Raw genomic sequence first — 115,343 nt, forward strand, 5'->3', positions numbered from 1 at the left:
AGGGCCGGGTGGGCGTGGTGACCTCGGACGCGCGGCACGCGGAGGTGGCCCGGCTGTTCCCGGAGGGTGACCTGGACGCGCCGGTGGCGGTGCTGACGGTGGGGCAGGCCAAGGGGCTGGAGTTCGACGCGGTCGTGGTGGTGGATCCGGCGGGGATCATGGGGCAGTCGCCGATGGGGGGTCAGGACCTGTACGTGGCGGTGACGCGGGCCACCCGGCGGCTGACGGTGGTGTACGAGGGGGAGCTGCCGGAGGTGCTGTCCGGCCTGACTTCCGAATCTACAACGTAAAGGCCGTCATTCGTTGTAGAGCTTGTCGGCCACCGCGCGGATGGTCCGCGTGATGTGGTCGAGGGAGCGTAGGGTCTCGGTGTCGAGGTGGTCCAGGATGCGGCGATAGTGCTCGAGCCCGGAGTTGTGGATCTCCTCGATCAGGGCGGTGCCGGCGGGGGAGAGCTCGGCGCGGCGGACCCGGCGGTCGTGGGGGTCCTCGTGGCGGGTGACGAGGCCGTGGGCGACGAGCCGGTCGACGAGCCCGGTGACGGTGCCGAGACTGACGCCGAGGTGGTGGGCGAGCTCCTGGCCGGAGGCGGAGCCGTTGAAGGCCAGGAGCATGATGACGTGGAGTTGTCGCATGGTCAGGTTGGAGGTGAACAGCGGGGACTGATGCTGGGCGAACAGCCGCCCCATGCCACGCTGTGTTTCGCTGATTCGACGGATCAGGTCTTCGCGTTCGTCGCTCACACTCACCTCTCGCTTCCTGAGAAGGTTATCAGGAAAGCTCAATCTGTCTAAATATTCGTTCGAGGCGAAGTGTTAGTCTGGGGCGAACTCTTGGAGGGGACGCCTATGACCGCATTCGCCCGGTTGAGCTTGGTCAATCGCAGTCTTGTGATATTGGTCGCGCTCGTGCTCAGCGCGTTCGGCGCGTTCACGATTCCGCAGTTGAAACAGCAGTTGCTACCGTCGTTGAGCTTCCCCGGCGCGTTCGTGGTCGCGGCGTACCCCGGTGCCTCGCCCGAGATCGTCGAGGACCAGGTGACGAAGCCGATCGAGGACTCCTTCCAGGGCCTGGCCGGGATGGAGCAGATGACCTCGACGTCGAAGGAGGGCCTGGCGCAGATCCAGGTGGCCTTCGAGTACGGCACGGACGTCGAGTCCTCGCTGAACAAGATGCAGCAGGCCATCACCCGGGTCTCCCTCCCGGACGGGGTGGATCCGCAGGTCGTGGCGGGCAACACCGACGACATCCCGGTGGTGGTGCTCGCGGTGGGCGACGGCGGCGACGAGCGCGCGATGGCCGACAAGCTGCGCCGGATCATGGTGCCGGAGCTGCAGAGCGTGGAGGGCGTACGGGAGGCGTCGGTCACCGGCACCCGCGACGAGGTCGTCACGATCGAGCCGGACACCAAGAAGATGACGAAGGCCGGCGTGTCGGCCTCGCAGATCCCCGACGTACTGAAGGCGAACGGCACGCCGATCCCGGCGGGCTCGCTGACCGCTGACGGCAAGTCGCTCACGGTGCAGGTCGGCACGCGGGTCGACTCGGTGGCCAAGCTGAAGGACCTGTACCTGACCCCGGCCCAGCCGGCGGCCACCCAGCAGCAGCCGAGCCAGGCCCAGGCCCGCCCGCAGACCGGGCAGCCCGGCCGGCCGGGCCAGTCCCCGGCGGCCCTCGCGCAGCAGCAGGCGCCCAAGCCCAAGCCGCTCAAGCCGGTCAAGCTGGGCGACGTCGCCGAGATCAAGCAGGGGCTGGCCGACGCGACGACCATCACCCGTACGGACGGCAAGACGAGCCTCGGCGTGTCGGTGACGATGGTGCCCGACGGCAACGCGGTGTCGATCTCGCACGACATCCGCGAGAAGCTGCCCGAGCTGACCAGGTCGCTGGGCGACAGCTCGGACACGGCGGTGTCGGTGGTGTTCGACCAGGCGCCGTACGTGGAGGAGTCGATCCGGAGCCTGACCACCGAGGGACTGCTGGGCCTGGCGTTCGCGGTGCTGGTCATCCTGGTGTTCCTGCTGTCGGTGCGTTCGACGCTGGTGACGGCGGTGTCGATCCCGCTGTCGGTGGTGATCGCGCTGATCGTGCTGTGGGCGGGCGACTATTCGCTGAACATGCTGACCCTGGGCGCGCTGACGATCGCGGTGGGCCGGGTGGTCGACGACTCGATCGTGGTGCTGGAGAACATCAAGCGACATCTCGGGTACGGCGAGGCCAAGCTGCAGGCGATCCTGACGGCGGTGCGCGAGGTGTCGGGCGCGGTGACGGCCTCGACGCTGACGACGGTGGCGGTGTTCGCGCCGATCGCGATCGTGGGCGGCATGGTGGGCGAGCTGTTCCGCCCGTTCGCGATCACGGTGGCGGTGGCGCTGCTGGCTTCGCTGGTCGTGTCGCTGACGGTGGTGCCGGTGCTGGCGTACTGGTTCCTCAAGGCGCCGAGCCTGACGCCGGAGCAGGCGCGCAAGCAGCGCGAGGAGGCCGAGGCCAAGGAGCTGCGCTCGCCGCTGCAGCGGGCCTACCTGCCGGTGCTGCGGTTCGCGACCCGGTTCAAGCTGGTGACGATCCTCATCGGCGTGGCGGTGTTCATCGGCACGATGGGGCTGGCCGGCGGGCTGCAGACGAACTTCCTGGACTCCTCGGGCCAGAACACGATCTCCCTGTCGCAGAAGATGCCGGTCGGTACGGACCTGGCGACCACGGACAAGGCGGCCCAGCAGGTCGAGGGCGTGCTGAAGGACCTGGACGGCGTGGAGACGTACCAGGTGAACGTGGGCGGCGGCAACGCCATGCAGGGCGGCGCGGTCGGCGGCGGCGCGGACCGGGTGTCGTACTCGGTGACGGTCAAGGACAGCGCCGACCCCGACAAGGTGCAGCAGGAGCTGCGCGAGCGGATCGACGGCCTGTCGGGCGTCGGCGAGGTCACGGTGGGCGGCGCGGGCGGGGGCGGGTTCTCCTCCGACACGATCGACGTGATCGTGCAGGCGCCCGACGCCGAGACGCTGCGCACGGCGACCGACACGGTCAAGACCGCGATGGGCGAGGTGTCGGGGCTCACCGAGGTGGCCTCCAACATGGAGACCAGCGCGCCGCGGGTCGAGGTCGTCGTGGACCGGCAGGAGGCCGCGGAGCGGGGCCTGTCGGAGGCCCAGGTCGGGCAGGCGGTGGCGCAGGCCTTCCGCGGCGCGCCGCTGGGGCAGATCACCCTGGACGGTCGCTCCAGCGACCTGGTGCTGCGCGGCGCGGACGCGCCGGACGACATCAAGGCGATCAAGGACCTGAAGCTGCCGACGGCGGCGGGCATGGTGAAGCTGTCGACGGTCGCGGACGTCAAGGAGGTGGCCGGGCCGACGCAGGTGACGCGGATCGACGGCGAGCGTTCGGCCACGGTGTCGGCCAAGGCGGCCGACGCCGGCAACCTGGGCGCCGTGACGCAGGCGCTGACGACCAAGCTGAACGGCCTGTCGCTGGCCGCGGGCGCCACCTATGAGATCGGCGGCGTGTCGGCCCAGCAGTCGGACGCGTTCTCCGACCTGGGGATGGCGATGCTCGCGGCGATCGCGATCGTCTTCCTGATCATGGTGGCGACGTTCCGCAGCTTCGTCCAGCCGCTGATCCTGCTGGTGTCGATCCCGTTCGCGGCCACGGGCGCGATCGGGCTGCTGGTGGCCACCGACACCGCCCTGGGCGTGCCGGCGCTGATCGGCATGCTGATGCTGATCGGCATCGTGGTGACCAACGCCATCGTGCTCATCGACCTGATCAACCAGTATCGCGAGCAGGGCATGGGCGTGGTGGAAGCGGTCATCGAGGGCGGCCGGCGCAGGCTGCGGCCGATCCTGATGACGGCGGTGGCCACCATCTGTGCCCTGACGCCGATGGCGCTGGGGGTGACCGGCTCCGGCGGGTTCATCTCGCAGCCGCTGGCGATCGTGGTGATCGGTGGCCTGATCAGCTCGACGCTGCTGACCCTGGTGCTGGTGCCGACGCTGTACACGATGGTGGAGCGGGCGAAGGAGCGGATGCGGCGCAAGCCGGCCGAGCCCAAGCACGAGGCGAAGGTCCTCACCCCGACCTCCTGACGGAGGCAGCGCACTTTGCCCGGCGGGGCCGCCACACCCCGCCGGGCAAATGGGCGTATGGAGGAACCTCCAGCGCACGATCATGGCGGCCATCTCTCAGGTGGAGAAGGGCGTGGCCAGAGCGATCCTCGTGTGGAAGTACTGGGTTCGCGGCGAGCCCGCTGCAGATCCATGACCCGGAGTGCATGTGCGGGAGGGCGTCCCGCTGCCGGCACAAGGTGTTCCTGCCGGGTGGGCACACGGGCCCGCATCAGCGACGTGCCGTGGAAGCAGGACGTCAAGCTGAGGGACGCGGAAGCACACAGCACCGCGTTCCGTTTCGCCGACCCGCCCGCGCGCATGGTTGCCGTGCAAGCCATCGCCTTGTGGGGCGAATTCGTCTACCTGTGGACGCGGCTGGGCTGTCGACGTCGACCCCCTCTACGGGCCGCAGTCCACGGCCGTGTGCAAGCTGTTCCAGAAAAAGGTCGGCCTTGAGCCGACCGGCGTCATCGATGAGGAGACCTGGGACATCACCTGGTCGTGGACGCCGCCCGCAGCCTGACCTGCAACCCCGCCTGAACGACACAACGGCGTCTGCCTGGCCTGGGTGGGCGCTTTCGCATGTCCGCACCCTTGCTGGAAGGAAACCCATGCACGGAGACCGCATCACCTATGGCAAGCCCAGAGTGGAGCGGAAGGTCACCGCGTCCACCGAGGGCTCCTAACTTGGCCTGCTCGCGGTCCTGACTGTCCTGCAGACCGTCAAAGCCGACCTCGACCTCATCGCGTTCCTGCCTGACTGGCTGGAGACGCCAGGGATCCCGCTCTGGCCTGATCACCTACGTGTCCGGGTACGTGGCCAACAAGCACACCGTCCGCCCGGGCCTGCCGCTGGACCAGCTGTAAGCGCAGGCGCCGAAACAGCCGAGTAGCTAGCCCCCACTGTCCCCATTTTGGGGACGCTGTTGGCGAAGTAGATCGAACGGGAAAGGCCCCGTGATCAGCATCGGCGCATTCGAGGGGTCGTCGCAACACAGGTGATCAGTTGCTGGCGGCAGCCAGCATAGCGAGATGGTTTTCGCTGAGCGTCCTTCCGGGGTCGGCCAGTCCGCCCCCCGGGAAGAACGCCCGCCACTCAGCGTCACGGTTCTCGTGACCGAATGCGCAGAGGGCGCTCCATGTCCGGATTCTCTTCACAGCCCGGACGCCACGTGACGCAGCACCCTTCGCAGATTTCGATCTCGTTGCCGTGTGCGTCCGTCCACACGTGAGCAGCAAGGGAACTTCAGCCCCGTTGTCGTCGGGATCGCGCCAGTGCGGCTCACACCACTCTGGCCCTCCACTCGGGTCCGTGTCACCGGCCGCAAAGTAGCTCCAAGGCGATGTGGGTGGCTGGTCTAGCGGTTGAGTCCGAAGAGCTCTCTCGCGGCTTGGACAGCGTCGGGTTTTCCTCGCACGTGGAGGCGGCCGGTGGAGACGGCGGTGAGTGACGCGGCGGGATCGCGCCCGATCTCGGCGAGCGTCGCGGCATCGGTGAAGGTCAGGACGGCATCGGGATCGTCGGCGTAGCCGGGGCAGGTGTGCAGCGCGCCGTCGGCGATGCGGGCGTGTATGGCGTCGGCGCCTACTCTGAACTCGATGGTGAGGGACAGGGCCTGGGCCCGCTCTGGCTGGAACATCGCCCGCAGCGACGGCGTGATCCAGTGGATCTGGAAGGCGTCGTCGTCCTGCTCCCCGAGCAGGCGCATGCCGAACCGGGCCAGCTCGGTCATCGCCGGTTGCAGATCCCGGCCGAGGGGCGTCAGCTCGTACACCTTCGACGCGGCAGGCGCCGGGAGCGTGCGCCGGCTGACGATTCCGGCTTCTTCCAGGATTTTCAGGCGGGTGGCGAGCATGTCGGTGGAGATGCCTGCGAGCCCGGCGAGCAGATCGACGTAACGTCTCGGCCCGTTGAGCAGCTCCCGGACGACCAGCAGGGACCACCGCTCACCGACCACGTCGAGTGTCTTGGCCACTGCGCAGTAGTGGCCGTAGGTCCGCGATGCCATGACGGGAGCCTATCGCAGATCTCACCAAATCAAAGCTTCCGCTTTGAAAGTCAGATTTAGGACTTGACTTTTCCAAGCGATCACCTGAAGGTGGTGCAGCGGCAGGCGCCCGACAAGACCTGCCCCCCCGAACGGCCTGGGAGGACACCTCATGACTCTCGTCGACGCTGACCCAGCAATCACCGCGGTCGCGGTCGAGCACCTGTGCGACTTCGCCATCACGTTCCAGACCATGCAGACCTTCTCCACGCCACTGGGCACGCGCATGATCGCGGTCGTCGACCACGGAACCGTCGAGGGACCGCGACTGCATGGCGAGTTCCTGCCCGGCGGCGGCGACTGGATCATGGTCGGCTCCGACCGCGTCGCCCGCCTCGATGTCCGGGCAACGCTCCGCACCCATGACGACGAGCTGGTGTTCGTCACCGTCACCGGTCGCGCCACACTCTCGGACGAGGCGATCGGCCGACTTTGGGCCGGCGAGACCATCGCCTGGAACGAGATGCACGCACGGTCCGCGCCCCTGTTCGAGACCGGCGCGAACCGCTACGCGTGGCTGAACTCCACCGTCGCCATCGCCGTCAACGAGCTGTCCCTCAAACACGTCAACTACCGCGTCTACAGCATCCAGTAATCCGGCCAGCGATAGGAAGCAGAGCGCCATGCCCACCGCCACACCACCCTCACCTGACGTCAGAGCACTCTTCGACACCTACGCCGCGACCTTCGCCAGCCACGACGTGGACGCGATCGTCGCGCTGCACTCGCCCGGAACCCAGTTCTGGCTGCACAACGGCGAGCAGCCGATCCACGGCCGATCCGCGGTCCGCGACACCTTCGCCGCCATGTTCGCCCAGTGGCCAGAGATGGGGTTCGACATCTACCGGGTCATCGTCGGTGACCGCCACTGGGTTCTCGACTGGGCACTCACCGCCGTTCTCACCGACCCGGACGGCAATCGACGCCCGATCCGCTTCGACTGCCTCGACGTGGTCACGCTCGACGACAACGGACTGGTCGAACGCAAGGACACCTTCATCGACCTTCCCCAGGCCCAGACCGCGCTCACCGCCGCAGCGGCGGCCGGATCCAGGGACCACTCATGACACCGAAAATCGGAGTGTTCCTGCCCGCCCGAGAAGCGCTCCTCAGCGGCACCCCCATCGCCGAGGTGCTCGACTTTGCGAAACAGGCGGAGAACGCCGGGTTCGACTCGGTGTGGACGGGTGATTCATTGCTCGCCACACCCGTTTCGGCCTGCCCGCCAACCGCGCCGAATTCGAGGCCGTCGGCGCCGCCTTCGACCAACGCGTCGGCCGGCTCCTGGAAACCGCTGAAATCTGGCGACAACTGTGGACCGGCGCCCGAGTCACCTTCACCGGCCGATACTGGACCCTCCGCGACATCGCCATCGAACCCACACCCCAGCAAGCCGGTGGCCCGCCGCTGTGGCTGGCCACTGGCACGACCGCCGGAGCCCGCCGGGCCGGCGAACGATTCGACGGCCTGCTGCCCTACCCGCCGACCGCCGAGCAGTACCGCGAGCTGACCACCACCGCGTATGCCGCCGCAAGCAAAGCCGCCCGCGACAGCGCCCACATCACACCCGCGCTGATGGTCACGATCGCCATCAACGACGACCCCGAACAAGCCCGCAAGGAGCTGGACCACTACGTCCGAACCTTCTACGGCTACCCGTTGGACGCCGTATCGCTCCTGCAGGCCTGCTACGCCGGCCCGCTCGACGGCTGCGTCGAATGGCTGCGGTCCTACTGGAACGCCGGCGCACGCCACATCCTCCTGCGCGTAGGAAGCCTAGACGCCGCCACACAACTGGGCACCGCCACCGGGGTACTCGACAACATCCACAGTGGCGGCTTCCAGGTTGCAGAGACCTGAGAGGGCGTCCAAAAAGCGAAGTTCATGATTGATTGACGGTTATGAGTCTCGCCAGGTCGGACGCGGTAGCTCTACCTTCATGCAGGTCAGCCGCAGGCTGTGAGGAGTTCCGCGAGACGCTCGGCCGGGGTGTCTAGGTGTTCTCGTTGGAACCGCGCTGCCACGGGCCGGCCGGGTCGCAGAAGTAGACGGGCATGTCGGCGGCGACGGAGAACTCGTGGTGGCGGCCCATCTTGCTGCCCTGGTCCCAGGTGAGGGAACGCCGGAGGTGGGCCGGTAGCTTCGCGATGGTGTCCAGCAGGGCATCGCGCATGCCAACCGCGCTGTGGTCATGCCGCAGGTGAACAAGCGTAACGTAGCGCGTGCTGCGCTCGACCAGGGTCCCGATGGCGGACAACTGGTTCTTGCCGATGATGAGGTCGCCTTCCCAGTGGCCGGGAACGGCGCGGTCGTCGGCCTCAGCGAGCCGCTCGCTGAGCATGACCATGGACGCGCTGTAGCGGGGCTGGCGCTTGTGGGCCAGGCGGTGCGGCTTGCGCATCGCGCGACCCGTGCGCAAAGCCTTGGTCAGCTCGCGGCGCCGCTCGCCGAGGCCCTGAACGTAGAGCGCTTGGTAGATGGTCTCGTGGCACACATGCATCTGCGGCCGGTCAGGGAAGCTCCTGCGCAGGCTCTGGGAGATCTGCTCGGGACTCCAGCGTTTATGCAGGTGGTCCTGAATGTATGCCCGAAGCTCGGGACTCTGGCCGATCTTGCCCGGCTTAGGCCGCGGCCGCCGGGCGTCCGCGCGAGCCTGCGCCGCGTATGGCCGTTGCGGCGGACCTCTCTGCTGATTGTGGAAGGGCTCCGTCCGAGCGTGACTGCGATGGACCGGATCGATGCGCCCTCGCGCACCAGATCGGCGATGGTGAGGCGCTCCTCCTGGGATAAGTAGCGAGAACGCGGAGAGGCCTCGGCCGCCGGCGCACGACGCGCTGGCGGCCGAGGCCTCTTCTTTCGTCCTTCCGGTCTTCCGTTGCGCCACCCCTGCCCAGTTCGCCGGTTGACGCCGACGATGCGACACGCTTCCTTACTGCTCACGCCCTGCCGCACGAGAGCAAGGTGGTGCTCGCGCTCCTTGGTCAGCTTCTTGCGTCCCTGAGGAGATCGAATCTCCCGGATCTCGAAGTCCATCGCATCCCATGAGGTGGGGTGTTGCGACGACCACTAGAACGGAAGATCAGTGATCACGGGGCCTTTCCCGTGTTAGGAGCTGTATGCCGAGCCAGTTTCACCGCTGAAAGCAACAGAATGAGGGCAGGGCTCGGAACGAGGATGGTTTGCATCTAGCAGCTGCGGTTGGCAGGGACTTCAAAGATGAGTCCGAGACCGTCCTCTTCGTCCCAGTGTTCTCCGACCTGGACGAAGCCGAAGCCCGCGATCGTGGCCAGGGATGCCACATTATCGGGACTAATCGTCGCCCGTACGGTCTTGACCGCCGGTTCGGCCGCGGCCCGACGCAGCAACTCGATCAGGATGGCTCGGCCATACCCCTGACGACGGAAGTCGGGAGCTACCGAGTAGCCGATCTCTACCATGCCCGCCTCATCGGGCGGTCCGTGAAAGCCGGCATGACCGATGACGACACCTTCAGGCCCGGTTACCGCCTGCCGCATCATCCACGATGCGTGACCAGGATCGGCGGCCATCTGGTCGATCCGAACCCGCCACAGCCACCGTGCTCTGTCTGTCACAAAGTACTCGGTCAGAGCCACCCCAGCCGTATTGCTGGCTGTGGGCAGATCCCCATCGAGCAGAGCGGACATCGCGGTGCTCGACAACTCGACAAAGCGCACATGCTTCGGACTGGTGGGGAACGACGTCTGGCGATCGGCTTCATCTGTCACCGTGAGATGGTCGCAGAGTGTCCGACAGACGTCCACGAAGTTTGGAGTGATTGATCAACCGAACTTGCTTACGACGGCATCCACCACCATGAGCACCAACCCGCTGAAAAGATCACGCCGGGCACCGATTCTCCTGGTTTGCGGCGCTCGCCGTAAGAGTGAACGGCTGCACTTCTTCTACGCGCCGACCATTCGGTCACGCCGCAGGGCGTAAGGCGGCGAAGTGCGAAGTGCGGGTTGGAGCCAGCCGCGTTCCGGTGAGCCATGCGTCGAGTCTGGTGAGGTTCATCGCTGCGGCGATGAGGAGGTGCTGGAGATGGGTCTTGGCGGTCTCGCGGTAGCGGGATCTGCGCAGGCCAAAGCCTTTGACGCCTTGGGCGATGGTGCCCTCCACGCCTGCCCTGTGGGCGTAGCGTTGCTGCCATTCGTCGGTGCTTTGTCTCTGTCGTGCGTGGCAGGGCTTCGTGCTCCTCCTGCGGGCGCAGGGTGATGCGTCGCCCTTTGGCTCCGCGGGTGCACAGGTCCCGGCTGGGACAGGCCTTGCAGTCACGCATGGAAAAGCGCACGCGGAAGACACACCATTCCCATCGACACCAATCTCGTGGCCGAGCAGGATGCGCTCCGCTTTGTTCTTCGGCAGTCGATAGTCCTCGACGCGGGCCTCGTAGCGCTCGAACCATCCAGGTTCGGCCTGGGCCAGCAGCCAGTCGGGTGCTGCGGCGGCCAGCGCGTTGAGCGCGGCGCGCACCGTCTCATGCACCTGCTCCAGCCGATTCATCGTGCGCATCGCCATGAGCACGTGAGTGGAGTCGGTCCGCTGCCGACCTCCAGCTCGAAGCAGCCCGGCGGTCACGGCACGCTCCAAGATCGTGTCGAGCAGGCTCTGTTCAAGCGATTCTGCGATCAGGCGATCCCGGAACTCGCTGAGCACCGAGTAGTCAAAGCCGGTGTCGGTCAGCTCTAACCCGAGCGCATACTTCCAGTCGATCCGGGCTCGCACGGCCTCGGCCGCCTGCCGGTCGGACAGTCAGTCCCTCGCCGAACTGCAGGATCGACACCAGCGCCAGCCGAGCCGGGGACAGCGCCGGGCGGCCACGGGTGGAGAACGCCGCGGCGAAGGTCTCGTCATGGAACAGGACATTCGATGCATGTCGGGATATGGATCGCCAGACTGCCCTTCGGGAATGCCGCCCGAGCCACCGCCAGGGTGGCCGCCGGGATCTGATCTGGATCAGTCGAACGCGGCGACACCCACGACTCCATCCGCGAGCAAGAACGACCATAGCGGCCTCGTGATCACAGACGTGATCACGAGGCCGCTGCCTTTTGATCTACTTCGCCAACAGTGTCCCCGCCAGGTAGATGGGGCGCTCTGCCGTTGGTGGTCCCTACGTGGATCGCCGATCAAGTAGCTTCCGGCGGTCATCGCCACCACGACGACGCGAGCGTCAGAGGCGGCCATGCGCCTTGAGTTCCTGGGACGATTCGGTACTCGGTTCTTTGCCGCCCGAGGCGGTCAGTGGCGGGTACTGGTCTTGCGCCAGGTGAAGCCGCCTGGCAGGTTGATCGACAGCGTACGGCGGCCGTCGGCTGTGCGGGTCACCCGGAACAGCCGGTTGCCCCAGCTGTGGCCGACACCGCGGCGGGACAGGTTCAGCCGGAAGGGACCGAATTTGATCGACTTGCGGTAGCTCCAGCCCATATCGCTTTCCTCCATCGGTCTCGCATGCAGCCCTCCAGCTACCCGATCAAAGCGCGATATATCGACTTTGGTAATAGTTCGGCAAATGGAGTGGGTGCGCCTCGGCCATGACGGCATACGGATGTGGGGCTTCGGTCGGGTCCCCAGCCGACCCAGGCGTCGGCCGCACGAGAGCGGCCGGAAGGAGTTGAACCTCTAACTGCGTGGTAACCGATCAGATTCGACCCGTGCCTTCTGATCACCTGCTGGAGGGCGTGATGGTCAGCTCGCCGAGCCGGTTCAGGAATACGTCGACGTCGGGGCGGCGTTCGGCCGTGACCAAGACGCTGCGGATGATCTCGTGCATGACGTGGCCTTGTTCCTGGCCCAGGGCGATGCCAGCACGATCCATGAGCGGATGTGGGGGTGGTGCCTCCGATGTGCCACCAGGCGATGTCCCGGGTAGCGGCGGGGGGAAAGGCGCGGGCTGGGTAGCTCAGATATCGGTGGGGGCGGCCGGGTTTGAGGTGACGACGAGGGCGGAACTGATCTGCCGGATCGGTGCTGGCTGGACGGGATGCGATGAGGGCGGGGATGAGCTGGTCGAGGAGGGGCACGCAAGGTGGTGGAATGGCGGCCAAGGGGTCCGGTCAGCGGAGTGGGATCGGCGCGCGGCGTGATGTAGACGGCGCGGATCGGCCACAGGCCCAGGGGAGGACGGCCAGTTCGGCCAGGCCGTGGGCGGCGCGGGTCCCCAAAGCGGTCAGTGTCGTGTGCCATGCGGTGGATGGGGCGGAGGCCGGGCAGGTGCGCAGGTAGGTGGCGGCGTCCTGTGGGCTGAGTGCGGTGGGGACGATGACGGCGGCGGCGGTCAGCGGCCGTCCTGCGTCTTCCACGGCGGTGGTGAACTCGGCGGTGCGGCTGGTGAGGATGGCCTGATCATCGGCGTCGAGGGAGGCGGTCCGTGCGGTGATCGCGGCTGTGCGCGCGGTCTGGTCCATCTCGTCCAGGCCGTCCACCGGGCAAATGGCCGCACGGCGGCTCGATCTCGCCAGAGTGGAGAGAGGGCGGGGGGCGTGCTGATGTCCGCCACCACTGCGGTCGGCAAGTTCACCCGCGGCATGCTGATGGAGCTTGCGACCTTCGAGAGTGACGGGGCGCGTGAGCCGCGGGCGGAGACCTCCCAGGCGACCTGAGCTCCCATGTTCTGCTGATCTGGTCGACACCGATGCCGAGCCGTCGCGCATTCCGTTCGTCCGGGACATGGGAGAGCGCCGGCCGTTCGTCGCCCTCGGCTTGCTTGGGCTGGTCAGTGAGCCGGAACACCGCTTGGGCGAACTGGCGGTGCTGCCACAGAGGGGCGAGAGAATGTCTCGCCGAAATCAGTACGTGAAATCGTGACAAGCGTGTGCGGCATGCTGGAACCTGGGTAGGTGGCCACCTTCATTGCCATTGCGGGCCTTATGTTTGCCGCAGGCAGCTTTGTATACGATGCATTGGCCTACCACCGCAAAGATCGAAAAGGTCCGACGAACACGGCGGCACAACCGTCTGACCTCACCCCGCCCTCTTACTCCACAGAGCCGCCGCTGAGCGGTCATGCACAGCCGCCAGCGCAAGGCATCCCTTGGCCCGAGGCTGCGTATCCGCTGCGGCGGTCATCCGGGCCTCAACCGTTGAGGCGCATTAAGCAACCGCCACGGTGGGTGTTTGTCGGCGCCTGGATCCTGGCCGGGTTGATCATAGTTGGCGAGGTGGTGGGCTCCGTGAATCGGGGTCACGATCTTGGCTGGCTCGGCCTCTCGGCCGCCGGCGTCTGCCTTGCCGTCGCCGTCCCCTTGGTCATTCGTCTCGGCAGAACTGCTGACGACGACTACATCGCTCCGCTGGTCGGGGTTCTGTTCTGGGTGCTTGTTGCGCTCAGCATCGCGTCTTTTTTCCCAGAATGGACGCTTCTGGAGTTCACCTGGGAGGGGGGACATATCCGAATTCCGTAAGTAGGGCAGGCCGCGATGCGGGATGATCGTCAGCTTTGCCGGAGGACGGATATGGGGCTCCGGCCGGGTGCCCAGCCGATCTGGGCGCCGGCCGCACGGGAGAGCGGCCGGAAGGAATCGAACCTCAGGTAACCGACCAGATTCGACCCGTGCCACCGGCAAAGCTGACGAGGGGACCGGTGGGGTCCGGAGAAGGCACGGATATGAGATGTTCACCGGTATTAGGTGCTCTGCCAACTGAGCTACCGGAACATCGTCCCGGGCAGGACTCGAACCTGCGACAGCCCCATTATCAGTGGTAACCGATGAACTTCGACCCGTACCCTCACCGGACCATACCGGCGGCCGCAGAGCTGGGAACGAGTACGGATATGAGAAGCGGCACCGGATGTGATCTTTTTTGCAGAAAGAGATAACCGATGCCATTCGACCCGTACTCGCACCAGGCCCGACGGAGGTGAGGGACCAGCGAGGTAAGACGCTAGCGAAGTCGTCAGCGGATCTCGATCGATTTTCATGCGATCGTGGCCATCCGCCGGAGGGCATGCTGATCAGTTCGTCGAGCCGGTCCAGGAGCGTGGCGATCTCGGTCCGGCGGGCTGGGCGACGCCCCGCGCGATGCGGATGATGTCGTGCAGTGGGTCGCCACGGTCCTGGCCGGGCCGATGAGTCCGGTCTTGTGGAGCCGTAGTGGCCGGTGAGCACTTTGCTGAGGACGGCCGCGGCCGTGAATGATGATCGCTAAGGTTGGGCGTCATGGCGCTGCTGTCTCACCTTGACCGTTTCAACAAGCGGCATCCGTGGAGCCACAACGACCACTACGGCGGCTGGGTCGCCGGACAGGTGGCCGCGTCCGGGGCCGGTCACGTCCTTGACGTCGGGTGCGGAACGGGCAACCTCGCCGCCCTGCTCCGTCGCCGCGCCGCCACCGTCACCGGGCTCGAACCCGACCCCGCGACCGCCCGCGCCGCGGCGGAGCGCTTCGCCGACGACCCTGCGGTCACCATCGTCCAGACCGATTTCGCCGGGCGCGACCCGCGGCGGCGCTGGGACGCCGTCACTCTCGTCGCTGTCCTGCACCATCTGCCGCTGGTGCCCACGCTGCGCGAACTGCGCGGCTGCCTGGCCCCGGGCGGGCGTCTCGTGGTCGTCGGCTGTTACCGCGAGGCGGGACCCGCCGATCTGCTCGCAGCGCTGCCTGCCATGGTGGCCAACCCGATCATGGGGCTGGTCAGGCACCCTGCCCGCGCCGACGTGCCGCCCCTGCACATGACGGCGCCCACCGCCGAGGCGCAGGAGACGCTGGCCGACATCAGGGCCGCGGCCGCGCAGGAGTTGCCCGGCGCTCGGGTCCGGCGTCGCCTGTTCTGGCGGTACACCCTGGTCTATGACGCCCCCGCCGAGGTCTGACGGCTTGGGGCGTACTCAGCGGAGGAGAGCGAGGTGCTGGGAGACCGGCCCCAGGGTGAGGAGGCCGCTGCCTGCTCCGGCCAGCTCCGCCGCCGCGGGTGCGAGCGCGGCGCGGGCGCGCGCCATCGTCTCCCTGTCGCCCACTGCGGCGGCGGCTCGCGCCACCAGGCACCACATGGCCTCCAGGAGCAGGTCGCGCGGCGGGTCGGGTACGTCGCGCAGCTTCGCCGCGGCCTCGCGGCGGTGTCCGAGCCTGAGCAGGACCAGCGGGCGGGTCCACGGCTCGTAGGGGCCGAAGTCGGCGCTGTCGTCGGCCGATGTGGGCGAGTTGTGGCGCAGGCGCAGGCACAGGAGGGCGAGCGGTAGGAGGCCGTGTTCCAGGCCGGGCATGCCGGCGCCGTCCAGCCGGGCGGCGGCGGACCGGTAGGCCGCCTCGGCCTCCTGCGGCGGGGCCTGGCCGGTCGCGTCGAGGCGCAGTGCCCGATACCACTGGGTGAACACGCCCACCAGCGGCAGCTCGTGCCGCGCGGCCAGGTGATCGGCGGCGGCCGCGTGGGTGTCGGCTCCGGCGAAGTCCGCGAGCGCGCTGCGGGCTTGGAGGCGGATGAGGTGGCCGAGGACCTCGTAGGTGGCAAGGCCGTGCCGGGCCGACAGCGCGATCAGCTCGGCGCCGATGGCGTCCCGGCGGGGCGCCAGGCCCGTACGGTGGAACGTCTGCATGAAGACGCCGTTGAGCGCGAACGCCAGCAGGCCCGGGTCGTCGAGGCGGCGGGCGAGCAGCTCCGCCTCCCTGGCGGCGACGGGGCCTCGGGGCGCGTTCGCGCCGCGGGATTCCAGCGCGATGGTGGCCAGCAGGCGGGCGCGCACCGCGTCACGAGGCCCCAGCGGGGAACGTGCCCCATTAGTGGGGGCGGCAGCGGTGCCCTGTGAGGACGCAGTCGCATGCTCGGGGACGGCAGCCGTGCCCGCCGGGGGAGCGGCCATGCCCGGTGGGAGGGAGGGAGCTGAGTTGGGGATGCTCGGTGGCCGGGTGGTGGCGGTATCCGGTGGGAGGGCCGTTGGGGTGTCCGGTGGGGCGGTGGTGGCGGCGTCTGGTGGGAGGGGGATGGGAGTGCTCGGTGGGAGGGCGGCGAGGGTGCGTTCGGCGGCTGCGATCACGTGGCTCGCCTGCTCGGGGTCGTCGAGCCGGGTCCAGATCGCGGGTACGTCGTAGGCGCCGATGACGCGGGCCGTCAGCTCCACGTCCCCCAGTTCCTCGGCCGCCGCGATGGCCGCCACCCGGTGTTCGCGGGCCGCCCGCAGGCCGCCGCCGCCCGTCACCGCGAGGTCGCGCATCAGCCCCACCGTCGACTCCAGCCGGGCGCGCGCACCCGATGGCACGCTGCGGTCGTAGGCGGCGGCGGCCCGCGCCCACACCGTGTCCGCCGGGCCTGGACTGCCGGGGGCGAGGTGAGGGGCGTGGTGGAGGATGTCCGCCTCCAGGCGGCTCAGCCCGGGGCCGGGGTCCACGCCCAGGTGCTCGACCAGCAGCTCGCGCGCCCGGCGCAGCACCGCGAGCGCGTCGCCCTGGCGGCCGGTACGGTACAGGGCCAGGGCCAGCAGCCGCCAGCCCTCCTCCCGCCAAGGGTGTTCGGCGACGTGCGCGTCCAGGTCGGGGACCGCCTCCCCGGCCAGTCCCAGGTCCAGGCGGGCCTCGGCGTGGCGTTCGACGGCGTGCAGGCGTAGCTCCGTCAGCCGGGAGCGTTCGGTTCGGCTCCAGGGCTCGTCGGAGAAGTTGGCGTAGGCGGGCCCGCGCCACCACCCCAGCGCCTCCTCGATCCGGGGAAGCACGTCCTCCGGCGGCCCCGTGGCGGTCACCGCCCGTTCGAAGCGCCAGGCGTCCACCGCGTCCGGCTCGGCGCGCAACGCGTACCCCGGCCCCTCGGTGACCAGCAGCCGGGCCGGCGACCTGGGAGGGCGCTGCGGCTCCAGCGCTCGGCGCAGCGCCGCCACGAACGTGCGCAGCGCGCCCACCGCGTCCGGCGGCGGGTCCTCCCACAGGTCCGTCACGAGGTGGGCGACCGGTACGACGCGCCGCCGCGCGACGATGAGCCGGGCCAGCACCGCGCGATGGCGCGGCCCCTTCAAGGCGATCGCGTCCCCCGCGTCGTCCCACGCCGCCACCGGCCCCAGCACGCCGAACGTCACCCGCACTCAGCCCATCACCCCCTTCTCCGGCCATGCCGACCGACCGATCCGCAGGCCACCGCCGATGCCCCTGCCCTGGTGGGACGCCGCGGGTGCCGAGCGAGCCTCGCCCCGCGCCCGGCCGCGGCAAGCGGGTGGCCCGGTGCCCGAAGGCGGGCCGTTCCCGGTGACGGCGGCGTCGTGCCAGGCAGGCGGACCTCGCACGCGGTGGCGCCGCTCCACGCAGGTGCGCTCCAGGGCAGGTGGCCTCAGGTCACGGTAGCGCGCTGATCGGATGCTCATTCACACCCGGCACGCTGGAGCCCTCCCCCACCGGAACGAACTGACCGAAAGAGAGCGCCATCGTGGTCATCGAAGGCTTCACCTATCACCGCGTCCCCGTCGCCGACGGCGTGTCGCTGAGTGCGGCCGTCGCGGGGGAGGGCAGCCCGATCGTGCTGCTGCACGGCTTCCCGCAGACGCACCTCATGTGGCGGCACGTCGCCGCCGACCTGGCCGCCGACCACACGGTCATCTGCCCCGACCTGCGGGGGTACGGCGCCAGCGACAAACCCGCCGAGACCGAGCCCGGCACCTACGCCAAGCGGACCATGGCCGCCGACGTCGTGGCGCTGGCCCGCGCGTTCGGGCACGAGCGGTTCGCCCTGGCCGGGCACGACCGAGGCGCCCTGGTGGCCTTCCGCGCCGGGCTCGACCATCCGGCGGCGATCAGCCACCTGGCCTGCCTGGACGTGCTGCCGACCGCGGACATGTGGGACGTGATGCGCGGGGCCTCGGCGGCGGTCGGCTTCCACCTCTACCTGATGGCGCAGCCGCCCGGGCTGCCCGAGGCGATGATCGCGGCCTGCCCGGACGTGTTCTTCGGCCATTTCCTCGACGCCTGGACGGGCGACGCGCAGGCGATCCCCGCCGAGGTACGTGCCGCGTACCTGGAGGCCTCCCGCGAGGCGATCCCCTCGATCGTGGCCGACTACCGCGCCTCGGCCGGCATCGACGCCGAGCACGACCGGGCCGATCGGGAGGCGGGCAGGCGCCTGGAGATGCCGGTGACGGTGCTGCAGCAGGACTGGGGCGCCGCCCTCGGCTACGACGCGGCGGCGCTGTGGCGGGCGTGGGCCCCTCGGCTGCGGCACCTCACCGTCGGTCACGGCCACTTCATGGCCGAGGAGGCGCCTGCCGAGGTCGCCAAAGCCCTGCGGGAGTTGCTCGCCGGCTGAAGGACCGCTCGCTTCGGACCTGAAAGCGATAGAATTCTATCGTTTTCAGGCCACGGTCGATCCCCCGAGGAGCTGGCATGAGCGAGCCTGTAACCCTGCCCCTGTACATGCGCCGGAACGCGTTCGACCCGGATCCCGAGCTCGCGGCGGCGCGCGACAGGGACGGTGTCCGGCGGGAGAAGTCGCCGTTCGGCCTCGACGTCTGGATGGTCAGCCGCTTCGCCGACGTCAGGGAGGTGCTCGGGGACTCCGGGCGCTTCAGCAACGCCCAGCGCAACGTCTTCAGGGCCCCCGGCATGCCGGAGGTGAGCCCCGAGGAGATCGAGCGGCTGCGGGCGGGCAACCTGCTCGCCTTCGACCCTCCCGAGCACACCCGGCTGCGCCGGATGCTGACGCCCGAGTTCACCATGCGCAGGATGCGCCGCCTGGAGCCGCGCATCAGGGACATCGTCACCGAGCACCTCGACGCCATGGAGGCCGCCGGGCCGCCCGCCGACCTGGTCTCGGCCTTCGCCCTGCCGGTCCCGTCCCTGGTGATCTGCGAGCTGCTCGGCGTCCCGTACGCCGACCGGGGCGACTTCCAGCGCCGTACCGGGAAGATGCTCGACGTCTCGCTGCCCGTGCGGGAGCGGGCCGCGGCCCAGCTCGAGTCGCGCGCCTACATGGCCGAGCTGGTCGCCCGCACCCGGGCCGAGCCGGGCGAGGACCTGCTCGGCATGCTCGTACGCGAGCACGGCGACGACCTGAGCACCGACGAGCTGGCCGGCATCGCCTCGCTGCTCCTGCTGGCCGGCCACGAGACCACCTCCAACATGCTCGGCATCGGCACCCTGGCCCTGCTGCGCCACCCCGGACAGCTGGAGCTCCTCAGGCGGGAGCCCGAGCGGATCAACGCCGCGGTGGAGGAGCTGCTGCGCTGGCTCAGCATCGTCCACACGGGCACGTTCAAGGTCGCCACGACCGACACCGAGCTGGCCGGGCAGCCGATCGCGGCGGGTGACCTGGTGATGTGCGCCCTGCCCGCGGCCAACCGCGACCCGGCCTACATCGCCGACCCCGACCGGCTCGACATCGGCCGCGGCGACATGGGGCACGTGGCCTTCGGCCATGGCGTGCACCACTGCCTGGGCGCGCCGCTGGCCCGGATGGAGATGCAGATCGCCTTCCCCGCCCTCTTCGAGCGCTTCCCCGGCCTGCGCGAGGCCGGGGAGCCGGCCGAGTTCCGCGCCTTCAACGTGGTGTACGGGCTGCGCTCGTTCCTGGTGGCCTGGTAATCGGCTGCTAACGTGACGGATCGTGCACGAGCAGGGACAGCGGGCCGACGCGCTGCGTAACTCAGACAAGATCGTCCGGGCCGCGATCGCGGTCCTTCGCGAGAGCGGCCCGGCGCTGTCCCTCGACGAGATCGCCCGGCGCGCCGGGATCGGGATCGCGACCGTCTACCGGAGGTTCGGCGACCGGGACGGGGTGATCAGGGCCGCGTTCCAGACGTACTTCGCCGAGGAGATCGAGCCGCTCGCCCTGGCCGCCCGCGACGCCGACGACGCCGGGAGCGCGCTGACCGAGGCGCTGGCGGCCACCGTGGACACCCTGGCCGACCATCACGGGCTGCTGCGGGCGGCCCGGGAGTCGGGCGCGTTCACGGTCGACATCGCCGAGCGGTTCATGGGGCCGCTGAGCACCGTGCTGGCCAGGGCGCAGCGGGAGGGGCGGGTGCGGGCGGACCTGGTGGTGCGCGATCTGGCGGCGATCGTGGTGATGGCCCTGGCGACCGTGCACCCGGGCGACCCCGGGCACGCCGATCCGCGCCGCTACCTGGCCCTGCTGCTGTCCGGGGTGCGGCCCTCGTCCGGCGAGCTGCCCGCCCCCGCCTGCCCGTCCGTACGCCTCCAGAAGCCTCACTGAGGCGTGCTAGGCGTTGGGGCAGCGGGGCGGGGCCGTGCCGTAGGCGTACTGGAGGAAGTCGGTCAGCATGGCGGGCCAGGAGTTCCAGTCGTGGCCGCCCGTGCCGTAGCAGTAGCGGTGATCGACGCCCAGGCCGGTCAGGGTCTGGTCGAAGACGCTCGCGTACGAGCCGAGTATGGCCTCGTTCACCGAGAGGGCCTCGGTGTTGGCCTGGGAGGTGGTGCTGTAGGCGCACTCCGCGGGCGCCGGGCCGTGGCCGTCGCCGAGGATGTACTGGCCCGACGGGTCGCGCGGCAGTGACTGGCAGCCGCCCGCGTACAGGCCCAGCCTCCCGCTGAAGGGCGCGTACTTGCCCTGCGTCACGAGCACCGCCGGGTTGGCGGCGGGCCAGTCGAGGTCTCCGGAGGCGCTGGTGGTGTGCGGGCCGAACAGGGTGTCCAGCCGGTAGACGAGCTGTTGCCCCTGGTCGGGCACGGGCAGCCAGCCGTCGTACTTGTTGACCCGGTACGCCCCCAGGTCCAGCAGGGTGATCGCGGCCCCGGACTGCCACATCGAGTCGGAGACCGTCCGCTGGGCGGGCTTGCCGCGCAGGTCGATGCCCGGTGAGAAGGCGCCGATGACGGAGAACACGTCGGGGTGCGCGGCGGCGTACTTCAGTGTGCCGAACCCGCCCATCGACAGCCCCGCCAGGCCTCGCCCCGACCGGCCGGCGATCGTGTTGAAGTTGGCGTCGATCCACGGGATGAGCTGGGAAATATGGTACGTCTCCCACTTCGGCGCGAAATATCCGTCCGTACGCCCCACCCAGTCGCTGTACCAGCCGGTCATGCCACCGGTCGGCATCACCACGATCCCGTCGTACGGACGGCCGGGCGTGGTGCGGATCAGGGACACGAGGTCGGTCTTGGTCGTCCACTCGTCGTAGTCGTCGCCGCCCCCGTTGATGAGGTAGAGGGAGCGGTAGCGGGTGCTCCTGGCGGGGTCGTAGCCGGGAGGCAGGTAGACGCGCACGCTGATCTCGTGGGCGAGCGGGTCGATCGCGGGGGTGCCGCCGGCCGCCTGGAAGATCGCCGTCGAGGTCATGACGACGTCGCGCAGCTCGGAGCCGTCGCCCTGGGGATGTCGCTCGACCCGCACGCAGGTGATGCCGTGGCCGTCCGGCTGGGGGAGCGTGGTCGAGCACGTCTCGGCGTACGCCGTCGTCGCGGGCGCCACGAGCGCCGCGGCGAACAGGAGCACGGCGGCAAATCGTCGCATCGCCTCTCCTCTACGGGACCGCCCCGATCATCACCAGGCTTCGGCCGGCTCGTCAACACCCGGCCGCATTGACAGTGAAAACAACCAAGCGCATGCTTGCCGACATGGTTGAATCCAGCCTCACCCCCCAAGGGCCGAGCCGTCGCGCCCTGCTCCGCGGAGCCGCCGTCACCGGCGGCGCGCTGGTCGCGGGCGCCGCGCTGGGCAGCGCGCCGGCCCGTGCCGAGGTCGAGTACGACGTCGTGGTGGTCGGCGCCGGAGCCGCCGGGATGACCGCGGCGCTGACGGCGGCCAAACGCGGGCTGCGCACCGTCGTGGTGGAGAAGGCCCCGACGTTCGGCGGCTCGGCCGCCCGATCGGGCGCGGGCATCTGGATCCCGTGCAACGAGGTCATCCTCGCCGCTGGAGTCCAGGACACCCCGGCCAAGGCCGCCGCCTACCTGGCCCGCGTCGTCGGCGACACCGTGCCGATCGAGCGGCAGCGGGCCTTCCTGTCGGCCGGTCCGGCGATGATCTCGTTCGTGATGCGCAACAGCCCGCTGCGCTTCCGGTTCATGGACGGCTACTCCGACTACTATCCGGAGTTCCCCGGCGGCATGCCGAACGGGCGCTCCATCGAGCCCGCCCAGCTCGACGGCCACATCCTCGGGGCCGAGCTGGCCAATCTGAACGCCCCCTACATCCAGACCCCCGCGGGCCTGGTGGTCTACAGCGCCGACTACAAGTGGCTGACGCTCGCCGCCGTCAACCCCAAGGGCCTCGAGGTGAGCTCCGCGTGCCTGTGGCGCGGCACCGAGGCGGCGCTGCGCGGCGAGAAACCGCTGACCATGGGCCAGTCCCTGGCCGCCGGCCTGCGCGCCGGGCTGCTCTCGGCCGGCGTGCCGGTCCTGCTGAACACCCCGCTGCTCGACCTCAAGGTCGAGTCCGGCCGCGTCACCGGCGTCGTCACGCCCGGCGGCCTGGTCAAGGCCAAGCGCGGCGTGATCGTCGGCTCGGGCGGGTTCGAGCACAGCGCGGCCATGCGCACGGAGTTCCAGCGCCAGCCCATCGGCACGAGCTGGACCGTCGGCGCCAAGGAGAACACCGGCGACGGCATCGAGGCCGGCGAGCGGGTCGGCGCCGCGCTGGACCTGATGGACGACGCCTGGTGGGGCCCGGCCATCCCGCTGCCGGACGAGCCGTACTTCTGCCTGGCCGAGCGCACCCTGCCGGGCTGCGTCCTGGTCAACGGCAACGGCGCGCGCTTCGTCAACGAGGGCGCCCCCTACAGCGACGTCGTCCACGTCATGTACGACCGCAACAGCGCGTCCGCGCCGCACATCCCCGCCTGGCTCATCGTCGACCAGAACTACCGCAACAAGTACCTGTTCCGGGACGTCGCGCCGCTGCTGCCGCTGCCCGACGAGTGGTTCAGCAGCGGCGCCGCGTTCAAGGCGTGGACGATCGAGCAGCTCGCCCAGAAGATCGGCGTCCCGCAGGCGGCGCTGCGCGGCACCATCGACCGTTTCAACGGGTTCGCCGCGACCGGCAAGGACCTCGACTTCCACCGCGGCGACAGCGCCTACGACCGCTACTACGCCGACCCGCTGGTCAAGCCGAACCCGTGCCTCGCGCCGCTGTGGCTGCCGCCCTTCTACGCGTTCAAGATCGTCCCGGGGGACCTCGGCACCAAGGGCGGCATGCGCACCGACGCCCGCGCGCGCGTGCTGCGGGCCGACGGGTCGGTCATCCCCGGCCTGTACGCCGCCGGCAACGCCAGCGGAGCCGTCATGGGCCACAGCTACGCCGGCTCCGGCTCGACCATCGGACCCGCCATGACCTTCGGGTACGTGGCCGCCAACGACATCGCCGACACGCCTTAAAACGATTGCCGTACCCCGCCGCGGGCCAGCAGCATGGCGGGATGCACTTCTCGATCAACATTCCGAACTTCGGCGACTTCGCCGACCCCAGGACCGTCGCCTCGGTGGCCGTCGCCGCGGAACAGGCGGGCTGGGACGCGCTGTTCGTCTGGGATCACGTCGTCCACGTCAAGAGCAGGCGCCGGGCGTTCGGCGACCCCTGGATGCTGCTGACGGCGGCGGCGCTGGCGACCACCCGGATCAGGCTCGGCACCCTGGTCACCCCGGTCGCCCGGCGCCGGCCGCAGCAGCTGGCCCGCCAGGTCGCCACGCTCGACGCGCTCAGCGGCGGCCGGGTGATCTTCGGCGCGGGACTGGGCGGGCCGATCGAGGACGAGTACGGCAGCTTCGGCGAGCCCACCGACCCGGTCGTGCTCGCCGAGCGCCTCGACGAGGGGCTGGAGCTGCTGGCCCGCTACTGGAGCGGCGAGCCGGTCACCCATCACGGGCGGCACTTCCAGGCCGAGGACGTGGCCCTGCTGCCGCCGACCGTCCAGCAACCCCGCCCGCCGGTCTGGGTCGCCGGGTTCTGGCCCAACCGCAGGCCGATGCGCCGGGCCGCCCGCTGGGACGGCGCGGTCCCGCTGTTCGGGCCGGGCTCGCACGGCTACGGCCCGCCCGTCGACCAGGTGCGGGAGCTGGCCGCGTACGTACGTGAGCAGCGCCGCGACGACGGCCCCTTCGAGCTCGTCGTCGGCGGCGTCAGCCCCGCAGACGCCGCCCGGAGCCGCGACCTGCTCGGCCCGCTCATGGACGCGGGCGCCACCTGGTGGGACGAGCGCCAGCCGATCGACGGCGACGACCTGGACCGGCTCGCGCCCGTGCTGCGCCGGATCGAGCAGGGCCCGCCCACCCTGTAGCGAATCGAGGAGTCTCTGCGGTCTGCCATGATTCAAACGCACTTTGTCACCATTGCCCCCTGAGGAGTTCCCCCTTGGACCGCAGACATTTCCTCACGCTGACCGGCGCCGCGGGCCTGGCCGCCGTCGACTTCGCCCGCCCGGCGCTGGCGGCGAGCTACCCGTTCGCCGACGCGGGCGTTCCCGAGGAGCTGCACGCCAAGTTGGGGGAGCTGGCGCCGTACGGCGTCACCACCGTCGCGTTCACGCCGTCCGGCGGCTGGGTGATCGTCACCCAGGACGGCCGCTATTTCGCCCGTGGCGTGCCCGACGCGTGTTTCGCCGAGCTGGGAAAGCTGGTCAAAGCCGGGGCGAAGATCCACTGCGTGGCCTTCCCCGCGGAGGGCGGCGACCGCTGGGTGATCACGAGTGACAAGGGGATGGCGGCGCGCGGCCTGCCCGAGGCGTGCCACCAGCGGGTCAGCGACTCCTACACCGCCGGTCGGCAGGTCGTGCACGTCGCGTTCCCGCCGGCCGGCGGCGACCGCTGGGTGGTGGCCGACACCACGGGCTTCTACGCCCGGGGCGTCGACGACGAGTGCTACCAGATGATGCGCAACCTGACGCAGGGCGGGCGCCGCCTGACCCGCGTCGCCTTCCCCAAGGGCGGCGGATGGGTGGCCGTCGCGCAGGACGAGTTCCACGCGCGCGCCATCGACGACGCCTGCTTCAAGAAGCTGAACGAGCTGGCCGCCGGCGGCTGGCAGCTGCACGACGTCGCCTTCTCCGCGGCCGGCGGCTGGGTGGCGAGCACGCGCGGCAAGGCGCCGGCGCTGCCCGCCGACCGGGTGCGGCAGGTCGAGAACGCGGTGGGCGGCGCGACCATCTGGCAGCGGATGAACGCGTGGAAGACGCCCGGCGTGGCCGTCGCGGTGGTGGTCGGCAACAAGATCGCCTGGTCCACCGGGTACGGCTGGCTGGAGGCCGGCAGCGGCGCCGCCGCGCACCCCGAGACCGCCTTCCAGGCCGCCTCCATCAGCAAGGCCGTGGCCGCGGTCGGCGTCCTGCGCCTGACGCAGACGCTCAAGCTGCCCCTGACCGGCGACATCCGGCCCCACCTGGGCTGGACCCTGCCGAGCCGCTCCTGCGTCACCTCGACGGCGGTGCCGACCATCGACCGCGTGCTCACGCACCGGGCAGGCGTCATCGGCCGCGGATCCACCTCCCCGGCCGACGCCTGCACCGGCTTCGACGCCGGCGGCGGCGGCTTCGCCGGCTATGGCCCCGGCGCGACCGTGCCCTCGCTGCTGCAGGTCATGAACGGTGAGGGCAACTCCCCGAAGATCGAGCTCACCACCGCCCCGGGGGCCGGGTTCCACTACTCCGGCGCCGGGTTCGTGCTGCTGCAGCGGATGGTGGAGCAGAAGAGCGGCCTGTCGCTGGCGTCGTACATGGACAAGGAGGTCTTCGGGCCGCTCGGCATGAAGAACAGCTCCTACGCGCTGTCGCCGGGCTTCGAGCTGGCCGCCGGCCACACCGCCACCGGCACGGTGATCTCCGGCAAGCGCAACCGCTATCCGGAGTCGGCCGCCGCCGGCCTCTACACGAACGTCCTCGACCTGTGCCGCCTGGTGTCCTACCTCAACAAGGCGTGGACCGCCTCCGGCGACATCGCCGGGCCCCTCACCAGGGCCTCGGTCCGCACGCTGCTCACGGCGGGGCCCGAGCCCACCATGGGGCGGGGCTTCTTCATCGCCGGTTCCGGGACGAAGAACTTCTCCTACACCCACGACGGCTCCAACTACGGCTTCAAGTCCGTGTTCAAGGGCTATCCGGAGCTCGGCGCCGGATACGCGATCCTGGCCAACGGCAACAACATGGGCCTGGTCAACGAGATCGCCGCCGCCGTCCGCTCGGTCTACGGCTGGGCCTGACACGGCCTTCATTGACCCTTGGGGCAGGACCGCTTCTTCCCGTCGCTCAGGGTCTCCAGCCTGATCGAACCGTCGGCCGGCAGGGCGATGGCCCGGGTCCCGGCAGTGGTGGGCCAGCAGACGGACACGACGAAGTATTGCCCACTGGACTCGATCAGGAGGCGCAGGCCGGTGTACTTGTAGCGGAACTCCGCATTCGGGTCCGTGAGCGGGATCTCCCTGATTCCCGGGTCCTCCAGATTGAGCCGCTGCGGCGCGTAGACCACCACTGCCACCAGACGTTGTTCCGGGTGTTCCTTCATGTCCTTGGCGTCCGCCTCTCCCGCTCGCCTCGCGCGGTCGTCCACGATCCACAGCAACGACAACAGAACGAGGACCACGAGGACCGTGCGCTGGACGACCTGGCCCGTGGAGACCACCGGGCCAGTGCGGGCCATCTTGAACACGTAAAAGCTGTAGAACAGCAAGGCCGCGCCGAGGTCCAGGAGGATCGACTGGGCCCAGAGCGGCAGCTCCCAGCTTTTCCCCAGCCAATGGCACATGGCCACCAGGAACGCCATGATGCTGACGGCTCCGAGCGCAAGGAGTGCCGAGCCGGTCCACCACGTCGCGGTGCGATGCCACGTGGTGAACCGGATCAGCACGTCGTTCGCGAAGGGCGCCACCAGGATCAGCACAAGGAGCACCAGCAGGGACAGCAGCACCGGCTCGTCGGCCACGTGAACGCTGCGTAGCACGTACTCCTGAAAGGTGAAGCTCAGCATGCTGGAGTTCACCCCCAGCACCCAATACAGGCTGTTGAGGCGGACCGACCCGAAATACATCAGGACCGATGCGATCAAGGTGGTCGGTGTGACGATCTGGGCGAGGAGGCGGGCTACGCGGGCGAGATCCTGGCCCGACCCGCTGCCGTCGCTCCCGGACGGGTCCATGGTGCTACGCCCGCGACGGCAGGGGAGCCCCGCCGTCGCCGTCCCGTCGTCGCTCCACTGGGGCCTCCTCCCGATCCGGCGCGGTCTGCTCATACCGCGCCGGGACCCGTCCCACTCCGGAGCGACCCGCGGCTGACCAGGACCTGGCGAATCCTTGCCGTCGCGGCTCAGGCGTTGGCCGGAGCCTCCTCCTTGACGGGTTCGGGCAGGTCCAGGCTGTCGCGAAGCTTGGCCGGCTTGAGGAAGGCCGCGGCGACGAGGCCGACGACGGCGATGGCGGCCGAGATGAGGAAGATGTGGCCGGTGGCGTCGCCGTACGCGGACCTGACGATCACCTTGATCGGCTCGGGCAGCGCGGCGATGTTGAGGCTGCCGCCCGCCGCCTGTCCGCCCGCCGGGATGCCGGCCCTCGTCAGGCCCTCGGCGATGTTGGACGCCACCCGGTTGGCCAGGACGGCGCCGAGCACCGAGACGCCGACGGTGCCGCCGAGCGAGCGGAAGAAGGTGATCGCGCCGCTGGCCGCGCCGATCTCGCGCAGCGGGACGGTGTTCTGGATGACGAGGACGAGGTTCTGCATCGACATGCCCACGCCGACGCCCACGGCCAGCATGTACGCCGAGATCAGCACCATCGAGGTCTGGTGGTCGATCGTGGCCAGCCCGGCGAAGCCCAGCGTCAGGACCACCAGGCCGGCCAGGATGTACGGCTTGGTCTGGCCGCTCCTGGAGACCATCCGGCCGCTGATCGTCGAGGAGAGCAGCACGCCGGCCATCATCGGGATGGTCAGCAGGCCCGCGGCGGTCGGGCCGTACCCGCGCCCGATCTGGAAGTACTGGCCCAGGAATACCGAGCCGCCGAACATCGCCATGCCGACCGCGAGGCTGGCCAGGATGGCCAGGGCGGGGGTGCGCCTGCTGATGACGTGCAGCGGCACGACCGGCTCCGTGACCCGGGACTCGACCCAGGTGGCCAGAGCGAGCAGGAGCACGCCGCCGCCCGCCATGGCCGCGGTCTGCCAGGACAGCCAGTCGAACTCGTTGCCGACGAAGGTGACCCAGATGAGCAGGACGCTGACGCCGGCGGCGATGAGGGCGGCGCCCCAGTAGTCGATGCGCACGTCCGAGCGCCGCACGGTGGCCACGCGCAGGGTCTTGGTCAGCAGCGCGAAGGCGATGACGGTGAACGGCACGGCAATGAAGAAGCACCAGCGCCAGCCCAGCCAGGAGGTGTCGGCGACGAGGCCGCCGAGCAGCGGGCCGCCGACGGTGGCCACGGCCATGACCGCGCCGAGGTAGCCGTTGTAGCGGCCGCGCTCCTTGGGAGTGATCATCGCGGCGATGATCACCTGCGTGAGGATCTGCAGGGCGCCCATGCCCAGGCCCTGGATCGCGCGGAAGGCGATGAGCTGCCCGGTGTTCTGGGCGAAGCCGCAGGCCAGCGAGCTGACCATGAAGATCACGATGGAGATCTGCAGGAGCAGCTTCTTGTTGAACAGGTCGGCCAGCTTGCCCCAGATGGGGGTCGAGGCGGTCGAGGCCAGCAGGGAGGCCGTGACCACCCACGTGTACTGCGACTGGCTGCCGTCGAGCGCGCCGATGATCTGGGGGAGCGCGACCGAGACGACCGTGCCGCTGATCATCGCGACGAACAGGACGAGCAACAGGCCGCTGAGGGCCTCCAGAACCTGGCGGTGGGCCATCGGCTCCGCCGCCGGTGACGGCGCCGCCGTCTGTGCGCTCATGCGCGAACCTCCAAAAGAGTACGTGGGACCGGGACACCATACATGCTCAATGGGAAACTTTGCGCACTGGGCATCTATTCCCGCCGGGTAGGCTTGCCCCCGTCATGGACAGCACAATGGGCTTGCGCGAGCGCAAGAAGGCCGAGACCCGCAGGGCGGTGCACGAGGCCACGCTGCGGCTGGCGATCGAGCACGGCCTGGACAACGTCACGGTCGAGGCCATCGCCGACGCCGCCAACATCTCCCGCCGGACGTTCTCCAACTACTTCGACGGCAAGGAGGAGGCGCTGCTCTACGGCGACGAGCAGCGCCTGCTCGACCTGGTGCGGCGAGTGCGCGAGCAGCCGCCCGAGCTGTCGGCCTGGCAGGCGCTGCGCAGCGCGCTCGACATCTTCGAGAGCGAGACCGTCGTCCCCGACCGGGAGTGGCAGGTGCGCACGAGGCTGGTCATGCGCCACCCCTCGCTGCTGGCCAGGCAGCTGGCCAGCCGGATGCGGCTGGAGCGGGAGCTGGGCGAGGTGATCGCGGGGCGCGAGCAGGCGGGGGGCGTCGGCCCGGCGGTGATCGCCGGGGCCTTCCTGGTCTCGATGCGGATCGCCACGCAGAAGTGGCTCGACGACGAGACCCGGACGATGCGGGAGATCACGGAAGAGGTGCTGGACCAGATGGCCCAGCCGTTCGCCTGAGCCCGGATCGGGTAATGGCCGGTGGCGGTCCTCGTCTAGCCAGCTAACTCACTAGTACGTACATTAGGAGGCGTCCACGCACCTGTCCCACCCGCCGGGGAGGAAGAACTGATGGCCTCGTTCCTGACCGGGCTGGTCGGCTCGGGCATCGGCCCCTCGCTCAGCCCGCCGCTGCACGAGCGGGAGGCCGTCCACCACGGGCTGCACTACGTCTACCGCCTGCTCGACACCGACGTGCTCGGGCTCGACGTGGGGGAGCTGGTGCGCACCGCGCGCCGCTTCGGCTACGACGGGCTCAACATCACCCACCCGTGCAAGCAGAGCGTCATCCCGCACCTGGACGACCTGTCGCCGGACGCCCGCATGCTCGGCGCCGTCAACACCGTCGTGTTCGACGGCGAGCGCGCCATCGGGCACAACACGGACTGGACGGGGTTCGCCGAGTCGTTCGCCCGCGGCCTGCCCGACGCGCCCACGCGCCGGGTCGTGCAGCTCGGCGCGGGCGGGGCGGGGGCGGCGGTCGGGCACGCGCTGCTCACCCTGGGCGCCGACCGGGTCACCCTCGTCGACGCCGACCCCGGCCGGGCGGTGCGGCTGGCGGCGGAGCTGAGCTCCCGGTTCGGCGCCGGCCGGGCCCGCGCCGCCGGCCACGACGAGCTGCCCGCACTGCTCGCCGAGGCGGACGGGCTGGCGCACGCCACTCCCACCGGCATGGCCCACCACCCGGGGCTGCCGCTGCCCGCGGCGCTGCTGCGCCCCGGCCTGTGGGTGGCCGACATCGTGTACCGGCCGCTGGAGACGGAGCTGCTCAGGCAGGCCCGGGCGGCGGGCTGCCGGACGCTGGACGGCGGCGGCATGGTCGTCTTCCAGGCCGCGCACGCCTTCCGCCTGTTCACCGGCCGCGAGCCCGACACCGAGCGCATGCTCGCCCACCTGACCGACCTGGTGACCGTCTGAGGAGGAGTCATGCGCAAGTCCATCGCCACCGTGTCGGTGAGCGGCACGCTGACCGAGAAGCTGGAGGCCATCGCCGCCGCCGGGTTCGACGGCGTGGAGATCTTCGAGAACGACCTGCTGGTCTGCCCGCTGCCGCCCGAGGAGATCCGGGCCCGCGCCGCGGACCTGGGGCTCTCCATCGACCTCTACCAGCCCTTCCGCGACTTCGAGGCCGTGCCCGCCGACCTGCTGGCCCGCAACCTGCGCCGCGCCGAGCACAAGTTCCGCACCATGGAGCGGCTGGGCGCCGACCTGCTGCTGGTCTGCTCCAACGTCTCGCCCGAGGCGATCGGCGACGACGAGCTGGCCGCCTCCCAGCTGCGGCTGCTCGCCGAACGGGCCGCCGGGCACGGGATCCGCATCGCGTACGAGGCGCTGGCCTGGGGCCGGCACGTCAACGAGTATCTGCACGCCTGGCGCCTGGTGCGCCTGGCCGACCACCCGAACCTGGGCACCTGCCTGGACAGCTTCCACATCCTCTCGCGCGGCTCCGACCCGATCGGCCTCGAGGCGATCCCCGGCGAGAAGATCTTCTTCCTCCAGCTCGCCGACGCGCCGCTGCTGGCCATGGACGTGCTGCAGTGGAGCCGCCACTACCGCTGCTTCCCCGGCCAGGGCGGCTTCGACGTGGCCGGGCTGGTCCGGCACGTCCTCGACGCCGGATACACCGGCCCGCTCTCGCTGGAGGTCTTCAACGACCACTTCCGCCAGGCCGGCACCGCCCGCACGGCCCGCGACGGCATGCGCTCGCTCATCGCCCTGGAGGACACCCTGTACGGGGCCGCGCATCCGGCCGTCCCCACCGGGTTCGCCTTCGCGGAGCTGGCCGACCCCGAGTCGCTCGGCGGGATGCTGGCCGCGCTCGGCTTCCAACGTACCGGGACGCATCCCAGCAAACCCGTCGAGCTGTGGGAGCAGGGCAGGGCGCGACTGCTGCTCAATGCCACCGGTGGGGACGCTGGACTGGTCGCCATCGGGCTGGACAGCCCCGATCCCGGCGCGGCGGTCAAGCACGCCGAGTCGCTGCTGTCGCCCGTCCTGCCGCGCGAGCGCGCGCCCAGGGAGGCGCGGCTGGACGCCGTCGCCGCCCCCGACGGCACCGAGATCTTCTTCTGCGGCACGGCCTGGCTCGACGACTTCCGTCCCTCGGGGCCGGTCGCAGGGCCGCTCTCTGGGGAGATCACCCGCATCGACCACGTGGCACTCACCCAGCCGTTCCACTATTTCGACGAGGCCGAGCTGTTCTACCGCACCGTGCTCGGCCTGCGGCCCCAGGAGAGCCTGGAGCTGCCCGACCCGTACGGGCTGCTGCGCAGCAAGGCGATGTCGGCCGCCGAGGGCGCGGTCCGGATGGTCATCAACCTCGCCCAGGTCGGCGGGAGGGACCTGGCGTGGCAGCACGTCGCGCTCGCCTGCGACGACGTCGTGGCCGTCGCCCGCCGCCTGCGGGCCGAGCACCCGGAGCTGCTGCTGCCCATCCCCGCCAACTACTACGACGACCTGGAGGCCCGCCACGACGACGTCGACCCCAAGCTCAGGGAGCTGGGCGTGCTCTACGACCGGGACGCCCACGGCGAGTTCCTGCACCTGTACACCGTCACCGTGGGCCGCGTCTTCTTCGAGCTCGTCCAGCGCACCGGCGGCTACCAGGGGTACGGCGCCGTGAACGCTCCCATCCGGCTCTCCGTGCAGCACGCCGGACCTCACTAAGATGACCGAATGACCACGCAACCCGTCGCCTCCGAACGCCAGCGGGACGCCGAGCGCACCAAGGCGGAGATCCTCAAGGTCGCCCAGCAGGAGTTCGCCCGGCACGGGTACGCGGGCGCGCGCGTGGACGAGATCGCCGAGCGCATGCGCACGACCAAGCGCATGATCTACTACTACTTCGGCAGCAAGGAGCGCCTCTACATCGCGGTCCTGGAGAAGGCCTACACCGAGGTCCGGGCGATGGAGCGGACGATCGACGTCGAGCACCTGGCCCCGGTGGAGGCGATCCGCACCCTGGCGGAGCTGACCTTCGACCACCACGACCTGCATCGCGACTTCATCAAGCTCGTCGCCATCGAGAACGTTCACCAGGCCGAGCACATCCGCAAGTCCGAGGTGCTGGCCAACCTCGGCACGCCGGTGCTCGACGTCATCTCGCGCATCCTGGACGCGGGGCAGGCCTCGGGCGAGTTCGTGACCGACGCCGACGCGATCGACGTGCACATGATGATCAGCTCGTTCTGCTTCTTCCGGGTGGCCAACCAGCACACCTTCGGCGCGCTGTTCGGGCGCGACATGACGGCGCCGGAGCACCGCGACCGGCTGCGCAGGATGGTGGGCGAGATGGTCGTCGCCTACCTCCGCGGTCAGGTCTGAGCACCGAATCGCAGGTAACCGATTGGCAACACCCTTGTAATGTACGAACCGGTGAGTTAGTTTCCTGCCACTGCGCTATGCCATTCCCCCGTGAGGAGCATAATCGTGACGGTGCAGGGCAAACCTCGCAAAGCGGCTATAGCTGCCTGGATCGGTAGTGCCTTGGAGTACTACGACTTCTTCATCTACGGCACCGCGGCCGCGCTGGTCTTCAGCAAGATCTTCTTCCCGTCCAGCTCGCCCGCCACGGGCACGCTCCTGGCCCTGGCCACCTTCGGCGTCGGCTACCTGGCCAGGCCGGTCGGCGCGTTCGTGCTCGGCCACGTGGGCGACAAGTTCGGCCGCAAGAAGGTCCTGGTCAGCACCCTGGTCATGATGGGCGCCTCGACGTTCCTGGTGGGCTGCCTGCCCACCTACGACCAGGTCGGGGTGCTCGCCCCGGTCCTGCTCGTGGTGCTGCGCCTGCTGCAGGGCTTCTCCGTCTCCGGCGAGCAGGCCGGCGCCAACTCCATGACGCTCGAACACGCCCCCGAGACCCGCCGGGCCTTCTTCACCAGCTTCACGCTCAACGGCACCCAGGCCGGGCAGATCATCGCCACCGCGATCTTCCTGCCGATCGCCGCGCTGCCCGAGGACCAGCTGCTGACCTGGGGCTGGCGGGTGCCGTTCTGGCTGAGCATCGGGGTGGCCGCGGTCGGGCTGGTCATCCGCCGCACGCTGGAGGAGACGCCCGCCTTCGAGCAGGAGGTCGCCACCAACAACGTGGCCAGGATGCCGCTGGCCGTGCTCTTCCGCGAGCAGTGGCGGGACGTGCTGCGTGTGGTCGTGGCCGCGGTCATCGCCTCGGTGAGCACGATCTTCACCGTCCACGCCCTGTCGTACGCCGTCAACACCATGCACCTGGAACGCGGCCCCATGCTGTGGGTGGGCGTGCTGGCCAACGTCGCCGCGGTGATCACGATCCCGCTGTGGGGGCGGCTGTCGGACCGGATCGGCCGCAAGCCCGTCTTCATCGGCGGCTCGCTGGGCTGCGCGGTGCTGATGTTCGCCTACCTGTGGTCGATCTCCACCGGCGGTTACGCGCTGATCTTCGTCGTGGGCATCCTGATGTTCGGCGTCGTGCACAGCGCCACCAGCGGCGTCTGGCCGGCGTTCTACGGCGAGATGTTCACCACCAGGGTCCGCCTGTCAGGCATGGCGATCGGCACCCAGATCGGCTTCGCGATCGCCGGCTTCGCGCCGACCGTGGCCACGGCGCTGGCGGGCACCGGCCCGGACAGCTGGCTGGGCGTGTCGATCATCACCGCCGTCCTGTGCCTGGTCAACGTGGCCGCCGTGGCCACCGCCAGGGAGACCTACCGCGTCCCCACCGAGCAGCTCGGGCTCAAGGAACCGGTGCGGGTGTGACCGGCTTCCGCGTCTACGCCCTGCGCTACGCCGAGCGTGACGCCCGGCGCGGCGAGCACTTCCACGGCTACGACACCCGGGGAGCCGAGCCGCACCCCACCGCCTACTACGTCTGGCTGGCCGTCAACGACGATCACACGGTCGTCATCGACACCGGCATCGGCCGGGCGCGCGCCGAGCGGGCCGCGGGGCTGCGCTACCTGGCCTCGCCGGTGGAGGCGCTGGCCCGGCTGGGCGTGGCGGCGGCCGCCGTCGATCACGTGGTGCTGACCCACCTGCACTACGACCACACCGGCACCGCCAGGGAGTTCACCTCCGCCCGCTACCACCTGCAGCGGGCCGAACTGGACTACTGGACGGGGCCGTGGGCCGAGCGCGTCACGGGGGAGCGCTGGCTGCTGAACGACGACGACCTCGCCCATCTCCGGGCCGCCCACCGGGACGGCCGCGTGTCCCTGCCCGACGGTGACGCGACCGTGGTGCCCGGGCTGAGCGTGCACCTGGTGGGCGGGCACACGGCGGGCATGCAGGTGGTGCGCGTGCGCACCGCCCGCGGGCACGTCGTGCTGGCCTCCGACGCCAGCCACTTCTACGAGAACATCGAGGGCGACCGGCCGTTCCCGATCCTGCACAGCATGACCGGCATGTACGGAGCCTTCGACCGGATCAAGGAGCTGGCCGACGGGCCCCACCTGGTGGTCGCCGGCCACGACCCGGAGGTCCTCAAGCGCTTCCCCCTGCTGGAGCCGGACATCGCGGAGATCGCCGGCTGACGCGCTCCCCGGACGCGGGGCGCCGCGGCCGGGGTCACAGGCCGAGGTAGATGCGGCGGACCTGGGGGTCGTCGCGGAGTTCGGCCGAGGTGCCGGTGGCGGCGATCTCGCCGTTCTCCATCACCAGGCAGGTCGTGGTGACGTCGAAGGTGAGCTTGGCGTTCTGCTCGACGAGCAGGATGGCCAGGCCGTCGGCGTTGAGCCGCTTGAGCACGGCGGCGATCTCGGCGACGAGGATCGGAGACAGCCCCATCGAGGGCTCGTCCAGCAGCATCACCTTGGGGCGGGACATCAGCGCCCGCCCGACGGCCAGCATCTGCTGCTGACCCCCGGACAGGGCCCCCGCCAGGCGGTGGCGCATCTCGCGGAGCACCGGGAAGACCTCGTACACCTCGTCGATCGGCGTCCGCTTCCAGCTCTGCGTGTAGGCCCCGAGCAGGAGGTTCTTCTCGACGCTCAGCCCGGGGAAGACGTGCCGCCCCTCGGGCACGTAGCCGATGCCGTGCCGCACCAGGGTGTGCGCGGGCGCGCGCAGCAGGTCGTGCCCGCCGAAGCGGATCGCGCCGGCCTGCCGGGGCGCCAGGCCCATGACGGCCTTGAGGGTGGAGGTCTTGCCCGCGCCGTTGGCGCCGATGATGCCCAGCGACTGGCCGGGTTCGACGGTGAAGGAGACGTCGTGGGCGGCCCGTACGCCGCCGTAGTGGACGGAGAGGTTCTCGACGGTGAGCGTGCTCAACGGGTGGCCTCCTCGGCAGTGGGCGCGGTCATCGAGTCGCCGAGGTAGGCGGCCACGACGTCGGGGTGCACGGCGACCTCGGCCGGCGGGCCGTCGGCGATGACGCGGCCGCCCGACAGCACGGTGACCTGCTCGCACAGCGACATGACCAGGCCCATGTTGTGCTCGATGATCACGACGGTCACGCCGGAGTCCCTGATGGAGCGGACGATCTCGCCGAGCCGGCGCACCTCTTCGCCGTTGAGCCCGGCGGCGGGCTCGTCCAGCAGGAGCAGGCCGGGCCGCATGGCCATGGCGCGGGCCAGCTCGATGCGCCGCTGGATCCCGTACGGCAGCGAGCGCGGCTCGGCGTCGGCGACCTCGGCCAGCCCGAACCGCTCGATGAGCTCCCCGGCCCGCTCCCGCAGCTCCCGCTCGTAGCCCAGCACCTTCCAGGGCAGGCCCGGGTAGCGCCAGATCCACGTGGTGGGAGTGCGGTCCAGGCCGACGAGCAGGTTCTCGCGCACGCTGAGGTCCTCGAACAGGCGCAGGTTCTGGAAGGTCCTGGCCACGCCGCGGTGCGACAGCCGGTACGGCGCCGCCCCGGTCACGTCGCGCCCGCGCAGCCGCACCGACCCCTGGGTGGGCGTGTAGAAGCCGCTGATGACGTTGAACAGCGTGGTCTTGCCCGAGCCGTTGGGCCCCACGACGCCGCGGATCTGCCCGGCGGGCACGGTGAGCGACACCCCGTCGAGCGCGACCAGGCCCTTGAACCGCTTGGTCACCTCCCGGACCTCCAGCACGTCGCCGTCCGAAGGGGCGGGCGCGGCGGCCTCGTACGGCTGGAAGGGGCCGAGCTGGGCGCGCGAGCCGTCGCGGCGGCGCCGCAGGAACTGGCGCGGCAGCCCGGCCAGGCCCTGGGGCGCGAACACCACCACGAGCACGACCACGAGGCCGTAGCCGAGCTGGGCGTAGGCGGAGGCGTCCAGCAGCGCCTCCCTGACCAGGGAGAGCGCGACGGCGCCGACGACGCAGCCCAGGATGCTGCTCCGGCCGCCGATGATCACCATGGCGAGCAGGAGGAACATGTTGGCGATGTTGAACGACTCGGGCGCGACGAAGCGGATGAGCCCGGCGTACAGGACGCCCGCGACGCCGCCGTACAGGCCGGACAGCACGAAGGCGGTCATGCGCAGCAGCGGGATCTCCGCGCCCAGCGCGCCCGCCGCGAGGTCGTCGTCGCGCATGGCGCGCAGCCGGCGGCCCAGCGGCGAGTGGGTGACCAGCAGGGCGAAGGCCAGGGCGAGCGCGAAGACGACCAGCTCGACGTAGTAGAAGAGGTAGCCGCTGGACAGGTCGAGGCCGAACATCGGCGGCACCGGCAGGTCGCTGATGCCCTCGGCGCGGCCCGCGACGGTGGCGTTGGTGACCCAGTTGGTGAAGGCCAGGGCCAGGCCGAGCGTCACGATGCCCAGGTAGTGCGACTGCATGCGCAGCGCGGGCACCCCCACGAGCGCGCCGAAGACCGCGGCGGCCAGCACCGCCAGGACCGCGGCGCTCCAGAAGCCGAAGCCGGCCTGCGTGGTGAGGATGGCCACGGTGTAGGCGCCGACGCCGAAGAAGGCGACCTGGGCCAGGTTGATCTGCCCGGCCACGCCCATGGTCAGGCCGAGGCCGACGGCCAGGATCGCGAAGATGATCGCCACGTCGGCGACGTGCATCGAGTAGCCGCCCAGGCCGTAGGGGAGCAGCCAGGCGGCCACGGCGACGGGGACGAGCCAGGCCAGACGTCTCATGCGCGGTTCACCGTGGCCTCTCCGAAGATGCCGGTCGGGCGGATCATGACCACGGCGGCGAACACCAGGAACGTCACCAGCTCCGAGTACTCCTGGAAGTTGCCCGCGGCGAACGAGTCGAGCAGGCCGAAGGCCAGCCCGCCGACGATCGCGCCGGGCATGCTGCCGAAGCCGCCCAGCATGGCGGCCGCGAAGCCCTTGATGCCCAGGGTGCCGCCCATGGTCGGGTTGACGTACAGCATGGGCCCGACCAGGCTGCCCGCCAGCGCCGCCAGGCCCGCGCCGATGGCGAAGGCCATGGCGTTGCTGCGCCCGACGTGGATGCCGACCGCGGTGGCGGCCTGGTGGTCCATGGCGACCGCCTGCATGGCCGCGCCGCGCTTGGTGCGCTGCAGGAACAGCGCCAGCAGTCCGGTCGCCGCCGCGGCGACCGCGATCACGAGCACGTTGTACGTGGGGATGCGGACGCCGGCCAGGTCGATCGGCTCGGTGGCGACGGGGGAGGGCACGGCGTGGCCGGTGGCCCCCCAGACGAGGACCGCCCCCGCCTCCAGGACGGCGCCGAAGCCGATCGTGCCGATCAGCATCAGCGTGAAGTCCTTGTTCTCCAGGGGGCGCAGGAAGCGCTCGATCACCAGGCCGATGAGGCCGGTGACCGCGATGGCCACGACGATCGCGACGGCGAAGGGGAGCTTGCTGGCCAGGTAGAAGGTGGAGGCGGCGTACGCGCCGATCATGACGACGCTGCCGTGCGCGAAGTTGACCAGCCCCATGGTGCGGTAGACGATCGAGAACCCCATCGCCACCAGCGCGTACACCGCTCCGAACGTGACCCCGCCGATCAGGGTCTGGAGGAATACCTGCACGTCAGCTCGCGGCCTCGGGCACGACCTTGCCGTCCTTGACCAGGCCGATCTTGGTGGTGTGGATGCCGACGCCGTTGGCGTCGTAGTCGTAGTCGCCCAGCAGCCCGGCGCGCTTGACGCCGCGGATGGCGTCGGCCAGCTTCTGCCCGCCCTCGCCGTTGGTCTGCTTGAGCGCCTCGATGAGGATCGACGCGCCGTCGTACGCCTTGGCGACGTGCATCCGGGCCTCCTCGTTGTAGGCGGCCTTGTACTTGGCGGCGAACGCCTTGATGGCCTCGCTGGCGTCGTTGCTCAGGTAGGGGGAGCTGACGATGGAGCCCTCGGCGTTCTTCAGCCCGGCCGTGGTGGCGTACACGTCGGTGCCCATCGGGGCGCCGCCGGCGAAGACGGCCTTGAGCCCCAGCTCGCGGGCCTGCTTGGCGATCAGCCCCGACTGGACCTCCTCGGCGCCGATGAACAGCACCTCCGGGTCCTTCTCGCGGATCTTGGCGAGGTTGGCGTTGAAGTCCTTCTGGTCGGGGGTGACGACCTCGTCGGCCGGCGGGGTGAGGTTCCTGGTCTTGAGGGCGGCGAGGAAGGCGTCGTGCTCGCCGCTGCCGTAGGCGCCGTTGTTGCTGATCAGCGCGATCTTCTTATGCCCTTTCTCGTCGACCAGGTACTTGGCGAGCGTCTCGTCGAAGGTGACGCTGGTCGGCGCGTTGAGGAAGAGGAACGGGCTCTTCAGCTCGGCGAGCTTGGGCGACTGGCCCGAGGTGATGTTCGGGATCTTGGCGTCCTTGAGGATGGGCGCCATGGCCAGGGTGACCGCGCTCTCGGCGGTGCCGAGCATGGCGACGTAGCCCTCGCCGGCGATCTTCCTGGCCAGGTTGGTGCCCACGGTCGGGTCGCCCTGGCTGTCGAACAGGTCGAGCTGGATCTGCCGCCCGTTGACGCCGCCGGCCTTGTTGGCCTCGTCGACGGCCAGCTTCACGCCCTTGTGCTCCCACTGGCCGAGCGAGCTGAGCTGCCCGCTCTGGGCGTTGACGTTCGCGATCTTGATGGGGCCGGTGGCGCCGGCGCCTGACTGGTTCGACTGTCCGGGCGGGGCGCAGGCGGCGAGCAGGATGAACGCGGCCGCGAGGATCGGAGATCTCACGATTCACCTCTGGGGGTAGGTGAGAGAGTTAATTCACGGACTAGTACGTTCGTTATAGCGCCGCACGGATGCGGAGGAAATATCGAACGCGCAACGGTTTCAGCCGGAGAACATCCCCTGATAGATGTCCTTGATGTTCCAGTGGCCGGGTGTCGGCACCGGTTCGTTCACCATCGGGACGTCGATGACCGCGGGGCGCCGGTTCGCGACGGCCGCGCGCAGGGCCGCGCCGAACCCGGCGGGCGTGGTGACGGTGTGGCCGTCGGCGCCGCACGCGACGGCGAGCGCGGCGAAGTCCGGGCTGTAGGGCCGCCCGGCCGGGTCGGTGAAGTCGCAGCCGTGGCTGCGGCCGAAGTGGGCCGCCTGCAGGTCCGAGATGGTGCCGTGCGACCTGTTGTTCATCACCACGAAGATCACGGGGGCGCCCTGCTCGACCGCGAGCGGCACGGCGGGCAACTGCGCGCTCATGCCGCCGTCGCCGATGAGCGCGACCACCGTCCGCTCCGGCCGGGCCAGCTGCACGCCCACGGCCGCCGCCGGGCCGAACCCCATGGTGGAAGCCCCGCCGGGGGTGATGAACCGCCCCTGCGGCGGCAGCTCGTAGCACTGGGCGACGCCGTTCTTGTTCCAGCCCACGTCGGTGACCAGCACCGCGTCGGCGGGGATCGCCTCCCGCAGGTCCGCCAGAATGCGCTCGGGCCGCAGCGGGAAGTCCTCGCTCCGGCCGCGCTCCCTGCTCGCCGCGAACAGCCCCCTCCTGGCCTGGCGGATCTTCTCCCGCAGCTCCGGCCGGTCGGCTCCGGGGTGGGCCTTGGCGGCGTCGGCCAGCGCCTTGACCGCGAGCCCCACGTCGGCGACCGCGCCGATCGCCACCGGGTAGTTGCGGCCGAGCTCGGCCGGGTCGATGTCGATCTGGATGAGCGTGCTCGCGCCGGAGAAATCCCAGGTGAAGCGGGGATCCCAGGAGCTGGCGTCGGTCTCGGCGAAGCGGGTGGCCAGGGCGAGCACGACGTCGGCCTCCCGGGCGTAGGCGTTCGTCAGCTCCAGCCCCCAGAAGCCGGTCATGCCCAGCACGAGCGGGTGGGCGTCGGGCACGGTGCCCTTGGCCATGAGCGAGTGCGCGATGGGGAGGTCCAGGTGCTCGGCCAGCGCGATCAGCGCGTCGGCTTCCTCGCGCAGGCCGCCCCCGATGTAGACGAGCGGTCGCTCGGCCGCCGCCAGCGTCGCGGCGATCAGCTCGGCGCTCGCCTCGGGCAGGCCGGGCGGCGCCGCGTGGCTGATCGGCGGGTACGGCGCCGCGGGCCGGGAGAAGACGTCCATCGGCACGTTGACGAGCGTGGCGCCCGGACGTCCCGACCGCGCCGTCCAGAAGGCCCGCTCCACGGCCCGGCCCAGGTCCTGGGCGCGGTGCACGTTCCAGGCCCGCTTGACGAACGGGCGGAAGACCGACGCCTGGTCGCCGTCGGCGTGCAGGTTGATCTCCTGGTGCGGGTGGCGGCCCCGGTAGTAGGAGGGGATGTCGCCGGAGACCACGACCAGGGGCACCGAGTCGAGCGCGGCGGTCATGACGCCGGTGGCGGCGTTGGTCAGGCCGGGGCCGACGTGGACGAGCAGCACGCCCGGTTTGCCGCCGGCGCGGGCGTAGCCGTCGGCGGCGTGCGCGGCGGCCTGCTCGTGGCGGGCGATGACGAAGCGGATGGAGCTGTCGGCCAGCGCGTCGAGCACCGCGATGTTGGTGTGTCCGCAGGTGCCGAAGACGTACTCGACACCGAGCTCCTCCAGTTGCGCGACGAGCGCGTGGGCCGCCGTGTCGGTCATTGGTCTCCCCAGATGGTCAGCCCCTTGAGCATGAGGGTCTTGGTCACGGTGAAGTCCTCGATCATCCAGCGGGGCGACTCGCGGCCGATGCCGGAGTCCTTCACGCCGCCGAACGGGACGTGGTCGAGGCGGAAGTTGGAGGAGCCGTTGACGATCAGGCCGCCGACCTCCAGCTCCCGCCAGGCGGTGAGGATGCGGCGCACGTCGTGGGTGAAGATCCCGGCCTGCAGCCCGTACGAGCTGCGGTTGCACTCCTCGATCACCTCGTCGAAGCCGTCGTAGGGGAGCACGGCCACCAGCGCGCCGAACACCTCCTCCCTGACGACCCGCGCGTCACGGGGCGGCGCGACCACGACGGTGGGCGCCATCACCGCCCCGTCGCGGCTGCCGCCCGCGGTGATCCGGGCACCCGCCCCGGCGGCCTCGGCGCTCCAGCGGACCACGCGCTCGGCCGCGGCGTCGTCCACCATCGAGCCCACGTCGGTCGCCGGGTCGAGGGGGTCGCCCACGGCCAGCGCCTTCACCTCGCCGGTCAGGGCGTCGGCGAAGTCGTCGAAGCGGGAGCGCTGGACGTAGACGCGCTGCACCGAGATGCAGCTCTGGCCGGAGTTGCTGTAGCCGGTGCGGGCGCAGATCCGGGCCGCCTCGGCGACGTCGGCGTCCTCGCACACGATGGTCGCGGCGTTGCCGCCGAGTTCGAGCAGCACCCGCTTCGGCCCGGCGGCGTGGGCGACGGCATGCCCGGCCGCGACGCCGCCGGTGAAGCTCACCACGGCGATCTCCGGCGCCGCGCACAGCCGCGCGCCCACCTCGCCGCCGCCGTGCAGGACCTGTACGGCCTCGACCGGCATGCCGGCGTCGAGCAGCAGCTCGACCAGCGCCGTGGAGACGGCCGGGGCCTGCGGCGGCGGCTTGACGATGGTCGTGTTGCCGGCGGCGAAGGAGGCGGCGAGCTTGTGGGCCAGGAGGTTGGTGGGCGCGTTGAACGGCGTGATCGCCAGCACCGGCCCCGCCGGGGCGCGCTGGGTGAGCGCGGTGTTGCCGACCCCGCGCGCCCAGCCGGCCACCGGCAGCACCTCGCCGCCGATCCGCCTGGCCTCGGCCGCCGCGACGGACAGCGTGTCGGCCACCCGCAGCACCTCGCCGCGCCCGTCCTTGAGTGGTTTGCCCAGTTCGAGCGCGAGGAGGCGGGCGAACTCCTCGCCGCGCTCGCTGATCGCGGCGGCGGCGCGCTCCAGGATGTCCGCGCGGGTGGCCGGGGCCAGCCGCGCGATCGCCCTGGCCGAGCGCCGGGCGTAATCAAGAGCTGCGGTGACGTCGTCGGCCTGCGCCGTTCTGGCCCGGCTGACGACCTGGCGGACGTAGGGGCCGACGCGCTCGGCCCGCGGTCCTTCGGTGAGCCACTGGCCGGCGACCAGGCAGCCGGTGTCGTGGATTGCGTTCATGGCGGCTCCATGGATCCGCTAAGCGGTTCGCCTGAACCGCACTGTGGATGGCCTCACGGTATGAGGACGGTACGGGTTCTGGCAAGACCCTGATCCACATAGCGGATCAGATGGACCATCAAGCGGACCGAGTGGTAGCCTGTGGACCGCATGAGAAGGTGGGCAGCAGGTTCACCTTCTACCCACAAGTGAGGACCCGTGCCTTCCAACCTTCCCGCAGAGTCCGGTGAGAGCGGCGGCGTGCGCAGCGTCCAGCGGGCGTTCGACATCCTGTCGCTGCTCACCGAGGAGCGGCGCACGCTGACCATCCGCGAGGTCGTCGAGGAGACCGGGCTGGCCAAGACGACGGCGCTGCGGTTGCTGCAGACCCTGGAGCACATGGGGCTGCTGTGGAGCACGCCGAAGGGCTACGCGGCCGGTCCCGCCCTGTGGCGGTGGGCGCACCTGGCCCGCTCGGCGTGGGAGCTGCCGCCGGAGACCGTCCAGCTCATGCGCGAGCTCGGCGCGCGGCAGCGGGAGACCGTCAACCTGTACGTGCTGCGCGACGTCCACCGCGTCTGCATCGCCCAGCAGGAGAGCCCGCAGCCGCTGCGCCACGTCGTACGGGTCGGCGACGAGCTGCCGCTGTGGGCGGGGGCCTCCTCGAAGATCCTGCTCAAGGACGCCCCCGAGCGGCTGCTGGCCCGGGTCGCCCGCTCCTCCCCGTACGGCGAGTCCCACACGGCCACCCTGCGGGAGTGGATCGACCAGGCGGCGCGCGACGGCTACGCGGCCAGCCACGGCGAGCGCGAGCCCGGCCTGTCGGCGGTCGCCGTGCCCGTGACGAGCGGCTCGGGGGCGACCGTGGCGGCGCTGACGCTCAGCGGCCCGACGGTGCGCTTCGGCGACGACCGCGTGGCGGAGTTCGCCGCGGACCTGCGGGAGGTGGCCAAGCGCATGTCCGAACGCGGCTTCGACCACCCCCTCGCCTGAGCGCCGTCAGTAGACGACGATCTTGCCGGTGTTCTGCGGGAAGATAGCGTCGTTGTAGAAGTACTCGCCCGCGGCGCCGAACGTGTGGGTGAACGACTGGCCGGGCATCAGCACGCCGCTGTCGAACTCGTACTCGAAGAACGACACGGCGGCGTGCGCGGACCTGTTGTCGGCCGGGTTGACGAAGGTGACCGTCGTGCCCTTCGGCACCCGCAGGTGCTGGGGTGACATGGCGTTCTGGGCGACGGTGTTCTCGGTCGCGCCGGGCCGCTGGTTGGCGGCGTCCCAGATCCGGCCGAGCGTGACGGTGGTGCCGGCCACGGCCGCCGCCCTGATGTCGTTGCGCTTCCTGGGCGGCGTGGGCGTGGCCGCCGGGGGCACCTTGCCGCCCAGCTTGAACGCCCACAGGTGGTCGCCGCGCGGGATGTCCGGATACGGCAGCCCGTTGCCGCCGGCCAGGACCGCGACGTACTGCTCGCCGTCGATCTCGTAGCTGATCGGGCTGGTGTGCACGCCGGCGCCGCACTGGAAGCTCCACAGGATCCGGCCGTCGGTGTCGTCCATGGCGTGCAGCAGCCCGTCGGGCCCGCCCTGGAACATCACCCGGCCGCCGGTGGTCAGGATGCCGTTGCCGTGCGCCAGCGACCACTCGCGGTCGAGGGTCCACACCGGCTTGTTGGTGCGCGGGTCCACGGCCGCGATGCCGCCCGCGAAGTACTCGCCCAGCGGGCGCGAGGTGTTGACCCGGCCGTCGTGGGTGTTGGAGAAACCGGAGTTGATCAGCCCGTACCCCACGTAGATCCAGCCCGTGTGCGGGTTGTACGACAGGTGCGCCCAGTCCGCGCCGCCGCCCGCGCCCGGGAAGATGATCGTGGCCCGGTCCCAGTGCGGCGTGTAGAGGCCGCCCCAGGCGTAGAACGGCACCGGCCTGGTCGCCTTGTCGAACTCGGGCGCCTGCGTGATGAACGGCTCACCGCCGGGGAAGGGCTGCGTCGGCGCGGTCTTCTGCCGGGGGTCCTGCGGCACGGGGCGTTCCTCCACGCCGTGCAGCGGCTCGCCGCTCTCCCGGTCGAGGACGTAGAACATGCCGGCCTTGCTGCCGTAGACGACGGCCCGGCGCGTCCTGCCCTTGACCTTGATGTCCACCAGCACCGGAGCCATGACGTTGTCCAGGTCCCAGATGTCGTGGTGCACCGACTGGAAGTGCCACCTGCGCTTGCCGGTCCTGGCCTCGATGGCCACGATCGAGTTGGCGAACAGGTTGTCGCCGCCCCGGCCGGAGCCGTCCAGGCGCGGGTAGGAGCCGCCGAACGTCCAGTAGACCAGGCCCAGCTCCGGGTCGACGGCCGGGTGGATCCACGGCACCGCGCCGCCGGTCTTCCAGGACCCGCCCTCCCAGGTGTCGTTGCCGAACTGGCCCTCGCCGGGGCACGCCCAGAAGGTCCAGGCGACCTCGCCGGTGGCGGCCTCCAGCGCGTACGCCCGGCCGCGCGCGCCGCCGGTGCTGCCCTGCATGCCGACGTAGATCAGGCCGTCGTGGTAGACGACGGCGCCGGCCAGGGTGCCGGTCAGGCCGCCACATTGGCCATTTTGCGGGTCGCAGCCGCCGGTGTCGCCGCCGCCCTCGTCGTCGGTGATGAGCTGCCGCTGCCAGACGACCTGCCCGGTCTCCTTCTTCAGGGCGTAGACGATGTTGGCGCCCGAGGTGGAGAAGACCAGGCCCTCGCCGAGGGCGACGCCGCGCATGTTGGTCTGCCTGGTGCCGAGGTTGGTCTTCCACCTGATCGCGCCGGTGCGGCCGTCCACGGCGAAGACGTTCTGCTGCGTGGTCTGCACGTACAGGACGCCGTTCTCGACGACGCAGGTGCTCTGCTGGTGCGCCGCGGTGCTGCCGCCCTCGAGGTTGACGTGCCAGGCGCCGCCCAGGCGGCTCAGGTTCCTGGCGGTGATCTGCTTGAGCGGGGAGTGGTTGTGGTTGCCCAGGTTGCCGCAGACCTTGGGGAAGTCCTTGCCGGCGACGCCGAGGGAGGCCGGCTGGCGTTCCGTGGCGGCCGTGGCGGGTTCCGCGACCGTGGCGGCGGTGGTCAGCGCCGCGGCCGCGCCGATGAGGAAGTTGCGTCGTTCCACTGGCACCACACCTTCAGTGGTCCGCTAGATGGACCTATAGATCCGTATGACGGACGCACCATAAGCCTCGGCCGATCGTGAAGGCAAGAGCTTGTCCGATGCCGGGGCGATGGCTACGCTCAAACCTCGTAGTGGACCAGCCGATCCGTCTAGTGGATCGAAGTGCGAGGTGCCCATGCGTAGCAAACTGTCGGTCGCCGCCCTAACCGGCGCGGCGGCACTCCTGCTCACCGCCACCGCTCCCAGCTCCGCCGCCTCACGCGAGGCGGCACAGAACCTCGGCGATCCGGACTACGGCGTCTGCCGCGGCACCGACCCGCGCTGCTACCACGACTGGGGCAACTTCGACCCCGCCAAGGGCTACCGGCTGCTCGTCTACAGCCGCACCGCCGGCCCGCGCCACGCCCACCTCGGCACCCCGCTCGGTCCCGGGCTCAACCCGCCGCTCAACGACGACAACGTCGCGATCAAGGCCGTGCTCAAGCTGGGCCAGGACAACGGCTTCGCCGTCGACTACACCGAGGACGTCGCCCAGCTGTCCTCGGCGGGGCGGCTGCTGCCGTATAACGCGGTGATGTTCCTCAGCACCACCAGGGACGCCCTCGACGACGCGGCGCAGACCGCGCTGCGGCAGTACATCCGGGCCGGGGGCGGGTTCGTCGGCGTGCACAACGCCTTCGGCACCGAGTACAACTGGCCCTGGTACGAAGGGCTGCTCGGCAACGCCAACTTCTACGACCACGCCGCCAACCAGCCGGGCACCGTCGTCACCGCCGACCGGCGCGACGCCTCCACCCAGGGGCTGCCGCAGCGCTGGGCCTTCAGCGACGAGTGGTACAACCTCGTCCCGTTCCCCACGCGCGTCCGCGTCCTGGCCAAGGTGGACGAGAGCACGCTGGCCCGCGGCGTGCGCGGCAACCTCGGCCACCCCGGACACGGCGGCGACCATCCGGTCAGCTGGTGCCAGTACTACGACGGCGGCAGGGCCTGGCTCACGACCCTCGGCCACGACGTCAAGGCGTGGACCGACGAGCCGCTGGACGGCGACCAGTACTTCGTCCAGCACCTGCTCGGCGGCGTGAAGTCCGTCATGGGCATGGCGCCCTTCTGCCGCTGAGCAGGCGCCGGCGGGTCACCAGGTGACGGGCAGCTCGTAGACGCCGTAGACCTGGCCGTCGTGCTTGAAGGGGATCTGCTCCAGCTCCGCCGCCAGCCGCAGCGACGGGACGCGCCGGTAGAGCGTGCTGTAGGCCACCTGCAGCTCCATCCGCGCCAGCGGCTGGCCCAGGCACTGGTGGACGCCGAAGCCGAAGGCCACGTGGCGGCGGGCGTCGCGGCGGATGTCCAGCTCGTCGGGGTCGGGGAAGATCGCGGGGTCGCGGTTGGCGATGTCGTTGGCCATGATCATCCCCTCGCCGGCGCGGATGACCTGGCCGCCGATCTCGATGTCCGCCAGCGCGACCCGGCGGCGGCCGCTGTGGGTGATGTTGAGGTAGCGCAGCAGCTCCTCCACCGCGCTGGCGACCAGCCGCGGGTCGTCGTTGTGGCGCAGGAGGGCGAGCTGGCCCGGGTGCCGCAGGAGGGCGAGCGTGCCGAGGGCGATCATGTTGGCGGTGGTCTCGTGCCCGGCGATCAGCAGCAGCACGCCCATCTGGGCGGCCTCCTGCCGGGTCAGCTCGCCGGCCTTGACCCGCTCGGCCAGCTTCGACAGCAGATCGTCCGCCGGGTCGGCGAGCTTGTCGCCCATCAGGGAGTCCAGGTACTCGAACAGCCTCGCACCGGCGGCGGCCCGCTCCTCGGGCGTCGCGCTGCGCCTGATGACGGTCTTGCTGTTCTCCTGGAAGAAGTCGTGGTCGGCGTACGGCACGCCGAGCAGCGCGCAGATCACCAGCGAGGGCACCGGCAGCGCGAACGCCTCCACCAGGTCCACCGGCTTCGGGCCGGCCAGCAGGTCGTCGATCAGGTCGTCCACGATCTTCTGCACGGCCGGGCGCAGGGACTCCGTCCGCCTGACGGTGAACTGGGCCTGCACCATCCGCCGCAGCCGGGCGTGCTCGGGGTCGTCCATCATGATGAAGCTGATCGTGCCGCCGGCGCCGATGCGGGGTGCCTGGATCGGGTAGCCGGCGCGGGTGACGTCGGCGCTGACCCTGGGGTCGGCCAGCAGCGCCCGCTGCTCGGCGTACGTGGTCACCAGCCACGGGGTGCTGCCGTCCCACAACCTGACCTTGGCCAGCGGCCCCTCCTCCTGCAGGGTGCGCAGGGGCGGCGGCGGGTCGAACGGGCAGCCCGCCGCTCTGGCCATGGGAAACTCGTGGATCTCGGTCATCGCCGGCTTCCTTTGCGCTCGATCCGCTCGGTGTGCCTGCGCACGATCGCGCGTACGAGGTCGGTCTTCGTGCCGAAGTGGTAGCCGACAGCGGCGCGGCTCTCACCGCATCCTTGACCCACATGACCTCCCCGAGTCGGCCCCTCCATGTCAGCCAATCAGGTGGCAGTAGGTAAGTCAAGCGACTGATTTAATACCTGGCCAAAAGTGTCGGCGGCGCTGGTTAGTGTCCCCGCTGTGGATCACTGGGGAGAGATCGAGAAGCTGATCGTGGCCTGCCAGGCCGACCGGCTCGCCGAGCGGGTCAAGGGGCTGGACGAGCAGGCCCGCAAGGACGTCGCGGCCCGATTACCGGAGCTGCTGAAGGAGCTGCGCGCCCGGTTCGACCGATGGGACGACGGCCTGGTCGCCCACGGCAGCGCGTTGCGGGTGGCGGGCGCGGGCACCCTCGGCGGGGCGGCGGCCGTGGCGTCCTGGCTCTACCGGCGCGACTTCGCGCCGCAGTGGGACGGCCCCGACTCCGACGTCCACCTCGTCCTCGGGGTGCTGGCCGACCGGCCGGCCGCCTGGCGTGCCGACCTGGCCGAGCGGCTGGTGCTGCGCATGCGCGTGCCCGACGACCGCGGCATGGCGCTCGCCCTGGCCCTGCTGCGCGAGACCGGCATCGAGCCGCCGCCGCACGATCCGCTGGTGGCCGGCTGGGTGAGCGGCGAGCCGAGGTCGTCCCTGTCCGCCGACCCGCTGCTCGACCACCTGCTGCCGCGCCTGTTCGAGGCCCAGGGGGTGGGCCGGGTGCTCCAGTGGGAGAAGGCGTCGGGGAAGGGCTGGCTGCGGGCGCTGCTGGCGGCAGCCGAGTCGGGCCGGGTGAAGCGCGAGGCGCTGATCGACGGCTGCGTGCGCCGCTTCCTGCTCGGCGGCACGGCCATCGACCTGCGCTTCTTCGTACGCCTGCACGAGGCGCTGGATCCCGCGCCCGCCGAGGCGGCCGCCCGCGCCCGCGACTACCTGCGCCTGCTGCCCGCCTCCCCTGGCCCGGTCGCCGAGCTGGCCGTCAAGCGCCTGCGCGCCTGCGGCGAGCTCACCGCCGACGACCTGGCCGAGGCGTGGGAGTCGCTGCTGTTCCGCCCCGAGCGCAAGCTGGTGCGCGCCGGGATGTCGTGGCTCGACCGTTCCGTGCGGCGCGCGCCCGAGCTGGCCGGCCTGGTCGCCGCGCCGCTGGCCGGCGCGTTCGCCGCCGACTCGGCCGAACTGCAGGAGAAGGCCGTCGAGCTGGCCGTCGCCCACGCCGGCCGCATGACCGAGGAGGGGCGCGCCACCGTACGCGAGGCGATCGAGCTGCTCCCGCCCCACCTCGGCCTGCGGGCCGCCACCGCCTTCGCGGGCGGCAGCGTGGCCGAGGGCGAGCCCGCGTTCGTGCCGCCGCCGCTGCCCGCGGCGCCCGAACGCGCCGTCGCCTTCCCGCCTCCGATCGAGTCCATCGAGGAGCTGACGACGGAGGCGGACCGCTCCTGGAAGACCTGGGAACGGCTGCTCGCCGGGTTCGTCACGCTCGCCGGCCGCGACCGGGCGGGCCTGGCGGCGGAGCTGCGGCCCCGGCTGATCGGCGGGCCCTATTGGATATACCGGGAGGAGAGCTGGGAACGGGTCGAGCAGTGGCTTGAGGGTGCCATGCGTGCCCTGACCGCGACCGCGGCCGCCCAGCGCGCCTGGCTGCGCTACATGCCGAAGACCCGGCGGGCCGCCCCGCTCCTGCTGCTGTTGCATCGCGCGGCGGAGATCCTGCGGGCCGTCGAGGAGGACACCCTGCCGCCGCTGCTACTGGCCACGCCCACGCACAGCACCGGGCACGTGGCGGCGGCCGAGCTCGTGCGGCGGCTGGAGGTGATCGAGGCGGCCGGGGCCAAGCCGCTGGCCGCCGACCTCCAGCAGGCGTTGCTGCGCCTGCCGCGCACCCCGGATCCCGAGGCCGTGCGGCGGGCCGCGCGCCTGACGTCAGGCGCGGGCCGCATCGTCGCCGGGTGGACCTGCCCGGAGGTCACGGTCGAGCTCGAGTGGCGGTGCGGCGACGAAGGCGAAGGCCACGACTGGCACGACCGCAGCCACGACCACGACGTACGCCTGGTGCCGTCGGCCACCGCCGCGCCCACCGGGCTGCCGCTGGTCGACCTGATGCTCAGCGTCCCTGAACACTCTGGCGACGCAGAGCACCGGGCCTGGTGGCCCTCGACGCTGCCCTCCCACCGCGAGGTCGCCGCCGCGTACCTCATGCCATGCGTGTTCAGGCGCTTCTGGGGCGAGGACACCGTCGGGCCGGAGCAGGCCCGCGCGCTCGCCCGCGCGGAGGGGCCGGTCGGGACGGCCTTCGCGGTCGTCCTCGCCCGGGTCCTGGGCGACCCGCGGATGCCCGAGTCGGTCGACGTCCTGCTGGAGAGCGCCGCGCGGGACGAGCTGCCCGCGGAGGAGGTCGGCCGCCAGGCCGGGCTCCTCCTGGCCAGCGGCGAGCTCCGGATGATCGACATGATCGCCGCGCTGGAGGCCGCGGCCCGGCGTGGCGCCCACGCGCACGTGTGGCGGATCGCCGCGACCGCCCTGCCCATCTTGCTGCCCGCGCCGGGCGAGCGCCCCCGCAACGGCCTGGCCGACTTCGTCGCCCTCGCCGCCGCGGCGGCCGGATGGTCCGGAGCGCGTGGCGAGATCCCCGAGGTACGCGCCATGGCAGCCCGCAGGGGCGGCAGCGGCCTGCTGCGCGAGATCCGCCGGCTGCACGACCTGCTCACCGGCGACGACGGCCAGGAAGGATGACCATGGCGGCCAGACGATCCGGAAAGAACAGACACTGGCGCACCCGGCACGACGAGGGCCACGCCCTGCGGCTGGAGATCGGCGAGCTCGCCCGCGCCGCCGCCGAGCCGGGCTGGACGCGGCTGGAGGTCCGCCGCGCCCAGGTCGGCCCGCACGCGCGGACCACGCTCACCCGCGACGGCCGCGAGATCGCCGCCGAGGGGCTGGACGAGCCGTTCCAGCGCCTGCGCGAGCTCTCCTACCAGGCCGATTCCGGCACCTGGTTCACCTGCGAGCTGGCGTTCCCGGCCGGCAGCCGGGGCTACACCGGGCGCGTCGACTGCTCCGCGCCGCCGTTCGAGGACGTGCCCGCGCCCGCGGCGCTGGCGGAGCTGACCACGTTCCCGCGCACGGAGTCGCCCGGCTGGCTGCTGGCCGCGCTGCCGACCGCCGCGCCGATCGGCATTCCCACGACGTACGGCGAACGCTACGACCGTCGCTACAGCCGATGGGACGACGACGACTCCGACCGCCGTCCGCCGCCGCCGATCCACGGGGACGTCACCTACGTCCCGGCCACGACCATGACCTGCCGCGACTTCGGCCGGAGCGACGAGCGCCGCCAGCGCGCGGTCTTCCTGCTGGAATCGGCCGATGACGCCGAGGCCGGGCACCTCCTCGTGATGGGCCACGAGCAGGCCTACTGGGTGGCTCGCCACGGCATGCGCGGCACCGACGAGGGCGTGCGCTCCATCACCTTGGACGGGGCGGCGCTCCGGTTCGAGCTGACCCCCGAGGCCGCCGACGCCCTGGGCACCGAGACCACGTTCGAGGCCCGCCTCGAACTGCCGCCCGAGACGATCGCCGAGCTGTGCACCGCCCTGGGTGCCGTGCTCGGACCCGTCGCCCGGGCGCCGGAGCTCATCGGCTTCTGAAGCCGGCCGGTCCGGTGCGGTCAGCCGGCGAGAGGCTGGGCGGCGCGGGCCTGGGGGGTGGTGAGGGCGGCGAGGAGGCCGGGGAACGCCTGGTCCATCTCGTCCCGGCGCAGGGTGTTCATCCGTGCGGTCCCGACGTAGTACTGCCGGATCAGGCCCGCCTCGCGCAGCACGTTGAAGTGATGGGTGGCGGTGGACTTGCTGACCGGTATGTCGAAGTCGCCGCACTTGATGTCCGCGTCGGAGGCGTCGAGCTGCGTGACGATGCTCCGGCGTACCGGATCCACGAGGGCCTCCAGCACCTGCTGGAGGCCGAACTCCGACACCTCGGGGTGCGGCGGTGTACGTCCCATGGGCCAATAGTACGACAGACATCGAAGTTTGACGACGATCGTACTTCTCTCTACAGTGAGCCGCGTTCGAGCTGAGAGAAGGACGTTGCCATGACGAGGACTGTGCGCTTCCACGAGGTCGGCGGGCCCGAGGTGATGCGGCTGGAGGACGTGGAGCCGGGCGAGCCGGGGCCGGGTGAGGTGCGGATCCGGGTGGACGCGATCGGGGTCAACCGGGCGGAGGCGCTGTTCCGGAGCGGCCGGTACATCGAGCCGGTCAAGCGGTTCCCGGCCGGGCTCGGCTCCGAGGCCGCGGGTGTGATCGAGGCGGTCGGCCCGGAGGTGAACGGGTTCGAGGAGGGGCAGGCGGTCAGCGTCGTGCCGAACTTCTCCTACAACGACTACGGCATGTACGCCGAACGGGCGATCGCGCCGGCGAGCTCGCTCGTGCCGCGCCCCGACGGGGTGGACGCCGTCTCCGGCGCGGCGGTGTGGATGCCCTACCTGACGGCCTACGGCGCGATGGTGGAGGTCGGCGGGGTGCGGGCGGGCGACGTGGCGGTGGTGAACGCGGCCTCCAGCAGCGTCGGCCTGGCCGCGATCCACACCGCCAACCGCCTGGGCGCCACGCCGATCGCCGTCACCCGCACCGACGCCAAGAGGCGCCGGCTGGTGGAGGAGGGCGCGGCCGAGGTGATCGTCTCGGACGAGGAGGACGTGGCGGGCCGCATCCTGGCGCTGACCGGCGGCCGGGGCGCCGAGTACGTCTTCGACGCCGTCGCCGGACCGGGCGTGACGGAGCTGGCCAGGGCCGTGGCGGCGGACGGGACGCTGTTCCTGTGGGGTGCGCAGAGCGGGCAGCCGACGCCCTATCCGGGGTTCGACCTGGGCATGCCGGCGCTGAACCTGCGTACGTACACGGTGCATGAGATCACCCGGGATGCGTCGCGGATGCGCCGCGCGGCGGCGTTCGTGGCCTCGGGGCTGCGCACCGGGGCCTTCCACGCGGTGGTGGACCGCGTGTTCCCGCTGGAGGAGATCGTGCGGGCGCACCGGCACATGGAGTCCAACACCCAGTTCGGCAAGATCGTCGTCACGACCTAGTTGCCTTCTGTACCTACTAGTATGTACGCTCGTGGCGTGGACATGAGGGAACGGTTGATCGAGAGCACCCGTGAGCTGCTGTGGGAGCGCGGCTACGTGGGCACCTCGCCGAAGGCGATCCAGCAGCGCTCCGGGGCGGGCCAGGGCAGCATGTACCACCACTTCCGCGGCAAGCCCGACCTGGCGCTGGCCGCGATCGCCCGGAGCGCCGAGGAGATGCGCGGGCGCGCGGAGGCGGAGCTGTCCGGCCCCGGCACCGCGCTCCAGCGGATCACCGCCTACCTGAGCCGGGAGCGCGACGCGCTGCGGGGCTGCCCGGTCGGCCGGCTGACCCAGGACCCGGACGTGATGGCCGATCCCGAGCTGCGCCGTCCGGTCGAGGAGACCTTCTCCTGGCTGCGGACCCGGCTGGCCGCCGTCCTCGCCGAAGCGCGGGCGGACGGCGAGCTCGCCGCCGGGCCCGACCCGGCGGCCACCGCCACCGCGCTGGTCGCGGTGCTGCAGGGCGGATATGTGCTGGCCCGCGCCGCCGCCGACGCGGAGGTGTACGCGCAGGCCGTGGACGGCGCGCTCGGCCTGCTCGCCGGACATGCCCAGTGAAGGGAGCACCCGCATGAGCGCCATCAACCGCGAGCACCTGGTGACCGGCGACCTGACCGGCCGCCCCGGGCGGATCGACCGGGTGGAGACGCACCGGGTCACCCTGCCGCCGGGGGCGGCGAGCGGCCCGCACACCCACCCCGGCGGCGTCGCCGGCTACGTCACCGCCGGCCGGATCGTGTACGAGCTCGACGGCCACCCCGCCCAGGAGCTCCGCGCAGGGAGCGCCTTCTTCGAGCCCGCGGGCGCGACCGTCCGCCGCTTCGACAACCTCTCCGCCACCGAGCCGGCCACGTTCGTGGCCAGTTACCTGCTCACCGGCGACCAGCCCCTGATCGAATCGCTGTGAAAGAAGGAACCCATGCCCTTTGTTCGGATCGACGCGCTCCGTGCGGATCCGCAGCGGCTGGAGGCCCTGGGCCGGGCCGTTCACGACGCCCTGGTGGAGGCCATCGGCATCCCGCGGGACGACCTGTTCCAGGTGCTCACCAGCCATGACGGCACGCGGGGCACGTTCCGCTACGACGACGGCTACCTCGGGATCCACCGGGACGACGACCTCGTGTTCGTGGCCGTCACCATGCGCGCCGGGCGCACCGCCGACCAGAAGCAGGCCCTCTACCGCAGGATCGCGGAGCTCGCCGAGGAGTACGCGGGCACCGAGCCGCGCAACGTGTTCGTCACGGTCACCGAGAACTCGCTGCTCGACTGGTCGTTCGGCGAGGGCGTGGCGCAGTACGCCGACGCCGGCGCCTGACTACAGCTCGCCGCGATACCAGGCTTCGGTCTCGGCCGCCAGCGCGCTCTCGTCCGGTCGCGGGGGCCGGGCCCGCTCGGCCCAGTGGCGCAGCCCCCGCGCGAGCTGGGCGGCGTGCTCCGGCCGGACGGATCCGTGCACGGCGAAGTACGTGACGATCGGCCCGGCGGCGGGGTCGCCGGCGTCGCAGCGGGCGCACAACAGGACCTCGCTGACGCCCCGTACCTCGTTGCCCGCCGCGTTCGTCCAGGTGTGCGGCAGGCGCAGCACGGCGAGGACGCTGCCGGTGCGGCAGCGGGGGCAGGGCCGGTCCCCGGTCATGCGCCGCCGATCGCGTCCGCGCCCAGCAAAGCCTTGACGTCTCCGTAGAGCGCCGGTTCGGCGGTGACCCGGAACGGCTGGAGGTTCAGCAGCACGCTCCTGGCGCCCGGGCGGTGCAGGCGCACGTGTACGGGCGCGCGGCCGGGATGGGTGGTCAGGATGTGCTTGAACTCCTGGACGAGCCGCGCGCTCAGCTGGGTCTCCTGGATGGAGATCACCACCGGAGGCTCGGTGTCCGCGCGGGAGACGTCGAGGAGGGCGATCTCCTCGCCGTACACGCTCATCGTCTCGTCGCGGACGTTGATCCGGCCCCGCACGGAGATCACGCGGTCCTGGGCCAGCGCCTCCCCGTACAGGGTGTAGGTCTTGGGGAAGACGAGCACCTCCATGGCGGCGTCGTGGTCCTCGAGGGTGACGATCGCCCACGGGCTGCCCTGCTTGGTCACCTTGCGCTGCAGGCCGGAGATGATGCCGCTGATCCGGGTCGCCCCGTCCTGCCGCCCGGAGGCCAGCAGGTCGGCGAGGGTGGTGTCGCGGTTGGCGTCCAGGATCCGCTCGGCGCCGTCGAGCGGGTGGCTGGAGACGTACAGGCCGAGCATCTCGCGCTCGAAGGCCAGCAGGGTGACGCCGTCCCACTCGCCCTCGGGGATCGCGATGGAGAAGGCGTCGCTCTGGCTCGGCTCCCCGAACAGCGAGTCCTGGCCGCGGGCCTCGTTCCGCTTGACGTCGATGATCGCGTCCACGGCCTGCTCGTGGATCGCGACCAGGGCCTTGCGGTGATGCCCCAGGCTGTCGAACGCGCCGGCCTTGGCCAGCGACTCGATGACGCGCTTGTTGCAGACGGCCGCCGGGACCTTGCCGAGGAAGTCGTTGAAGTCGGTGTAGGGGCCCTGGGCCTCGCGGGCGGCGACGATGGCGTCCACGACGCCGGCCCCGACGTTGCGTACGGCGCCCAGGCCGAAGCGGATGTCGGACCCGACGGCGGCGAAGTCCAGCCGGCTGGCGTTGACGTCCGGGGGCAGCACCTTGATGCCCAGGCGGCGGCAGTCCGACAGGTAGACGGCCATCTTGTCCTTGTCGTCGCCGACGGAGGTGAGCAGGGCGGCGAGGTACTCCTGGGGGTGGTTGGCCTTGAGGTAGGCGGTCCAGTAGGAGACCAGGCCGTACCCGGCGGTGTGGGACTTGTTGAAGCCGTAGCCGCTGAAGGGGACGAGGACGTCCCAGACCGCCTTGATCGCCTCGTCGGAGAAGCCGCGCCCGCTCATGCCGGCGGAGAAGCGGTCCCATTCGGCGTCCAGGACCTCCTTCTTCTTCTTGCCCATGGCCCGGCGCAGCATGTCGGCGGCGCCGAGGGAGTAGCCGGCCAGCTGCTGCGCGATGGCCATGACCTGCTCCTGGAAGACGACCAGGTGGTAGGTGTCGCCCAGGATGGGCTCCAGGGCCTCCTCCAGCTCGGGATGGATCGGCTCGACCGGCTGCTTGCCGGTCTTGCGCAGGGCGTAGTTGGTGTGGGCGTTCATCTCCATCGGCCCGGGCCGGTAGAGCGCGTTCACCGCGGCGATGTCGGTGAACGTGGTGGGCTGCATGAGCCTCAGCAGGACCCGCATGCCGCCGCCGTCCAGCTGGAAGACGCCGAGCGTGTCGCCGCGCGCCAGCAGCCGGTACGTGGTGGCGTCGTCGAGCGGGATGTCGAGGTTGTCGATGTCGACGCCCTTGTTGGCCCGGACGTTGGCGATCGCGTCGCCGATCACCGTGAGGTTGCGCAGGCCGAGGAAGTCCATCTTCAGCAGGCCCATGTCCTCGGCCTGCGTGAAGGGGAAGCCGGTCACGATCGGGCCGTCGGCCTTGGGCTTGACCAGCGGGATCACGTCGATCAGGGGCTCGCTGGAAAGGATCACGCCCGCGGCGTGGATGCCGGTGCCGCGGGTGAGGCCCTCGATCCCGGCCGCGGTGTCGAGCACCCGTTTCACCTCGGGGTCCTGCTCGTACATCTGGCGCAGCTCGGCCGCCTCGCCGTGCCGGGGGTGGCCCTTGTCGTGGATGGCGGCCAGCGGGATCTCCTTGCCGCCGACCGCCGCCGGGAACGCCTTGGTGATGCGGTCGCCCAGGGCGTACGGCAGGCCGAGCACGCGGCAGGAGTCCTTGACGGCGGCCTTGGCCTTGATGGTGCCGAAGGTGACGATCTGGCAGACGCGGTCGTCGCCGTACTTGCGGGTGACGTAGTCGATCATCTCGTCGCGCCGCCGGTCGTCGAAGTCGAGGTCGACGTCCGGCATGGAGATGCGCTCGGGGTTGAGGAAGCGTTCGAAGATCAGCTTGTGCTCGATCGGGTCGAGCTGGGTGATCCCCGTGCAGTACGCGACGATCGAGCCGGTGGCCGACCCGCGCCCGGGGCCCAGGCCGATGCCGCGCTCCCGGGCGTGGCGGCAGATGTCGGCCACCACCAGGAAGTAGCCGGGGAAGCCCATGGCCTCGATGACCGACAGCTCGTAGTCGATGCGGTCGAGCACCTCCTGCGACGGCCGGCCGTAGCGGCGGCGGGCGCCTTCGAGCGTCTCCTTGCGCAGCCAGCTGGCCTCGCTCTCGCCCTCGGGCACGGGGAAGCGCGGCGTCAGGTCCCGGTGGGCGAACACCTCGCCGTAGTCGCCGACCCGCTCGGCGATCAGCAGCGTGTTGTCGCAGGCGCCCGGCACCTCGGCGTCCCACAGCGCGCGCATCTCGGCGGCGGACTTGACGTAGTAGCCGCTGCCGCTGAACCGGAACCGGTCGGCGTCGGCCAGCCGCTTGCCGGTGCCCACGCACAGCAGCGCGTCGTGCGCCGGGGCCTGGCTCTCGGTGACGTAGTGCGAGTCGTTGGTGGCCAGGGGCGGCAGGCCGAGCTCCTTGCCGAGCCTGAGCAGCTCCTCGCGGACCCGGCGCTCGATGGCCAGGCCGTGATCCATCAGCTCCAGGAAATAGTTGTCCCTCCCGAAGAGGTCGCGGTAGCGGGCGGCGGCCTCGACGGCCTGGGCGTACTGGCCGAGCCGCAGCCTGGTCTGCACCTCACCGGACGGGCAGCCGGTGGTGGCGACGATGCCCTGGCCGTGCTCGGCGAGCAATTCATCATCCATACGCGGATATTTCTGGACATGGCCTTCCAGCCAGGCCCGCGACTGCAGCCGGAACAGATTCCGCAGGCCCTGCGCCCCGGTCGCCCACATCGTCATGTGCGTGTAGAGGCCGCGCCCGGAGACGTCGCCGCCCTCGCCGGTCTCGTCGTTGGAGCGGCGCAGCGCGAGGTTGTCGCTGTAGTACACCGGCTGCCGGTGCCGCCGCGAGAGCGGGGCGACGTAGCTCTCGATGCCGATGATCGGCTTGATCCCCGCCTTGCGCGCCGCCTGGTAGAACTCGTACGCGCCGTGCACGTTCCCGTGGTCGCTCATCGCCACCGCGGGCATCCCCTGCCGGGAGACCTCATCCATCAACAGCCCGACCTTGGCCGCGCCGTCGAGCATGCTGTATTCCGTATGCACATGGAGATGCACGAAAGATCCCATCGAGACCACGCCTCCTGGTTGTAGGCTCACCCGCGAACCCGAGCATTCGACCCGAGAGCAGGCCCGGTTGTCCAACAATCGACACACCGAAGAACCACAACCAACGGTGGTTGAAGAGATGGCGCCCGACCTGGATCTCGCCGCCGTCCGCGCCTTCGTCGTCATCACCGAGGACCGCTACTTCAGCGAGGCCGCCGCCAGGTTGCGCATCAGCCAGCAGGCCGTCTCCAAGCGGATCGCCAAGCTGGAGTCCGACCTCGGCGTACGGCTGTTCTCCCGCACCCGCACGGGGGCCGACCTCACCGAGGACGGCAAGGCGTTCCTGCACCACGCCCGCGCCCTCGTCGGCATCGCCGACCAGGCCCGCGAAGTCCTGCGCGGCCGGCGCCGCTCGCTGCGGGTCGACGTCATGGACACCCGGATGCACTCCAGCGACCTGATCCGGAGGTTCCACGAGAGCGTCGAGGACGCGGACGTCGAGGTCGTCACCTCCAACGGGCTCCGATCGGCACGCGGCGCGCTCGCCCGCGGGTCCATCGACGCCGCCTTCGCCCGCGTCAGCGGGACGCTGGAGGAGGACCTCCGGCACGTGCCTGCCTACCTCGACCCCGTGCATCTGCTGGCCGCCCGCGACCATCCGCTCGCCGGCCTGCGGGAGGTGGAGGTCGAGCGCCTGTCCGGGGTGACCGTGTGGATGCCCGGCAACGTCCCGGGCAGCGAGTGGGCCGAGTACTACGACATTCTGAGCGCCGCGTTCGACATCCCGCTCGACACGGCGGGGCCGGACTTCGGCTGGGAGTATTTCACCGAGCAGATCGCCTCGGGCGAACGGATCGGGTTCGTAGGGGGGCGGCTGCGGATGCCCTGGAACCCGCGCACCGTCCAGATCCCGGTCGTCGCCCCCGCCCTCGTGTACCCGTGCTCGCTGATCTTCCACCGGCACAGCCATCACCCGGTGCTGGCCCGGCTCGTCCGGTACGTCACGGACACCTACGAGCCGTTCGACCCGCGCCGCCAATGGCTCCCGGACCCCGACCGCGCCGCCTTCACCACGGCGCCGGCCCGCCGCCCGTAGCGGGCCGGGCGCCGCGGGTGGTCAGGTGCGGGTCGTGAGGGCGAAGATCTTGACGTTGGGCATCGCCGGGCTGGTGAACGAGACCGTCTCGCGGGCCGCGTCCACCGGCACCGACACCCGCCAGACGCTCACCTTGCGCCCGTCGGCGGTGCCGTTGACGTTGTAGCGGGTACCGGCCGTGATCGCCGCCTCCTCGCCGAAGCGCGGTGACGCGCTCGCCCAGTCGGTCACCTTCAGCGGCGCCGTGGACGTCGTGCCGTCCCCGTAGGTGATCGTGAGCTCGGTCTGCTGGTCGCCGTTCACGGCCGTGACCAGCAGGTCGAGGGCCTGGTAGCGGCCCGGCGTGAGGTAGGTGCGCTGCCCGCGCAGGCTGTGGAAGTTGCCCGCCGTGCCCCTGGTCTCCGGGATCAGGTAGGCGCCGCCCGACACCGTGCGCAGGCCCGGCTCGGGCAGTTGCTCGGCCGGGAAGCTCCAGCCCTTGCCGTCCAGGTTGCCCTGGGACCTGGCGTCCGTGGTGGCCACGCCGTCCACGTCGTACTGGATCCTCTGGGCGCAGGAGGAGCCGGACGGCTCGCACGCGGCCGGCAGGTTCGGGATCGGGGCGCCGGCGGCGGGGACGCGGTCCACGGGGAGGTCGCCGGGTGCGGTCGCCCACGAGGTGTCGGGGGTGGCGCCGACGGTGACCACGACGTCACCGCCCTCGTTGAGCAGGGACTCGGGCAGCCAGGAGCGGGTGTGCGCCCGGCCGTTGACCCGCACGTCCTGGATATAGACGGCGTCGGGGGCGGCCTGCGGGGCGCTCACGGTGATCGTGCGGCCGTTGCCGCGCTTGATCCACGCCTTCGCGAACATGGGGCTGGACAGCAGCATCTCGGCCCGGCTCGGCGTCTGGGGGTACATGCCGAGCGCGGCGAAGACGTACCAGGCGGACATGGTGCCGAGGTCGTCGTTGCCGGGCAGGCCGCCGGGGCCGGTCCGGTACACGAGGGACGCCATCGCGCGTACCGTCTCCTGGGTCTTCCACGGCCGGCCGAGCGCGTTGTAGAGCCACGGGACGTGGATGCCGGGCTCGTTCGTCGGGTCGTAGCGGAAGCCGTCGCCGCCGGTCGCCCACGAGCCGTCGGCGCGGTGGAAGAACGTGTCGAGCCGCTTGGCCGCCTGCTCCCGGCCGCCCATGGCGGCGGCCAGCCCCGAGACGTCGTGCTGGACCATCCAGGTGTAGGTGGCGCTGGTGCCCTGCGCGAAACCGGCGTCGGAGGTCGCCGAGAACGGCCACAGCCAGGTGCCGTCGGCCTTGCGCGCCTGCTGGTAGCCGCCCTCGGGCCCGGCCGACGGGTTGAACGTGTTACGCCACCAGCTCGCCCGCGGCATCAGCAGGTCGCGCTCGGCGGTGCGGCCGAGCCGGTCCGCCCAGTCCGCGAGCGCGAAGTCGGCGGTCGCGTCCTCCAGCGTCTCCGCCGCGCCGCCCCAGCAGTGGCAGGTGTCCTGGGGCGCGTAGCCGAGCCGCAGGTACTCGGCCAGGTTCGGGCGCTGGCCCTCGCACTGCCCCGGGCACCCCTTGTCCGACAGGCCGGACGGATGGGGCACGGTCGCCTGCGCGAGCAGCGAGTCGAAGGCGCCGCGCACGTCGAAGTCGCGCACTCCGAGCGCGTAGAAGCCGGCGAGCGCCGGGGCCGACGGGTCGCCGGTCATGACGTGGGTGGGGCCGTTGACGTGTACCCAGCGGTCCCAGACGCCGCCGTTCTGCCGCGCCAGGTTGTACAGGGACTGGGCGTAGTCGCCGGCGACCCGCGGTTCGAGCAGGGCCAGGAGCTGGGTGTGCGCGCGGTACTGGTCCCAGCCGGAGAAGTTGCCGTACTGGACGCCCTGGCCCCGGGCCAGCCGGTGCACCTTCCGGTCGCTGCCGAGGTAGGTGCCCGCGACGTCGCTGGTCACGTTGGGCTGCAGGTAGGCGTGGTACATCGCCGTGTAGAACGTGGTCAGCAGGTCCGCCGAGCCCCCGGCCACCTCGACCGAGCGCAGCCGCTCGTTCCAGGCGCGGGTGGCCCGGGCGGCCACGGACGCGACGTCGTCCCGCCCGGAGATCTCCTTGGCCAGGTTCTGCCTGGCCGCGGCCAGGCTGGTGTAGGAGATGCCGACCTTCATGCGGACGTCGGCGCCGTCGAAGGTGACGTACCCGCCGGAGCCGCGGCCCGCGCGGTCGGCGCCCGTGGCGTAGCCCTCGCCGCCGCTCGCCGTCGTCGTGCCGGGGCGCAGGTCGCCGTTCACCCAGGTGCCGGTGGCGGCGAAGGCGCGGTCGAACGTGGCGGCGAAGTGCAGCCGGTAGTAGCTCTTGCGGTTGTTGACGCCGCCGTTGGCCCGGCGGCCGCAGAACGCGCCGGTCAGCACCGAGCCGGTGACCGTACGGGTGGCGGGGTCGATCGTGATCTCGGCGTCCTCGCTGCCGTTGAGCGAGTTGGACACCCGGAACAGCAGGCTGGCCGGCGAGCCCTCCGGGAAGGTGAACTCACCAACGCCCGCCCGGGTCGTGACCGCGAGGTCGGTCCTGACGCCGGAGTCCAGCGTGACCGTGTACCGGCCGGGCCGCGCGCTCTCCTTGTCGTGGGTGAACGTGCTCGCGTAGATCGCGTCGGTCGTGTCCGCGGTCGGCGAGGAGGTGACCTGGCCGGCGAACGGCATGATCGGGACGTCCCCGGCGGCCCCCGGATGGCAGCCCGCGCCGTTGACGTGCGTGAGCGCGAAGCCCCGCACGCGGGGCGCGTTGTAGGAGTAGCCGTTGGCGCCCGCGGCGTTGGTCTGGTCGCCCGCCGTGTTGGTCGGGCTCCACGAGATCATCCCGAACGGCAGGACGGCGCCGGGATAGGTGTTGCCGCCGTTGGCCGATCCGATCAGCGGATCGACGTGGCGTACGGGGTCGGTGACCTTGGCAGGGGAGTGGGCTGCGGCTGCCGGGACGGCGACGGCCGTGCTGAGCACCGCGCCGATGATCGCGGTGACGAGCCACGAGCGAGGAGAGAACACGTCGTGATCACACCGGCTCACATTAACTGAGCCATGAACACGTACGTAAGACCAAAAGTCCGGATGTGGTCAGTATCCCCTCACCTGGGGCCAGGCCAGCTCGAACCCGGCCGGCCGCCTCACCGGTGTTCCACTCCACCGGGTGCAGGCGGTAGCGCCCGAGGTCAGCCCGCAGTGCTCGGTCACGGTCGGCCGGTGGCCGCGGGGGTTCCGAGATCCAGGTGGTCGAGTTGGGTTCGGGAGGTCACGCCGAGTTTGGGGTAGGCCTTGTAGAGATGCTGCGCCACCGTTTTGGGGCTGAGGAAGAGCTGCCCGGCGATGTCGCGGTTGCTGAGGCCGGCCGCTGCCAGCCGTACGACCTGGAGTTCCTGGGGCGTGAGCCGGTGCAGGCTCGCCGCGTCGGTCCCGTATTCCGGCCGGGCCTCGCCGGCGGCGTCCAGCTCGGCCCGCACCCGGTCCGCCCACGGTCGTGCGCCGAGGTCCTCGAAGATCCGCAGGGCGGTCCTGAGCTGGATCCCCGCCCTGGCCCGGCTGCGTCGCCTGCGCAGCCACTCGCCGTAGGCCAGGCGCGTGCGGGCATGCTGGTACGGCTGCGCGCATCGTTCGTGGAGCTCGATCGCGGCCTCGAAGTACTCCCCGGCGTCACCGCCCGAGGTCGTCATGGCTCGGCAGCGAAGCGCCATGGCCGAGACCCAAGGTCTCCCCACCGTCCGGGTCCACTCCATGAGCGTCCGCAGCGACCGCTCGGCGACGTCGGTCCGGTTGGCGCGTACCCCCGCCTCGATCAGGTCGGCGGCGCACCACACGGCGACGATGGGATGCCGCGTGGCCTCCAGATGGCCGACGGCGTGCGCCGCGCGCCCCGTGCCCAGCTCGAGCAGGCCGAGCGCCCATGTGCCGAGAGCCCCGGCAGGCACCACTCCGTGGTCGTTTCCATAGCGGATGGCGGCCTCGGCGAGCATGCGGCACCGCTCGCGGTCGCCGCTGATCGCGGCCAGCCAGGCCAGCAGACCACCGAGATGGGCGAGGCGGTGGAGCTGGCCGAGGTCGCGGCCGATGTCGTAGCCCTCGGTGGCGTTGGTGAGCGCGTCCAGATGCCGTCCGCCGAGCAGTTGCGCCTCAGTGATGATCTCGAGCGCATGTGGCAGGATCCCGACCATGCCGTGCGTCCTCGCGTGCTCCGCGACGGGCTCGGCCAGCTCGAGCGCGACCGTGTCCTGTGCCGTGATGAGGGCGAGTGAGGCCGCGAGGAGACGTTCGGCGGGCCGGTGGGCCGGCAGGTCGTGCGCCGCCGCGATCAGCTCGTGAATGGGGGTTGCGACGCCTCCTCTGCCCGCCAGCAGGTCGGCCATCGCCCGCATCGCCCTGACCAGCGGCGTCAGGCCTGAGCCCGGTGGCACGTCGATGTGGCTCAGCCGCTGCGCGGCATCGTGCGCCCGGCCGGCGTCACCGCTGAAGGAGAAGGTGCGGATGGAGTGGGCGAGCATCAGCGCGGCGCGCTCGGGATCGGTGCGCTCGATGGATTCGGCGCTCTTCACCAGGACCTCTCCCGCGTCCGACGGGAAGCCCAGCTCGAACTCCACGGCGGCGCGCACCCTCGCCAGACCGGCCAGCCGGGCGGGGTCGTGAGTGAGGGGCTCGGCGCGACGCGCGAGGTCACGCGCCTGCCCGAGCTGACCTGACTGGACGGCCGCCTCGGCCGCGTAGGAGAGCCGCAGGCCGCGCTGGCGGCGATCGGCGGTCAGGTGGGCGGCCCGCTCGTAGGCGGCGGCCGCGGTGGCGTACCCGGTCCGCCCGCCCGCCCGGTGGGCAACCCCTTCGAGGGCGGCCCCTATGGCGTCATCGGAACGGGTGGCGGCCAGGGCCAGGTGCCAGACCCTGCGGTCGGCGCTCTCGCCGTAGGTGAGCAGGACGTCGGCGAGCGCGCGGTGCGCCGCGCAGCGGCGGGTGAAGGGCGCGCCCTGATAGACGGCCGACCTGACCAGTGGGTGCCGGAACGCCAGCAGGCCACCGTCGATCCGTATCAGGCCGGCGGTCTCGGCCGATTCGAGGGCCCGCTCGGCTTCGGCCTGCCCGTCGGCCAGCTCCGCGGCACGAAGGACCAGCTCCAGGTCGCCCGTGTCATCGGCGGCCGCGAGGAGCAACAGGCGTCGCACCGCCTCCGGCAACGCGTCGACCTGGCGGTGAAACGTCTCGTGCAATTTCCGGGTGACCGGCAGAGGGGCCTGCGGGGCGCCTGACCCTTGCGAACCTCCCAGGCCGCGGGCGCCGAAACCCTGCGGATCGGCGACCCCGGCCGTCTTCGCGAACTCGATCAGCGCGAGCGGGTTGCCGAGCGCCTCGCTCATGATCCGTTCGCGCAACTGCGGAGTGAGCCCGGGCGCCCGTTCACGCAGCAGCGCTTCGGCGGCGGCCGGGTCCAGCCCCGACAGGGGGAGCTCGTCAAGCCCCGCGAGCGCGGGCCAGTCGTCCCTGGCGGCGAACAGCAGCACCACGCCCCCGACGGTCAGCCTGCGGGAGGCGAAGATCAGCGCGTCCGCGGACGACCTGTCCAGCCATTGTGCGTCGTCGATCAGGCAGAGCACGGGACCGCTGCCGGCCAGCAGCGTCAGGACCGCGAGGCCGACAAGGAACCGGTCCCCGGTGGCGGGGACGAGCCCCATCGCGCCGCGCAGGGCGGCCGCCTGAGTGCGCGGCAGCTCCTTCAGCCTGTGCATGACGGGCTGAAGGAGCTGGTGCAGTCCGGCGAAAGGGAGCTCGGCCTCGGATTCCACGCCGTTGGCCCACAGCAGGCGTACGTCTTGCGCGGTGTCGCGCGCGTGCTCAAGCAGCGCGGTCTTGCCGATGCCCGGCCCGCCCCTGATGATCAGCGCGCCGCTCCCGCCGTCCGCCATGCCGGCCAGCAGCCCGTCGACGACCTGCCGTTCCCGCACCCTGCCCGTCAAGGACGCCCCGCGCACAGTTGATCATTGTGCCGCCTTCTTCGCGCCCTGGCCAGAGTCAGGGCAGCACGCGGGGGAAGATCCCGGGGAAGGCGTCGAGGGCGTCCCACACGTCGGTGAAGTACTCCCTGCAGTCGCCCGAGCCGTCCAGATTGCTGCCGCCCGAGTGGATGCCCTTCACCTGAACGCGGCCGTTCGACATGACGTAGTACGTCGGGCCTCCCGAGTCGCCGTGGCCCGTGCACGTGCCGTCCTTGGAGCCGGCCACGACATTGCGGACGGTCTCACCGCCGCTGTAATTGATGTTGACGCCGTAGTTGTAGACCTTCCACCCGCAAAGCTCGCCCCTCTTGTAGCCGCTGTTGCAGTACGAGTCGCCCACCCCGGCGCGGCGCGGCGCGAGCTGGCCGATGATCGAGGTGTAGGGGTTGCTGACGGATCCGCGGTAGATGTAGTAGCCGCTGGTCCCGTTGGGGATCTCGATCAGCGCGAGGTCGCCTCTGAACTCACTCTGGCCGGGTAACAGCGTGGAGCCCCGCCCGTCGTACCAGTTCTCCCTGGTGTTCTCGCTGACCCAGCCCATGTAGTCGGTGTCGTTGCCGTTGAAGAAGAAGCCGCCCTTGGGAGCGCAGTGGCCTGCGGTCAGCATCCCCGACTTGTCGCCCGGCAGCCAGACGGGGATGCCGGAGGAGCATCCGACCACGTTCCCGTCGGGGGACTGGCGGATCGTCATCTCCGCGGCTCCGCCCCAGTTGTCGGGCCCGTCGTCGGAGCGGCTGGACTTCGTGGGGTTGAAGGCGGGATCGACCTCGACGGCGAACGCGTCGGCTCCGTACCTTGCCGTCAGCGCCTGGAGCATCGCGTCGGTGGTCTTGTTCACCGTGACGATCACCCGGTTGTGCTCGGCGTCGATGCGGGTCATCCGGATGGCCTCCGCATCGGGGACGTCCGCCGCCGGCTCCCCGATCGCGCCATCCTTGATCTTCTCCAGTACGGCCTTGCTCCGGGTGACCGGCCGCTGGACGACGTCCTTCCCCTGATCGGCGGCCAGGCGGTTGCCGGTGCCGGTCACCGTTCCGAGGACCACCTGGCCCGTCTCCGGATCCACCCACGGCTCGCCGAAGTCGTCGGGGTGCTGCTCGGCCAGCTTCCGTGCCCTGTCCAGGGCCAGTGCCGTGGGCTCGGGCAACGTCTTGACATCGGTCGACTGCGGCGACAGCAGCACGGGCCCGCGTGGGGGCCCCGCCGAGGCGAGCGCCGCTGCGGGCATGGTGGTCACCACGGTGAGAGCTAAGGCTGTGGCCAGACCTGTGGTTCTTCTGCGCACGCGTTCCTCCACGTTCCCGAGAGCCCGAATGGCGACCAATCTAGGGACGTGGCAGGCAGATCGAATCAGGAGCGTAGCCTCAAAAACCGTGCGCGCCGGCCCGCTGGAATAGGTAACCGGGCCGTGAGGTGGATCTTCGTGAGAGCATGCCCGGCGAACCCGGGCGGCACGGGCCGCTTGCGGAACAACGGGGAACTCGCCGATCAGGAACCCGGGGTGTCCCGGTCGATCGCGGAACGCAGCACTCCGACCATGGCGGCGAGCTCGGCCAGCAGGCCCGACACGGTGGTCCGGTCGCTGCCGTTGATCGACACCATGCGGAGCTCCTCCGGTTTGGGGAGTTTCGCCATGATCTCGGGCAGCAAGCCGATCAGTTTGGCCTGCAGGCTGGCCGGAGACTGCTGGTTGTCGATGTCGGCCCGCATCCGCAGCCGCTCCACGTCCAGCAGCGCCCGCTCATGGTCGGCCAGCGCCCGGGAACGCGCCAGTTCCAGCTCGCCGGCGAGCTCCAGACTCTTGAGCTCTTGCTCCCGCTCGATCCGGAGCCTGCCGGTCTCGGACTCCTCGGTGTGCCGTTCGCGCTCCATCCGCAGCGCGTGCAGGGTCGTCTGGGTCTCCAGCTCCGCCACCGCCCTGGAGTCGTCATGCCGCCGCTGGGTGCGCCTCAGCCGCTCGGCCACCTCGGTGTCGAACTGCCACGCGTCGTTACGGGCCCGCAGCCCGGCGAGCTCCCGCTCGTTCTCCAGGCGCTGGGTCTCCTTGAGCCGTTCGGCGGCCATCTCGCGCTGGGTGATCGCCTCTTCGGACTGCAGCTCGGCCAGGCGGGCGAGCTGCCCCTGCTCGGCGCGGTAGGGCTTCTGTAAGTTCTCCCAGAGCCGCGACGAGCTGACGACGGCCTCCTTGATCTGGACGGTGACGATGCGCAGACCGAGCCCCTGGTCGCTGTCGTCCTCGCCCTCGGCCACCGCGCGCAGGCGGGCGGTCAGCTCCTCGATGATGGGCTGCTTGTCGCTGAGCACGTCACGCACGCCCATGGTCGCGACCTTGTCCTTGATGGCCGCCTCCGCCTGCTCTCGCAACTGAAGGTTGACCAGCCGCATCGGGTCCTGCGGATCGCTGAAGTCCAGTTTGCGGTAGGCCACGGGGAAGGTGTGGATGATCCACTGCACGTACCCCTGCACCAGCACACCCTGGAGCTCGCGGCAGACGCAGTAGGCGTTGATCAGGATGGTCTGGGTGGCCCCCGGCACGACCAGGAACGAGTCGGTGGACGGGTTGAAGCGGAACGACACGCCCAGGCCGACGTGCAGGGGCTTCTCGCGGCCACGCCGGGTGTGCACCACGAAGGCGTTGGGCGGGACGAGCACGTTCTTCCAGCGCCAGAACCCGGTGATCCGTACGTCCACCGGGCCCGGGGCCGCCCTGTCGGGCGCCGCCCCGCCGATGGCCCGCTCGCGCTTGACCAGCGGCCCCGCCGGGGGCGCCGGCTCGCCGGAGGCGGCGCGGCGTGCCCTGAGGTCGTCCTCGAGCACCGCCTGCTGCGCGACGACCCGTTCCAGATAGGCGTTGCCCTTGTCAGCGGTGCCCATCGTCCCCTCCGCCCACCTCGCGACTGCCGCCGAGTCTCGCCTACGCCGAGGAACCACCGCAACCCGCGATCCGCTCGCGGTGCCCTACGCCGTCGCCGCCTCGTCGTCGCGGGCGGCGTGGGAACCGAGGGCCGCGCGGACGAACCGTTCAACCGTCTCCCAGGTGGGCGGCGGCGCCTGCGGCAGGAGCCCCCGCTGCCCGGCCCTCGTCCACATGGTGACGTGGCCTTCGGCCCGCGCAGGGTCGGTGAGGAAAGAGTGTTCGTGCCCGAGCTCAGGGATGGAGTAGAACAGGGCGGTGCCGTTCCGCGCGGCGACGGCCTCGAACAGCAGGACACTCTGGTGCTCCGGGACGAGCCGGTCCGCCCGGCCGTGCACGATCAGCAGCGGCGGCATGCCGGCGGTGACGTGCGTGACGGGGTTGGCCAGCGTGACAGCCTCACGGCGTTCCCGGATGGGGCCGCCCATCAGGAGCGACTCGGGGGACCGCGGGTCGTCGTGGCAGTCGGACAGGCCCAGGAGGGCGTTGAACTCCTCGCGGGCGCCGGGCGGCATGTGCGCGTCCATCTGCAGGAAGTCCGTCGGCCCGTAGAGGTCGACGGCCGCCTGCACCCGGCTGGACGGCCCCACGACGCCGACCTCGCCCTCCAACTCCGGTACGTCACCGGTGAGCGCCGCCATCGTGGCGACCCAGCCGCCGGAGGAGTTGCCCATGACGGCGAACCGGTCCGCGTCGAGCCGATGCCGCGTGGCGTTCGCGCGCAGCCACCGTACGGCCGCCTTCACGTCGTGGACCTGGGCGGGGAAGACGGCCTGCCCGCTGGCCCGCACGCTCACCCCGGCCACGGCGTACCCCGCCGGGTTGAGGAAGGCGGCGACCTCCGCCGCGCCCTGCTTGCCCTCGTCGGAGCGGAACGCCGACCCCGACGTCCAGATGGCCAGCGGGTACGGGCCCCCGCCGGCCGGGACGTACAGGTCCAGCAGGTGGCCGCGGCCGTCCTCCGGCTGAGGTGGGGCGTAGGCCAGATCGACGAGCCGCTCCACCTCGACCTCGGAGCCCTGCACAGGCTCGCCTGCCGCCAGGAAATCCGCGGCCGTTGACTGGATCGTCACGGAACCTCCTTGTATGCGCTCTCCTTGGTTGTAGCAGTACGTCCCCGTGAGCCCCGTATGTGCCCGGCCGGTTCGCGGACGGCCCGCGGGATCGGGACCCTGGCCGCGCCTGGCGCCCCCAGACTCCCTACCGTGAGGGTCGCGGCGCGAGTCCGCGCAGGTAGGAGTCGAGGAAGGTCCGGAACGCCGACCGCATGTCCACGGCGGCGGGGTCGAGCAGCCATTGGACCTGGAGACCGTCCATCACCGCGATGATCGTCGAGGCGGCCGCCGCCAGGTCGGCCCCGGCGTCGATCCGCCCCTGGTCGCGCGCCTCTCGCAGGTGCCCCTCGACGCGTCCGCGCGTCTCGGCGTACCGCTCCAGGAAGTACGGCTGCGCCGGATGCCCCGGGCTGACCGACTCACCCGACAGCACCGTGTACAGCCGGACCAGCCCGGCCTGGCGGGAGTTGGCCTCCACCAGCCGCGCCAGGTAGCCGAGCTCATCGACGCTGTCCTCCTGGAAGAAGCGCTCGATGAAGGCCGTCTGCTCCTCGTCGCGAAGCCGCAGCACCTCCTCCAGCAACTCCTCCTTGGACGAGAAGTGGTGCAACAAACCGGCCTGGCTCAGTCCGACCATCTCCGCGATCTCGCGCATCGAGGTGGCCCGGAAGCCCTGCTCGGCGAAGGCCCGAAAGGCGGCGCGCAGGATCTCCTGGCGGCGGGCCCGCCCCTTGGCGTATCCCCGCGTCGCGTGGCGCTCCTTGCCCGACGGCTCGCGGGACTGCTCGTACGCCGGTTCCTTCACGGACATACCGTGACCCTAATTTGTTTTGTGGCGCAGAAACCGCCAACAAACCATTCACATGATTGGTTTTTTGTTCTAGGGTCCGATGACCAGGAGGGGATGACGATGACCGACCGCCCCAACGTGGTACTCGTACTCGCGGACGACATGGGCTACTCCGACATCGGCTGCTACGGCAGCGAGATCGAGACACCCCACCTCGACGCCCTGGGCCTCGCCGGGATCCGGCTCACCAGATTCACCACCACCGCCCGGTGCAGCCCGTCCCGCGCCTCGCTGCTGACCGGCCTGCACCCGCACCAGACCGGCATCGGAGTGCTCACCGCGGACGACGGCCCCGGCGGCTACCCCGGCAGCCTGAACAACCGCTGCCTCACCATCGCCGAGGTGCTCGGCGCGGTCGGTTATGTGACGTACCTCAGCGGCAAGTGGCATCTCTCGCACGAAAAGGACGTGCCGTCGGACGCGTGGCCGATGCGGCGCGGCTTCCAGCACTTCTACGGCACCCTCGACGGCGGTGGGAACTACTACGCGCCCCGCCGCCTCACCCGCGGCGAGCGCGACGTGTCGGGGGAGGCGCTCGACGACCCCGGCTTCTACTACACCGACGCCATCTCCGGGACCGCCGCAGGCTACATCCGGGACCACCGCGCCCGGTACGGCGAGCGGCCCTTCTTCTGCTATGTCGCCTACACCGCGCCGCACTGGCCGCTGCACGCCCTCGATGCCGACGTCGAGCGCTGCGCCGGCAGGTACGAGGACGGATGGGACGCGGTGCGCGAGCGGCGGCTCGCCAAGATGCGCGCGCTCGGCATCCTGGGCGAGGACACCGTCCCCAGCCCCCGGAACCCGCTCGTGCCGCCCTGGGAGGACGTCGAGCACCCACAGTGGGAGCAGCGCCGGATGGAGGTCTACGCCGCGCAGGTCGAGGCCATGGACCGCGGCATCGGCAAGATAGTGGAGGAGCTGCGCGCGGCCGGCGAGCTGGACAACACGATGCTGGTCTTCCTCTCCGACAACGGCGGCTGCGCCGAAGAGCTGCCCCTTGGCCTGGGCCGCGACTACGTCGCCCGCGGCAAGCGGTTCGTGTCCGCCGCCACCCGCGACGGCCGCGACGTGTACGTCGGCAACCGGCCCGAACTCGCCCCCGGCGCCGAGGACACGCACATGTCATACGGGCCAGGCTGGGCCAACGTGTCCAACACCCCGTTCCGGCTGTTCAAGCGGTGGGTACACGAGGGCGGCGTGGCGAGCCCGTTCATCATGCACTGGCCCGCCGGGCTGGGCGACCGGGCCGGGACGATCTGCCGGGACCCGCACTACCTGCCCGATTTCGTACCGACCGTGCTGGAGGCGACCGGCGCGGCGTACCCCGTGGACCTTCCGGGCCGGGACCCGCTGCCGCTGGAGGGCCGCAGCATGCTCGCCTCCCTCCGCGGCGCCGGGGATCCCGAGCGCTGCCAGTTCTACGAACATCTGGGCAACGCGGCGGTGCGGCGCGGCAGGTGGAAGCTCGTCCGCGAGTACCCCGGCGACTGGGAGCTCTACGACGTCGAGTGCGACCCCGCCGAGCTGTCGGACGTGGCCGCCCGCCATCCGGAGACGGTGCGCGAACTCGCCCGCGCCTGGGCGGAATGGGCGGCGCGCTGCGGCGTCGTGCCGCGGGAGCGGATCCTTGAGCTCGAACGGTGGGGCCTCGCCGCCCCCGACTGAGCGGCCGGCCGGTCAGCGGCTTGGAGGTAGCGCGCAGGCCGGCCACGTCGACGTAGTCCCCGCAGGCCAAGGGGTGCGCCGCGGGGACGGCCGGGCGCAGGGCGCGTTCGGTGAGCGTCTGCGGCTCCAGGGGCGGCGACCCGGTGTGCCCGTGTTACCTCTTCGGTTTGAAGTAGTGCGCGACCATGAAAGCGGTGACCTTCTTGCCGATCTTCGCGCCTTCGACGTCGGCCGTCCGGGTATGGATCCCGCCCCAGATGCGGGCTTCGACGACCTCGGCCAGCGCCTGCGAGAAACTGCGGAAATACCTGGTGGTACCCGAGGCGGCGCTGTAACCGCTGAAGGGGATGTCGTCGCGGCCGAAGAAATACGCCAGCGCCGACATGCTCGCCGCTGTGAAGCAGGTATGTCCGGACGTGTAGTCGGGGTGCGGTGGTGTGACGAGCAGCGGCGTCCAGTCGGGGTCGGCCGCCGTTCCCGGATTGCCGTCGGTGCCGGCCAGGCGGATCGCGGTGACCGGCCGCCAGAAGTTCCAGGCCGCCTTCTCGTTGTAGCAGGCGATCGTGGCGTCGGCTTCGGCCAGGTCGACCATCGCGAACATCCGCGCCGTCTGCAACGTGTTCAGTTGCCGCGTCGTCGCCAGCTGGCGCTTGATCTCCCATTCGGCCAGGTGCCGGTCGTGCCACCAGATCGCGGCTTGTGTCTGGTCGGACGTCCTGACCGCGCTGGTCGCCGAGCCGATGGACTTGACCTCGTTGAAGTCCCGGGCGTACCGGTGGCTGGTGAGCGATGGCGGGCCGGACGTGCGGAACATGGAGGCGCTGCGGATGAGGAACGGTTTGAGGTCACCGACCCAGGCTCCGTCGGAGGCGAACGCGGGTGGCGCCGGCCGCCACTGACCGGGCTGGGTGCCCACGGTCCAGGTCTGGTCTCCGAACGCTCCGTCGTTCTGTCGTGCGGCGTTCATCGCAGCGGCCGCCTGAGTGCCCACGGTGATTCCGCGCTGCTTGGCGGTACCGTCGGGAATCGCGGCCAGCGCCTCGTCGTACTGCGTCCGCAGCCTCGCTTGCTGTTCTGGGAACAGAGCGTTCAGCACGAGGAAGCCCGCGGTCGCGACGGCCGCGTCCGTCGACTCGGTCCCATCGGCAGGCGGCGCGATCAGGTACGGCTGATAGGGAGTGCCGGCGATCGCGTTCACGGCGTCGTAAACGGCTCCGTGCACCATCGCGAAGCTGCGCGCCTGGACCTGTGGTTGCTGGCCGGCAATGTCCCATATCGCCGTCTGGGCGTTTCTGTCCCAGGTGATGACGGCATTGGGAGGGGTGTTCGAAGCCGACGCGTTCGCGAACGACGAGCCGAGCCCGATCGGAGACCCGACAGTGACGACTCCGGCGACGGATAAGTGGACGGCCTTGCGCCGGAGGGCGCCTGCCCATCCGGCGTAACGTAATTTGACCATGATGGGAAATTACTCCGACTGCCGCTGGTCGGGCCAGTGCTCGAACAACTGCCACGTCGGCAACCAGGCCGACGACGCTGAGGCCCGGTCATCGGGGACGACCCGGCCGCCTGACCCTCAGGGCGCGGCCAGCTCCAGGACCCGTCGCACGGCGGTGTCCGCGCGGGCGGGGTCGGGTGACTCGGAGAGGAAGACGAGGGCGAGCATCACCGCCGCGTCGAGCCGGCACAGCAGAGCGAGCGGTCCGGCGTCGGGCGGGGGCTCGGCGTGGCGCGCGTAGCCGGCGCGCAACGCCTCGAGGTCGAGCTGGTTCTCCGGGAGCCTGGCGAACTCTCCCAGGCGCCCGAACTCCAGGGCGGGGTGGGCGTGCAGGGCGTTCGACCAGTCGAGGAGGGCGCGTACCCGGCCCTGGTGGCAGCGGACGTTCGCCCTGCGGACGTCCAGGTGGAGCAGGGCGCCGCGGCTGAGCGGCGCGGCGATCGGGAGCAGCCGTCCGGGGGAGGGCGGCGGCGGCCAGCCGTCCGTGAGGCGGGCGATCTCACGCCAGCGGCGCAGGATCCGGCCGACCAGGAGCCGGGGCGCCGGCAGGTGCTCGGCGGCGACGGGTCGCGGTCCGGGCACCGGGAGCGCGTGGAGGCGCGCCAGGAGCTCGCCGAGCTGGAAGGAGTCCAGCTCGGATCCGTCGTCCTCCACGTAGCGGCTGATCAGGAGGTCCGGCTCGTCCGGGGTCTCGGCGAGGACGAGGGCGACGGGCTCGGGTACGGGGAGCCCGTGGTCGCTCAGCAGGCGGGTGAGCCGGTGTTCCTGGCGCAGCAGGGCGCGGGTGTCCACCCGGGGGTCGTTGGCGTTGGAGTCGAAGCGGCGCTCGCCGACGCGGACGGCGACCGGGCCCCCGCCGTCGGCCGGCCGGCCGACGAAGACGGAGAACTCCAGGCCCCGCCCCAGCGGTTGGAGGCCGTTGATCCCGAGGCCGGCCAGGCGCTCCTCCAGGCTGGGCCTGCTCATGGGGCCGGACTCAGCCGTCCTCCTCCTCCAGCCAGAACCCGGACCGCTCCAGCCACCGCTCCAGCAGCGCCGAATCCCCGGAGACCTCGACCTTCGGCGCGGGACGCCGGTAGACGAACAGCAGCAGCTCGCTCACCGGCCCGCGAACCGTCACGGAGGCGTCCCCGTGCCCGCGCCTCCAGGCGGGAGCGTCCCCGCCGAGGTCGACCAGCCACTCGCCGTTGAAGCTCAGCGCCCGTCCCGGGCCGAGCAGCCCGTGCCCCTCGTACGCCTCCGGCACGCAGCTGAACCCCAGCCACTCCTCCAGCCCCTCGACGGCGACCTCGTCGTCCACCTCGAAGCCGGCGCCCAGGGCGAGCGCGGCGTCGGCCCGGTGCAGCACGGTCTCGAACAGCGCCCGCCGCGCCCAGAACGCCGGCGTGTCCAGCCCCTGCGGCGTCCACACGGGCCCCTCGGCCCCGCGCAACGTCTCCACCAGCCGCTCCGCGCCCTCCCCGAGCCAGGGATCGAGCACGCTCGCCACCTCGTCGGTGTACGCGCCGAGGTCGTTGATCCGCTCGTCGGAGACCGGCTCCACGGACCGCGACGCCACGACCGTCTCCATCCAGCGATGGACCTCGCCGACGTGCCGCAGCAACTGCCCCAGAGACCATCCAGGGCAGGTGCGGACGGGCGTCTTCATGTCCGCGTCCTTGATCAGCGATCGCAGCAGCTCGCTCTGCCCGGCGATCTCGGCCCGCATCCGGTCGTAGCTCAACAGGGACATGCCCGCCACCCTAGGGGCGATCAGGCAGCCTCAGCAATCGCTTTCCGGCGGTGCCGTCCGTCGCCATGCGCGCGGCTTCAGGCCTTCTCGGGGTGGCGCTGGCGTACGGGCGTGGCCAGCGCGATCAGCGCCAGCAGCAGGCAGGACGCCCCCGCGACGACGAACACCGTCGTCGCGCCGTAGCGCGCGGCGCCCCAGCCGAGCGCGGCCGCGCCCACCGGACCGAGCGAGAAGTGGATCGTCCAGAACGCCGACGTCACCCGGCCCAGCAGGTGAGCGGGCGTCACCTGCTGCCGCAGCGACATGGAGTTGATGCCGGCCAGGCTCACGCACGCCAGGTAGAGGGCCATGATGGCGGCCACGCCCCACACGGAGCCGGCCAGCCCGAGGCTGAGGATGGCGAGGCCCGACACGATCTGCGCCCCGATCCACAACGGCCCGAACCCGAGCATCCGCCGCATCCGGGCCACCAGCGCCGAACCCGCCATCGTGCCGACCGCCCCGACCCCCAGCACGACGCCCACCACGGAATCCGGCTGGCCGAGGTCGTGCTTGAGCCGGTAGATGACGATGTCCGTCAGCCCGAGCGTCATGAAGATGAAGAACGACAGCAGGATGGTCAGGGTGCGCAGCACCGGGTGCCGCAGCAAAAACTCCGCCCCGGCCAGCAGTTCCCGCCACGGTCGCCGGTCGGGCGTGGGCTCCGCCGGCTCGACGGCCTCGACGGCGTACCGGGAGGGGTGGGTCAGCAGGACGCCGAGCGCGGACAGGCCGAAGCTGGCGGCGTTGATGGCGATCGCGGCGGTCGGGCCCAGGTGACCGCTGACCACCCCGGCCAGGGTGGGGCCGAGGATGCCCGCCGCGGCGGCCGTGGCGTACAGCATGCTGTTGGCCTCGGTGACGCGCTTCTCGCCGGCCAGGCCGCGGACCGCCACCACGTACGTGACCTGGAAGACCATGCCCACGGCGGCGGCCAGCGGCAGCACCGCGTACAGGAGCCAGACGTGCCGGCCGAACGCCCAGGTGACCGGGATCGCCACGTACAGCACGAGCCGGATGACGTCACAGGCGATGAGCAGCCGGCGCCGGTCGAACCGGTCGGCGAGCACCCCCGCGAAGATCCCGGCCGCCACCGACGCCGCCCCCGACACGCCGGTGAGCAGCCCCATCTGGGCGACGGAGCCGGTGATGTCGAGGATGAGGAGGGGCACCGCGATGAGCGCGAACGAGTCGCCCGCCACGGACAGCGTCTGGGCACACCAGAAGATCAGGAAGTCGCGATCTCGCCACAGCGACCGGGTCACCGGCCGCGCGTCAGCGCGCATCGTCCACGGGGCCTGCCTGGGATGATCGGTATGCGCGGAGGCGGGAGGAAATCACGCGCGCAACACTATCCCTCCCGGTCCGGGCGACGCCGCCCAATTTCCGGCGCCTGACCCTCACCAGCTGAGGCCGCCGCGCTCTTCCACGAGGTGGGTGACGCCCGCGAAGCGGGTCAGCTCCTCCTCGGGAACGCGGCCCTCCCAGATGGCCGCCGTAGCCAGCCGGAAGATGAGCGCGCGGGCCAGCAGGTGAAGTCCTTCGCGGCCGGGCAGAACGGTCTCGATGAGCTCCGGTTCCGCCTGGTGGTAGAGCAGCCCGTCCGCGACCACGACGGCCTCGGCGTACGCGACCGGCCGCCAGTACGGCGAGAAGTCGATCACGACGGGTGGCTGTCCGGGGTGAAACAGTACGTTCCCGGTCAGATCGCCGTGAATGAGCTGGCTGGGAGCCGTCACAGGACCTGCGAGCCCACCCAGTCTGCCGAGCAGTTCATCGGCGTTGGCGGAGCGCGGCAGAGGCGCCTCGCCCCAGGCGACGCGATCAGCCGCCGCCCAGGGATCGTCGCGCCGGTCGATCAGGGGCGGGCGCGGGACGTGCCGCAACGCCCGATGGAACGCCCTGCCGGCGGCGATCAGCGACCCCCACTTCCCGGCGGGCCCCTCCCGGCCTTCCAGGAACTCGGCAGCCGACCATCCCTCGACCACGTAGGCCCCGTCGCGGGAGCGGAGCGGGCGGGGGACACGGAATCCGGCCGCGGGGGGCAGGGCGGCGAGCACCCGCGCGGACCAGTCGGCCTCTTCCGCGCTGTCCACGGGTTTCACGACCGCGTCGCCGGCCCGGAAGCTCCGTCCGCGTCCGCCGGCGAGCGGGCGGACGGGCGCGGCCAGTCCGAAGGCCGCCAGCACGCCGGACGGCGGCTCCGTCATCGTTCCCAAGGTCATGGCGGCCATCGTGCCCGATCGCCGGGCCGCCCAGCACCCCGATTTCCGGCAGGAGGCACCATGGGCGTCATGACCGAGGAACCGCTCACCGGTGGGAACAACGCCACGGAAGTCGTACGGGTCGGCGACACGGTCCGGCGCGCCCGGGACGCCGGGGCCGCGTTCGCCGCGCGGGTACTGGCCCAGCTGGAGTCCGCCGGCTACCCCCACGCGCCACGCCACCTCGGCATCGACGAGCAGGGCCGGGACATCCTGAGCTTCGTCCCCGGCACCACCACCGACCATCCCGCGCAGCGGGCGCCCGGCGCGTACGCGGCCGGCGGGCGGATGCTGCGCGAGCTGCACGAGGCGACCGCCGGGCACGCCCTGGCCACCGGGCGGGAGTGCGTGATCCACGGCGACCCCGGCCCGTTCAACACCATCTTCCGGCAGGGCCTGCCGGTGGCGTTCATCGACTGGTCCTCCTGCCGTCCCGGCGACCGGCTCGAGGACCTGGGGTACATGGCGTGGACCTGGTGCATTCTGTCGCAGAGCCGGGTACCGCCGGTCGAGCAGGCCCGGCATCTGCGCGAGCTGCGCGACGGGTACGGCGCCGTCGAAGCGGAGCGGCTCCTGGACGCGATGGAGTGCGCGCAGTCGCGCATCGTCGACGCCGAGACGGCCAACGTCGATGACCCCACCCTCGCTCCCGCGCGCCGCCGCCACGCGGAAGCGGCCGTCGCCTGGGCCACGGCCGACCGCGCCTTCGTCCGGCGGCACCGGGCGCTGCTGCTGTCCGCGCTGCGGTGAGGGGCGCCGCGACCTTCGCGGCGCCCCTGGTGGTCAGTTGCCGCGCAGCACCGTCGTGGCCTTGTTGCCGGCGTAGTCCTCCAGCACCGCGACCACCTTGCTGCCCGCACTCGACATGGTCACCGTCTCGGCGGCCCGGGTGGTGCGGCCGCGGATGATGTACGGCTTGGCGCCCGACCCGTACGTCGTCGCGAACGACTTCGCCTGGCCGTCCTCGAGGACGGTCAGGGTGTGCCAGTCAGCGAGGGCCGGCCGGGAGAAGGTGAACGTGTTCCCGCTGATCTTCACCGCCGACGCCGGGTAGGGCGCGATCTCGGTGTCGGCGAACCTGCCGCGCACGGCGGTGGCCGTGCCCGGCCCCGCCCGCAGGGTGAGCAGGTAGCCGTCGCCGTTGACGGGCACCCCGGTCAGCGTCGTGCCCGTGCCGCTCCCGGGCAGCTCGACCTCCTTGCCGTACGGGCGGGAGGTGTCGAGGCTCTGGACCTTCAGCGTGACGGGCCGGCCGTTCGCCGGGGGAGTCCAGGAGGCGGTCAGCGTGCCGTCCGGCTTGGCCGACGCCTTGACCTTGGCCGGCGCCGTGGCCAGGTCGAACGAGGTGGTCGCGGCCGGGCTCTCGGACCCGTCCGGGCCGACCGCCACCAGCCTGATCGTCCCCGACGTGGCCGTGAAGCGCTTGACGTAGTAGACGTCGTCGTAGATCCCGCCGAGGTAGGTGTCGTCGAGGTAGACGTCGTAGCGGCGCACCTTGTCGTACCCGGCGCGCTTCCAGGACAGGAACAGCTCGCCGGTCTCGGGCAGCAGCTGGGTGATGCGCAGGTCCTGCGGCGTCGCGGGGGTGCGGTCCTTGCCGTCGCGCAGGGCCAGCGCGCCGAGGTTGACCTGGTAGCCCTGGATCGGGCGGGCGCCGGCGGCGACGACCAGGCCGAGCGCGGCGACGCGCTGACCGGCGTACGCCGACAGGTCCGCCGACCGCGTGGTCCAGCCCGTGGTGCGCTGACCCGAGCCGGCCAGCGGCAGCTGGACCACCTTGCCGGGGTCGGAGGCGAGCACGAGGCCGAGCCGCAGCTCGGAGTCGTCACTGGCCGAGGGCTTGGTGTAGGTCAGGTCGAGCGTCGAGCCCTTGGCGACCTGCAGGTCCGTCTTGTAGAGCCGTACGGTGTTGTCGCCGTCGAGCGTGCCGCTGAGCACGAGCGAGCTGCCGCCGTTGTAGCCGCCGATCTTCTGGTACGAGAACCGGCTCGCCGGCGTGTACGCGGGGCCGTAGTCGAAGTCGGCGCCGAGCGGCGTCCCGGCCGCGTCGATCCACCACTGCCAGGTCACCGGGATGTCCTGGAGGTTGATGTTGCCCCACTCCTTCGGGCTGGACAGCCGGCCCTTGGTCCAGGTGGACAGGCCGTGGCCGGTGTTGAAGGAGGTCGCGAACGTGGTGCCGCCGATGACGGAGCGCTCGGCGACGTACTTGGAGATGCCCTTCCAGGTGCCCTCGGGGGTGGTGGCGCCGGCCGAGGAGCCGGTCCACCAGCGGCGCTCCCGGTCGAAGACGTCCCGCTGCGCGGCGTCGTCGGTCTTGTTCGCGTAGTCGGAGGAGACGAAGTCGGCGCCGAGCGTGGCGATGGCGTTCATCGGCGCGCCGCCGGTGTCGAGGTTGTCATCGAGGTTGTACGGCTGGTTGAACTGGTACTGCCCGGCCTCGACCCCGGCGAAGACGCTCTTGCGGGAGTCCAGCCCGAGACCGGCGGCATAGGTCTTGGAGTTGGCGAGCTTGGTCCGGTTCCACCAGTAGTTGAGGAAGATGGAGTCGGACACGTCGCCGAGCCGCGCGTCGCGCACGAACGGGCCGTTGACCGCGTTGAACTCGTTCTGGTACGAGATGGCGCCCGTGGAGTTGTCGATGGAGTCGTACCACTGCACGTAGAGGCCGCCGTCGCGCAGCTGCTTCAGGAACTGCTTGTACGCCGGGATGTCGGCCGGGGCGACCCGCGACTCCTGGTTGACGAAGTAGCCGTCGAAGCCGTAGAACTTGGCGACCTGGACGAGCTTGGCGGCGACGGGGAAGCTCCCGGCGGCGTCGCGGACCAGCAGCTCGGAGTAGGTCTGGTCGCCGCGGTCGTTGTCGGAGAAGAAGATGCAGCCCAGCGAGCGCACCCCGTTGGCGTGGGCGGCGTTGGTGTAGCCGGGGTTGGGCAGGTTGAGCATCCCGAACTCGAACCACTTCTCCCGCCAGTCGGCGGTCGGGTCGTAGTAGTTCACCGGAACTCCCTGGGTGGGCATGCCGTGCCAGGAGCCGTAGAAGTCGGCGTACTGCCAGTAGTTGAACAGGTACTGGCTGAACTCGTTGGTGTAGGGGTGGCTCTCGAAGAAGGCGTTGCCGTAGTCGCCGGCCAGGGTCAGCAGCTGGGTGCCGGCGGGCAGCGCCGGGTTGCGCTGCGTGGCGGCGTTGGCGGCGTTGCGCTGCTGGAGCGGCACCTTGGCGCGCAGCAGTTCGGCGCCGGCGTCGTCGGCGGGGTTCCAGCGCAGCAGGTCGGTGACGGAGTAGCCGTGCTGGTAGGGCTGGTGGGCGCCGACCGCGCTCTCGCCGGTCCAGGGCAGCGTGTCGCTGGCCGCGGTGCCGGTGGCGGTCAGCGCGACGGCGAGCATCGCGGCCAGGACGGCGGTGCCGGCGCGCGTCATCGCCCGTCTGCGGGTGCGATGTGATCGGGCCATCACGACTCCTCACTGTGGGGAAGGGGGTCGGCCGGTCCGGGGGAGTGGACGGCCGGGCGGATGGTTGCGTGCAGGTCCGCGACGTACAGATCGGTACGGGCCCGGCCCGCCGCGCCCTCGGCGAAGCAGCGCGCGGCGGGCAGGTCCCAGACGACGGCGGTACGGGCGCCCGCCGGGACGGTGACCCGGCGGAAGGCGAGCAGCTCGCGCAGGCGCGGCAGCACCCGGCCTCCGGTACGGCGCCCGAACAGCGGCACCACGACCTCGGCCGCCTTGCCGCCCGGGTTGGCGACCTCGACGCTCACCCGGACCGTGTCCGCGCCGGGCTCGGCGGTGAGGCGGTCGAAGAGCACGGGCCGGTAGCGCAGGCCGTGGCCGAAGGGGAAGAGCACCGGGTCGGGCGCGTCCCGGTAGACGTCGGCGGCGGGGTGCCGGTCGTTGTGGCGGACCGGCACGGCGCCCGGATGGGCGGGCGCCGTGAACGGCAGGCGGCCGACCGGCTCGTAGCCGCCGAACAGCGCGTCGGCGATCGCGTGGCCTCCGTGCGGCCCGGGGTAGCCGGCCCACAGCAGCGCGTCGGTGTGCGCCAGGACGCCGGTGAGCACGTGCGGCCGGCCGGCGACGACGACGGCCACCACGGGGCAGCCGGCCCGCGCGCGGACGTCGGCGACCAGGTCGTCCTGGTCGCCGGGCAGGGCGAGATCGGCCAGGTCGACGCCTTCCCCGGCGGTCGCCATGGTCGCCTGGCCGGCGATCGCCCCGTTGGCGGCGAACTCCTCGGCGTACGTGCGGTGGCTTGTGCCGCCGAGCGTCAGGATGACCAGGTCGGCGCCGCTCAGGTCGGTCTCCGTGGGCACGCCCGGCGGGCACACCACCTCGGCGTCCGGCAGGGCCCGCCGCAGGGCCAGGTCCAGGCCGGCGGCCGACCCCGGCGGCAGGGGCGGCACGTAGTCGCCCAGCAGGGCGGTGACCTCGCGGGCGTTGGGGCCGGCGAGGACGACCTTGGCCAGGGAACGCGGTTCGAGGGGCAGGAGGCCGCCGGCGTTGTGCAGCAGGACCAGGGCCTGCCGGGCCAGACGGCGGGACAGACCGTCAGCGGCCCGCCCGGCCAGGGCGAGCGCCTCACGCTGCCCGGCCAGGGCGAGCGCCTCACGCTGCCCGGCCAGGGCGAGCGCCTCACGCTGCCCGGCCAGGGCGAGCGCCTCACGCTGCCCGGCCAGGGTGGGCGCCTCACGGTCGGTCAGGGTGAGCGCCTCACGCTGGGGTTCTGGGGCGGTCTCATCCGCGGTGTCCCCGAGCAGGCCGGCGCGGTGTTTGAGGGTGAGGACCCGGCGGCAGGCGGCGTCGACCAGCTCGGCCACCCGCGGATCCGCCAGCGCCGCCTCCTCCAGCAGGGCGAAGGACTCGTCCCAGAGCGACAGGTCCACCCCCGCCTCCAGCGCCGCCACGGCGGCCCCCGCCGGGTCGCCCGTCATCGAGGTCAGCCGGTCCACGGCCAGCCCGTCGGCCATGACGATCCCGTCGAATCCGCATTCGTCCCGCAGGAAGCCGGTCAGCAGGTCGCGGTTGGCGCAGCACGGCACCCCGTCGATGTCGTTGTAGGCCGCCATGAACCCCAGCGCCCCGGCCTCCACCGCCGCCCGGGCCGCCGGGAGGTGCAGCTCGCGCAGGTCGCGGGGGCCGATGACGGCGGACTGGCCGTTGCGCCCGCCGACCGCCTCGCCCTGGGCGGCCAGGTGCTTGAGCACGATCGCCACCCCGCCCCGGCCCACCGCGCCGCGATCGGCGCCCTGCATGCCGATCACCAGCGCCCGGGTGAGCTCGGCGGCCAGCAGCGGATCCTCCCCGAAGCACTCTTCCGCCCGCCCCCAGCGCGGGTCCCGCAGCAGGTCGAGCGCGGACACCAGGGCCAGGTGCACGCCGCTCGCGGCGAGTTCGGCGGCGACGGCGGCCGCGGCCTCGGCCAGCAGGTCCGGATCCCATCCGGCGGCCACCGCGAGGTTGGTGGGCAGCAGCGTCCCGCCGAGCGCCTGGTGACCGTGCGGGGCCTCCTCCGACAGCAGCACCCCGATCCGGTGGCCACCGGCCCGCGCCACCTCGTCCTGGACGAGGGCGGCGACCTCGGCGCGTTCCTCCGGCCGGATCCCGTCGGCCCAGGTGCGGCCCGACCAGGCATCGGCGCGGAAGACCCCGTACAGCGCGCCGAGCCCGCCCCACCGGCCGAGCTCGGCGCGGGCGAGATCGGTGAGCCGGAATCCGCCCCGAGGAGCCCGTTCGACGGCCTGCCAGCCGTAGAGCCGCTGGTTGAGCTGGCCGACCTTCTCGCGCGGTGACAGCTCGGCGAGCAGCCGCTCGACCGGCTCAGCGGTCGGCATGGGCGGCCATCCGGTCGAGGACCTCGTCGTCGGCGACCGAGCTGTAGAAGGTGCGGCCCGTCGGCTCGGCGTGGACGAGCCGTTCGACGCCGCGGGCGCGCAGCGCGGCCGGGTCGCCCGCGGTCGCGGAGGTCACCAGGGCGGGGCGGGCCCCGGCGCGGGCGCGGTCCATCCAGATCTCGAAGACGCCGCCGCCGGGGGAGAGCTCCGCCCGGGACACGGGGACGTCGTCGGCGCCGACGGGGACCACGACGGCCTCGGTCCGAGGAGAGGGGCGCGGCCGGTGCCGCAGCTCGGCGGCCAGTTCGGCGAAGCGCCGGCCGATCGGCTTGACCGCGCCGTCCGCCCCGATCAGGCCGAGGCTGTGCTCCAGGTCGGGGAAGTCGGCCAGCCGGCGCTCCACGTCGTGCGAGCACCACCACGTGACGCCCCACAGGGCGTCGCTGTCGGCCGCCGCCCGCACGGTCCCCTCGCAGAAGCCCGGCGCCTGGTCCTCGGTGAGGTGGTTGAGCGGCGCGCCGACCTCCTGCAGCCACACCGGGCGCGCCGGGTCCAGGGCGAAGGCGCGCGACAGCTCGATGAGGTACGCGGCGTGGGTGAGGCTTTCGTGGGACATCGCCCCGTAACCCTGGGCGGTGCCGTTGAAGATCCACGAGTGGATCACGCTCATCTGGCCGTGCCGGGTGGAGTGCGCCGGGGTGAAGGGGTGGCCGTCGGCGTACCAGACGGCGTCGTACTCGGCGTTGAGCCGGAAGTGTCGGCGCTCGCGCGGCCCCTCGCCGTGCAGCGCCCGCAGCCAGGCCGTCACCTGCTGCGGGGTGGCCGGCATCCGGCTCGGGTGCAGCGCGGAGGTGAACTGGTTGACCTCGTTGCCCAGGGTCAGGCCGAGGAAGTTGGGCAGGTCGTACAGGTGCCCGTCGAGCGCCTCCACCAGCGCGGCCTGCGCCGCGATCGCGTCGGGGTCGGTGAACATGCTGCGCCGGTGCCAGTCCGTCAGCCAGCTCGGCACGAAGTCGAAGCCGGACAGGTGCCCCTGCAGCACATCCACGCTGGCGTCGAGGCCGGCTTCGCCGGCGATCTCCACGACGCGGCGGACGTCGTCGAGGGCGCGGCGGCGGATCAGCGTCCGGTTCGGCTGCAGGACGGGCCAGAGCGGCATCACGCGTACGTGGTCCAGGCCCAGCCCGGCCAGGGCCTCCATGTCCCGCCGGGTGGCCGCCCAGTCCGGATCCAGCCAGGAGTAGAACCAGTCCTGGGAAGGCGTGTAGTTGACCCCGAATCTCAGCATTTCAACCTTTCAAGCCTCCCGCTTCGAGCCCGCGGAAGAAGTAGCGCTGCAAGATGGCGAAGAACGTGACGATGGGAACCAGGGCGATGATCGTGCCGGCCGCGATGAGGCGCGGATCGTCGTAGAAGGTGCCGCGCAGGCGGTTCAGCCCGACGGTGAGGGTGTAGTTGTCCTCGTCGGACAGCACGATGAGCGGCCACAGGAAGTCGTTCCACGAGCCGACGAAAGCGAAGATCGCCACGACCGTGATGACGCCCTTGACCTGGGGGACGGAGACGCGGATGAACCGCTGCCAGGCATTGGCGCCGTCGACGATGGCCGCCTCCTCGAACTCGGCCGGCAGGTTGCGGAACGCGTTGCGCATGAGCAGCACGTTCAGGGCGGCCACGATCGTCGGCAGGACGACCCCCAGCAGGGTGTTGGCCAGCCCGCCCGCCCTGACGAACAGGAACTGGGAGATCAGCACGGTCTCGGCCGGGACGAGCAGGGCCGCGACGCAGATGCCGGCCGCCACCCCGCGGCCGCGGAAGCGCAGCTTGCCCAGCGCGTACCCGGCGCAGGTGGCGCCCACCACGTTGCCGGTGACGGCCATGGCGGCCACCACCAGGGAGTTGAGCAGGTAGTGCGGCACCGGGACGCGGTCGAGCACCGTCGCGAAGTTGCCCAGCGTGGGATGGCCGGGCAGCAGCTCGGGCGGGCGCGTGTAGAGCGCGTCGCCGGCGCCCTTGAGCGACAGCGAGACCTGCCACAGCAGCGGCCCCGCCAGCAGCACGGCCATCAGCAGGAGGATCAGGTAGCGCACGACCGTACCCGCCGGGATGCGGCGTCGCGCGGACGGACCGGACATCAGGAGGACCTCTGCTTGCGTTGCAGGACGAGCTGCGCGACCAGCAGCCCGCCGAGGATGACGAACATGACCAGGCTGATCGCGCCCGCGTATCCGGTGCGCGCCTGCAGGCCGGTGCCCTCGCGCTGGATGAGCATGGTCATCGTGAGATCGCCGCCGCCGACCCCGCCGGTGCCGTCGGTGAGCACGTAGATCTCGCCGAAGACCCGGAAAGCCGCCACCGAGGACAGCACGCCGATGAGCCCCATCGTGGAGCGCACGCCCGGGACGGTGACGCTGAGGAAGGTGCGCACCGGGCCCGCGCCGTCCATCGCCGCCGCGTCGTACAGGCTCGGATCGATGTTCGCCAGCGCGGCCAGGTAGATGACCATGTAGTAGCCCAGGCCCATCCACACGGTGACGAACATCGCGCTGAACAGCAGCAGCCACCGGTCGGTCAGGAAGGGGACCGGCGCGGCGACCGCCTGGAGCGTGCCGAGCAGCTCGTTCACCAGGCCGCGCTTGTCGAGCATGTTCGTCCAGATCAGCCCGACGATGACCGGCGACATGATCACCGGCAGGTACATCGTGGTGCGGAAGAAGCCCATCAGCCGGCCGGCGCCGCTCAGGAGCGCGGCGAGCACGAGCGGCAGCGCCACCATGAGCGGCACCACGCACACCGTGTAGAGCGTGGAGTTCAGCAGCGCGGTGCCGAAGCGCTCATCGGCGAACATCCGCCGGAAGTTGTCCCATCCGGTGAACTCCCCGGTCCTGAGCAGGGTGGAGTCCGTGAAGGCCAGGCGCAGCGTGTTCAGGAACGGCACGAGGACCAGGACCACGATGACGGCCAGCGCCGGCAGCAGGAACAGCCACGGGGTCAGGCGCCAGCGATGGGTCGCCGGCGCGCCGGCCTCGTCGTGCGTGGCGGAGCCGGTCATCCGTGCGCGGCCAGCCGGTCGTTGGAGTACTTGACCGACTCGTCCAGCGCCTGCTGCACCGTCTTCTTGCCGAGCAGCGCCTGGGCGATCTGCTCGCGCAGCGTGTCGGCGTCGGCCGAGCCGGAGAACGCCGGAGGCCACCACACGACCGCCTTCTTGACCTGGGCGGCGCTCTCCAGGCGCACCTTCGTGGCGGGGTCGCCGTCGTCCTTGGTGAAGTACTCGTCGTCCATCGACCCGGCCGACGAGGGGAACACCGAGGCCTTCTTGGCGAAGGCGAGCTGGTTGGCGGCGTTGGTGACGTACTTGGCGAAGGCCGTGGCCAGCGGCTGGTTCTTGCCGGCGGCGTTCACGACGAGCGACTCGATGTACATGTTGGGGGCGGCGTTGCTGATCCGCGGCCCGATCCCGAGCGTCTTGTAGATCTCGGGCGCGGTGTCCTTGAGGTCGTTGAGGGTGTAGGAGCTGCCCGACAGGTACGCCAGCCGCCCGGCCTTGAACTCCTCGACCTCCTTCGTCTGCAGGTTGTTCAGCGCCTCCTGGGTCAGGCCCTTGCTGGCGAACAGCTTGCGGAAGCGCTCGACGAACTCCGCGCCCTTGGCGTCGTTGTAGGTGAACTTCTTGCCCGTGGTGTCCATGAGCGGCACGCCGTACTCGCCGAACATCTCGATGGCGGGCATCCGGGCGATCATCGACACGTCGGAGCAGTTCTTGGCCATGGCCTCGGCCTGGTCGAACAGCTCGTCGTAGGTGGCGGGCAGCTTGGCCGGGTCGAGACCGCACTTCTTGAACAGCGCGGTGTTGAAGAACGCCGGCCCGGTGTTGAGGTACCACGGGTAGCCGTAGGTCCCGCCGCCGAGCCCGCTGAACGTCATCGCCTGCCACGCCTTGTCCAGGTACTGGCCCTTGGCCTGGGGGTCGGCCTTGTTGAGGTCGAGCAGGACCCCGGCCTGGGCCAGCGTGTACGCGGCCTCCGGGCCCATGTCCACGACGTCGGGCAGCGCCCCCGCCGCGGCGTCGGCCGACAGCTTGTCCTGGTAGCCCTCGGCGGGCTGGTCCACCCAGGCGATCTTCGTGCCCGGGTGCTCCTTCTCGAAGGCCGCGATCAGCTCGGTGAAGTACGGGGTGAACTTCTCGTTCTTCAGGTTCCACGTCTGGAACTTGATCGATCCGGTCGGCGCGCCGCCCGCGGCCTGCGGCGTCGCCCCGCCGTCACCGCACCCGGACAGCAGCAGCGATCCCAGGGCCAGCGCCGCGACGCAGGTCCGTGTTCTCATTGGACGTCCTCCTTGAGTGATGCATGAGTGGCGATCCGCAGGGTCGCCACCTGGAAGGGGCCGAGGTCCAGCCGCGCCTCGCCCACGGGACGGCGCTCGCCCGCCGGGCCCAGGGCCACGGGCAGGTCCTCGTCCGCGCCGAGCTCCCGTTCGAGCAGGTCGGTCTCCCACACGACGGCCCGCGCGCCCAGCTCCTCGTGGCAGCGCAGCCGGGCGCTCGCCCGTCCGCCCCGCGTCTCGTACACGCGTACGACCAGGTCGCCGGAGCCGTCGTCGGCCTGCTTCACCCAGTCGACGAGGGCGTGACCCGTGAGGAGCTCCAGCCGGACCAGCGGCGCGGGCAGCCCGGCCAGGTCGGGCGCGTTGAACGCGTACGCGGCCTCGACCGCGGCCGGCACGTCCGCGCCGGGCAGCACCGCCCAGCGGAAGGTGTGCGTGCCGAGGTCGGCGCGGGGGTCGGGGAAGCGCGCGCCCCGCAGCAGGGAGAGCCGGACGACGGTGGAGTCGCCGTCGGCGCGGGCGTCGGCCCCGTACATCGTGTCGTTGACGATCGCGAGGCCGAAGTCGCCGTCGTCCACGTGCACGTAGCGGTGCATCGCGGCCTCGAACATCGCCTCCTCGGTCGCGGTGTTGGTCACCAGCGGGCGTTCGACGTAGCCGTACTGGGTCTCGAAGCGCGCGGTCCGCGCCAGGACCCGCACCGGGACGGCGACCTTCAGCAGGCGTTCGCGCTCCTGCCAGTCCACGGCGCACTCGGTCTCGAACCGCCCGGTGCCGGCCCGCAGCCACATGGTCAGCGTGATCGTGGACGCGCCGGTCCGGCGGACCACCTCCACACCGGCGTCGGGCCCGCTGCGGACCACCCTGCGGCTGGTGACGTCGTCGAGCGCCCGGGGGTGGCGCAGCACGTGGCGGTCCACGTCCCAGGCGTCCCAGCGCACCGGCTCGTCGCGGAAGAGCTGCAGCTCGTTGAGGCGCCGGCCGGGCGGGACGACCTCCCGGCCGCCGCGCAGGTCGAGGAGGGAGACGACGTGGCCGCCGCCGTCCACCACGACCCGCAGCAGGCCGTCGTCCAGCACGGTGGCGCCGTCCTCGCCGTCGGCGACCTCGACCACGGCTGGGGCCGCACCGGGCCGCGCCGGCGTGGTGAACGGGGGCAGCCCGCCCCCGGCCTGCTCGTCGCCGAGCGCCGCGCCGGCCCGCTTGATCAGATCGTGCAGGCGCTCCTCGACCGCCTGATAGGTGTCGCGGGCCTCGCGGTGCACCCAGCTGATCGACGTACCCGGGAGGATGTCGTGGAACTGGTGCAGCAGCACGGTGCGCCAGATCTCGTCGAGGTCCTCGCGCGGGTACGGCGCCCCGCGCAGCGCGCTCGCCGCCGCGCTGAGGTATTCGGCCGCCCGCAGCAGCGACTCGCAGCGCCGGTTGTGCCGCTTCATGGCCGCCTGCGAGGTCAGCGTGCCGCGATGCAGCTCCAGGTAGAGCTCGCCCCGGTAGACCGGCTCCAGCGCCCCGGCCTCGCGCAGCTCGGACTCGGCCTCCTCGAAGAACTCCGCCGGGGTCCTGGAGATCACGCGTGGCGCCCCCTCCAGGTCGGCGAAGCGGCGCAGCCGCTCGGCCATCTCCCGGGTGGGGCCGCCGCCCCCGTCGCCGTAGCCGTACGGGAGCAGCGAATGGGAGGCGATCGCCTTGTCCTTGAACGTCGCGACCGCGTGATGGAGCTCGCGGGCGGTCACCTCGGCGGCGTAGGTCTCCGCGGGCGGGAAGTGGGTGAAGACGCGGGTGCCGTCGATGCCCTCCCACCAGAAGGAGTGGTGCGGGAAGACCGTGGTGTCGTTCCAGGAGATCTTCTGCGTCAGGAACCAGCGGGACCCGGCCCGGCGGGCCATCTGCGGCAGGGCGCCCGAGTAGCCGAAGGAGTCGGGCAGCCACATCTCACGGGGCTCGCGGCCGAAGCGGCTCAGGAAGTAGCGCTTGCCGTAGGTCAGCTGGCGCACCATCGACTCGCCGGTGGGGATGACGCCGTCGGCCTCCACCCACATGCCGCCGACGGGCACGAACCGGCCCTGCTCGACATAGCGCCGCACCCGGGCGAACAGCTCCGGATAGTGCTCTTCGAGCCAGCTGAAGTGCTGGGCCGCCGACATCGTGTACACTAGGCCGGGGTCGGCGTCGAGGAGGGCGAGCGCGTTGGAGACCGTACGGGCGAGCTTGCGGACCGTCTCGCGCAGCGGCCACAGCCACGCCGTGTCCATGTGCGCGTGCCCGACGGCGGTGATCCGGTGGGCGCTGGCGTGCGCCGGCGTGGCCAGGACGGGAGCGAGGATCGCGCGCGCCCGCCCGGCGCTCGCCTCGGCGTCCGCCTCGTCGTAGACGTCCAGGGCCTCCTCGATCGCGCGCAGCAGCCGCCAGTGGCGCGGCTCGTCCGCGCTCAGCTCGGCGGCCAGGCCGCCGGCCACGTCGAGGTCGCAGCACAGCGCGTGGATCTCGGGCGAGAACGCGGCGATCTCCGCGCGGCGCAGCCTGAACTGCTCGAACGGCTCCTGCGCGCCCTTCTCGCCGTGCTCGGTGACGACGAAGGGCGGCAGGCCGAGCAGCAGGGGGTTGGCCGCCGCCTCGACGTACAGCACGAACGAGCCGTCGGCTTCGACCAGATCGGCCCCGTGGCCCCGTAACCGGATGTCGGACTGGCGGGGGTGCAGGCCCTTGACGATCGTCCCGTCCGGGGTGAAGACCAGGCCCTCGCAGTGACCGCCCACGGAGTGGTCGAACCAGCCCAGGTCCAGCACCAGGTCGATCGGCCCGGCGTGGCCCGGCTCGACCGTGCCCCGGATCCGGAACCAGGTCGTGGACCAGGCCTCGCCCCAGGCCGCGCCAAGGGGGAAGGGGCGGTAGCCGGGGGCGGCCCGGCCGGGTTCGGGTTCGAGCCCGAGGGCGTGGCGGGCGCGCACCGGCTCGCCGTCGTCCGGGACCGTCCAGGCCTCGACCTCGACACCGCCCAGCCGGGTGTGGAGGCGGGGCATGATCCGTTCTCGCCGTACGCGGGCCAGCCTCTCTAGCGTGCGGCTGAGGTGGTTGTGCATCTCGTACCTCTCCGTGGCGGAGGTATCACAATGGGCCTAATACGTTTTAGTAGGTTATGATCAGCAAACGACCGCAGACTAATACGTTTTAGGTCCTGCGGTCACCCGGGGGGATCATCAAGTTTGCATAACGACGGTTGTCCGCCATGGAGGATCGATGCCGCCGAACGACCAGGTTCCGCCTCAGGACTCAGACGGTCCGCCTGAGCCTCCCGAGCCTCTGGGGGGCGCGGCGGGGGGCGCGGCGCCGGCCCGGCTGAGGAGCACCGACATCGCGCGGCTGGCGGGGGTCTCGGTGTCGGCGGTGTCGCTGGCGTTCAACGCCCGCCCCGGCATCAGCGACGCCACGCGCAAGCGCATCCTCCAGGTCGCCGAGGAGCTCAACTGGCGCCCGCACCGCGCCGCCCGCGCCCTCAAGGGGGCCAACAACGACGTGGCCGGCATCGTCATCGCCCGTCCGGCCCGCACGCTCGGCGTCGAGCCGTTCTTCGCCCACTTCCTGTCCGGCCTGCAGTCGCGCCTGTCCAACGAGGGGATCGCCACCCAGCTCCTCATCGTCGAGGACACCGAGGCGGAGGTGGCGGTCTACCGCCGCTGGGCCGCCGAGAACCGGGTCGACGGGCTCGTGCTGCTGGACCTCACGGTCGACGACGTCCGGCCCCGGCTCCTCGCCGACCTGCGCGTCCCCGCCGTCATCCTGGGCGGCCACGGGGCCCCGTTGCCGCTGACCAGCGTCTGGGTCGACGACCACGCGGCGATGACCCGCATCCTGGAATATCTCGCCGGGCTCGGCCACCGGTTCATCGGTCACGTCAGCGGCATACCGTCCTACCAGCACACGCGCCGCCGCCTGCGGGCCATCGGCGACGCCCGCGAGAGCCTCGGCATCGACATCGCCAGCGTGGCCACCGACTACTCCGACACCCAGGGCGCCTCGGCCACCCGCCGCCTCCTGGAGGCGAGCCCCCGGTGCACGGCGATCATCTACGACAGCGACGTCATGGCCGGCGCGGGGCTCGGCGTGGCCACCGAGATGGGCGTGCCGGTGCCCGGCGAGGTGTCCATCGTGTCGTTCGACGACTCGATCCTCACCCATCTGCCGCATCCGCCGATCACCGCCCTGACCCGCGACACGTACGCGCTGGGCACGCTGACGGCGACCGAGCTGCTCCACACGATGGCCGAGCGCCCGGAGCCCCGCGCGGTCCAGGCCCCGACGCCGGAGCTCGTCGTCCGCGGCAGCACCGCCCCGCCACCAGGCGCGTGACCTTTGATGATCTCAACCCCTAATATCCACCTTTATGATCATTCGTCTATTAGCTGGAACGGCTGCGGGCCTGGCGCTCCTGTCCGGTACGGCTCTCGCCACGCCGGTCAAGGGCGCCCCCGAGCTCACCGGCAACGACCTCTACAAGGCGGCCGCGCTGCCCAGGACCGCCTGCAAGCTGGACAAGGGCACGAGCGCCGCGTCCACCAGGAAGTACGTCACCAAGCTCGTCGCCTGCCTGAACACCGCGTGGAAGCCGGCCATCAAGGACTTCACCCCGGTGAAGGTGGAGTTCAAGGGCGCGGACGAGAAGGAGTCCTGCTCCACCGGCATGGACGTCTCCGGCTCGTTCTCCGAGATCTGCGCCACGGCCATCAGCGTCCGGCTGGCCGACGACTGGATCAAGGCCAAGAACGACCTCACGGTGTTCACCTCCATCGTCAGGACGTGGGGCGGGGTCGTGACCGGGCAGACCGGCATCGGCAAGGCCTGGTGGGGGCTCGAGAACGATGCGGACGCGGCCATCATGAACGAGCAGAACCGCCGCTACTACCTGCAGATCGACTGTTTCGGGGGCGTGTCGGCGAAGGCGCTGGGCCGGCAGGTCAAGGACTGGAAGCCCGTCGCCAAGGTTCCGGAGTTCTGGAAGAACAGGTACCAGGGCAAGACCGCCAACCGGCTCTACTGGCTCGAGAAGGGCTACAAGTCCGGCAAGCCGGGCGCCTGTAACACCTGGACGGCGAGCTCCTCCAAGGTCGCCTGAACCGGATCCCCGGCCACCGCCCCGTGCGGTGGCCGCGAGGCACGGCAGCGTCTTCGTCGCCGCGCCCTACATCTGCGGGATCTCGATGCGCACCGGATCCGTGTCCGCCGGGGGCTCTCCTGGGAAGACCCCGGTGAGCAGGGCGGCGACCGTGTAGAGGTTCCAGGCCAGCGCGGGCTGCTTCACCACGGGCTCGGAGAAGAAGGCCTTCAGCTCGTCACCGCGTACGAGGGGAGCCAGGGCGTCGGCGCGTTCGAGCACGAACTCCGCGAGCAGCGCGGAAAGCCGGGGCCCCGGGCTGGTGCGCCAGTTCCAGTTGTTCCCGCGCTGCGGGGCGGGCGAGGCCGGGGTCGCCGCGGGCGGCTTCCGCTGCCACCACCGGCGCGGCTTGTCCGCCTCCCCGGCCCGGAACCGCCAGGGCTTGCCCTCCAGCTCGATCTTCTGCAGCCCGGGAGCCAGCCGGCTGATCAGCTCGTAGACGACCTCCTCCGAGTGGCGCCATCGCTGATCGAGCGACAGCGCCTCGACCACCACGCGGTTGTCGAGGAACGGCTGCACCGGATCCCCACGCCGCAGCGACCCGACCCGCGCCGCGGCGTGCCAGCGCCCCACCCGGTAGGTGACATACAGGTGGTCGAGCACCTCCCACGGATTCTCGCCGACCCGGCGCAGCCACGGCTGCGCCAGCTCGCGGGCGTGCTCGTTCGCCTCGTCGGTGAACATCGGCTCGTTCTTGAGGAAGAAGTCGCTGACCCTGCGGCGCATCGCCTTGTCGGTGGTCTGCCCCTGGCTGTAGAGGAAACCGCCCCTGAGGATCTCGCCGCTCTGCCCGGACATCGTCGGCATCGTGGAGTAGGGACGGTAGTCCACGATGCTCTCGTACGCGGAGGTCATGCCTTCGCAGGCGCGGACGACCTCATACGTGCGCGCGCTCGGGTGCGGCACGAGGACGGCGTCCTTCGCCTCGGTCTGTACGGGCGGGATGACCGTGTGCTGAATGCCCAGCCGGGCGGCGATCGCGCCCGCGATGATCACGTCCGGGTGCGTGTCGAGCCCGTTGGTCGTCGCCCGGAAAGGGACGCGGCCCGCGTGCAGCAGCGCGGCCATCAGGCGGCTGTCGCGCCCGCCCGTCAGCGCCAGGTTCACCGGCTCGGAGACGGCCCGCAGCGGCTCGACGGCGGCGACGAGGGCGTCACTCAGCCGCGTGATCGCCCTGCGCCTGGCCCTCGCCGAGTCCGGCACCGGCCGCGCCTGCGGCAGCGGACGCGTGGCGACGCTCCTGCGGCCGTCCTTGACCGTGATGACGGCGGACGGCCCGAGCGCCGTCACCCCCCGGTAAGGAGTCTCGTCGGACAAGAAGTATCCCTGGCGGACCATGGTCTGCAGGGCGAGCTCGTGCCAGGCGACATTTCCCCCGTTCGCCACGAGGTGAACGTGCAGGGCACGGTTTCCCACCACGTGCACGTCGTCGTTCTCGGCGTGGAAAACGGAATGGGCCCGGGTGCTCGCGGTGGCGGCCTGAATTTCCTCATCCGCCACCCGGATCGCGGAGAAACAACCGGAGAGATCCGCCATCACCTCGGTCAGCCCGGGAGCTTGTGCGAGACGTCGCGCGTCCCGCTGCGCGGCGAGCGTGCCGCTCACGACGAGGCCGCCACGGCCGTCCCGCACGATGAGCGGCGGGCGCCCATCGGCCCCTTCCTCATTGGACCAGGCGAGCAGCGCGGCGCCGGCGCCGGCCCATTCGTCGGTGTCGATGGTTTCCGGCGGCACCGGAAATACGTCACGGATAAGCGAACGAGCGGCGGCGAGATATCGGCCGAGATCCGCCCTCGGGCGTTTCGCGGCGACACCCAGGAATACGCGCATGCAGCCCCCTTATTTGCGCCTCCAGTCCCGGAGGAGAGTAGAGTGCGGGCCGGAACCTGTCAAACAATGGAAATAGCGTCGCTTTACCGAAGACAATGCCGCCGGATCCGATCAGCGGCTGCTAGCCTGTCCCGTCAAATGACTGCGGAAACGTTGCTGAGGCGGCGGAGTGCGGCCTGCCTGCTGGCCCTGGCCTTGGCGGCGGTGCCGACGCTCGGCACCGCCACCCCGTTGGACTGCCCGGTGCGGCCGCTCGCTGTTGCCGGCGACCTCGTGTTGCCGGAGTGGTTCGAGGAGGAGTTGCAGGAAGAGGAAGTGGCACTTGCCCTGCCTGACCCGGCTTCATCCGCCTTCACGCCTGGTGGCTACTCGTCTGACGTGAAGGCGGGCACCGTGGCGCCCATCGGCGTAGAGATCGTGGAACTGCCGGGCTGTCCTGATATCAGCGACCGATAGGTGCGGCATCGCCGCCTTCATCGGCGCGGATCGATGTGGATCTTCGGGCCCGGTCCGGCGCCGGCCGGGCGGTGGCCGGCCAGGACGTCGGCGGTCTCGGCCAGGCCGATCGTGGCGGCCACGAGCGGGCGGGCGTCCACCGAGCCGTCGGCGTAGGCGGCGATGGTCCCCGCGAGGCCGGCCGAGCCCCCGAGGATGCCGACGGCGGTGACGTCCTTGAGGAGCAGCGCGCGGGTGTCGAGGGTGCTCGGCGTGCCGGCCAGGCCGATGTAGACCACGCGCCCGGCCGGTTCGACGAGGTCGAGCGCGAGCGCGGGCAGCTCGGGCGCGTTGGAGGCGTCGATGACGGCGTCCCAGCGCAGCTCCGGCAGCGACGGCCGGGTCCACGTGCCCGTGAAGCCCAGGGACCGGGCCAGGCGCAACCCGTCGAGGTCGCGGCCCAGCAGGTGGACCTCGACCCCCTGGGAGCGGGCGAACAGCGCTGCCAGCAGGCCGATCGTCCCCGTGCCCAGGACCAGCAGCCGCTCGCCGGGCCGCAGGCCCGCGCCGTGGACGGCGCGCAGCGCGTTGCCGCCGGGCTCGACCAGCGCGCCCAGCGTGAGGTCCATGCCGTCTGGCAGCGCGTGCAGCGCCGTCACCGGCACGGCGAGCCGCTCGGCCAGCGCTCCGGCGCGGCCGAGGCTGATGCCGATCTCCGACAGCTCGGCGCAGACGTGGTGGCGGCCGGTGCGGCAGCGCTCGCAGCGCCCGCAGCCCAGCATGGTGTCACCGGTGACGCGGCGGCCCAGCCAGCTGGGGTCCACGCCCTCGCCCACGCCGCTCACGCGACCGCACCACTCGTGGCCGGGGCGCAGCGGATACCACGACCGCCCGGTGTGCAGGTAGCTCATCTCGCCGGTGAACAGCTCCAGGTCGGTGCCGCACACCCCGGCCCGCTCGACGTCCACGACCACCTGCCCGGGCGCGGCGACCGGCGGCTCGACCTCCTGGACCTCGGCCTTGCCCGGGCCGGTCAGGACCAGCGCGCGCACTACCGGGCCCCCGCGAACCAACGAACGGATTTCCCGGTACGGGGCGCAGCTACCACGTCAGACATGTTCCGAAGGCTAGATCACTGTTCCGGAAAGTGGAAGTTCTGCTCAATGAGAGCTTCCTCCGGGAAGTGAATATCGGCTAATCTCGCAACAACTTCCATAAAATAAATCATCGTTCCAATTATTGGAATGAAGGGATCTCATGACCTCCTCCCGCACCGCCCTCATCACCGGAGGCGTCAGCGGCCTGGGCAAGGCCGCCGCCCTCCGTCTGGAGAAGGAAGGCGTCAGGGTCATCACCGCCGACATCGCCGACGGCGCCGACCTCGTCCTCGACGTCACCGACGCCGCCGCCGTGCAGGCCGCCGCCGACGAGGTGGGGCCGGTCGACATCCTGGTCAACTCCGCCGGGATCGTCGGCCCCAACGCGCCCCTGTGGGAGATCCCGCTGGACGGCTGGCGGCGCACCTTCGAGGTGAACGCGTACGGCACCTTCCACACCTGCCGCGCCTTCGTCCCGGGCATGCGCGAGCGCGGCTGGGGACGCGTCATCAACATCGCCAGCATGTCCGGCAAGGACGGCAACCCGAACATGGCCCCGTACTCGGCCTCCAAGGCCGCCGTCATCGCGCTGACCAAGTCCCTCGGCAAGGAGCTGGCCACCAGCGGCGTGCTGGCCAACGTCATCGCGCCGGCCGTCATCGCCACCCCGATGAACGCCACCACCGGCCCCGAGGCCCTGGCCCACATCACCAGCCTCATCCCGATGGGCCGCATCGGCCGGCCCGAGGAGGTCGCCGAGCTGATCGCCTGGCTGGCCTCCGACAAGGTCAGCTTCTCCACCGGCGCCGTCTACGACATCAGCGGCGGCCGCGCCACCTACTGACCCGCCGGGCCGGCCCGTGCGCCCTCGGACCGGGAGGATCAATGAGTCCGGCGCATATTTGCCACGCCGCGCGATCGTGATCCACGATTGATCCGTGGAGCTGCAACAGATGCGCTATGTGGTCGCGGTGGCGGAGACGGCGAACTTCACCCGTGCCGCCGAGCGCTGCCGGGTCGTCCAGTCCGCGCTGAGCCACCAGATCGCCCGGCTCGAACGGGAGCTGGGCGCCCGGCTCTTCGACCGCACCAGCCGCCGGGTCACGCTGACCCCCGCGGGCGAGGCGTTCCTGCCCGCCGCCCGGCAGGCTCTCGACGCCGCCGAGCGGGCTCGCGCCGAGGTGGCGGCGGCCTCCGGGGAGCTTCGCGGCCGGCTCGCCATCGGCGCCATCCCCACCGTCACCGCGGTCGACCTGCCGAGCGCGCTGAAGACCTTTCACGTGCGCCATCCGCAGGTGCGGATCACGCTGCGGGTGGGGGCGAGCGACGAGCTGGCCGAGCAGGTCCGGCAGGGCGCCCTCGACATCGCCTTCCTCGGGCTGCCGCCGAGCGTGCGGCCGAAGGGCGTACGGGGGCTCGCCCTGGCGCGGGGCGAGCTGGTCGCGGTGGTGGCACCCGGCCACCCCCTGGCCGGCCCGCCCGGTGACCCGCTGGCCGGCCCGCCCGGTGACCCGCTGGCCGACACGCCCGGTGACCCGCTGGTCGGCCCGCCTGTCGACGCTCAGGCGGACCCGACGGCCGACGCCGGCGGCGTGGACCTGCGTCGGCTGTCGGACGAGGTGTTCGTCGACTTTCCCGCCGGCACGGCCGCGCGCGCCCAGTCGGACGAGGCGTTCGCCGCCGCCGGCGTCACCCGTGAGGTCGCCTTCGAGATCACGAACGCCGACCTCATGGCGCGGCTGGTCCGGCTGGGCCTGGGCATCGCCCTGATGCCCGCCGCCTTCGCGCCCGAACTCCCCGGCGTGCGCGTCGTCGAGCTCCGCGACCCGCCTACCCGGGTGGAGCACCTGATCTGGAGCCGCCTGCGCCCGTCACCGGCCGCCGCCGCGTTCCTCGATGTCCTGGACATCCGCCGGAATCAGGGGGCGGTCGGCGATTCGGCCTCGTAGGCGCGGTGCAGCAGCCGTACGAAGGGCTCTGCCTGCGGCAGGGGGACGGAGCCGATCCGGTGGACGGGCACGCCCGGCGTCCACGAGTTCATGACCACGGCCCCGGCCAGGGCGGGCAGGTCGTCGAGGGTGATCTCCTGGGCGCGCTGGGGGACGCCGAGGCGGTCGAGTTGCCGGCGGACGACGGCCATGGTGGTCCCGGTCAGCATTTCGGCCACCGGCCACACCACGGCGGTGCCGTCCCAGAAGGCCAGGTTCCAGATCGTGCCCTCGCTGAGCCGGCCGCGGCGGTCGACGAAGGCGGCGTCGTCGAAGCCCTGGCCGGCGGCCTGGCGCAGGACGTACGTCTTGGCCACCTCGCCGACGTGCTTGACGGCGGGCAGGAAGCGTTCGTGCTCGACCGCCGCCAGCGTCAGCGGGCCCGCCGGACCGGAGGCGGCCGGCCCCGTACGGACCAGCACCTCGGGCTCCCCGCCGGTCACGGTGAACTCGCCCGCCGGTGAATGCACCGTGGCCGTCAGCGAGACGTCGGCCGGCCCGGCCCGCAGCGCCGCCCGCAGGTAGGAGCGCACCCGATCGTCGGGCACCGCCTGCCCGAACAACTCCATCGAGGCGTGCCGCAGCCGTTCCAGATGGAGGTCGAGGCCGCGGACCCGGCCTGCGCGCACCTGCATGGCGGTGAAATGGGCGTAGCCCGCGAAGGCGAGCGGCGCCAGCTCCTCGGCGGTCGCGGGATGGCCGTTGCGTTGAGCGGCAAACATAGAAATATCCCCCTTTAGATGGTTATCAGGGGGATCGAGCCTGCCGCAGCCCGGCCGGATCGCCCAGAACCCTGCTGGTCCTGCTACTGGCAGGGTCAGCCTTGTTCGTTATCGTGTGCGTACTATCGAGGGTTATGAGCGAAATCGGCGAGTTCCTGCGCAGCCGCCGGGCGCGGCTGCGGCCGGAGGACGTCGGGCTGCCGGTCTTCAACCGGCACCGGCGCGTGCCGGGGCTGCGCCGCGAGGAGCTGGCCCAGCTCGCCGGCGTGTCCGTCGCCTACCTCACGCGGCTGGAGCAGGGCAAGGGCAACAACGTCTCGGCCGAGGTGATCGGGGCGATCACGCGCGCGCTGCGGCTGAGCGACACCGAGCACGAGCACCTCACGCGGCTGGTCAAGTGCCGCGACCGCAGGAAGTACGGGCCGCCGCCGCGCCTGCAGCAGGTGCGCACCGCGCTCGGGCAGATGCTGGCCTCCCTGGAGGGGGTCCCGGCCTACGTGACCGGGCCGCGCTCGGACATCCTGGGCTGGAACCCGGCGGCGGCGGCCCTGTTCGGGGACTGGGACCGGCTGCCGCCCGACGAGCGCAACTGGGCCCGGCTGGTGTTCCTGGACCCGGGCCATCGGCGGCTGTTCGCGGACTGGGAGGCGAAGGCCGCCGACGTGGTCGGCGCGCTGCGCCTGTACGCCGGCTGCTATCCCGACGATCCGCGGCTGCTGACGCTCGTGGGCGAGCTGTCGGTGAAGAGCGGGACGTTCCGCCGGCTGTGGGCCGGGCACGACGTGAAGGAGAGCGCCCACGGCACCCGGCGCCTGCGCCACCCGCTGGTGGGCGAGCTCACGCTCGGCTTCGAGTCACTCTGGCTGCCCGGCGACCCCGAGCAGTCCCTGACCGTCTACCACGCCCCGCCCGGCTCCGCCGCCGCGGAGAGCCTGCGGCTGCTGGCCGGCCGGGACGCCGCCGTCAGCACTCGATGACGTTGGCGGCCAGGCCGCCGCACGAGGTCGAGCACGTCGCGGCCGGTGTCACGCATGGTTTGACGGCCCCCCGATGCTCACGTCACGTACTCCGTCGCCGCGTCCAGCAGCCACTCCGCCAGGTAGGCCGCGAAGGACGAGCGCACCAGCACCAGGAACCCGTCCTCCCGGGGCACGAGCACGACCTGCGCCCGCGCCAGCATGGTCTGCGCGCACCGGCCCGGCCCGAACCCGCGCGGATGCAGGTCGAGCGCGCAGCCGTGGGCGAGCAGGTCGCGCGCCCTGGGCCCGCCCACGAACAGGGTGGTGCGCTGCGCCGAGACGTCCACGATCGAGCCGTGCCGCTCGCCGAGCTCCTTGCGCAGCAGCTCGGGCCGGTACCCGGGCGGAGCGATCACCAGCCACTCGTCCGGCCCCAGCCAGGCCGCGGTGACCTCGCCGGAGGTCACCGTGGTGTTCGGCTCGGCCGGCAGCGGGACGCCGAGGTCGGTCCCGGGCTCCACCCGCACGTTGACGTGGGTGAGGAACGGGAGCTCCCGCAGCGTCAGCGCCCCGCCGCGCGAGGCCGCCTCGAAACGGCCGGCGAACGCCGCGGCCGGACTCCTGCGCTCAACCATCGCGACGCGCTCCTTCGGGGTCGTACAGGACGTGAGACGTGACGGTCACCGGCACCATGGCGTCGCCCACGGGCGCGTAGAGCCGCTCGCCGTGGCGCGACCGCCCGCCCTTGAGCAGGGCCAGCGCGAACGTACGGCCGAGCGCCGCGCTGCGGTAGCTGGAGGTGACGTGGCCCAGCATGGGCACCGGCGGCTCGGGCAGCTCGGCGCAGGCCACCAGGTGGGCGCCCTCCGGCAGCAGGAAGCCGTGGTCGTCCGGCAGCAGCCCGACGAGCTGCTTGCGGTCGGGGCGCGAGGTGTCGGCCCTGGCGTGGGAGCGCTTGCCCACGAAGTCGGGCTTCTTCTTCGACACCACCCACGACATGCCCAGATCCTGCGGCGTGACGGTGCCGTCGGTGTCCTGGCCGACGATCGGGTAGCCCTTCTCGGCCCGCAGCACGTGCATGGTCTCCGTGCCGTACGGGGTCACGCGGCCATCGGACATGATCGCGGTCCACAGGCGGAGCCCGTCCCAGGAGGTCACGTTGATCTCGTAGGCCAGCTCGCCGGAGAAGCTGATGCGGCACACCCGGGCGGGGATCCCCGCCACCTCGGCCTCGCGCCAGGTCATGAACGGGAAGTCGGCCGCCGAGACCGCCAGCTCGGGCGCCAGCGACGCGAGCACCTCGCGCGAGCGCGGCCCGACCAGCGCGACCGTCGCCCACTGCTCGGTCACCGAGGTGAGGTGCACCCGCAACGACGGCCACTCGGTCTGCAGCCACTCCTCCATCCAGTCCAGCACCGCGGCGGCGTTGCCGGTCGTGGTGGTGACCAGGAAGTGGCCGGCGGCCAGGCGGATGACGGTGCCGTCGTCGAAGACCATGCCGTCGGCCCGGCACATCACGCCGTACCGGATCGAGCCGACGGCCAGCGAGCTCATCAGGTTGGTGTAGAGCCTGTCGAGGAACTCGCCCGCGTCGGGGCCGATCACGTCGATCTTGCCGAGCGTGGAGGCGTCCATCGCCGCCACGTCCTCGCGCGCGGCCCGGCACTCGCGCAGCACCGCCGCCTCCATGCTTTCGCCCGCGCGCGGGTAGTACCAGGGCCGCCGCCACTGCCCGACGTTCTCGAACAGCGCCCCGTGCTCGGCGTGCCACTCGTGCAGCGCCGTCACCCGCACGGGGTCGTGCAGGGACCCGCGGTCGCGCCCGGCCAGCGCCGCGAAGCTCACCGGCGTGTACGGCGCCCGGTAGGAGGTGATCCCGACCTCGCCCACCGGCACGCCCAGCGCGTGGGCCACCACGGCCGAGGTCAGCAGCCCCGACGTCTTGCCCTGGTCGTGCGCGGTCCCGGCGGTGGTGTAGCGCTTGACGTGCTCGACCGAGCGCAGCCCCGCGCCGGTGGCGCGCAGCACGTCGGCCGCGGTGACGTCCCGCTGCAGGTCCACGAAGTGCCCGCCGAGGTCGTCCGCCGGCACCAGCCAGTACGGCGTCCCCCCGGGCCCCGGCGGCACCGGCCCGTCCTCGCCGGCGCCGTCGATCAGGCAGCCCTCCAGCGTGAACACGCCCCGGGCGGCCCCCGCCACGCGGACCTTCTGCCGCGAGACCCCGGGCACCAGCGCGGCCAGGTCCTCGTCGTAGCGCAGCGTCCCGCCCGCCTGGCTGAACAGGTGCGCCACCGGGTTCCACCCGCCGGACACCAGCAGCAGGTCGGCCTCGATCTCGCTCCCGCCGGCCAGGACGGAGGAGACCTCGCCCGCCCCCCTGGCGGCCTCCACCGCCTGCCCGGCCAGCACCTCGATACCGCGCCGCCGGGCCTCGTCCAATGGCCCGGGGGAGGGGCGCACGTCCACGATCGCGGCCACCTCCAGGCCCGCGTCCGCCAGGTCGAAGACCGCCTCGTAGGCGCTGTCGTTCGTGGTGAAGACCACGGCCCGGCGCCCGGGCAGCACGCCGTACCGGACGGCGTACGTGCGCGCGGCCCCGGCCAGCATCACGCCGGGCAGGTCGTTGCCCGCGAAGGCGATGGGCCGCTCGTGCGCGCCGGTGGCCAGCACGACCCGGCCCGCCCGGATGCGCCAGATCCGCTCCCTGGACACGCGGGCGGGGGCGGCCGCGCCGAGGTGGTTCGTGCGGCGCTCGACGGCCATGAGGTAGTTGTCGTCGTAGTAGCCGAAGACCGTGGTGCGGGGCAGCACCGTGACGTCCGGCAGGCGTTCCAGGCCGCCCGCCACCGCCGCCGCCCACTCGTGGCCGCTGACGGGGCCCTTCGCGGTGGGCAGCCGCTCGGTGGTGCCCAGCAGGCTGCCGCCCGGCCGGGGCTGTTCGTCGGCCAGGATCACCCGGGCGCCGTCCACGGCCGCGGCCCGGGCGGCGGCCAGCCCCGCCGGGCCGGCGCCGACCACGAGCACGTCGCAGTGGGCGTGCACGGCGTCGTAACGGGCCGGGTCGGGCTCGGCCGCCAGGCGGCCCCGGCCGGGCAGGCTGCTCGCCACGAGCCCGTCGTACAGCTCGACCGTGGTGGCCGGCCGCATCGGCTCGGGAAAGGGCCGCTCGATCTGGACGACCGCGTTGGGCTCCTCGCTGCCCGCGGCGAAGATGCCGCGCGGGCGGCCCAGCCTGACGCTGGTCGCGGCCTGGCGCACGCCGTTGGCCAGCAGCGCGGAGGCCAGGGTGTCGCCGGGGTGACCGGTCAGCTCGCGGCCGTCGAAGCGGAAGCGCAGCGTGCCGCCGCGGTCGATCAGCCCGCCGGTGGACAGCCTCATCGGGCCTCCAGGATCTCGTTGGTGGCGGTGTCGCGGACCAGGTTGAACCAGCGGCGGCAGCCCGCCGCATGGCTCCACCGCTCGGCGAAGGGACCCTTGGGGTTGTCGCGGAAGAACAGGTAGCGCGCCCACTCCTCGTCCGGCAGCGCGGCCGGGTCGGCGGGGTAGGCGACGTGGGCCTGCCCGCCGTAGTGGAACTCGGCCTCGTCGCGGGGGCCGCACCAGGGGCATGGGATCTGCAGCATCGGCGGCTCCTCAGTGCGCGACCGCGGCGGCGCCGTGCTCGTCCACGAGCGCCCCGGTGGTGAATCGGTCAAGGGAGAAGGGGGCGTTGAGCGGGTGCGGCTCGTCGTTGGCCACGGTGTGCGCGAAGCACCAGCCCACGCCGGGCGTCGCCTTGAAGCCGCCGGTGCCCCAGCCGCAGTTGAGGTAGAGGTTGCGGACCGGGGTCAGGCCGACGATCGGCGAGGCGTCGGGCGAGACGTCCACCACGCCGCCCCAGGTGCGCAGCACGTGCGCGCGGGCGAAGATCGGGAACAGCTCCAGCGCGGCGGCCATCTGCCGCTCGATGATGTGGAAGGCTCCGCGCTGCCGGTAGGAGTTGGCCGCGTCGATGCCGGCGCCCATGACCAGCTCGCCCTTGTGCGCCTGGCTGACGTAGACGTGCACGGCGTTGGACATGACGACCGTCGGGTGCACGGGTTCGAGCAGCTCGGACACCAGCGCCTGGAGCGGGTGGCTCTGCAGCGGCAGGTCGATCCCCGCGCTCCTGGCCACGACCGAGGTGTGGCCCGCCGCGCACAGCGCCACCCGGCCGGCCGCGATCGTGCCCCGCGTGGTCTCCACGCCGGTGACCCGGCCGTCGCTGACCCGCAGGCCGGTGACCTCGCAGTGCTCGATGAGGTCCACGCCGAGCGCCGCCGCGGCGCGGGCGTACCCCCAGGCCACGTGGTCGTGCTTGGCGATGCCGGCGCGGGGCTGGAAGGTGGCGCCGAGCACCGGGTAGCGCACGTCCGGCGAGATGTCCACGATCGGGCACACCTCGCGGACCTGCTCGGGGTCCAGCCACTCGGCGTCGACGCCGTTGAGCCGGTTGGCCTCGACGCGGCGCACGCTGTCGCGTACGTCCTGGAGGCTGTGCGCCAAATTGAGCACGCCGCGCTGGCTGAACAGCAGGTCGTAGCCGAGCTCCTCCTCCAGGCCCTCCCACAGCTTGAGCGCGTGCTCGTAGATGCCGGCGCTCTCGTCCCACAGGTAGTTGGAGCGGATGATGGTGGTGTTGCGCGCCATGTTCCCGCCGGCCAGCCACCCCCGCTCCAGGACCGCGATGTCGGTGATGCCGTGGTTCCTGGCCAGGTAGTAGGCGGTGGCCAGGCCGTGCCCGCCGGCTCCGACGATGACCACGTCGTAGGAGCGCCTGGGCTCGGCGGCGCCCCACAGCCACTCGGGGTGCTCGGGCGGGTTCATCGCGCCTCTCCGTACAGCGGGTGCTTGCCGGCCAGGACCTCGACGTGGACCTCGGGGTCCACCACGTCCAGCGGGGTGTCGATCATATGAGGTCCTTTCCCTTAACCGCGCAGCCGCGTCATCGCCGGGTCGAAGAGCGGCTCCTCGGCCACGACGGCCGGGACGCGCTGGTCGAAGTAGCCGATGTGCAGGGCCTGGCCGGGGCTCGCGAGCGAGGCGGGCAGCCAGGCGTAGGCGATGCCGCGGCCGACGGTGTAGCCGTAGGCGGCGCTGGTGACGTAGCCGACGGCCCGCTCGCCGTCGTAGACCGGCTCCTTGCCCATGACCACCTCGTCGGTCAGCAGGCAGGTGAGCTTCCTGCGCACCGACTCCTTGCGCTCCAGCAGCGCGCGGCGGCCGACGAAGTCGCCCTTGTCCAGCTTGACGGCGAAGCCGAGGCCGGCCTCGTACGGGTCGTGCTCGAAGGTCATGTCGGCGCCGAAGGAGCGGTAGCCCTTCTCCAGGCGCAGGCTGGTGAAGGCGCCGCGGCCGCCGGCCAGCACGCCGTGCTCCCGGCCCGCGGACCAGAGCGTGTCCCAGAGCTTGAGCCCCATGTCGGCGGTGGTGTAGATCTCCCAGCCGAGCTCGCCGACGTAGGACAGGCGCAGCATGGTGACGGGCACGTTGCCGATGAAGCCGCGGGCGCCGCGGAAGTACTTCAGCGCGGTCAGGTCGATGCCGGTCAGCGGCTGGACCAGGTCGCGGGCTTTCGGGCCCCACACGCCCAGGCAGCAGGTGCCGGCGGTGACGTCGCGGATGAACACGTCGGCCGGGCGGTGGCGCTCCAGCCAGTCCAGGTCCAGGTTGCCGTTGGCGCCGACCTGGAAGCGGTCGGGGCCGAGCCGGGCCACGGTGACGTCGCTGCGGATGCCTCCGTCGGTGTCGAGCAGCAGGCAGTACGTCACCGAGCCGACCGACTTGTACACGTCGCCGGTGGTGATCCGCTGCAGGAACGCCAGGGCGCCGGGGCCGCTGACCTCCAGCCGCTTGAGCGCGCTCATGTCGTACAGCGCGACCGCCTCGCGGGTGGCCTGCGCCTCGGCGCCGACGATCGGCGACCAGTACCGCGCGGCCCACGGGCCGGGCGTGGGGAGGTCGCGCCCGTCGAGCAGCGGCGCGTTGGCGTCGTACCACTGCGGGCGCTCCCAGCCGGAGGCCTCCAGGAAGACGGCGCCCAGGTCCCGCTGGCGCGGGTGGAAGGGGCTCAGCCGCAGCGGGCGGGGGTGCTCCATCGGCTGCAGCGGGTGGATGATGTCGTAGACCTCGACGTAGTTCTGGCAGCCGCGATCGCGCACGTAGTCGGGCGCGAGCTGGTGCGGCTCGAACCGGTTGACGTCGCATTCGTGCAGGTCGAACGAGGAGCAGTGGCCGTCGACCAGCCACTCGGCCATCGCCCTGCCGACGCCCGCGGAGTGGGTGACCCAGACCGCCTCGGCCACCCAGAAGCCCTCGACGTCCGGGGACTGCCCCATCAGCGGCAGGTGGTCGGTGGTGAAGGAGAACAGCCCGTTGATGCCGGACTCGACCTCCGCCTTCTGCGTGTCGGGCAGCAGCGCCTGGGTCTCCTCCCAGGCCGGGGCGAAGTCGCCGGGGGTGAAGGTGAGCACCGACGGCATCACCTCCGCCTCGTCCACCGCGAGGATCTCGTCGGCGGTGATCGGCATGGGCCGGTGGCCGTAGTAGCCGATGCCGAGCGTGTCGAAGCGCTCGCGGTAGTAGAGGTCGGCGTCCTGGTGGCGGAGGATCGGCCGGGTGGCCTCCTCGGTCTGGCCGGCCAGCCCCGGCACCGGCCCGGTCCAGGCGAGCTGGTGGGCCAGCGGGGTGAGCGGCAGCTCCATGCCGGCCATGCGGGCCACCTTCGGGCCCCAGATCCCGGCGCAGCACACGACCACCTGGGCGGGCAGGTCGCCGTGGTCGGTCACCACCGCGCACACCTTGCCGTCCTGGGTCCTGATGTCGAGCACCTCGTGCCGGGGCAGCACCCGCACGCCGCGCCCCTGGGCCCTGGCCAGCTGGGCGTCCACCGCCTTGACCGCCTTGGCCAGCCCGTCCGTCGGGACGTAGAGCCCGCCGAGCACCTTGGTCTCGTCCAGCAGCGAGTGCTTGGCGGCGCACTCCTGCGGCGTGAGCAGGTGGGCCTCGAGCCCCCACGCGACCGCCCAGCCGTGCCTGCGGCGCAGCTCGGCCAGCCGCTGCGTACTGGTGGCCACCTCGAGCCCGCCGACCTGCAGGAAGCTGTCGAGCGCGACGAACTTCTCCGCGGTGTAGCGGGCCATCTCGGTCATCGTCTTCGACCCGTTGACCTGGAAGACCAGACCGGGGGCGTGCGAGGAGGACCCGCCGGTGGCGGGCACGTCCCCCTGGTCGACGACGGTGACGTCGCTCCAGCCTCGGGCGGACAGCTCGTCGGCCAAGGCCGCGCCGACCACGCCCGCGCCGATGATGACCACGCTCGGGCCCGTCATAGCCACCTCCGTTGTTGCGGTATATGCAACCAAACGCGCTTTCCGCAACAAGCGTCGCTCTCCGCATTCCGGGTGTCAAGAGGCATTCCGTACGGCGTTCCGGCCGCTGACCGCAGGCGTGCGCCCGGCCCGATCGCGGCAGGACGATCGGGCCGGGCGCACGGCGCAGGAGCGGTCAGGCCGTTCAGGTCGCGGGGAGCCAGGCCTTGACCTTGTCGGGGTTGGCGGTGACCCACTTGGCGGCGGCCTCCTCGGGCGTCAGCTTGTCCTCGGCGATGTACCTGGCCACGAGGTTCTGGTCGTCGTTGGTCCAGGTGAAGTTCTTGACCAGGGTGTAGGCGGGGCTGCCGGAGTCCGCGAACTTCTTGCTCACGATCTTGTCCAGCTCGTACGGCGGGTAGTCGCAGGCCACCTTGGCCGCGTCGGCGTCGCACCCCTTGCTGTAGGCGGGCAGGCCGACCTTGACCAGCTTCACCTCGGACAGGAACCACTGCGGGTCGTAGAAGTAGCCGATGAGCGGCGTCTGCTGCTTCTCCGCCTGCCGGAAGGCCTGGATGAGCGCGGTCTCGCTGCCCGCGTAGACGACCTTGTAGTCCAGGTCGAGGTTCTTGACCAGCGCCGCGTCGTTGGTGACGAAGGACGGGTCGCCGTCGAGCAGCTGGCCCTTGCCCTCGGACTCGGAGGTCTTGAACAGCGAGGCGTACTTGTTGAGGTTCTTCCAGTCGGTGATGTCCGGATATTTCTTGGCCATCCACGGCGGCACGAACCAGCCGATGACGCCCTGGTTGCCGGTCGGCCCCGCCGAGACGGCGACCTTCTGCTCGTCGATGTACTTCTTCTTCAGGTCGTCGTGGGCCCAGTTCTCCACGACCGCGTCGACCTCTCCGGTGGCGAAGCCCTGCCAGGACACCTCCTCCTTCAGGTCCTTCTTCACCACCTTGCAGCCGAGGTTCTTCTCCGCGACGAGCGCGATCACCGCGGCGTTGGCCTCGTAGCCCACCCAGGGGTTGACCGCGAGGTTGAACGTGCCGCACGTCTTGCCGCCTCCCGCGGCGGCCTGCTGGGTTTCGCCGACCTTCGCTCCGCTGCACGCGCTGAGCAGGAGGCCGCCGCCGGTCACGAGCGCGAGCGCCCTGATCCTGCCGCTTGTCGACATCGCCACCTGGTCCTCCTGTGTTTCCTGTTCCCTATTTGTGCGCGAGCCCGCCGTGGGCGGCGGCGTCGGCCCGCTGCGTGGCGGCGCGCATGACGCGGTCGAGCACGATGCCGAGCACGACGATCGCGATCCCGGCGGCCAGCCCCTTCCCGCGGAGCTCGTGCTGGGAGAACCCGGCCACCACGTCGTAGCCGAGCGCCCCCGCGCCCACCAGGCCGCCCACGACGACCATCGAGAGCACGTAGATGAGTCCCTGGCTCGCGGCCAGCGTCACGCCGCTGCGCGCCATCGGCAGCTGCACCTTGGAGATCAGCTGCCAGGTGCCCGCCCCCGCCGAGGTCGCCGCCTCCACGGTGGTGGGCGAGACCCGCCTGATGCCCTCGGCCACCAGCTTGATCGCCACCGGCGCGGCGAAGACCACGGCGGCGATGATCGCGGTGAACCGCGTCGGGCCGAACAGGCCGAGGATGGGCACCAGGTAGACGAAGGCGGGCATGGTCTGTCCCGCGTCGAGCACGGGACGCAGCAGGGTGTCGGCCCGGTCGCTGCGGCCCATCCACACGCCGGCGACCACGCCGAGGATCATCACCAGGATGGTCGCGACCAGCGTGGAGGCCAGCGTCACCATGCTGTCCTGCCAGAGCCCGAGCGCCAGCACCACCAGCAGCCCGGCGGCGGTGACCAGCGCGGCCCGCGCGCTGCCCACCAGCAGGGCCACCGCGACCGCCACCAGGCAGACCAGCCACCAGGGCGAGCCGGTCAGTAGGGCCTCGAACGGGTTGAGCAGCCCGTTGGTGAGCGCGTTCTTCAGCGCGTCGGTGTAGGTCACCAGGCTGTCCTGCACCCAGGCGCTGGCGGTGTCCGCGGCGTCGCGCACGTGGGACCCGACGTTGGCCTCGACGGGGAAGTCCGCGGCCCAGAGGTAGGTGTAGGACTGGTACGCCAGCACGGCCGCGACCCCGAGCACGCCCGCCACCTCGACGCGGCGCCGCCGCGCGGAACGCAGCCGGCCCGCGCGGCGCTCCTCCTCCACCCGCCGGCTGGCGGCCGAGGTCACCCGGTCGAGCACCACGGCCATGATCACGATCGCCAGGCCGGCGTTGAAGGCGGTCCCGACGTCCAGCGTCTGCAGCGCCTTGAGCACGGTCTTGCCCAGGCCGGGCGCGTCGATCAGGGCCGCGATGGTGGCCATGGACAGCGCGGCCATGATGGTCTGGTTGACCCCCACGATGATCGTCTGCTTGGCCATCGGCAGCCGCACGTGCCTGAGCGCCTGCATGGGCGTGGCGCCGAGCGACGTGCCCGCCTCCATCGTCTCCGGGGAGACCTGCCGGATGCCGTGCGCGGTGATGCGGATGGCCGGTGGCACCGCGTAGATCATCGTGGCCACGGTCGCGCTGGCCGGGCCGATGAGGAAGAACAGCGTCAGCGGCGCCAGATAGACGAACGTCGGCATCGTCTGCATGAAGTCGAGCACCGGCGTGACCAGCCGCAGGAACCGGTCGCTCAGCCCGGCCCAGATCCCGAGCGGGACGCCCACGGCCAGCGACAGCACGACCGCCGTCAGCGTGAGGGCGAGCGTGTCCATGCTCTCCTGCCACAGCCCGAGCAGGCCGAAGGACAGGAACCCCGCGGCCGTCAGCGCCGCCACCTTCCTGGTGCCGTACAGCAGGGCGACGGCCGTGGCGATCGCCACCACGCCGAGCCAGCCCAGCACGGGCAGGGGGCGGCCGAAGGACGGCTGGCTGATCAGCGCCTGGACGAAGGTCACCGCGTCGTCCAGGAAGAGCCGGACGTAGTTGATGAAGTAGAGGAAGAAAGGGTTGCTGTTGCGGCTGTCGTCGATGACGTCCATGGCCTGGCTGAGGTCGCGGTGCAGCGGGGTCAGCTCGGCGCCGCCCAGCTGCTGGGTGTCGCGCCCGCCGAGCACCGCCCAGCCCACCACCCAGGCCGCGACGACCAGGGCCAGCAGCAGCCTGCGGTCGGGCAGCTTGTGCAGCCTGGCGGCGACCGCCGTGACGGCCGCCATCAGTGCTGCCCGCCGGCGATCACTTCGAGGATCTCCGCGCTGGTGACCACGCCGAGCAGGCCGCCGTCCCCGATCACGCGCACCGGGCGGCCGGCCGACAGCACGGTGTGCACGGCGTCGCGGATGACCACGTCGGGGCCCAGCTCCGGGCCGTCGAGCGGCTCGCCCTCCAGCGGCGGGCGCATGACCCACGACAGCGTCAGCACGTGCGAGCGGGGCACGTCGCTGACGAAGTTGGCCACGTACTCGTCGGCGGGCGCGCCCACCACCTCGTCGGGCGTGCCGACCTGGACCAGCTCGCCGTCGCGCATGATGAGGATCCGGTCGCCGAGCTTGAGCGCCTCGCTCAGGTCGTGGGTGATGAAGATCATCGTCTTGCCCACCTCGTGGTGCAGGCGGATGACCTCGTTCTGCATCTCGCGCCTGATGAGCGGGTCGAGCGCGGAGAACGGCTCGTCGAACAGCAGCACCTCGGGGTCGGCCGCGAGCGCGCGGGCCAGGCCGACGCGCTGCTGCATGCCGCCGGACAGCTGGTCGGGGTAGGAGTTCTCGAAGCCGGTCAGGCCGACCAGCCCGAGCACCTCGCGGGCCCGCTCGTAGCGCTCCTTCTTGGGGGCGCCCCGGATCTCCAGGCCGAAGGCCACGTTCTCCAGCACGCACCGGTGCGGCAGCAGCCCGAAGTGCTGGAAGACCATCGCCATCCGGTGCCTGCGCAGCTCGCGCAGCTTGCGGGCGTCGGCGGCGCGGATGTCCTCGCCGTCGAGCACGATCTCGCCCGACGTGGGCTCGATCAGCCGGGTCAGGCAGCGCACCAGGGTGGACTTGCCCGAGCCCGACAGGCCCATGACGACGAACACCTCGCCCCGCCGGACCGAGAAGGAGACGTCGCGGACCGCGGCGACGCAGCCGGTCTGCTCCTTGAGCTCCGTGCGGCTCAGGGTGCTGCCGACCACGCGGCCGGCCTTGGGGCCGAACACCTTCCACAGACCTCGGACGTCGAGAATGGGGGGTGCCTCGGTGTTGAGCGGTGTGCTTTCGGTCAGTGACGGGACGGTCATGACCACCTCTTCGTCGTCGGAGCGTCAGTTCTCTGGGAACCACCGCTGTGGGCGCGGTCGGATGTTCTGCCAGACGTGCTTGATCTCGCGGTACTCGTCCAGGCCGGTCGGGCCCAGCTCGCGGCCGTTGCCGGACTGCTTGAAGCCGCCCCACTCGGCCTGCGGCACGTAGGGGTGGTAGTCGTTGATCCACACCGTGCCGTGCCGCAGCCGGCCCGCGACCCGCTGCGCCCTGCCGGCGTCCTGGGTCCAGACCGCGCCGGCCAGGCCGTACTCGGTGTCGTTGGCCAGGCGGACCGCCTCGTCCTCGGTCGTGAAGCGCTCGACGGTCAGGACGGGGCCGAAGGACTCCTCGCGCACCACGCGCATGTCCTGCTTGCACTCGTCCAGGACGGTGGGCCGGTAGAAGTGCCCGGGCCCGTCGAGGCGGCGGCCGCCGCAGCGCAGCACGGCCCCCTCGGCCAGGCCCGCCGCCACGTACTCCTCGACCTTTGCCAGGTGGGCGGCGGAGATGAGCGGGCCGGTGTCGGCGTGCGGGTCGAAGGGGCCGCCCAGGCGGATCAGCTCGGCCCGCCGTACGACCTCGTCCACGAACGCGTCGTGCAGGGAGTCCTCCACCAGCAGGCGCGCGCCGGCCGAGCAGACCTGGCCGGAGTGCAGGAACACCGCGGTGAGCGCGAAGTCGACGGCCGTGTCGAAGTCGGCGTCGGCGAAGACGATGTTGGGGTTCTTGCCGCCCAGCTCCAGCGCCACCCGCTTCACCGTGGCCGCGGCGGCGGCCATGACGCGCCGCCCGGTGGCCAGGCCGCCGGTGAAGGAGACCATGTCCACGTCCGGGTGCTCGGCCAGCGGCGCGCCGACCTCCGGGCCGGTGCCGAGCACGAGGTTGGCCACCCCGTCCGGCAGCCCGGCCTCGGCCAGCGCGCGCATCAGCAGGATTGCCGTGCTGGGGGTCAGCTCGCTCGGCTTGAGCACGAACGTGTTGCCCGCGGCGAGCGCCGGGGCGACCTTCCACGTCGTCTGGAGCAGGGGATAGTTCCACGGCGTGATGAGGCCGCAGACGCCGATCGGCTCGTGGACGACGCGGCTGATCGCGTCGTCGCGGCCGGTGTCGACGACCCGGCCCGCGTCGGTGCCCGCGACGCCGGCGAAGTAACGCAGGCTGGCCACGCAGTCGTCGATGTCGTACTCGCTCTCCACCAGGCGCTTGCCGGTGTCGCCCGACTCGGCGCGGGCGAAGGTCTGGCGGTCGCGTTCCAGCAGGTCGGCTACCTTGTACAGCAGCGCGCCGCGCTCGCGGGCCGGCGTCGCGGGCCAGGGTCCGGTGTCGAAGGCGCGCCGGGCCGCGGCGATCGCCGCCTCGGTGTCCGCGGCGGTCCCCTCGGCCACGGTGGCCACGAGGCTTCCGTCGGCGGGCGAGTGGATGCGCCGCTGACCACCGGCGAGTGGCCTGGTCCACTCGCCCGCGATGTAGAGCTCGGTCATCGACACACCCTCGATAGTTGCGTATCGCGCAAGGCGCTGCTCAATGAGGAACAGGATTGACTCGTCTTCGAGCGTTCGTCAAGGGTTTGCCGGAATCACTGGCCAAATACATACGTTGTGATGAGGTTTGACCTTCTTGCCCCTTGACGTGGTAGTCCCCTGGCTTCAGTCTGTTGCGTATAAATCTCTTGTTTGCGTCATACGCAACACTGGGAGGGTGTGATGTCTCCACGTCCCGACCCTGGCCGCGAGTTCATCCTCACGGTGTCCTGCTCCGACAAGCCGGGCATCGTGTACGCGGTCAGCAGCTTCCTCGTCCAGCACGGCGGGAACATGCTGCAGAGCAAGCAGTTCAACGACCGCGAGGGCGGCGCCTTCTTCATGCGCGTGCACTTCGCCGCGCGGGACGAGATCGAGCGGTTGCGCGAGGGGTTCGCCTACGTCGCCGGCTCCTTCCAGATGAACTGGCAGCTGAAGGACGCGGCCACGCCCACCCGCACGCTGGTCATGGCGTCGAAGTTCGGTCACTGTGTGAACGACCTGCTCTATCGCCGCCAGGTGGGCGCGCTCAACATCGAGATCCCCGCGATCGTCTCCAACCACCCGGACCTGGAGGCGCTGGCCGCCTCGTACGGCGTGCCGTACCACCACGTGCCCGTCACGGCCGCCACCAAGGGCGAGGCCGAGGCGCGGATCCTGGAGCTGGTCGAGGAGTGCGACGCGGAGCTGGTGGTCCTGGCGCGTTACATGCAGGTCCTCTCCGACGACCTGTGCAAGCGGCTGGAGGGGCGGGCCATCAACATCCACCACTCCTTTCTGCCGGGCTTCAAGGGCGCCAAGCCGTACCACCAGGCGCACGAGCGCGGCGTGAAACTCATCGGCGCGACCGCGCACTACGTCACGGCCGACCTGGACGAGGGCCCCATCATCGAGCAGGACGTGGCCAGGGTGGACCACGAGCTCGACCCCGAGGACCTGGTCGCGGCCGGGCGGGACGTGGAGGCGCAGGTGCTGGCCAGGGCCGTGAAGTGGCACAGCGAGCAGCGCGTCCTGCTCAACGGCAACCGGACCGTGGTCTTCCGCTGACGTCCGCGCGCGAGGGCGGTGGGGGAGCGCCCCACCGCCCTCGGTTCATGCCCGGTGGCGGTAGAACTCGGTCGTCTGAGGCGGCAGCGGCGTGTTGCCCAGGATGAGGTCGGCCGCCTTCTCCGCCAGCATCATGACCGGCGCGTAGATGTTGCCGTTCGTCACGTACGGCATGGCCGAGGCGTCCACCACGCGCAGCCCGTCGACGCCGTGCACCCGCATCGTGTCCGGGTCGAGCACCGACATCGCGTCCACGCCCATCCTGGCCGTGCACGAGGGGTGCAGGGCGGTCTCGCCGTCCTTGGCCACCCAGTCCAGGATCTCCTCGTCGCTCTCCACGGACGGCCCCGGCGACACCTCGCCCGTGCTGAGCGCGGCCAGCGCCGGCGCCCCGAGGATCCTGCGGGCCACCCGGACGGCCTCCACCCACTCGCGCCTGTCCTGCTCGGTGGACAGGTAGTTGAAGCGCAGCGCGGGATGCCGCCGCGGATCCGTGCTCCTGATCTTCACCGAGCCGCGGGCGTCGGAGTACATGGGCCCGACGTGCACCTGGTAGCCGTGCCCGCCCGCCGGCGCCGAGCCGTCGTAGCGCACGGCCAGCGGCAGGAAGTGGAACATCAGGTTGGGGTAGTCGACGTCGTCGTTGCTCCGGACGAAGCCGCCCGCCTCGAAGTGGTTGGTCGCCCCCGGCCCGCCGCGCAGGAACAGCCACTGCGCGCCGATCCAGGGATGGCGCCACTTGCGCAGGTTCGGCTGCATCGAGACCGGTTCGCGGCAGCCGTGCTGGATGTAGACCTCCAGGTGGTCCTGCAGGTTCTCGCCCACGCCCGGCAGGTCGTGCACGACGTCGATGCCGAGCTTGCGCAGTTCCTCGGCGTTGCCGATCCCGGACAGCTGCAGCAGCTGCGGCGAGTTGATCGCGCCGCCGCACAGGATGACCTCGCCCGCGCGGACCCGGCCGCCGTCGAACTCGACGCCGACGGCCCTGGTGCCGTCGAAGACGACCTTCGTCACCAGCACGCGCGTCTTGACGGTCAGGTTGG

At 71.4% G+C, this 115,343-nt stretch carries 90 protein-coding genes and 4 pseudogenes (2 of these 94 cut by a window edge); 39 read left to right on the forward strand and 55 right to left on the reverse strand.

Annotation, left to right across the window (positions count from 1 at the left end; all coding sequences use genetic code 11):
* Window positions 1–290: the 3' end of a HelD family protein gene (locus H4W80_RS01285; RefSeq protein ID WP_192783358.1), read on the forward strand. The gene continues 1,996 nt to the left of window position 1, outside the view; 290 of the gene's 2,286 nt are visible here — the last part of the coding sequence; the start codon falls outside the window, past its left edge; the stop codon is at window positions 288–290.
* Between the two features lie 6 nt (window positions 291–296).
* On the opposite strand, the gene H4W80_RS01290 is transcribed toward H4W80_RS01285, so the two are convergent.
* Window positions 297–689 carry a MarR family winged helix-turn-helix transcriptional regulator gene (locus H4W80_RS01290; protein ID WP_225963176.1) on the reverse strand — a complete coding sequence of 131 codons (393 nt, stop codon included), beginning with the start codon at window positions 687–689 and terminating at the stop codon, window positions 297–299.
* A gap of 159 nt (window positions 690–848) precedes the next feature.
* On the opposite strand from H4W80_RS01290, the gene H4W80_RS01295 reads away from it, so the two are divergent.
* Window positions 849–4,082 carry an efflux RND transporter permease subunit gene (locus H4W80_RS01295; protein WP_192783360.1) on the forward strand — a complete coding sequence of 1,078 codons (3,234 nt, stop codon included), beginning with the start codon at window positions 849–851 and terminating at the stop codon, window positions 4,080–4,082.
* 343 nt (window positions 4,083–4,425) lie between these two features.
* Window positions 4,426–4,626, forward strand: coding sequence for a peptidoglycan-binding domain-containing protein (locus H4W80_RS64305; RefSeq protein WP_225963177.1), 201 nt, complete (start codon window positions 4,426–4,428; stop codon window positions 4,624–4,626).
* 835 nt (window positions 4,627–5,461) lie between these two features.
* Here the strand turns inward: H4W80_RS64305 and H4W80_RS01305 are convergent.
* Entirely contained in the window at window positions 5,462–6,112 is a 651-nt protein-coding gene (locus H4W80_RS01305; protein ID WP_192783362.1) for a winged helix-turn-helix transcriptional regulator, read from the reverse strand.
* A gap of 151 nt (window positions 6,113–6,263) precedes the next feature.
* Here H4W80_RS01305 and H4W80_RS01310 point away from each other — a divergent pair, with 151 nt between their 5' ends.
* The 4 genes and pseudogenes from H4W80_RS01310 to H4W80_RS59995 all read left to right on the forward strand — a co-directional run bounded on the left by H4W80_RS01310 (window position 6,264) and on the right by H4W80_RS59995 (window position 8,011).
* Window positions 6,264–6,746 carry a DUF3237 domain-containing protein gene (locus H4W80_RS01310; RefSeq protein WP_192783363.1) on the forward strand — a complete coding sequence of 161 codons (483 nt, stop codon included), beginning with the start codon at window positions 6,264–6,266 and terminating at the stop codon, window positions 6,744–6,746.
* 28 nt (window positions 6,747–6,774) lie between these two features.
* Window positions 6,775–7,218: a nuclear transport factor 2 family protein gene (locus H4W80_RS01315; RefSeq protein ID WP_192783364.1), complete on the forward strand. Its 444-nt coding sequence runs from the start codon at window positions 6,775–6,777 to the stop codon at window positions 7,216–7,218.
* Window positions 7,215–7,292 (forward strand): annotated as a pseudogene (locus tag H4W80_RS64310) (hypothetical protein); the annotation flags it as partial. The gene H4W80_RS01315 and the pseudogene H4W80_RS64310, both read left to right, overlap by 4 nt.
* A 143-nt stretch (window positions 7,293–7,435) precedes the next feature.
* Window positions 7,436–8,011, forward strand: a complete 576-nt coding sequence (locus H4W80_RS59995) for an LLM class flavin-dependent oxidoreductase (protein WP_264086047.1) — start codon at window positions 7,436–7,438, stop codon at window positions 8,009–8,011.
* 136 nt (window positions 8,012–8,147) lie between these two features.
* On the opposite strand, the pseudogene H4W80_RS01330 reads toward H4W80_RS59995, so the two are convergent.
* The 6 genes and pseudogenes from H4W80_RS01330 to H4W80_RS01355 form a co-directional block, all read right to left on the reverse strand.
* Window positions 8,148–9,184, reverse strand: a pseudogene (locus H4W80_RS01330) (IS30 family transposase); the annotation flags it as partial.
* 152 nt (window positions 9,185–9,336) lie between these two features.
* Entirely contained in the window at window positions 9,337–9,897 is a 561-nt protein-coding gene (locus H4W80_RS01335; RefSeq protein WP_318786655.1) for a GNAT family N-acetyltransferase, read from the reverse strand.
* A gap of 196 nt (window positions 9,898–10,093) precedes the next feature.
* Window positions 10,094–11,148 (reverse strand): annotated as a pseudogene (locus tag H4W80_RS01340) (transposase).
* Between the two features lie 265 nt (window positions 11,149–11,413).
* The gene (locus tag H4W80_RS01345; protein WP_225963178.1) at window positions 11,414–11,614 is read right to left on the reverse strand and encodes a DUF4236 domain-containing protein; all 201 of its coding nucleotides are present in this window, start codon (window positions 11,612–11,614) and stop codon (window positions 11,414–11,416) included.
* Between the two features lie 223 nt (window positions 11,615–11,837).
* Window positions 11,838–11,990 carry a hypothetical protein gene (locus H4W80_RS01350; RefSeq protein WP_192783367.1) on the reverse strand — a complete coding sequence of 51 codons (153 nt, stop codon included), beginning with the start codon at window positions 11,988–11,990 and terminating at the stop codon, window positions 11,838–11,840.
* Window positions 11,991–12,228: 238 nt separating this feature from the next.
* Window positions 12,229–12,597, reverse strand: coding sequence for a hypothetical protein (locus tag H4W80_RS01355; RefSeq protein WP_192783368.1), 369 nt, complete (start codon window positions 12,595–12,597; stop codon window positions 12,229–12,231).
* A 414-nt stretch (window positions 12,598–13,011) separates the two neighbouring features.
* Between H4W80_RS01355 and H4W80_RS01360 the strand changes: the two genes are divergently transcribed.
* Window positions 13,012–13,575, forward strand: coding sequence for a hypothetical protein (locus H4W80_RS01360; RefSeq protein ID WP_192783369.1), 564 nt, complete (start codon window positions 13,012–13,014; stop codon window positions 13,573–13,575).
* A gap of 756 nt (window positions 13,576–14,331) precedes the next feature.
* Window positions 14,332–14,985 (forward strand): class I SAM-dependent methyltransferase, encoded by a 654-nt coding sequence (locus tag H4W80_RS01365; protein WP_192783370.1) that lies wholly within the window; start codon window positions 14,332–14,334, stop codon window positions 14,983–14,985.
* 15 nt (window positions 14,986–15,000) lie between these two features.
* On the opposite strand, the gene H4W80_RS01370 is transcribed toward H4W80_RS01365, so the two are convergent.
* The gene (locus tag H4W80_RS01370; RefSeq protein WP_192783371.1) at window positions 15,001–17,178 is read right to left on the reverse strand and encodes an AfsR/SARP family transcriptional regulator; all 2,178 of its coding nucleotides are present in this window, start codon (window positions 17,176–17,178) and stop codon (window positions 15,001–15,003) included.
* Between the two features lie 338 nt (window positions 17,179–17,516).
* Here H4W80_RS01370 and H4W80_RS01375 point away from each other — a divergent pair, with 338 nt between their 5' ends.
* From H4W80_RS01375 to H4W80_RS01385, 3 genes are all read left to right on the forward strand, one after another.
* Window positions 17,517–18,389, forward strand: a complete 873-nt coding sequence (locus H4W80_RS01375; RefSeq protein ID WP_192783372.1) for an alpha/beta fold hydrolase — start codon at window positions 17,517–17,519, stop codon at window positions 18,387–18,389.
* A 77-nt stretch (window positions 18,390–18,466) separates the two neighbouring features.
* A complete protein-coding gene (locus H4W80_RS01380; RefSeq protein ID WP_192783373.1) occupies window positions 18,467–19,663 on the forward strand; it encodes a cytochrome P450 in 1,197 nt (398 codons plus the stop codon).
* A 22-nt stretch (window positions 19,664–19,685) separates the two neighbouring features.
* Complete coding sequence (locus H4W80_RS01385; protein WP_318786656.1) at window positions 19,686–20,294, forward strand: TetR/AcrR family transcriptional regulator; 609 nt, start codon at window positions 19,686–19,688, stop codon at window positions 20,292–20,294.
* A 6-nt stretch (window positions 20,295–20,300) separates the two neighbouring features.
* Here H4W80_RS01385 and H4W80_RS01390 read toward each other — a convergent pair whose 3' ends face one another.
* Window positions 20,301–21,551, reverse strand: coding sequence for an alpha/beta hydrolase (locus H4W80_RS01390; protein WP_192783374.1), 1,251 nt, complete (start codon window positions 21,549–21,551; stop codon window positions 20,301–20,303).
* Window positions 21,552–21,655: 104 nt separating this feature from the next.
* Between H4W80_RS01390 and kstD the strand changes: the two genes are divergently transcribed.
* The 3 genes from kstD (at window position 21,656) to H4W80_RS01405 (ending at window position 26,225) form a co-directional block, all read left to right on the forward strand.
* Window positions 21,656–23,413 carry a 3-oxosteroid 1-dehydrogenase gene (gene kstD, locus H4W80_RS01395; protein ID WP_192783375.1) on the forward strand — a complete coding sequence of 586 codons (1,758 nt, stop codon included), beginning with the start codon at window positions 21,656–21,658 and terminating at the stop codon, window positions 23,411–23,413.
* 41 nt (window positions 23,414–23,454) lie between these two features.
* A complete protein-coding gene (locus H4W80_RS01400) occupies window positions 23,455–24,312 on the forward strand; it encodes an LLM class flavin-dependent oxidoreductase (protein WP_192783376.1) in 858 nt (285 codons plus the stop codon).
* Between the two features lie 74 nt (window positions 24,313–24,386).
* On the forward strand, window positions 24,387–26,225 hold the full coding sequence (locus H4W80_RS01405) for a serine hydrolase domain-containing protein (RefSeq protein ID WP_192783377.1): 1,839 nt from the start codon (window positions 24,387–24,389) through the stop codon (window positions 26,223–26,225).
* 8 nt (window positions 26,226–26,233) lie between these two features.
* Here H4W80_RS01405 and H4W80_RS01410 read toward each other — a convergent pair whose 3' ends face one another.
* Window positions 26,234–27,157, reverse strand: a complete 924-nt coding sequence (locus H4W80_RS01410) for a hypothetical protein (protein ID WP_192783378.1) — start codon at window positions 27,155–27,157, stop codon at window positions 26,234–26,236.
* Between the two features lie 167 nt (window positions 27,158–27,324).
* Entirely contained in the window at window positions 27,325–28,899 is a 1,575-nt protein-coding gene (locus H4W80_RS01415) for an MDR family MFS transporter (protein ID WP_192783379.1), read from the reverse strand.
* Between the two features lie 104 nt (window positions 28,900–29,003).
* Here H4W80_RS01415 and H4W80_RS01420 point away from each other — a divergent pair, with 104 nt between their 5' ends.
* From H4W80_RS01420 to H4W80_RS01445, 6 genes are all read left to right on the forward strand, one after another.
* Window positions 29,004–29,585 carry a TetR/AcrR family transcriptional regulator gene (locus H4W80_RS01420; protein ID WP_192783380.1) on the forward strand — a complete coding sequence of 194 codons (582 nt, stop codon included), beginning with the start codon at window positions 29,004–29,006 and terminating at the stop codon, window positions 29,583–29,585.
* A 111-nt stretch (window positions 29,586–29,696) separates the two neighbouring features.
* A complete protein-coding gene (locus tag H4W80_RS01425) occupies window positions 29,697–30,542 on the forward strand; it encodes a shikimate dehydrogenase (protein ID WP_192783381.1) in 846 nt (281 codons plus the stop codon).
* Between the two features lie 9 nt (window positions 30,543–30,551).
* Entirely contained in the window at window positions 30,552–32,291 is a 1,740-nt protein-coding gene (locus H4W80_RS01430) for a bifunctional sugar phosphate isomerase/epimerase/4-hydroxyphenylpyruvate dioxygenase family protein (protein WP_192783382.1), read from the forward strand.
* 9 nt (window positions 32,292–32,300) lie between these two features.
* A complete protein-coding gene (locus H4W80_RS01435; RefSeq protein WP_192783383.1) occupies window positions 32,301–32,948 on the forward strand; it encodes a TetR/AcrR family transcriptional regulator in 648 nt (215 codons plus the stop codon).
* Window positions 32,949–33,059: 111 nt separating this feature from the next.
* Complete coding sequence (locus tag H4W80_RS01440; protein ID WP_378526041.1) at window positions 33,060–34,355, forward strand: MFS transporter; 1,296 nt, start codon at window positions 33,060–33,062, stop codon at window positions 34,353–34,355.
* Entirely contained in the window at window positions 34,352–35,128 is a 777-nt protein-coding gene (locus H4W80_RS01445; RefSeq protein WP_192783385.1) for an N-acyl homoserine lactonase family protein, read from the forward strand. Before H4W80_RS01440 ends, H4W80_RS01445 begins: the two co-directional genes overlap by 4 nt.
* Window positions 35,129–35,162: 34 nt before the next feature.
* On the opposite strand, the gene H4W80_RS01450 is transcribed toward H4W80_RS01445, so the two are convergent.
* The 6 genes from H4W80_RS01450 to H4W80_RS01475 form a co-directional block, all read right to left on the reverse strand.
* Window positions 35,163–35,864, reverse strand: coding sequence for an ABC transporter ATP-binding protein (locus H4W80_RS01450; protein ID WP_192783386.1), 702 nt, complete (start codon window positions 35,862–35,864; stop codon window positions 35,163–35,165).
* Window positions 35,861–37,639 carry a branched-chain amino acid ABC transporter ATP-binding protein/permease gene (locus H4W80_RS01455; RefSeq protein ID WP_192783387.1) on the reverse strand — a complete coding sequence of 593 codons (1,779 nt, stop codon included), beginning with the start codon at window positions 37,637–37,639 and terminating at the stop codon, window positions 35,861–35,863. Before H4W80_RS01455 ends, H4W80_RS01450 begins: the two co-directional genes overlap by 4 nt.
* Window positions 37,636–38,505: a branched-chain amino acid ABC transporter permease gene (locus tag H4W80_RS01460; protein WP_192783388.1), complete on the reverse strand. Its 870-nt coding sequence runs from the start codon at window positions 38,503–38,505 to the stop codon at window positions 37,636–37,638. The genes H4W80_RS01455 and H4W80_RS01460 overlap by 4 nt, the downstream gene beginning before the upstream one ends.
* 1 nt (window position 38,506) lies before the next feature.
* The gene (locus H4W80_RS01465) at window positions 38,507–39,640 is read right to left on the reverse strand and encodes an ABC transporter substrate-binding protein (protein ID WP_192783389.1); all 1,134 of its coding nucleotides are present in this window, start codon (window positions 39,638–39,640) and stop codon (window positions 38,507–38,509) included.
* A 99-nt stretch (window positions 39,641–39,739) separates the two neighbouring features.
* A complete protein-coding gene (locus H4W80_RS01470) occupies window positions 39,740–41,458 on the reverse strand; it encodes a thiamine pyrophosphate-binding protein (RefSeq protein WP_192783390.1) in 1,719 nt (572 codons plus the stop codon).
* A complete protein-coding gene (locus H4W80_RS01475; RefSeq protein WP_192783391.1) occupies window positions 41,455–42,903 on the reverse strand; it encodes an aldehyde dehydrogenase family protein in 1,449 nt (482 codons plus the stop codon). The genes H4W80_RS01470 and H4W80_RS01475 overlap by 4 nt, the downstream gene beginning before the upstream one ends.
* Before the next feature lie 198 nt (window positions 42,904–43,101).
* Between H4W80_RS01475 and H4W80_RS63305 the strand changes: the two genes are divergently transcribed.
* Complete coding sequence (locus H4W80_RS63305; RefSeq protein ID WP_318786657.1) at window positions 43,102–43,875, forward strand: IclR family transcriptional regulator; 774 nt, start codon at window positions 43,102–43,104, stop codon at window positions 43,873–43,875.
* Window positions 43,876–43,881: 6 nt separating this feature from the next.
* Here the strand turns inward: H4W80_RS63305 and H4W80_RS01485 are convergent, their stop codons facing one another.
* On the reverse strand, window positions 43,882–46,002 hold the full coding sequence (locus tag H4W80_RS01485) for an outer membrane protein assembly factor BamB family protein (protein ID WP_192783392.1): 2,121 nt from the start codon (window positions 46,000–46,002) through the stop codon (window positions 43,882–43,884).
* A 175-nt stretch (window positions 46,003–46,177) separates the two neighbouring features.
* Between H4W80_RS01485 and H4W80_RS01490 the strand changes: the two genes are divergently transcribed.
* On the forward strand, window positions 46,178–47,119 hold the full coding sequence (locus H4W80_RS01490) for a ThuA domain-containing protein (RefSeq protein ID WP_192783393.1): 942 nt from the start codon (window positions 46,178–46,180) through the stop codon (window positions 47,117–47,119).
* Window positions 47,120–47,134: 15 nt separating this feature from the next.
* Here the strand turns inward: H4W80_RS01490 and H4W80_RS01495 are convergent, their stop codons facing one another.
* Window positions 47,135–48,331 (reverse strand): cytochrome P450, encoded by a 1,197-nt coding sequence (locus tag H4W80_RS01495; RefSeq protein WP_192783394.1) that lies wholly within the window; start codon window positions 48,329–48,331, stop codon window positions 47,135–47,137.
* Window positions 48,332–48,345: 14 nt separating this feature from the next.
* A pseudogene (locus H4W80_RS01500) lies at window positions 48,346–48,450 on the reverse strand (TetR family transcriptional regulator); the annotation flags it as partial.
* A gap of 118 nt (window positions 48,451–48,568) precedes the next feature.
* On the opposite strand from H4W80_RS01500, the gene H4W80_RS01505 reads away from it, so the two are divergent.
* Window positions 48,569–51,133: a DUF7824 domain-containing protein gene (locus tag H4W80_RS01505; protein WP_192783395.1), complete on the forward strand. Its 2,565-nt coding sequence runs from the start codon at window positions 48,569–48,571 to the stop codon at window positions 51,131–51,133.
* Between the two features lie 2 nt (window positions 51,134–51,135).
* Entirely contained in the window at window positions 51,136–52,047 is a 912-nt protein-coding gene (locus H4W80_RS01510) for a hypothetical protein (RefSeq protein ID WP_192783396.1), read from the forward strand.
* Window positions 52,048–52,067: 20 nt separating this feature from the next.
* Here H4W80_RS01510 and H4W80_RS01515 read toward each other — a convergent pair whose 3' ends face one another.
* A complete protein-coding gene (locus tag H4W80_RS01515) occupies window positions 52,068–52,400 on the reverse strand; it encodes an ArsR/SmtB family transcription factor (RefSeq protein WP_192783397.1) in 333 nt (110 codons plus the stop codon).
* Between the two features lie 90 nt (window positions 52,401–52,490).
* On the opposite strand from H4W80_RS01515, the gene H4W80_RS01520 reads away from it, so the two are divergent.
* The 4 genes from H4W80_RS01520 to H4W80_RS01535 are packed head-to-tail and all read left to right on the forward strand — an operon-like array spanning window position 52,491 to window position 54,840.
* Entirely contained in the window at window positions 52,491–53,483 is a 993-nt protein-coding gene (locus tag H4W80_RS01520; RefSeq protein WP_192783398.1) for a zinc-dependent alcohol dehydrogenase family protein, read from the forward strand.
* A 42-nt stretch (window positions 53,484–53,525) separates the two neighbouring features.
* Window positions 53,526–54,083, forward strand: coding sequence for a TetR/AcrR family transcriptional regulator (locus H4W80_RS01525; protein WP_225964384.1), 558 nt, complete (start codon window positions 53,526–53,528; stop codon window positions 54,081–54,083).
* Window positions 54,084–54,096: 13 nt separating this feature from the next.
* Window positions 54,097–54,432 carry a cupin domain-containing protein gene (locus H4W80_RS01530; protein WP_185074468.1) on the forward strand — a complete coding sequence of 112 codons (336 nt, stop codon included), beginning with the start codon at window positions 54,097–54,099 and terminating at the stop codon, window positions 54,430–54,432.
* 12 nt (window positions 54,433–54,444) lie between these two features.
* Window positions 54,445–54,840, forward strand: coding sequence for a tautomerase family protein (locus tag H4W80_RS01535; protein WP_192783400.1), 396 nt, complete (start codon window positions 54,445–54,447; stop codon window positions 54,838–54,840).
* Here the strand turns inward: H4W80_RS01535 and H4W80_RS01540 are convergent, their stop codons facing one another.
* The gene (locus tag H4W80_RS01540; protein ID WP_192783401.1) at window positions 54,841–55,161 is read right to left on the reverse strand and encodes a DUF6300 family protein; all 321 of its coding nucleotides are present in this window, start codon (window positions 55,159–55,161) and stop codon (window positions 54,841–54,843) included.
* The gene (dnaE, locus tag H4W80_RS01545; protein ID WP_192783402.1) at window positions 55,158–58,697 is read right to left on the reverse strand and encodes a DNA polymerase III subunit alpha; all 3,540 of its coding nucleotides are present in this window, start codon (window positions 58,695–58,697) and stop codon (window positions 55,158–55,160) included. Before dnaE ends, H4W80_RS01540 begins: the two co-directional genes overlap by 4 nt.
* Before the next feature lie 118 nt (window positions 58,698–58,815).
* Here dnaE and H4W80_RS01550 point away from each other — a divergent pair, with 118 nt between their 5' ends.
* Entirely contained in the window at window positions 58,816–59,772 is a 957-nt protein-coding gene (locus tag H4W80_RS01550) for a LysR family transcriptional regulator (RefSeq protein WP_192783403.1), read from the forward strand.
* Between the two features lie 21 nt (window positions 59,773–59,793).
* On the opposite strand, the gene H4W80_RS01555 is transcribed toward H4W80_RS01550, so the two are convergent.
* From H4W80_RS01555 to H4W80_RS01580, 6 genes are all read right to left on the reverse strand, one after another.
* The gene (locus H4W80_RS01555; RefSeq protein WP_318786658.1) at window positions 59,794–62,793 is read right to left on the reverse strand and encodes a GH92 family glycosyl hydrolase; all 3,000 of its coding nucleotides are present in this window, start codon (window positions 62,791–62,793) and stop codon (window positions 59,794–59,796) included.
* A gap of 182 nt (window positions 62,794–62,975) precedes the next feature.
* A complete protein-coding gene (locus H4W80_RS01560) occupies window positions 62,976–65,753 on the reverse strand; it encodes a helix-turn-helix transcriptional regulator (protein ID WP_192783404.1) in 2,778 nt (925 codons plus the stop codon).
* 40 nt (window positions 65,754–65,793) lie between these two features.
* The gene (locus H4W80_RS01565) at window positions 65,794–67,005 is read right to left on the reverse strand and encodes a S1 family peptidase (protein WP_225963180.1); all 1,212 of its coding nucleotides are present in this window, start codon (window positions 67,003–67,005) and stop codon (window positions 65,794–65,796) included.
* Window positions 67,006–67,265: 260 nt separating this feature from the next.
* Complete coding sequence (locus tag H4W80_RS01570) at window positions 67,266–68,651, reverse strand: SPFH domain-containing protein (RefSeq protein WP_192783406.1); 1,386 nt, start codon at window positions 68,649–68,651, stop codon at window positions 67,266–67,268.
* Between the two features lie 84 nt (window positions 68,652–68,735).
* On the reverse strand, window positions 68,736–69,764 hold the full coding sequence (locus tag H4W80_RS01575) for an alpha/beta hydrolase fold domain-containing protein (RefSeq protein ID WP_192783407.1): 1,029 nt from the start codon (window positions 69,762–69,764) through the stop codon (window positions 68,736–68,738).
* A gap of 127 nt (window positions 69,765–69,891) precedes the next feature.
* A complete protein-coding gene (locus H4W80_RS01580; RefSeq protein WP_192783408.1) occupies window positions 69,892–70,557 on the reverse strand; it encodes a TetR/AcrR family transcriptional regulator in 666 nt (221 codons plus the stop codon).
* 99 nt (window positions 70,558–70,656) lie between these two features.
* On the opposite strand from H4W80_RS01580, the gene H4W80_RS01585 reads away from it, so the two are divergent.
* Window positions 70,657–72,264: an arylsulfatase gene (locus tag H4W80_RS01585; RefSeq protein ID WP_192783409.1), complete on the forward strand. Its 1,608-nt coding sequence runs from the start codon at window positions 70,657–70,659 to the stop codon at window positions 72,262–72,264.
* Between the two features lie 154 nt (window positions 72,265–72,418).
* Here the strand turns inward: H4W80_RS01585 and H4W80_RS01590 are convergent, their stop codons facing one another.
* The 5 genes from H4W80_RS01590 to H4W80_RS01610 all read right to left on the reverse strand — a co-directional run bounded on the left by H4W80_RS01590 (window position 72,419) and on the right by H4W80_RS01610 (window position 77,758).
* Complete coding sequence (locus H4W80_RS01590) at window positions 72,419–73,723, reverse strand: vanadium-dependent haloperoxidase (RefSeq protein ID WP_192783410.1); 1,305 nt, start codon at window positions 73,721–73,723, stop codon at window positions 72,419–72,421.
* A gap of 117 nt (window positions 73,724–73,840) precedes the next feature.
* Complete coding sequence (locus H4W80_RS01595; protein WP_192783411.1) at window positions 73,841–74,728, reverse strand: phosphotransferase family protein; 888 nt, start codon at window positions 74,726–74,728, stop codon at window positions 73,841–73,843.
* Between the two features lie 10 nt (window positions 74,729–74,738).
* Entirely contained in the window at window positions 74,739–75,494 is a 756-nt protein-coding gene (locus tag H4W80_RS01600; protein ID WP_192783412.1) for a maleylpyruvate isomerase family mycothiol-dependent enzyme, read from the reverse strand.
* A 77-nt stretch (window positions 75,495–75,571) separates the two neighbouring features.
* On the reverse strand, window positions 75,572–76,819 hold the full coding sequence (locus H4W80_RS01605; protein ID WP_192783413.1) for an MFS transporter: 1,248 nt from the start codon (window positions 76,817–76,819) through the stop codon (window positions 75,572–75,574).
* A 114-nt stretch (window positions 76,820–76,933) separates the two neighbouring features.
* The gene (locus H4W80_RS01610; protein ID WP_192783414.1) at window positions 76,934–77,758 is read right to left on the reverse strand and encodes a TIGR02569 family protein; all 825 of its coding nucleotides are present in this window, start codon (window positions 77,756–77,758) and stop codon (window positions 76,934–76,936) included.
* A gap of 69 nt (window positions 77,759–77,827) precedes the next feature.
* Between H4W80_RS01610 and H4W80_RS01615 the strand changes: the two genes are divergently transcribed.
* Window positions 77,828–78,547 (forward strand): aminoglycoside phosphotransferase family protein, encoded by a 720-nt coding sequence (locus tag H4W80_RS01615; protein WP_192783415.1) that lies wholly within the window; start codon window positions 77,828–77,830, stop codon window positions 78,545–78,547.
* A gap of 33 nt (window positions 78,548–78,580) precedes the next feature.
* Here H4W80_RS01615 and H4W80_RS01620 read toward each other — a convergent pair whose 3' ends face one another.
* From H4W80_RS01620 to H4W80_RS01650, 7 genes are read right to left on the reverse strand one after another with little or no spacing between them, the layout of a single operon-like run.
* Window positions 78,581–81,250 carry an endo-beta-N-acetylglucosaminidase gene (locus tag H4W80_RS01620; protein ID WP_192783416.1) on the reverse strand — a complete coding sequence of 890 codons (2,670 nt, stop codon included), beginning with the start codon at window positions 81,248–81,250 and terminating at the stop codon, window positions 78,581–78,583.
* Entirely contained in the window at window positions 81,250–83,625 is a 2,376-nt protein-coding gene (locus H4W80_RS01625) for a glycoside hydrolase family 3 N-terminal domain-containing protein (RefSeq protein WP_192783417.1), read from the reverse strand. Before H4W80_RS01625 ends, H4W80_RS01620 begins: the two co-directional genes overlap by 1 nt.
* Window positions 83,612–84,913, reverse strand: a complete 1,302-nt coding sequence (locus H4W80_RS01630; protein WP_225963181.1) for a glycoside hydrolase 5 family protein — start codon at window positions 84,911–84,913, stop codon at window positions 83,612–83,614. The genes H4W80_RS01625 and H4W80_RS01630 overlap by 14 nt, the downstream gene beginning before the upstream one ends.
* A gap of 1 nt (window position 84,914) precedes the next feature.
* Complete coding sequence (locus H4W80_RS01635; protein WP_192783418.1) at window positions 84,915–85,760, reverse strand: carbohydrate ABC transporter permease; 846 nt, start codon at window positions 85,758–85,760, stop codon at window positions 84,915–84,917.
* The gene (locus tag H4W80_RS01640) at window positions 85,760–86,677 is read right to left on the reverse strand and encodes a carbohydrate ABC transporter permease (protein ID WP_192783419.1); all 918 of its coding nucleotides are present in this window, start codon (window positions 86,675–86,677) and stop codon (window positions 85,760–85,762) included. Before H4W80_RS01640 ends, H4W80_RS01635 begins: the two co-directional genes overlap by 1 nt.
* Window positions 86,674–87,954 carry an extracellular solute-binding protein gene (locus H4W80_RS01645; RefSeq protein ID WP_192783420.1) on the reverse strand — a complete coding sequence of 427 codons (1,281 nt, stop codon included), beginning with the start codon at window positions 87,952–87,954 and terminating at the stop codon, window positions 86,674–86,676. Before H4W80_RS01645 ends, H4W80_RS01640 begins: the two co-directional genes overlap by 4 nt.
* Window positions 87,951–90,977 carry an alpha-mannosidase gene (locus tag H4W80_RS01650; protein ID WP_225963182.1) on the reverse strand — a complete coding sequence of 1,009 codons (3,027 nt, stop codon included), beginning with the start codon at window positions 90,975–90,977 and terminating at the stop codon, window positions 87,951–87,953. The genes H4W80_RS01645 and H4W80_RS01650 overlap by 4 nt, the downstream gene beginning before the upstream one ends.
* 217 nt (window positions 90,978–91,194) lie before the next feature.
* Between H4W80_RS01650 and H4W80_RS01655 the strand changes: the two genes are divergently transcribed.
* Together H4W80_RS01655 and H4W80_RS01660 are read left to right on the forward strand one after the other, a co-directional pair.
* Window positions 91,195–92,304, forward strand: coding sequence for a LacI family DNA-binding transcriptional regulator (locus H4W80_RS01655; RefSeq protein WP_192783422.1), 1,110 nt, complete (start codon window positions 91,195–91,197; stop codon window positions 92,302–92,304).
* Window positions 92,305–92,338: 34 nt separating this feature from the next.
* The gene (locus H4W80_RS01660) at window positions 92,339–93,067 is read left to right on the forward strand and encodes a hypothetical protein (RefSeq protein ID WP_192783423.1); all 729 of its coding nucleotides are present in this window, start codon (window positions 92,339–92,341) and stop codon (window positions 93,065–93,067) included.
* A gap of 66 nt (window positions 93,068–93,133) precedes the next feature.
* On the opposite strand, the gene H4W80_RS01665 is transcribed toward H4W80_RS01660, so the two are convergent.
* Window positions 93,134–94,840 carry an asparagine synthase-related protein gene (locus tag H4W80_RS01665; RefSeq protein ID WP_318786659.1) on the reverse strand — a complete coding sequence of 569 codons (1,707 nt, stop codon included), beginning with the start codon at window positions 94,838–94,840 and terminating at the stop codon, window positions 93,134–93,136.
* Between the two features lie 234 nt (window positions 94,841–95,074).
* On the opposite strand from H4W80_RS01665, the gene H4W80_RS01670 reads away from it, so the two are divergent.
* Window positions 95,075–95,392 (forward strand): hypothetical protein, encoded by a 318-nt coding sequence (locus H4W80_RS01670; RefSeq protein WP_192783425.1) that lies wholly within the window; start codon window positions 95,075–95,077, stop codon window positions 95,390–95,392.
* A 17-nt stretch (window positions 95,393–95,409) separates the two neighbouring features.
* Here the strand turns inward: H4W80_RS01670 and H4W80_RS01675 are convergent, their stop codons facing one another.
* On the reverse strand, window positions 95,410–96,423 hold the full coding sequence (locus H4W80_RS01675; RefSeq protein WP_192783426.1) for a zinc-dependent alcohol dehydrogenase: 1,014 nt from the start codon (window positions 96,421–96,423) through the stop codon (window positions 95,410–95,412).
* A gap of 205 nt (window positions 96,424–96,628) precedes the next feature.
* Between H4W80_RS01675 and H4W80_RS01680 the strand changes: the two genes are divergently transcribed.
* A complete protein-coding gene (locus tag H4W80_RS01680; RefSeq protein ID WP_192783427.1) occupies window positions 96,629–97,312 on the forward strand; it encodes an SDR family NAD(P)-dependent oxidoreductase in 684 nt (227 codons plus the stop codon).
* A gap of 94 nt (window positions 97,313–97,406) precedes the next feature.
* Entirely contained in the window at window positions 97,407–98,417 is a 1,011-nt protein-coding gene (locus H4W80_RS01685) for a LysR family transcriptional regulator (RefSeq protein WP_318786660.1), read from the forward strand.
* Here H4W80_RS01685 and H4W80_RS01690 read toward each other — a convergent pair.
* Complete coding sequence (locus H4W80_RS01690) at window positions 98,387–99,178, reverse strand: aminotransferase class IV family protein (protein ID WP_192783428.1); 792 nt, start codon at window positions 99,176–99,178, stop codon at window positions 98,387–98,389. The two genes, H4W80_RS01685 and H4W80_RS01690, sit on opposite strands and share 31 nt — an antisense overlap.
* 134 nt (window positions 99,179–99,312) lie before the next feature.
* Between H4W80_RS01690 and H4W80_RS01695 the strand changes: the two genes are divergently transcribed.
* Window positions 99,313–100,155, forward strand: coding sequence for a helix-turn-helix transcriptional regulator (locus H4W80_RS01695; protein ID WP_192783429.1), 843 nt, complete (start codon window positions 99,313–99,315; stop codon window positions 100,153–100,155).
* Between the two features lie 77 nt (window positions 100,156–100,232).
* Here the strand turns inward: H4W80_RS01695 and H4W80_RS01700 are convergent, their stop codons facing one another.
* From H4W80_RS01700 to H4W80_RS01735, 9 genes are all read right to left on the reverse strand, one after another.
* Window positions 100,233–100,772, reverse strand: a complete 540-nt coding sequence (locus H4W80_RS01700) for a sarcosine oxidase subunit gamma (protein WP_192783430.1) — start codon at window positions 100,770–100,772, stop codon at window positions 100,233–100,235.
* Window positions 100,765–103,515 carry a 2Fe-2S iron-sulfur cluster-binding protein gene (locus H4W80_RS01705; protein ID WP_225963183.1) on the reverse strand — a complete coding sequence of 917 codons (2,751 nt, stop codon included), beginning with the start codon at window positions 103,513–103,515 and terminating at the stop codon, window positions 100,765–100,767. Before H4W80_RS01705 ends, H4W80_RS01700 begins: the two co-directional genes overlap by 8 nt.
* A complete protein-coding gene (locus H4W80_RS60000) occupies window positions 103,512–103,760 on the reverse strand; it encodes a sarcosine oxidase subunit delta (RefSeq protein ID WP_225963184.1) in 249 nt (82 codons plus the stop codon). Before H4W80_RS60000 ends, H4W80_RS01705 begins: the two co-directional genes overlap by 4 nt.
* Window positions 103,761–103,770: 10 nt before the next feature.
* Window positions 103,771–104,982 (reverse strand): sarcosine oxidase subunit beta family protein, encoded by a 1,212-nt coding sequence (locus tag H4W80_RS01710; RefSeq protein WP_192783431.1) that lies wholly within the window; start codon window positions 104,980–104,982, stop codon window positions 103,771–103,773.
* Between the two features lie 101 nt (window positions 104,983–105,083).
* Window positions 105,084–107,486: a GcvT family protein gene (locus tag H4W80_RS01715; protein ID WP_192783432.1), complete on the reverse strand. Its 2,403-nt coding sequence runs from the start codon at window positions 107,484–107,486 to the stop codon at window positions 105,084–105,086.
* A 184-nt stretch (window positions 107,487–107,670) separates the two neighbouring features.
* Window positions 107,671–108,642 (reverse strand): ABC transporter substrate-binding protein, encoded by a 972-nt coding sequence (locus tag H4W80_RS01720; protein ID WP_192793211.1) that lies wholly within the window; start codon window positions 108,640–108,642, stop codon window positions 107,671–107,673.
* A gap of 31 nt (window positions 108,643–108,673) precedes the next feature.
* Entirely contained in the window at window positions 108,674–110,671 is a 1,998-nt protein-coding gene (locus H4W80_RS01725; RefSeq protein WP_192783433.1) for an ABC transporter permease subunit, read from the reverse strand.
* The gene (locus tag H4W80_RS01730; RefSeq protein ID WP_192783434.1) at window positions 110,671–111,729 is read right to left on the reverse strand and encodes a quaternary amine ABC transporter ATP-binding protein; all 1,059 of its coding nucleotides are present in this window, start codon (window positions 111,727–111,729) and stop codon (window positions 110,671–110,673) included. The genes H4W80_RS01725 and H4W80_RS01730 overlap by 1 nt, the downstream gene beginning before the upstream one ends.
* Before the next feature lie 24 nt (window positions 111,730–111,753).
* On the reverse strand, window positions 111,754–113,214 hold the full coding sequence (locus H4W80_RS01735; protein ID WP_192783435.1) for an aldehyde dehydrogenase family protein: 1,461 nt from the start codon (window positions 113,212–113,214) through the stop codon (window positions 111,754–111,756).
* A 222-nt stretch (window positions 113,215–113,436) separates the two neighbouring features.
* Here H4W80_RS01735 and purU point away from each other — a divergent pair, with 222 nt between their 5' ends.
* Window positions 113,437–114,300, forward strand: coding sequence for a formyltetrahydrofolate deformylase (purU, locus tag H4W80_RS01740; protein ID WP_192783436.1), 864 nt, complete (start codon window positions 113,437–113,439; stop codon window positions 114,298–114,300).
* Between the two features lie 45 nt (window positions 114,301–114,345).
* Here purU and betA read toward each other — a convergent pair whose 3' ends face one another.
* Window positions 114,346–115,343, reverse strand: the 3' portion of a protein-coding gene (betA, locus tag H4W80_RS01745) for a choline dehydrogenase (RefSeq protein WP_192783437.1). The gene runs 640 nt beyond the window's last position; 998 of the gene's 1,638 nt are visible here — the last part of the coding sequence; the start codon falls outside the window, past its right edge; its stop codon occupies window positions 114,346–114,348.

The sequence above is a fragment of the Nonomuraea angiospora genome, from assembly GCF_014873145.1.
GTDB lineage: Bacteria > Actinomycetota > Actinomycetes > Streptosporangiales > Streptosporangiaceae > Nonomuraea > Nonomuraea angiospora.

What these genes read in the sequence shown, in the direction of transcription:
- H4W80_RS01730 (WP_192783434.1), bottom strand. Translation starts at nt 111,729, where the DNA reads ATGACCGTCCCGTCACTGACCGAAAGCACACCGCTCAACACCGAGGCA.
- H4W80_RS01410 (WP_192783378.1), bottom strand. Translation starts at nt 27,157, where the DNA reads ATGGACCCGTCCGGGAGCGACGGCAGCGGGTCGGGCCAGGATCTCGCC.
- H4W80_RS01670 (WP_192783425.1), top strand. Translation starts at nt 95,075, where the DNA reads ATGACTGCGGAAACGTTGCTGAGGCGGCGGAGTGCGGCCTGCCTGCTG.
- H4W80_RS01580 (WP_192783408.1), bottom strand. Translation starts at nt 70,557, where the DNA reads ATGTCCGTGAAGGAACCGGCGTACGAGCAGTCCCGCGAGCCGTCGGGC.
- H4W80_RS01660 (WP_192783423.1), top strand. Translation starts at nt 92,339, where the DNA reads ATGATCATTCGTCTATTAGCTGGAACGGCTGCGGGCCTGGCGCTCCTG.
- H4W80_RS01610 (WP_192783414.1), bottom strand. Translation starts at nt 77,758, where the DNA reads ATGACCTTGGGAACGATGACGGAGCCGCCGTCCGGCGTGCTGGCGGCC.
- H4W80_RS60000 (WP_225963184.1), bottom strand. Translation starts at nt 103,760, where the DNA reads ATGCTGCAGATCCCATGCCCCTGGTGCGGCCCCCGCGACGAGGCCGAG.
- kstD (WP_192783375.1), top strand. Translation starts at nt 21,656, where the DNA reads ATGGTTGAATCCAGCCTCACCCCCCAAGGGCCGAGCCGTCGCGCCCTG.
- H4W80_RS01425 (WP_192783381.1), top strand. Translation starts at nt 29,697, where the DNA reads ATGGCCTCGTTCCTGACCGGGCTGGTCGGCTCGGGCATCGGCCCCTCG.
- H4W80_RS01735 (WP_192783435.1), bottom strand. Translation starts at nt 113,214, where the DNA reads ATGACCGAGCTCTACATCGCGGGCGAGTGGACCAGGCCACTCGCCGGT.
- H4W80_RS01550 (WP_192783403.1), top strand. Translation starts at nt 58,816, where the DNA reads ATGGCGCCCGACCTGGATCTCGCCGCCGTCCGCGCCTTCGTCGTCATC.
- H4W80_RS01295 (WP_192783360.1), top strand. Translation starts at nt 849, where the DNA reads ATGACCGCATTCGCCCGGTTGAGCTTGGTCAATCGCAGTCTTGTGATA.
- dnaE (WP_192783402.1), bottom strand. Translation starts at nt 58,697, where the DNA reads ATGGGATCTTTCGTGCATCTCCATGTGCATACGGAATACAGCATGCTC.
- H4W80_RS01635 (WP_192783418.1), bottom strand. Translation starts at nt 85,760, where the DNA reads ATGTCCGGTCCGTCCGCGCGACGCCGCATCCCGGCGGGTACGGTCGTG.
- H4W80_RS01595 (WP_192783411.1), bottom strand. Translation starts at nt 74,728, where the DNA reads ATGAGCAGGCCCAGCCTGGAGGAGCGCCTGGCCGGCCTCGGGATCAAC.
- H4W80_RS01625 (WP_192783417.1), bottom strand. Translation starts at nt 83,625, where the DNA reads ATGCCGACCGCTGAGCCGGTCGAGCGGCTGCTCGCCGAGCTGTCACCG.
- H4W80_RS01475 (WP_192783391.1), bottom strand. Translation starts at nt 42,903, where the DNA reads ATGAACGCAATCCACGACACCGGCTGCCTGGTCGCCGGCCAGTGGCTC.
- H4W80_RS01720 (WP_192793211.1), bottom strand. Translation starts at nt 108,642, where the DNA reads ATGTCGACAAGCGGCAGGATCAGGGCGCTCGCGCTCGTGACCGGCGGC.
- H4W80_RS01455 (WP_192783387.1), bottom strand. Translation starts at nt 37,639, where the DNA reads ATGAGACGTCTGGCCTGGCTCGTCCCCGTCGCCGTGGCCGCCTGGCTG.
- H4W80_RS01345 (WP_225963178.1), bottom strand. Translation starts at nt 11,614, where the DNA reads ATGGAGGAAAGCGATATGGGCTGGAGCTACCGCAAGTCGATCAAATTC.
- H4W80_RS01590 (WP_192783410.1), bottom strand. Translation starts at nt 73,723, where the DNA reads ATGGTCAAATTACGTTACGCCGGATGGGCAGGCGCCCTCCGGCGCAAG.
- purU (WP_192783436.1), top strand. Translation starts at nt 113,437, where the DNA reads ATGTCTCCACGTCCCGACCCTGGCCGCGAGTTCATCCTCACGGTGTCC.
- H4W80_RS01525 (WP_225964384.1), top strand. Translation starts at nt 53,526, where the DNA reads ATGAGGGAACGGTTGATCGAGAGCACCCGTGAGCTGCTGTGGGAGCGC.
- H4W80_RS01705 (WP_225963183.1), bottom strand. Translation starts at nt 103,515, where the DNA reads ATGAGGCTGTCCACCGGCGGGCTGATCGACCGCGGCGGCACGCTGCGC.
- H4W80_RS01380 (WP_192783373.1), top strand. Translation starts at nt 18,467, where the DNA reads ATGAGCGAGCCTGTAACCCTGCCCCTGTACATGCGCCGGAACGCGTTC.
- H4W80_RS01600 (WP_192783412.1), bottom strand. Translation starts at nt 75,494, where the DNA reads ATGTCCCTGTTGAGCTACGACCGGATGCGGGCCGAGATCGCCGGGCAG.
- H4W80_RS01305 (WP_192783362.1), bottom strand. Translation starts at nt 6,112, where the DNA reads ATGGCATCGCGGACCTACGGCCACTACTGCGCAGTGGCCAAGACACTC.
- H4W80_RS01420 (WP_192783380.1), top strand. Translation starts at nt 29,004, where the DNA reads ATGGACAGCACAATGGGCTTGCGCGAGCGCAAGAAGGCCGAGACCCGC.
- H4W80_RS01365 (WP_192783370.1), top strand. Translation starts at nt 14,332, where the DNA reads ATGGCGCTGCTGTCTCACCTTGACCGTTTCAACAAGCGGCATCCGTGG.
- H4W80_RS01310 (WP_192783363.1), top strand. Translation starts at nt 6,264, where the DNA reads ATGACTCTCGTCGACGCTGACCCAGCAATCACCGCGGTCGCGGTCGAG.
- H4W80_RS01515 (WP_192783397.1), bottom strand. Translation starts at nt 52,400, where the DNA reads ATGGGACGTACACCGCCGCACCCCGAGGTGTCGGAGTTCGGCCTCCAG.
- H4W80_RS01710 (WP_192783431.1), bottom strand. Translation starts at nt 104,982, where the DNA reads ATGAACCCGCCCGAGCACCCCGAGTGGCTGTGGGGCGCCGCCGAGCCC.
- H4W80_RS01435 (WP_192783383.1), top strand. Translation starts at nt 32,301, where the DNA reads ATGACCACGCAACCCGTCGCCTCCGAACGCCAGCGGGACGCCGAGCGC.
- H4W80_RS01680 (WP_192783427.1), top strand. Translation starts at nt 96,629, where the DNA reads ATGACCTCCTCCCGCACCGCCCTCATCACCGGAGGCGTCAGCGGCCTG.
- H4W80_RS01290 (WP_225963176.1), bottom strand. Translation starts at nt 689, where the DNA reads ATGGGGCGGCTGTTCGCCCAGCATCAGTCCCCGCTGTTCACCTCCAAC.
- H4W80_RS01565 (WP_225963180.1), bottom strand. Translation starts at nt 67,005, where the DNA reads ATGCCCGCAGCGGCGCTCGCCTCGGCGGGGCCCCCACGCGGGCCCGTG.
- H4W80_RS01620 (WP_192783416.1), bottom strand. Translation starts at nt 81,250, where the DNA reads ATGGCCCGATCACATCGCACCCGCAGACGGGCGATGACGCGCGCCGGC.
- H4W80_RS01350 (WP_192783367.1), bottom strand. Translation starts at nt 11,990, where the DNA reads ATGGATCGTGCTGGCATCGCCCTGGGCCAGGAACAAGGCCACGTCATG.
- H4W80_RS01535 (WP_192783400.1), top strand. Translation starts at nt 54,445, where the DNA reads ATGCCCTTTGTTCGGATCGACGCGCTCCGTGCGGATCCGCAGCGGCTG.
- H4W80_RS01725 (WP_192783433.1), bottom strand. Translation starts at nt 110,671, where the DNA reads ATGGCGGCCGTCACGGCGGTCGCCGCCAGGCTGCACAAGCTGCCCGAC.
- H4W80_RS01540 (WP_192783401.1), bottom strand. Translation starts at nt 55,161, where the DNA reads ATGACCGGGGACCGGCCCTGCCCCCGCTGCCGCACCGGCAGCGTCCTC.
- H4W80_RS01530 (WP_185074468.1), top strand. Translation starts at nt 54,097, where the DNA reads ATGAGCGCCATCAACCGCGAGCACCTGGTGACCGGCGACCTGACCGGC.
- H4W80_RS01715 (WP_192783432.1), bottom strand. Translation starts at nt 107,486, where the DNA reads ATGACGGGCCCGAGCGTGGTCATCATCGGCGCGGGCGTGGTCGGCGCG.
- H4W80_RS01615 (WP_192783415.1), top strand. Translation starts at nt 77,828, where the DNA reads ATGACCGAGGAACCGCTCACCGGTGGGAACAACGCCACGGAAGTCGTA.
- H4W80_RS01630 (WP_225963181.1), bottom strand. Translation starts at nt 84,913, where the DNA reads ATGCTGAGATTCGGGGTCAACTACACGCCTTCCCAGGACTGGTTCTAC.
- H4W80_RS01645 (WP_192783420.1), bottom strand. Translation starts at nt 87,954, where the DNA reads ATGAGAACACGGACCTGCGTCGCGGCGCTGGCCCTGGGATCGCTGCTG.
- H4W80_RS01470 (WP_192783390.1), bottom strand. Translation starts at nt 41,458, where the DNA reads ATGACCGACACGGCGGCCCACGCGCTCGTCGCGCAACTGGAGGAGCTC.
- H4W80_RS01400 (WP_192783376.1), top strand. Translation starts at nt 23,455, where the DNA reads ATGCACTTCTCGATCAACATTCCGAACTTCGGCGACTTCGCCGACCCC.
- H4W80_RS01570 (WP_192783406.1), bottom strand. Translation starts at nt 68,651, where the DNA reads ATGGGCACCGCTGACAAGGGCAACGCCTATCTGGAACGGGTCGTCGCG.
- H4W80_RS01430 (WP_192783382.1), top strand. Translation starts at nt 30,552, where the DNA reads ATGCGCAAGTCCATCGCCACCGTGTCGGTGAGCGGCACGCTGACCGAG.
- H4W80_RS01695 (WP_192783429.1), top strand. Translation starts at nt 99,313, where the DNA reads ATGAGCGAAATCGGCGAGTTCCTGCGCAGCCGCCGGGCGCGGCTGCGG.
- H4W80_RS01585 (WP_192783409.1), top strand. Translation starts at nt 70,657, where the DNA reads ATGACCGACCGCCCCAACGTGGTACTCGTACTCGCGGACGACATGGGC.
- H4W80_RS01690 (WP_192783428.1), bottom strand. Translation starts at nt 99,178, where the DNA reads ATGTTTGCCGCTCAACGCAACGGCCATCCCGCGACCGCCGAGGAGCTG.
- H4W80_RS01605 (WP_192783413.1), bottom strand. Translation starts at nt 76,819, where the DNA reads ATGCGCGCTGACGCGCGGCCGGTGACCCGGTCGCTGTGGCGAGATCGC.
- H4W80_RS01510 (WP_192783396.1), top strand. Translation starts at nt 51,136, where the DNA reads ATGGCGGCCAGACGATCCGGAAAGAACAGACACTGGCGCACCCGGCAC.
- H4W80_RS01655 (WP_192783422.1), top strand. Translation starts at nt 91,195, where the DNA reads ATGCCGCCGAACGACCAGGTTCCGCCTCAGGACTCAGACGGTCCGCCT.
- H4W80_RS01415 (WP_192783379.1), bottom strand. Translation starts at nt 28,899, where the DNA reads ATGAGCGCACAGACGGCGGCGCCGTCACCGGCGGCGGAGCCGATGGCC.
- H4W80_RS01520 (WP_192783398.1), top strand. Translation starts at nt 52,491, where the DNA reads ATGACGAGGACTGTGCGCTTCCACGAGGTCGGCGGGCCCGAGGTGATG.
- H4W80_RS01315 (WP_192783364.1), top strand. Translation starts at nt 6,775, where the DNA reads ATGCCCACCGCCACACCACCCTCACCTGACGTCAGAGCACTCTTCGAC.
- H4W80_RS01650 (WP_225963182.1), bottom strand. Translation starts at nt 90,977, where the DNA reads ATGCCCCGCCTCCACACCCGGCTGGGCGGTGTCGAGGTCGAGGCCTGG.
- H4W80_RS01700 (WP_192783430.1), bottom strand. Translation starts at nt 100,772, where the DNA reads ATGGTTGAGCGCAGGAGTCCGGCCGCGGCGTTCGCCGGCCGTTTCGAG.
- H4W80_RS01490 (WP_192783393.1), top strand. Translation starts at nt 46,178, where the DNA reads ATGCGTAGCAAACTGTCGGTCGCCGCCCTAACCGGCGCGGCGGCACTC.
- H4W80_RS01495 (WP_192783394.1), bottom strand. Translation starts at nt 48,331, where the DNA reads ATGACCGAGATCCACGAGTTTCCCATGGCCAGAGCGGCGGGCTGCCCG.
- H4W80_RS01640 (WP_192783419.1), bottom strand. Translation starts at nt 86,677, where the DNA reads ATGACCGGCTCCGCCACGCACGACGAGGCCGGCGCGCCGGCGACCCAT.
- H4W80_RS01390 (WP_192783374.1), bottom strand. Translation starts at nt 21,551, where the DNA reads ATGCGACGATTTGCCGCCGTGCTCCTGTTCGCCGCGGCGCTCGTGGCG.